Source organism: Arthrobacter sp. B0490 (genome assembly GCF_002929355.1).
Taxonomy (GTDB): domain Bacteria; phylum Actinomycetota; class Actinomycetes; order Actinomycetales; family Micrococcaceae; genus Arthrobacter_D.
Window position 1 is genome coordinate 377,075 of sequence record NZ_PJIR01000001.1, and the last position, 113,137, is coordinate 490,211.

A 113,137-nucleotide genomic window follows, 5' to 3' on the forward strand; every position below is an offset into this window, starting at 1 on the left:
ATGCCGAGGATGTCGCAGGCACGCCAGGCGTCCCGCGAGTCCTCGATGGTGCAGCAACCGCGGCTGCCCGTCCGGAGCGTCCCGGGCATGCGGGAGAGGGCCAGGTGGACGCCGACGACGTCGTGGCCCGCCTCCACGGCGCGTGCCGCCGCCACCGCGGAGTCGACGCCGCCGCTCATTGCTGCCAGTACCCTCATGAAAAACCTGTTCCTGCCGTCTGGATGGTCGATGCGTGCCCGGCCATGCCCGCCTTGCGGGCGCGGGCGTAGGCCTCCCCGATGGCGCCCACCACGGCGTCAACGTCGTCGGGCGTGGAAGTATGCCCCAGGCTGAACCGCTGGGCGCCGCGGGCCTCGTCCTCCGTCAGCCCCATGGCGAGCAGGACGTGCGACGGCCGCGGTACGCCCGCGGTGCATGCGGAGCCGGTCGAGGACTCGATCCCCGCGAGGTCGAGGAGGAACAGCAGGGAATCGCCCTCGCAGCCCGGGAAGGTGAAGTGGGCGTTGCCGGGGAGCCGTGTCCCCTCCGGGGCGGGGTGCGGGACCCCGCGCAGCACCGCGTCCGGCACCTCCCGGAGGATACCCGCGATGAGCCGGTCCCGGAGCCCTGCCAGGCGGGCGGATTCGGCACCGAGGTGCGCGACGGCGTCGTCGGCCGCTGCGGCGAACGCCGCGATGCCCGCGCCGTCGAGCGTGCCCGACCTGATGTCGCGTTCCTGCCCGCCGCCGTGCTGGACGGGGGTGAGGGTGACGGAACGGCCCACGAGGAGGGCGCCGACGCCCACGGGACCGCCGATCTTGTGCGCACTGACGGCCATGGTGGCGAGCCCGGACGCGGCGAACGACACGGGAAGGGCACCGAACGCCTGCACGGCGTCGCTGTGGACGGGGACGCCGTAGCGCGCGGCCTCGTCGACCACGGCACGCACGGGCTGCACGGTCCCCACCTCGTTGTTCGCCCACATGACCGTCACGAGCGCGGTCCGGCCGGGCGCCTCGGCGAGCGCGGCCCGCAGCGCGTCGAGGGACACGACGCCGGCCCCGTCCACGGGCAGCCAGAGGACCTCGGCGCCCTCGTGCCGCTCCAGCCACTCGACGGTGTCCTGCACGGCGTGGTGTTCCACGGAACTGCTGATGATCCGGGTCCGCGCCGGATCCGCGTCACGGCGCGCCCAGTACAGGCCCTTGATGGCGAGGTTGTCCGCCTCGGTGCCGCCCGAGGTGAAGATCACCTCCGAGGCGTGCGCCCCGGCGGCCGCGGCGACCGTCTCCCGGGCCTCCTCGACCGATCGCCGGGCACGGCGACCGGAGCCGTGGAGGGAGGACGGATTCCCGCTCCGGCTGAGTTCGCGGGTGAGCGCGGCGAGCGCAGGCGCCGAGATCGGCGTGGTCGCCGCGTGATCGACGTACACGGGCATGCTCCGATTCTACGGGCGCCACGCCGCCGGGGACGATTCCCGCGGTGCGCCCCCGCACGGCGGCGCCCGGCCCGCAGTGGTACAAAGACAGGGTGGACAGTCATGCAGCGGCTCCTTCCTCTCCCGGCACCTACCTGCCGGGCCTCCGGCACCCGAGGCACACGTTCGGCGCGCGCACCCTCGACTTCGACCGGCAGGTGGCGCTCATGGCGGTCGTCAACCGGACACCGGACTCCTTCTACGACGGCGGCGCGACCTTCGCCCTCCAGTCCGCCGTCGACGCCTCCCTGAAGGCCGTCGCGGACGGCGCCGACTGGGTGGACATCGGCGGCGCACCCTTCTCGCCGGGCGAACCGATCCCCGCGTCGGAGGAGGCGGACCGCATCCTGCCCGTCATCAGCGCGGTACGCGCGGCGTCCGACGTCGTCATCTCCGCCGACACCTTCCGGCCGGAGGTGGCCCAGCAGGCCCTCGCCGCCGGCGCCAACGTGGTCAACGACACCACGGGCCTCCGGGATCCCGACATGGCCGCCGTGGTGGCCGACGCGGGGGCGCACCTCGTCATCACGCACAGCCTCGCCGAGCCCCGCACCGTGTTCCCGAGGCCCACGTACGACGACGTCGTCCGCGAGATCGCGGACTTCCTGCTCCGCAAGGTCGACGATGCCGTCCGCCTCGGCATCCCCGAGAACCGCATCCTCCTGGACCCCGGCCACGACCTCAACAAGAACACGCTGCACTCGCTCGAGATCACGCGGCGGTTCTCCGAGATCGCCGGGCTGGGCTTCCCCACCCTGGCCGCGGTGTCCAACAAGGACTTCATCGGCGAGACCCTCGACCGCCCCAAGCGGGACCGCGTGGAGGGCTCGCTCGCCGCCGCCGTCATCTGCATCCTCGGCGGCGCGCGCGTGGTCCGCATGCACAACGTCGCCGCATCGCGTGCGGCCATCGACCTCACCGAGGCGGTCCTCGGGTGGCGGGAACCCGTCTACCTCCGCCACAACATGGGCGACGTCAACGAGCCGGTGGCGCCGTGATCACCTCACTCGTCCCCGCGTCCCCGGAGGCCATCGATGACGGCGCGCTGCACGGCATCTATGCGTACCCCGTCACGGACCGGCCCTTCGTCCGGTTCAACTTCGTCGCTGCGGCCGACGGCGCCGCGACCAGCGGCGGGTTCTCCGCGGAGCTGGGGAACGACGGCGACAAGCGCATCTTCGCGGTGCTCCGGCGCCTTGCCGACGTGGTGCTGGTGGGGGCGGGGACCGTGCGCGCCGAAGGCTACGCGGGCGCCCTGGTCGACGACGACGACCGGTCCTGGCGCGCGGCGCACGGCCTCGCACCGCACCCGGCGATCGCGGTCATCTCCGGCAGCCTGAACCTCGACCCGTCCGGCGGGTTCTTCCGCAGCGCCCCGGTCCGGCCGCTCGTCCTCACCAGCGCGGCCGCGCCGGCGGACCGGCGCACGGAGCTCGCGGAGGTGGCCGACGTCGTCGAGTGCGGCCGGGACACCGTGGAGGTATCCGCCGTCCTCGGAGAACTGGAGGGGCGCGGGCTGCTGAAGGTCCTGTGCGAGGGTGGCCCGGCGGTGCTGGGCGACTTCATCCGCTCGGACGCCGTCGACGAGCTGTGCCTCTCGATCAGTCCGCTGCTCGCCGGCGGCGACGGCCCCCGCATCGCGGTCGGTGACAGCCCCACGGGCCCCCGGGCCCTGACGCTCGCCTCGCTCCTGACGGAGGACTCGGCCCTCTACACGCGGTACCGGCGCGCGTCCTGAACGGCCCGGAGGTGGACGCCGGACCCGCCTCCCTCACGTCCCGCAACGGGACCGCGGCCCCTGCCGTCCGCGCTGCAGGACCGGACCGGCACCGGGCGACGGCAGGACTCCCCGCCGGCGTCGGCGACCGTGCGGCGCGAACTTCCCGGCTGTGTCCTCCGTTGTACCTGTGCCCGTCGCCGTACCCGGGTGCACCACGGCGGGACCCTTCGGGACTCCTCGCCGGGTCCCGGACCGGCCCGTGCCGCCCGTACCCGGGTGGCCGGCCGCTTTTGTCCGGTACCACCGGTGCCTCTAGTCTCAGGGGTACCCGATGGTCCCCGGCGGCGCGGTCCCGCCCCGTCCGGACGCGGAGAACTCCCACGAAAGGCCCGATCGATGCCCGAGGCACCACGGAAGTCGTACTACGACATCCTCGGCGTGCCCCCGGGAGCCGACACGAAGGACATCAAGGACGCCTACCGTCGGGCGGCCCGCGCGGCGCACCCCGACCTCGGCGGTACGGCTGCCCGGTTCCACGACGTCGCCGTCGCCTACGAGACGCTGAGCGACCCCCGGCGCCGCGAACGGTACGACGCCGACACCGGACGGTCCCGCCCGGCCACCGGTAGTCGCACGGCGGAGGCGCGCCGCAGCGGGAACGCGCCGCCCGCCGCGCCCACGCGGGTCGAGGACGAGGACGCGGCGAAGTCCCCGCCGGAGTACCTCCCCCCATTCTCCCCGTCCTCCCCGCCGGCCGTCCCCCTGATCGACGCAGGCCGGCAGCTGCACGGCACCGCCCGGCAGCCCGGCATGTTCGCGCGGCTGTCCACGGGCGTGCGTGCCCGGATCGACGGCGAACTGCGGACATCGGCACTCCTCGAGCGCGCACTGCTGCCCACCTACCCGGCGGCGCGCCTCGTCAACGGCGTCGAGTTCGCCGATCGGGAGAGGACCGCCGCGGGTTCCGTCCTGGTCGCCGGCTACCGGATGGCCGTTATCGACTCCTTCACGGCCTCCCCGGGCAATTTCTCCTGGGACGGCCGCGCGCTGCGCCACCAGGGCCGGCCCGTCGAGTTCCGGGTGCCCCGCACGGTGCGGGTCGTGCAGGAGCTGTTCCCGGACTGCAACGTGGCCGGGTGGATCGTGGTCCACGGCGCACCCGACAATCCCTTCGCGCCCGTCATCGACGTCCCTCCCGGGTTCGACCGGGCATCGTCGGCCGTCGTGCAGGTCGTGAACGCGGGGACGGCCGTCCGGACCCTCCGGTCGTTCCTCTCCTCGGGGCCCACGCCGAACGTGGTGCAGCTGCCGGTGCTCGCGCGCCTGCTGGCCGCGGCCGGGAGCTAGGATGAACCGGTGTTCCGCATCCTCTTCCACACCCCCGAGATACCGGGCAACACCGGCGCCGCGATCCGCCTCGCCGCCGTGGCCGGCGCCGAGCTCCACCTCGTGGAACCGCTCGGGTTCTCCCTCGAGGATTCGAAGCTGAAGCGGGCCGGACTCGATTACCACGACCTCACGGTGCTCCACGTCCACGCGAGCCTCGAGGACGCGTGGACGGCCCTGCGGCCCCGCCGCGTGTTCGCCTACACCTCCGACGGGGACGTCTCCTACACGGATATCGCCTACGAGGCCTCGGACATCCTCCTGTTCGGCAGGGAGTCGGACGGCCTCCCGCACGAGGTGAAGCACGATTCCCGTGTCACCTCACGCGTCAGGGTCCCCATGCTGCCCTCCCGCCGTTCGCTCAACCTCGCCAACACCGCATCGATCGTCCTCTACGAAGCCTGGCGCCAGCAGGGCTTCGCGGGCGCGCGATGACCACCGCCCAGGAGTCCTGATGCCCGCTCGCCATGCCGCAACCCTGCCCGACGGTGGTGCGGAGGACTACGACCGCCTCGCCCCGGCCGTCTGGAACCCGGTCAGCAACGCCGTCGTCGCCGCGGCCGACGTCCTGGTGGGCGAGCGCGTCCTCGACGTGTTCGCCGGAACCGGCACGGGGACCATCCCCGCGGCGCAGCTCACCGGACCGGACGGGCACGTCGACGCCGTCGACCGCTCCTCGGCCATGCTGGACCTCGCCGAGGCCAAGGCGGAGGCGCTCGGGCTCGGCAACGTGGCCTTCCACCGCGGGGACCCCGAGGCCTGGGTCGCCGAGGTTCCGTACGACGCCGTCGTCAGCTGCTACGGCGTGTTCCTCCTCGACGACATGGATGCGGGTATGGACCGGATCGTCCGCCTGCTGCGACCCGGCGGCCGGATCGCCCTGAGCGCATGGGACGACGGCGCCCTCGAACCGTTCGGCGACCTCCTCCTCGAGACCCTCCGGGCGGCCGGGAGCGCGGGCATCGAGACCGCGGGGCACCCGAGCGCCCCGGTCTTCGTGGAGAACTGCAGGAAGCTCGCCTCCGTCGACCGACTGGCCGACTGGCTGGGCGCACGGGGCCTCACGGAGGTCTCCGTGGAGAGGTTCGGCCTGACCGTCCCGCTCGACGCCGACCACGCCTGGTCACTCGCGCTCGGCAGCGGGTACCGCGGACTGCTGCCGGACGAACCCGTGGCGCTGCAGCGCGTACGGGAGGACTTCGCCGAGCGCCTCGGCGGCTCCCTCGTGCTCAATGCCGACTCGCTCATCGCCGTCGGCTCCCGGCCGCCCGCGGAGTAGACGCCGCGCCGAACCATCCGCCGGCACTGCAGCACCGAATGACAGGTGACAGCGGAAAGCCAGGAGTAGGCGGGGGGGTGGGATGGTGCTGAGCCAGCAGGAACGTGCTCCCCGGCCGCGCCACGGCGACCTCCACGGTGTTCGGCCGGGGCCGAACGGCGCTCTATGCTGGAGCCCTATGGAAACGCCACGAGTAAGCCGGGTACGCCCCGTCGCTCCCGCCGCGGACGAGGCGGCCGGAAGTCCCGGCGGCGGCCCGACCCTGACCGATCTGCTGCTGCGGGTCGCAGGGCAGGACCGCACGGCCTTCGCGCTCTTCTACGAGCAGACGTCGAAGCGCGTCTACGGCCTGGCCCGGCGCGTGCTCATCGACCCGGACCTGAGCGAGGACGCCACCCAGGAGGTCTACCTCCAGGTCTGGAACACCGCTGACCGCTTCGATCCGGCCCTGGGGAGCCCGATGGCCTGGCTCATGACCCTCGCCCATCGCCGCGCGGTGGACAAGGTGCGGTCGGAGCAGAGCGCCACGGACCGGGAGGCCCGGTACGGGGCCGCCACGCAGACCATCGATCACGACGACGTCGTCGACACCGTGACGCAGCGCCTGGAGGCGGAGGGCGTGGTGAGGTGCCTCGACACGCTGACCGAGACCCAGCAGGAATCCGTGAAGCTGGCGTACTACGGCGGCCTCACCTACCGCGAGGTGGCCGAGAAACTCGGCGTCGCGGTACCGACCATCAAGTCGCGGATCCGCGACGGATTGATCCGGCTCAAGACCTGTTTGGAGGTGACCTGAGATGCAGGACAAGGATATGAACAGACGATTCGCGGACGACCTCGAGACGGACCTGTCACGAGGCCACGTCCTCGAATGGGCCGAGCTCTACGCGCTGGACGCCATCAGCGCCGAGGAACGCCGTGTCCTCGACGCGTTCCTGGAGGATGCCGAGCCTTCGGTCCGCTCCTCCTTCTCCGAGCGGGTCCGCACCTGCCGCGAGACCGTAACCACCGCCTACGCGACCGTCGAGGCCGAGCCGCCGGCTGATCTCTTCGAACGCATCGTGCAACGACTGCCGGCCACCGCCGACGGCGGGGGCGACTCGTCCGGCCGTCGATCGACGCTCGTGGCCCCCGGCGGCGGTGCCCCGGCAGCATCGGAGGCACGCCTGGACGAGGGGGCACTTCCGGTCGGGCACGACGAGCTGGCGGAACGGCGCTCGGCGCGGGCGTCCCTGTCCTCGCGGGCCTCCCGCTGGGTGGTCGCTGCCGCAGCCGCGGCAGTCATCGCCGTCGGCGGCGTGACCATCGGCCAGAACCTGCAGCAGACCACCGTCGAGCAGCAGGTGCTCCAGGCGTCGGACGTGCGCACGGAACAGCTCCCCCTCGATGCGGGTGGGACCGCCGTCCTCGCCGTCTCCGGTGAGGAGAACGCAGCCGTCGTGACGCTGAGCGGTGTCCCCGCCCCGGCGCAGGGCTACGTCTACCAGATGTGGCGGATCCCCGCCGACGGGACCGCGCCGGTCTCCGTGGGGACCATGTCCGGCGAGGACGTCGCGGGCACGAAGGTGACCGAGCTTCCGGGGATCGGAGGCTTCACCGCGGTCGCCATCACGGTGGAGCCCGAGGGCGGGTCGGCGACGCCGACCCTGCCGATCGTGGCCCAGATCCCGCTCGGAGCCTGACCCGAAGCACGAAGCAGGTACGGCCCCGTCGAGTCCCGACGGGGCCGTACCTTTCTCGGCGCAGGCCGTCTCCGGCCGCCGTCAGAACCCGGCGATCGTCTCCTCGGTGTTGACCCCGACCGCGTGGAAGGACTCGGCGCTGTGCCCCTCGGGCAGGCCGCCGCGGCGGGCGTTCTCCTGGAGGATGGCGCGTACCCTCGACTGCATCCGCCCGACGTCGGGGTGCTGGCTCCTGTGTGCCGTGATGGCACCGATCTTGATGTCCTCCAGCCCGGTCACGTCCACGAAGCGGTTTTCCAGGTGGGCTGGTCCGCCATAGAACCACAGCCACGGCACGCGGAAGCTCCGGAGCCCTGCCGCTTCGAGTTCGGGATAGGCGAAGGGGTTCTCCACCGCAGGGTACACGGCCCTCGTCACGGCCTCCCCGCAGGCGAGATGGTCGGGGTGGCTCTTCTGCAGGCGGTCCCAGCTGCGCTCGGGGTGCATGGACAGGACGATGTCCGGCCGCACCTCGCGCATCCGCCGGACGATCCCGCGGACGACGGCGTCCGTGGGTGCGAGATACCCGTCCGGCTCGCCGAGGAAGGTGACGTCGGTGACGCCCACCAGGGCGGCGGCGTCGCGCTGCTCCGCGCGACGGAGGTCCGCGATGCCGGGCCGGTCATCGGCCGAGAAGCCGCCTGCGTCACCGTCCGTCAGGATGCAGTAGCTGACGGACACCCCGGCGGCGGTCCATCCTGCGATCGTGGCCGACGCCCCGAAGTCGATGTCGTCGGGATGGGCGGCGAACACCAGCACGCGCTCGGGAGCGGGCTGAGCCTCCTGGGCGGTCATGCCGCCCGCCTACAGGCCACGCTTGCGGATCTCCTCGGTGGCCTGCGGGAGCACCGCGAAGAGATCACCCACGATGCCGAAGTCGGCGATCTCGAAGACGGGCGAATCGGCGTCCTTGTTGATGGCGACGATCACCTTCGAGGTCTGCATGCCGGCCTTCTGCTGGATCGCTCCCGAGATGCCCACGGAGATGTACAGCTGGGGCGACACGGTCTTGCCCGTCTGGCCGATCTGCGCCGAGTGCTCGATCCAGCCGGCGTCCGTCGCCGCGCGCGACGCGCCCACCGCACCGCCCAGGGCATCCGCGAGGTCCTCCAGCGGGCCGAAGTCCCCGTTCACACCGCGGCCGCCGGCGACGATCACCCGGGCCTCGGTGAGCGCGGGCCTGCCGCTGACGGGCTTGTCCACCCGGCCCGTCACACGCGCCACGGTCGCCGGCACGTTCACGGGGACCCGCACCTCACGCGGGGGCGACGGGAGGCCCGCCTCGACGGCCTCGAAGCTGTTCGGCTTGACCGTGAGGATCGCGACGTCGGTCGTGACGCGGCAGTCCACGGTGTACGAGCCCGCGAAATCGGACTTCGTGGCCGTGAGGTCTGCGGCGAGCGCGACGACGTCCGTGATGACGCCCGCCTCGATCCGCACGCCGACCCGCGCGGCGATCTCCTTCGCCTCGTAGGAGTTGCCGAGCAGGACGATGCCCGCACCGGTGCTGCGGGCGGTCGCGTCGAGGAACGCCGCCTTGCCGGCCACCAGCACCTCGGACACGGCGGCCTCGGGCCGGTGGACCTCCTGCACGCCGTACGAGCCGACGCCGTCGAGGTAGGCCTGGTCGGCGTCCCCTGCGAGGGCCACGGTGACCTCGCCGAGGGACGCCCCGAGGGAGAGGAGTTCGCGCTCGCTCTTGGCGAGGCTCGCCCCGGCATGGTCGAGGAAAACGAGGACGGTGGTCATGACGGTGTCTCCTGGGAGTCGGGGAAGGACGGGCTGCAGGCTAGAGGAGTTTCTGTCCCGCGAGGAAGTCGACGAGCCGCACACCGGCGTCGCCCTCGTCCGTGATGACGACTCCCTGGCTGCGGGGCGGCCTCGGCGCCGCCGCCTCCACACGGGTCCAGGAACCCGCGAGCCCCACCTCGTCCTGCTGCAGGCCGATGTCGGCGAGCGACAGGACCTGGATCTGCTTCTTCTTCGCCGCCATGATGCCCTTGAAGTTCGGGTAGCGCGGCTCGTTGATCTGATCGGTCACCGAGACGAGGGCCGGCAGGGTCGCCTCGATGGTCTCGGCGTAGGTGTCGTTGTCACGCCGTGCACCGAGCGTCCAGCCGCTGCCTGCGGCGGTCAGCTCGAGCGACGCCGCGAACGTGACCTGCGGCAGGTCGAGCCGTTCTGCGAGCTGGGCGGGAACGAGCGAGGTCTCCCCGTCGGTGGACGCCATGCCGGTGAGGACGAGGTCGAACGCGCCGAGGTGCCGCAGGAGGGCGGCGAGGGCCTTCGAGGTGGCCGATGCGTCGGATCCGTTCAGCGCCTCGTCGGTGAGGTGGACGCCGTCGTCGGCGCCGATCTGCAGCGACTTCTTCACCGCGGCGACGGCGGCCGCGGGTCCCATGGTGATCGCCGTGACGCGGTGGCCGGCGGCCGGTCCCCCGTGCGCCTCGACGAGCTGCAGGGCGGCTTCGAGGGCGTACTCGTCGAGTTCGGAGAGGATGCTCTCCGCGCGGACGGTCGTGAGGTCGTCGCCGCCGATGTGGCGATCGAACTGAGCGTCCGGAACGTGCTTCACGAGGACTGCGATGCGCAGTCCTCCTGCTGTGGCCTCGTCCATGAATGACCTTCCTCGTCCGGGGATCTTCCCACCGTCTAGCTAACCACAACTGGCGCTCCCCTCCGCCGGCGGTCGACGGAGGCGAACCCTTGCCGTCCCTCGGTCGGCTGCCGCTGGTTCCCTCGACGCCCGACGGTCCCCCGACGCGCGGGAGGCGGTCCCGGATCCGGGACCGCCTCCCGTCCTCGCGCCCGGGGGCGCTGCGGCCTGCTACTGCGTGGGCGCCTGGGCGAGGGTGACCTCGACCGTGCGGGCGTCGCCCCCGCGGAGGATCTCCACGGGGACCTGCTGCCCCACGGTCTGGATGCGTACTGCCGCGGTGAGGGACTGCGGGTCGCTGATGGAGAAGGTGCCCACCTTGGTGATGACGTCGCCCACCTCCAGCGAGGCGCCCTCGGCGGGTGAACCCGGTTCGACCGACTGCACGAGGGCTCCGGACGAGAACGTGGAATCGCCCTCGGTCCCGTCGCTCGCGGCCGACGTGACGCTGACCCCCAGGAACCCGTGCGTGGCCTCGCCGTCGGCGATGATCTCCTCCGCGATGCGCTGGGCGTAGTTGATGGGGATGGAGAAGCCGACACCGATGTTGCCGGTCGATTCACCCGAGCCGGCCGAGGCGATGGCCACGTTGACCCCGATGATCCTGCCGTCGGTGTCGACGAGTGCGCCTCCCGAGTTGCCCTGGTTGATGGCCGCGTCGGTCTGGATGACGTTCAGGTAGATGGAGCCCTGCGCGGCGCTCTGCTGCCCGCTGGAACCGCCCGGGGGCAGGAAGTTGAAGCCCTCGCCGTCCTCGGACTCCGAACTGTCGGGCTGCTCCTCGGGTACGGCGGAGGAGGCGACGCTGATGGTGCGGTTGAGGGTGGAGACGATGCCGTCGGTGACGGTGCCGCTCAGGCCCAGCGGTGCGCCGATGGCGATCGCCGTGTCGCCGACATTGAGTTCGTCCGAGTCGCCGAGGGTGGCCGCCGTCAGGTCGGGCGCGTCGATCTTGATGACGGCCAGGTCGCTGAGCGGGTCGGTGCCGACCACCGTCGCCGCGAACACGCGGCCGTCGTTGAGCTTCACCTCGACGGTCGGCTCCGAGACCTGCCCGCCCAGGGTCACCACGTGGGTGTTCGTGAGGATGTGGCCGTCGGTGTCGAGGATGATGCCCGATCCGGAGCCGCTCGCGGTTCCGCCGCTGACGGCGATCGTCACGACGCTCGGGGACGCCGTCACCGCCGCGCCGGTGATGGTGTTCACGTCCTCGGTGTTGTTCACCACGACGGACTCCGGCGAGGACTGGAACGTGCCGGCGGACGCGTTGCCGTCCAGGGCGTTGTACCCGGCCGTCGCGACCCCGCCGCCGATGAGCCCGGCCACGAGGGCCCCCGCGGCGAAGGTCGCGAGGCCGACGCGCTTGCGGTCCTTCACGATCGTCCCGCCTCCGGACCCGGCTGCCGCGGCGAAGCCGTAACCGTTCTGCTCGCCGTAGAAGGGCTGGTGGCCCGCGTAGGCGGGATGAGCGGCCGGGTCCTGCTGGAACGCGGGCCGCTGTATGTCCTGATCGGGCGCCGCGGCGGAGACCGTCGGCTGCTGGGCCGTGGGCTGTCCGGCGACGGGCTGGACCGTCGTCTCCGCGGCTCCGGCAGGTCGCTCACCGGTCCCTCCGGTGGACGACGGGTCGTTCCGACCGGTGCCCCGGGTCGGCGGGTTCTGCGGCTGGGGAGGGAGGGGTCGGTCCGGGTTGCCCGGCGTGCCTGGCTGCTCGTTCATCGGAGGTCCTTTCGTTGCTGTTGACCACATTCTGGCAACCTTCGCTGAGCCTCAAGCATGCGTTTGCTGTGCGGTTTCTGAGAAGTTGCTGGACCGAGGCGCTGGCACCCGCGTGCCCGCAGGATGAGGCCGGCCCTCCCCCAGTATCGTCCGTCGCAGGGCGTGCCCGATCGGAGGGGCACCGACGGGGCCGGCCCGGACGGTGGAAGGGCTCCGTGGTACACGGTCCGCCCGGCCTGGACCGCAACCTCACGCTTCCGGTCGGTGGACCGGCGTCCAGCGGGAACCCTCCGGTCCACGCGCCTTTCGCTAGCGGCATAGATGCAGTGGTGGACGCTCCCCGACCCCAACCATAGAATCGGAAAGACAGGGAGCCTCCGGCGTCCGCCGGCCCCAGTCCTGGGACCGGTAGGGTCCGGGGGACGTGCCGAAGGGTCGAAAATGCGAATGTTGAGCAGGCGCACCCGCGTCTCTGCTGTCCTGGGCGCCGTCGTGGCGATCCCGTTCCTATCGAGTGCCGCGGCCTTCGCGGACGAACCACTCACCTTCCCGTCGGGTGACTACGTCATCGACAACGCGGACGCGCTCAGCCCCGCCGAGGAGAGCGAGCTCGAGGCCGCGATCGAGGACCTGGTCTCGCAGGAGGGCTTCACGGTCCGCATCGCGTATGTCGATGCGTTCGAGAATCCGACGGACCGGTCCTCGTGGGCCACGGCGTCCGCGCAGCTGAACGACCAGACCTCGAACGAGGGCATGCTGGCGGTCGCGATCGACCAGGGCGCAGCCGCGTACGTCGTCGGCAGCGGGTCGGCCATCGGCGGGCAGGGCCAGACGATCTACGACGAGTTCATCGGCCCGGAACTCCGGGCAGGAGATTTCGCCGCCGCCGGCAGTGCGACCGTCCAGGGGACGGAGCAGGCCCTGGCGGGCAATACGGGCGGTGGCACCGGAAGCGGCACCGGTGGCGGGACGTCGTCCGGGACCGGCAGCTCCACCGGTGGCGGCGGGCTCGGCGGGCTCGTCCTCGTCGGCGGCCTCGTCGCGGTCGCCGGCGCGGGCGGCTATCTGCTGCTCAAGAACCGCGGCACGGGCAGCGCCGAGCGCAAGCGTGAGCAGTACGGCTACGGACCGGTTCCCTCCGCCAGCGGCGAGGTGGTCGATCCGCTCGCCTCCCTCAGCGTCGAGGACCTCCGCAAGCGGGCAGGGAGCCTCCTGGTCGCCGCCGACGACGCCATCAAGTCCAGCGAGCAGGAGCTCGGTTTCGCGGAGGCCCAGTACGGCAGCGAGGCCATCACGACCTTCTCCCAGGACATCGCCGCTGCCCGGCAGCACATGAGCGAATCCTTCAAGCTGCAGCAGCAGCTCGACGACCACATCCCGGACACGGAGCAGCAGCAGCGCCAGTGGCTCGGGGAGATCATCCGACGCTGCGAGGACGTGAACACCTCCCTGCAGGCGAACAAGTCCGACTTCGACGCGCTGCGCGAGCTCGAACGGAACGCCCCGGAGGCCCTGCGTCGGGCCCGGTCCGCCGCCGGGGACGCCCAGCGACGCTTCGCGGCCGCCGAGCAGTCCCTGCGGACGCTCCAGGGACGCTACCTCGAGACGGCGACGTCGCAGGTCGCGGACAACATCGAACAGGCCAGGGAACGCCTTGCCTTCGTCGACAGTGCCGCCACGGAGGCGCAGTCGCGCATGACGGCAGGCGACACCGGCCGGGCCGTCGTCGCCGTCCGGGCGGCCGAGGAGGCGGTCCACCAGAGCACCGTGCTCCTCGACGCGATCGACAAGCGCGCCGACGAGCTCGCGGCGGCCGAGCGCGAGCTCGAACGCGCACTGCCCGAGGCCGAGCAGGACATCGCGCAGGCACAGGCCATGGATCGCGCCGGCCAGTACCGCGACCTCGCCGGCCCCATCGCGGCGGCACAGGCCGCCGCGGCGACGGTGCGGCAGGAGCGTCAGGGCGCACGGAGCAACCCCCTCGCCCTGCTGCAGCGGCTCGAGGCCGCGCATACGCAGCTCGACGCCGCCCTCGGAGGTGTCCGCGACCAGGCGGAGAACACCCGGCGCGCCCAGGACTCCCTCCAGCACGCCATCATCGCGGCGCAGTCGGGGATCTCCGGCACGGCGGACTACATCCGGGCACGCCGCGGCGGGGTGGGCAGCGAGGCGAGGACCCGCCTGGCCGAGGCCGAGCGGAATCTGGACTACGCCGTCGACCTCCAGCGCTCCGACCCGGTGACCGCTCTGTCCCACGCGCAGCAGGCCTCGATGCTCGCCGACCAGGCCGCGCAGCTCGCGGAGCAGGACGTGGACGGCTTCGGTCGTGGCGGCATGGGCGGCGGCATGTACGGCGGCCGCGGCGGTGACGGCATGGGAGGAGCCCTCCTCGGCGGCATCCTCCTCGGCTCCATCCTCAACGGGGGCGGCGGCTTCGGCGGTGGCTTCGGTGGCGGCGGGTACAGCGACGGCGGCGGCGGCTTCGGCGGCGACGGCGGCAGCTTCGGCGGCGGCGGCTTCGGCGGGTTCGACGGCGGCGGAGGCGGCTTCGGGGACTTCGGTGGAGGCGGCGGCGACTTCTAGGCCGCGCCGCTCCCGCCGACAGCAGGACACAGGACTCTCAGGAAGAATCGAAAGGGAAATCAATGGTAAAGCAGTCAATTTTCGGCAGGATCGCCCAGCTCACGCGCGCCAACATCAACTCGCTGCTGGATCAGGCGGAGGACCCGCAGAAGATGCTCGACCAGATGGTCCGCGACTACACGAACAGCATCGCCGAGGCCGAGAGCGCCGTCGCACAGACCATCGGCAACCTCCGCATGATGCAGGACGACTACAACGAGGACATCGAGAACGCACGGAGCTGGGGCAACAAGGCCCTCGCCGCCTCGCGCAAGGCCGACGAGTACCGCGCGTCCGGTGACACGGCGGACGCCCAGAAGTTCGACAACCTCGCCAAGGTGGCCATCCAGCGGCAGATGTCGTCGGAGAACGAGGCGAAGGGCGCCCAGCCGACCATCGCCTCGCAGACCGAGATCGTCGACAAGCTCAAGGACGGCCTCAACCAGATGAAGGGCAAGCTCGGCGAGCTCACGGTCAAGCGCGACCAGCTGATCGCCCGTGCCCGGACCGCGCAGGCGCAGCAGCAGGTGCACGACGCCGTCAAGAGCATCGACTTCATGGACCCCACGAGCGAGGTGGGCCGCTTCGAGGAGAAGATCCGGCGCGAGGAGGCCCGGGTCCGCGGGCAGCAGGAGTTGGCGTCGTCGAGCCTCGACGTCCAGTTCGAGAGCCTCGAGGACCTCGGCGAGCAGACGGAGATCGAAGCGCGCCTCGCGGCCCTGAAGTCCGGGGTCGGCACGCAGTCGGCGATCGGGCAGGGCGCGGACGACGATGCCAAGGCCGGTACGCCGTCCACCACGGGAGAGATCGCCTACTGACACCCGGACCCGCAGCGCACGAGGGGACCCGCGGCCGCCCGGCCGCGGGTCCCCTCGTCTTGGGACCGTCCGTCGTGTCAGAGCCCGCCGGTACATTGAGGACATGGCTCTGACAGTGGTGTGGTTCCGCGACGACCTCCGAATCTCCGACAACCCGGCGCTCGCCGCCGCGGCCGACAGCGGGGACGACGTCGTCGCCTGCTACGTCCTCGACGACGGGACGGCGGGCATCCGGCCCCTGGGCGGTGCGTCCCGGTGGTGGCTGCATCACTCCCTCGCGGCGCTGGCCGCTTCACTCGACGAGCTCGGTATCCCGCTCGTCCTGCGCCGCGGGGCGGCGGAGGAGGTGCTGCCGGCCCTCGTACGGGAGGCCTCGGCCCATGCCGTCGTCTGGAACCGGCGGTACGGTCTCGTCGAGCGGACCACGGATTCCGCACTGAAGGCGTCCTTCGCCGACCAGGGTGTCCAGGCCACGAGCTACCAGGCGAACCTGATGTACGAGCCGTGGGAGGTCACCTCGGGGTCCGGCGAGGCATACAAGGTGTTCACACCGTTCTGGCGGGCATGCCTGACCTTCCGCACGCCGCGCGAGCCGTTGCCGGCGCCGGAGTCCCTCCACGGGCCCGTACTCGGCTCGGACGACCTCGACGCGTGGGGGCTGCTGCCGACTCCGGACTGGGCGCAGGGACTCCGCGAGACGTGGACGCCAGGCGAGGCCGGTGCGCATGCACGCCTCGACGATTTCCTCGAGGATGCCGCGCACGGGTACAAGGACAACCGCGACCGGCCGGCGGTCCAGGGGACGAGCAGGCTCTCGCCGCACCTGCGGTTCGGGGAGATCAGCCCCTTCGAGGTTTGGCATGCGGCACAGGACCGCAAGGACAGCTCGACGGCGGAGGATCTGCGTGTGTTCGGCGCCGAACTGGGCTGGCGCGAGTTCAGCTGGCAGCTGCTGTACTTCAACCCCGAACTGGCCACCGTGAACTACCGCCCCGAATTCAATGCCTTCGCGTGGGAGAGCTCCACGAAGGCCGAGCTGGAGGCCTGGCAGCGGGGCCGCACGGGATACCCGCTCATCGACGCCGGGATGCGCCAGATGTGGGAGATCGGCTGGATGCACAACCGTGTGCGCATGGCCACGGCGTCCTTCCTCATCAAGAACCTCATGATCGACTGGCGGGTCGGCGAGAAGTGGTTCTGGGACTGCCTCGTCGACGCCGATGCCGCGAGCAACGCCGCGAGCTGGCAGTGGGTCGCGGGCTCGGGCGCCGATGCCAGCCCCTATTTCCGGATCTTCAATCCGGTGCTGCAGAGCAAGAAGTTCGATCCCGAGGGGGCCTACCTCGTCCGGTTCGTCCCGGAGCTGGCCGAGGCCCAGAACGTGCATGAGCCATGGAAGGGTACGGCGCCCGGGTACCCGGATCCCGTGGTCGACCTCAAGGAGAGCCGGCAGCGGGCGTTGAGCGCCTACAAGGCCCTGTCCGAGGGCTAGGAGCCACACGCGGGCGGACGAGGCCCTGTCCGGGGCCGGGAGCCGGCTCCGAGCGGGCGGCACGGTGGGTACCGCCCGCTCCCGGCCCGGCACCGACGGGAGGGTTCGGCCCGCCGGCCACCCGACCCGTTCGTCGCGCCCCGCGGGGTGCCCGGCGGCCGGGCCATCGACCCCGAACAGCAGGAAGTCCGGCCCACCTGTGGCGGACCGGACTTCCTCTCGTTGCGGGGACAGGATTTGAACCTGTGACCTCTGGGTTATGAGCCCAGCGAGCTACCGAACTGCTCCACCCCGCGGCGTGTAACCAACGTTACCGGCCGCGGGGCCCGGAGGCAAATCGAGCGGCTGCCCGACTCCCCCCGGCTACTCCCCGGTGGCTCCCGAGACGCGCTCCTCCGCGTCGAGCGCGCGCTGCAGGGCGTCCTGCAGGCGTTCCTGCGCCTCCCCGTACGCCGCGAAGTCACCGGCGGCGAGCGCTGCATTGCCGTCCTGGATGGCCGTGTTCGCATCGTCCAGGGCCGTCCGCAGGTCGGCCGCCGGATCACCGGTGGCACCGCCCGGCGTCCCGCCCTCGGACGGGGTCGGAGTGGGCGACGGCGTGGGCGCCGGGGTCGCTCCGCCCTCGGTGGGCGGCGTCGCCGGATCCTCGGGTGTCTCGCCGACGTTCTCCTGGTCGCCCGTGGTCGCACCGGAGCGCCCCCCGAAGACCTGGTCGAGGGCCTCGGCGAGCGTCGGGGCGAACCCGACGTTCTCGCCGAAGCTCACGAGGACGCGTCGCAGGACCGGGAAGGACGAACTGCCCGAGGACTGCACGTAGACCGGCTGCACGTACGCGATGCCTCCGCCGATCGGCAGGGTCAGCAGGTTGCCGTTGATCACCTCGGACGCGCCCTGGCGCAGGAGGTTCAGCTCCTGGGACACCTCGGTGTCCGAGTTGAAGAGGTTCTGGGCCTGGCCGGGGCCGACCACGGAGTCCTGTCCGGAGCTGTCCAGCAGGGTCAGTCGCCCGTAGTCCTCACTCTTGACGCCGTCCTCCCCCGTTCCGGCGTCGCCGTTGGCCGCGAGGAATCCGTACAGCACGTTCCTCGGGGTCTGGCCGGCGGGCACGAACGGGATGAAGGGCGTGGTCAGGGAGAAGGCGGCGCGCTCCTGGTTGGGCATCTGGAGGGTGAGGTAGAACGGTGGCTGCCGATCGGTCGTCGCCGTCGTCGTCGCTCCCTCCGAGGTCGCTCCCGGGTCCGCCGGCACGTTCCACGCCTCGCTGTTGAAGAAGAAGGCGTCGGTCTCGGTGACGTGGTAGCGCGCCAGCAGTTCCCGCTGGACCTTGAACAGGTCCTCGGGGTACCGGACGTGGGCCATGAGGTCCGCGGACATCTCGCTGAACGGCTGCAGGGAGGACGGGTAGACGTTCTGCCAGGACTTGAGGACCGGGTCCTGGTCGTCCCATGCATAGAGGTCCACCGAGCCGTCATAGGCGTCGACGGTGGCCTTGACGGCGTTCCGGATGTAGTTGACCTGCTCGGCGGGCAGCGCGGTGGCGAGGCCCTCCGCCGTCTGCGAATCCTGCGTGGCCGACTCGAGCTCCTGCTCCGTCGAGTAGGGGAAGTTCGCGCTGGTCGTGTACCCGTCGATGATCCACTTGACGCGGCCGTCGACGATGGCGGGATAGCTGTTGCCGTCGAGCGTGAGGTAGGGGGCGACCTTCCGGACGCGCTCCACGGGGTCGCGGTCGTAGAGGATCTGCGACTCGCTGGTCACCTGGTTGGACAGCAGGAGATCGGTGGACTGGAACTTCAGGGCGTAGACCAGGCGGTTGAAGGGGTTGCCCACCTCGGGGCCGCCGTCACCGTTGAACGTGGTGCGCGAATCCGTGTCCGAGTTCTCGCTCTGCGGCCTGTCGATCTCCGCGGCGGGCCTGCCCTCCGGGGCGCCGACCACCGAGTACTCGGGAGATTCCTCGCCGAAGTAGATGCGGGGCTCGTAGGTCGTGTCGTCCCCGAGGACGCCGGTCGAGGGGATGCCCGACTGGAGGAACGAGGGCCGGCCGTCCGGCTGCACCGTCGAGCCTGCGGCGGCGACCACGCCGTACCCGTGCGTGTAGAAGGCGTGCTCGTTGACCCAGCCGTCCGGGACGCCGTTGGTGTCGAGCTCGCGCACGGCGATGACGGTGTCCTGCACCTCGCCGTCGATCTCGTAGCGGTCGACGTTGAGCGTCTCCGGGAACTGGTAGTACTGCCGGAACTGCTGGAGCTGGCTGAAGGCGTCCGACACGATGTTGGGGTCCAGCAGTCGGATGTTCGCGGTCGTCTGGCCGTCGTCGCCGAGGGCGCCCGCCTCCGGGACGTCCGTGGGCGTGTACGGCTCCACCTCGACCTCGTTGAGCCCGTAGGCCTCCCGCGTCATCTCGATGTTGCGGTCGATGTACTCGCGCTCGGCGTCGAGCTCGGACGGCTGCACCTGGAAGCGCTGGACGATCGAGGGGTAGACGCCACCGGCGAGCAGGGCGGTGATGATGAGCATCGCCGTGCCGATGAGCGGCAGCCGCCAGCGGCCGAGGAAGGCCGAGGCGATGAACAGGGCGGCCACGATGAGCGCCGCGACGGCGAGGATGGCCTTGGTGGGGATCACGGCGTTGACGTCGGTGTACAGCGCGCCGGCCCAGGTGCCCTGGTTCAGCAGGGTGTCGAAGCGGTCCAGCCAGTAGTTGACGCCCTGCAGGACGAGGAAGAGCGCCGCGACCACGGCGATCTGGATCCGGGCCGCCTTCGTCGTGAACAGGCCCTTCTCCTCGAGCCGGATGCCCCCGTACAGGTAGTGCGTGAGGATCGTGGCGATCGCGCTGATGATGACGACGCTGATCAGGAAGCCCGTCACGAAGCTCAGGAACGGCAGCGTGAACATGTAGAACGCGTAGTCCATGCCGAACTCGGGGTCCGGCTTGTTGAACGGCTCCTGGTTCAGGAAGAGGAGCACCTCCTGCCACTGGGAGGAGGCTGCGGTCCCGGCGAAGGCGCCGAGGACGACGGGGATACCGAGCATCAGGAGGCGGCGGATCGGCTCGAGCTGCGCCTGGTAGCGGTTCAGGTTGTCCTGGATGGCGCTGTCGGGCGCGTAGATCGGCCTGCTCCGGAACGCGATCCGGAGGCTCGTGTACACGGCGCCGGCCATGATGAGGAACGCCAGGATGAACAGCACGATCCGCGCCAGGTTCTCGGTGACGAAGACCTCGAGGAAGCCGAGCTGTTGGTACCAGAGGACGTCGGCGTAGACCTGGGACAGGTAGACGAAGGCGATGACGATCACCGCGACGACGATGATGGTCGGGATCAGCGGGTTGCGCCGACGGCTCCTGGCTGCACTTGCGGGGCTCGGCCTACTGCCGAACGGACGATCTGGTCCGGATGTCACATCTACCTCATCGTTAGCTGCTGCGGGTCACGACGACCGGTGTCCCACGCCGCTCCCCCGGCCCGCGGACGGGCGGACGACAGCGCGCGGTTCCGCCCTTCGTGGTCTCATTCTGCCCTGTTCACGTGCGGCCGGACCAATTAGGTTCCCGGACGGGCCTACCGGCTCCGGATCGTCACCCAACCGTGTCGTGCGGCCCCTGCGCCCCGTCCTGCGTCCCGCGGGCGGCGTCCGGTCAGCACGCAGGCAGGCCGGCCGGGCCCTCGCCCGCCCCGAGCGCCTCGACGGCGTCCACGGCCCCGTCGAGTGTCTCCACCTTGACCACGGTCAGGCCGTCCGGGATGTTGCCGACGACCTCCCCGCAGTTCTCGGCGGGGGCCAGGAAGAACTCGGCGCCGTCGGCGCGGGCTCCGACCAGTTTCTGGGCGATGCCCCCGATGGGGCCGACGGCGCCCGCGGAGTCGATGGTCCCCGTCCCTGCGAAATGCCGGCCTCCGGTGAGATCGCCCTCGGTCAGGGTGTCGATGATCCCGAGCGCGAACATCGTCCCCGCCGAAGGACCACCGACGTTGTCCAGCTGGATGGTCACCTCGAACGGGAAATCGAACGTCGAGGCGAGCAGGATACCCAGCTGGTAGTCGCCTTCGTCCGACTTCCTGGGGGTGACGGCGACGTCCATCGGCACTCCGTCGCGGACGATCGAGAGGGCGGCCGGCGCTCCCTGGGCCTCGCTCAGCGCGGAGCGGAGGGTCGTGATGTTCTCGACCTCCTCCCCGTCGACGGTCCGGAGGATGTCCCCCTCCTGCAGGGTCCCCTCGGATGCGGCGCCGGCGGCGAGGCCGGCGACGGACAGCTCCTCGGTGAAGTCGATGTCCTCGTGCGCGAGCGCCGCGGCGATCGCCGACTCCTGCGAGGACGTCATCGCCACCGCGTTCTGCTGCTGCACGTCGGAGGAGGTGGTGCCCTCGGGGTACACCAGCTGCTCGGGCAGGACGTTCGCGCTGGGGTCGGCCCAGGCGCGGAAGGTGTCGAGGATGTTCACCTGCCCGTTCGGCCCGCCGTTCACGAACACCGTCGTGAGGTCGAGCTGGCCGGAGGGCGGGAAACTCTCCCGGCCCTCGATCCGGATCAGCGGCTGCCCGTCCACCTCGCCGATCGTGTTGAAGGTGGGTCCGGGCGATTCGAGGACGTACGGCGCGGGCAGGAGGACCGCCGCGGCGCAGAGGGCGACGGCGAGGCCCCCCGAGACCGCCATCGCGCGGAAGCGCGGGTCCCTCGGTTGCGTGGGCTCCTCGGGGACGTAGGTCTCGACGTGGACAGGCTGCGTCACTGGTCTTCTCTCTGTAGGGCGCATTCGCGCACCGAGCCCGGGGATCAGCACGCGCCCGGCACCCCTAGGGTAGACGCTTTCACCGACAGCGTTCCCGGGAGGGGCTGCCCGTGAGCCCTCCACCGGCAGCTCTTTGCCCTCAGCGAACGGCTTCCGCGGCGAGGGACACCGGGGAGGCCGGGCCGGTAGCGTGGGTCGCACAGCCGGCGGGAGGAGCACAGCCCCTCCTGCCGGACCCCAAGCTACTCCCAGGACCGGTGGTATCAGTGACCAACCCATCCAATCCGTCGAACGGCGACGACGACACGCCCCAGGATCCGCTGTCCGAGATGCTGGCGAAGATGTTCGGTGGAGGGGCCGGCGGTTTCGATCCCCAGGAGATCGCGAAGGCGGCCGGCCTGCCCTCCGACCCCGCGGCCATGGCGATGATCATGCAGCAGGTCCAGGCCATGTTCAGTTCCCAGAGCGAGGGGCCGGTGAACTGGCAGATGGCGCACGAGCAGGCGCGTCGCGTCGCCGCCTCCGACAACGATCCCTCGGTCAGCGCCCTGCAGCGGCGCAGCGTGGACGAGTCGTTGAAGCTCGCGGAGCTGTGGCTCGATCCGGTGACGGACTTCCCGAGCACCGGCCAGCTGGGCCGGGCGTGGTCGCGCGCCGAGTGGGTCGAGGCGACCATGACGACCTGGCGCCGCCTCACCGAGCCCGTCGCGACGAGCATCGCGAAGGCACTGTCCGACGTGATCTCGGAGCAGCTGCCCGAGGAGATGAAATCGATGATGGGCATGATGGGCGGTCCCGCCTCCATGCTCCAGAACGTCGGCGGTGCCATGTTCGGCATGCAGCTGGGCCAGGCCGTGGGCGCCCTCTCGAAGGACGTCGTCGGCTCGACGGACATCGGCGTCCCCCTCGCCGACGGACGGATGGCGCTCCTCCCGGCCAACGTGGCGGCGTTCGGTGCCGGCCTCGACATCCCGGAGCAGGAGGTGCAGCTCTTCCTCGCGGTGCGCGAGGCCGCCCACGTGCGCCTGTTCACGCACATCCCGTGGCTCACCGGCCACCTGCTCGGCAGCATCGAGCGGTACGCGAGGGGTATCCACATCGACATGGGGAAGATCGAGGAGGCCGCCCGGGACATCGACCCGACCAATCCCGAGAGCCTGCAGGGCGCACTCTCCCAGGGCGTGTTCATGCCGGAGCGGACCCCCGAGCAGGACGCAGCGCTCGTGCGGCTCGAGACGACGCTCGCCCTCGTCGAGGGCTGGGTCGACGAGGTGACGGCGGCAGCGGCCGCCAACCTGCCGTCGGCAGGGGCACTGCGCGAGATGGTCCGCCGCCGGCGCGCGACGGGGGGACCCGCGGAGCACGCGTTCGCGGCACTGGTCGGACTGGAGCTGCGGCCGCGCCGTCTGCGCGATGCCGCAGCACTCTGGGCCCTCCTGCTCAAGGACCGCGGCATCGCAGGGCGTGACGCCCTGTGGCAGCACCCCGACCTCCTGCCCACGGCCGAGGACCTCGACGATCCGGCCGGGTTCTCGGAGCGCCGCCGGCTGATCGAGTCGTCCGACGCCGACGTCGATGCTGCCCTCCAGCGCCTCCTGGCCGGGGGCTTCGAGCAGGACGGCGACGCCCCGGCGGATGGCACCCCGGGTGCAGGGGCTGCGGAGGGTGCGGCTCCGACGGACCAGGGCGGGCAGACGCCCGGGGCCGGGGACGACCCGGGCGCCGACACCGATCCGGACACCGACACGGACGGCACCAAGGCCGGCTGAGTGACGGGCGGCACCCGGCCCGCCCCGGGTCCGTCCGGTCCGTCCGGGAGCTCCGGTCCTAGAGTTCCTCCAGGTCGCCCGACAGGTTGCGGTGTGCGGCGAAGGCCGCGCCGTCGAGGAAGGCCTTCGCCGTCTCGGTGCGCGGGTAGGACGTGAGCAGGCTCCAGAAGGCCGCATTGTGGGAGGGCTCGACGAGGTGCGCCATCTCGTGGAGGATCACGTAGTCGACCACCCAGTCGGGCATGCCCTGCAGCCGGTGCGAGAGACGGACGGACCGGCGGGCGGGCGTCGCTGATGCCCATCGTGAGTTCTGGTTGGTCACCCACCCGATCGTCGTGGGTACGCCCCTGCCGGCGAGGTACTGGCCGGCCAGCCGCTCGGCCCGCTGCAGCAGCTCGGGGACGGGCCGGTCGTCGGTGATCGCGGGGGCATCGAGGTACTTGGCGGCCATCCGGGCCGTCATCCGCTCCACCCAGTGACGCTCCTGGCCTGCCGAGAAGTGGCCCGGGATCGAGATGCGGATCACCCCGTCCCGGATGTCGGCGCTGACCGTCCTCTTCCGCCGTGCCGAGCGCCGCACCTCCACCGGCAGCCGCGCGGGGCCCGAAGGGTCGGCGTCAGGCGTCGTCACCGAGGATCCCCAGGACGGCGTCGCCGTACCGCTCGAGCTTCGCGGAGCCGACGCCGGCCAGCTCGCCGAGCTCCTCGAGCGTCTGCGGCCTCGCTTCGGCGATCGCGACGAGCGTGGCGTCCGTGAAGACGACGAACGCCGGTACCTCCTTGTCGCGGGCCTCCGCGAGGCGCCAGGCGCGGAGCGCGTCGAAGGTCTCCTCCTGGTAGGTCGCCGGGCATTCGCTGCAACGACCGATCTTGCGCTCGGAGCCGGTGAGGAGCGGGCGCTTGCACACCCGGCACACGGCGGGAGCGGACGACTTGCGGTTGGCCTTCGCGCGGGGCTGACGGAAGGTCGCCTGCCCCGCGGTCGCCGGACGGAGCGGGTCGAGGAAGCGGGACGGTTTCCTGCTGGCCCGCCCACCCGGGGATCGTGAGGTGGACCAGGACAGCGCCAGGTGGATCCGGGCACGGGTGATCCCGACGTACAGCAGCCGGCGTTCCTCGTCGATGGCTTCCTGCGTGTCGGCGAACGAGATCGGCATGAGGCCCTCGCTCAGGCCGACCAGGAAGACGGCGTCCCACTCGAGCCCCTTCGCGGAGTGGAGCGACGCGAGCGTCACGCCCTGCACCGTCGGCGCGTGCTGGGACGCGGCCCTCTCCTCGAGTTCGGCGACGAACATCTGCAGGGTGAAGGTCTCGGGCCCACGGACCCTGTTGAGCTCGTCCGCGAGGCCGACGAGGGCCGCGAGGGACTCCCATTTCTCGCGGACCGCCCCGGAGTTCGAGGGCGCGACGGACGTGTAGCCGAGGGAGGCGAGGACGTCCCGGACCTGCTGGGGCACGTCCGCGTCGCCCTGCGTGCGTGCGGCGGCCCGGAGCTGCAGCAGGGCGTCGCGGACCTCGCGGCGCTGGAAGAACCTCTCGCCGCCGCGGAGCTGGTACCCGATGCCTGCGCTGGCGAGGGCCTGCTCGTACGCCTCGGACTGCCCGTTCGTGCGGTACAGGATCGCGATCTCGCTCGCCTTGACGCCCTGGTCGAGCAGCACGCCGATGCGCCGCGCGCATTCCGCGGCCTCGGCCTCGTCGTCACTGCACTCGGTGAAGACCGGCTCCGGACCTGCAGGGCGCTGCGCGATCAGTTCCAGCGGCGCGGACCACGTGGTGCCGGCGGCGCGGCGGTCGGCGTCGTCCCCCCGCGCCGCGAGGAGCGTGTTCGCGGCGCGGACGACCTGCGGAGTGGAGCGGTAGTCACGCACGAGCCTGACGACCTGGGCGCCCTCGTAGCGCTTGGTGAAGTCCAGCAGGTGCCGCGACGTCGCGCCGGTGAACGAATAGATGGTCTGGCTGGCATCCCCGACGACGCACAGTTCCCGGCGTTCGCCCAGCCACAGGTCGAGCAGGCGCTGCTGGAGCGGGGACACGTCCTGGTACTCGTCGACGACGAAATGGCGGTACTGTGCCCGCACCGTCGCCGCGACCTTCTCGTCCTCCTCGAGGATGGCGACGGTGGTGAGCAGGACGTCCTCGAAGTCGATGAGGTTGCGGTCGATCTTGAGGTCCTCGTACGCCGAGAAGATCCGCGACACCGAGATGAGGTCCATGCCGGCCGGTTCCGCCCGCCCCGCAGCCGCGGCGGCGTACCCGTCGGGTGTGAGCATCGAGACCTTGGCCCATTCGATCTCCGCCGCGACGTCGCGGATGGCGGCGCGATCCGTCGTGAGGCGCAACCGGCGCGCCGACTCCGCGATGAGCTGGGCCTTGTGGTCCACGAGTGCCGGCAGGGGCCCGCCGACGGCCTGCGGCCAGAAGTACTGCAGCTGCCGGAGGGCGGCGGCATGGAACGTCCGGGCCTGCACCCCGCCTGCCCCGAGGTCGCGGAGCCGCGTGCGCATCTCCGCCGCCGCGCGGGCCGTGAAGGTGACGGCGAGGACCTGCTGCGGCTTGTAGACGCCGGTGTGGACGCCGTAGGCGATGCGGTGGGTGATGGCGCGGGTCTTGCCCGTGCCGGCGCCCGCGAGGACGCAGAGCGGGCCGGAGAGGGTGCTCGCCACGGTCCGCTGTTCGTCGTCGAGCCCCTCGAGGATGCTCTCCTCGAGCAGGATGCCGGACATCAGGGACGCGCCTTCGAGGGCTCCTCGTCCAGCGGCCCGCCGTACCAGCGCTCGATGAGGGCACGGGCGATCGAGACGCCGCCCGCGACCGCGATCTTCCCGTCCCGCACCTCGGTGAAGAGCTGCTCGCGCGTGAACCATCGGACGGACCGCATCTCCTCGCGGTCGGGCACCGCGTCGGTGGTGACCGCGCGCGCCGTGAAGCCGAGCATCAGCGACGCCGGGAACGGCCACGGCTGGGAGCCCAGGTACTCGGGCGACCGGATCTCGATGCCGGACTCCTCGCCCACCTCCCGGATCACGGCGGCCTCCAGGGACTCGCCGGGCTCGACGAAACCTGCGAGCGTCGAGTACCGGTCCTCCGGCCACGCCACGGCGGAGCCCAGGAGCAGGCGGTCGTCCTCGTCGACCACCGAGACGATGATCGCGGCGTCGGTGCGCGGGTAGTGCTGCGAGTCGTCCTTCGGGCACTGGCGCACCCACCCGCCGTCGCGCACCGCGGTGGGGGTGCCGCAGCGTGGACAGTGCGTGTGGGTCGCGTGCCAGTTCGCGACGGCGGCGGCCTCGACGAAGAGCCCGGCGTCGCGTGCATCGAGTGACGCGGCGATCTCGCGCAGCCCCAGCCACTGGTCGAGGGGGGCCAGGAGGGGGTCTTCCGCCTCGAGGACGGCGACGACGACGCGCTTCCCGGCATCGGCGGCTCCCTCGTTGATCCGCCCCAGGTAGACGAGGAGCTCGGGCCGCCGCATCTCGGAGGGCGCGAGGAGCCGGAGCACACTCCCGTCCACCGGGGCCTTCCCGCGGGCCAGGGGCAGGACCCTCGTCTCCTCCGAGGCCCACAGCCCGTCGAGGAGGTCCCCGGTGGTCCTCGCGTCACCGTCGCGGTCGGAATCCGTGCGCGAGAGCGGCAGCGATCCGAGGGGAGGCAGCACGAGGGTCCGGAGGGGATCGGTCATGCTTCTACGGTACGTTCTCGCTCTCCCAAAACACATTTCGACGGGGTCCGGTGGAGGAGGAGTACACGCCCCAAGACGAGTAGTGCATCTGGCGACGCGCCGCATCGGAACTGGTGGGGCGGACCACGGACGCCCTACGGTGGAGCTTGTGAAACGGACACCCATGGAACTTGCTGCCATCGCAAGCGCCGCTGTACCCGGCCTGGCCCCGACGGGCGTCGCCGGTGCCCCCGACGACGCGGCGGACTTCGATTCCGCCCTGCTGGTCGACGACGCGGGGAAACAGTGGAGGGTCCGCTCGCCGAGGCACGCGGAGGCCAGCATGCGTCTGGAGACGGAACTGCAGGCCCTGCGCGCCTTCTCGCCCGCGGTCAAGGCGGAACTGCCGTTCCTCATCCCCCACATGGCGGGCAGCGTCCGGCAGGGCGAGCTCAGCACCTTCGTGTACTCCCACCTCGCCGGGACGACCCGCTCCCTGGCGGCGCTGACCGCCGCGGGCCAGGAGATGGCGCGGGAACTCGGGCGCGTCCTCGCCGCGATCCACGAGCTGCCGAAGGACATGGTCCAGCGCGCCGACCTGCCCGACTACGAAGCGGACGAGTACCGCCACCGGAAGCTGAACGAGCTCGACCAGGCGGCGACGACCGGCAGGATCCCCGCCATCCTGCTGCGCCGCTGGGAGCACGCCCTCGAGGACGTGACGCTGTGGCGCTTCAGCCCCACCGTGGTCCACGGAGACCTGCACGAGGACCACCTGCTGGTCTCCTCCGGCCGGGTGTCCGCCGTGACCGGCTGGACCGACCTGAGCATCAGCGATCCCGCCGAGGACTTCGCCTGGCTCGCCGCGGCGGAGGACACCGGGTTCGTGGACGCCGTCCACGAGGCCTACGTCGAAGCGAGGACGTCCGCCGTCGACCCCCACCTCTCCCGCCGCGCCGCCCTCGCCGCCGAGTTCGCCCTGGCCCAGTGGCTGGTGCGCGGGGTGGCACTCGAGGATGCAGCGATGATCAGCGAGGCCGAGGGCATGCTGGCCACGCTCGAAGCGGACGTGGAGTCCATCGAACGGGAGCAGCACGAGGCCGCCGAGCGCGCGCGGCACGCCCAGGAGGAACGCCTCGCCTGGGGCGACGACCTGGGGACCGACTCCTACGGGCCCCGGCACGACGGCGGCCTGCACGACGGCGGCCTGCGGGTCGACGGGGTGCCGGGTCGTCCCGGTACCGATGCCCGGCCGGCGGCCGGCTCCACCGCGGACGCGTCCACGCACGGGATCTCCGTGCAGAACGGCCACGACGCGGCTCCGAACGGCCGAACGGACGACGACGGTAGGACCGGCAGCCATGCCTACGACCCGGACGGTCCTGCGGCCCCCAGGTTCCACCGGCTCCCCGAGACCACCCCCGCGCAGGCGGCCGGCCACTCAGGAGATCCCTCGGAGCCACGTCACGACGACCACGCAACGGCTTCGGGATCCTCCTTGGCCTACGCACGGCTGACGGCCGGTCGCCAGCGGACCGCCGCCACCTCCTCCAAGGTGACACTGCTCCGGAACACGGAGCAGTCCGCGGGATCGCCGGACGACGTCGCAACCTCCGCCCTGCCCATCGTCTCCTTCGGGAGCTGATGCACGCTGCGGTCCGGGCTGTCAGCCCGCCGCCGTGTCGGCGGCCCGGATGATCTCCTCGAGCTCCGCCGCGTCGGCGAGGTCGTGCGGCCGTACCACGAGGTCGTCCGCCACGTAGAAGAACGCGGCCCTCACCGTCTCGAGCGGCACGTCCTTCAGGCGTGACCAGGCGAGGCGGTAGACCGCCAACTGCACCGCCTTGGCCGCGCGCCGGTCCGGAGCGGGCGGCCGTCCCGTCTTCCAGTCGATGAGGTCCCAGCCGCCGTCGGCGTCGCGGAACACCGCGTCGATGCGCCCGCGCACCACGATGCCGCCGATCCTCGTCTCGATCGGGGCCTCGATGGCAGCCGGCTCGCGCAGCGCCCACTCGGACTGCTCGAAGATCGCCGCCATGTCCTTCAGTCCGAGCGTCTCGTCCACGTAGGCGTCCGCCCCGCCCGGATACTCGCCGAGATCGAGCATGCCGCTGGACCCGTAGAACTCCTCGATCCAGGCGTGGAACGCCGTGCCCTTGCGTGCGGCCGAGCCCGGCCGCCGCGGCAGCGGGCGCCGCAGCTGCTGCATCACGGCACCGGGGTCCTCGCGCAGCTCCACGAGCGTCGAGGCGGAGATGTGCGAGGGGAGTGCGAGCGGCATGCGCTCCCGTTCGCGTGCCTGCCGGGCCAGCGCGAGCCGGACCTCGCGTCCCCAGCGGCCACCGTCCTCGTCCTCGAGGGCCGGCGCCGCAGCCTGCTCGAGGACCGCCTGCGCAGCACGCTCCATCGACGGGCGGCGCGCGCCCAGCGGGTCGAACGGCCACGTGCCGCGGTCGGGACGCGCGTTCGCGGGGTTGGCGTCCCCCTCGTCGTCGTCGGGGAGCCAGTACGGCAGGGTGAACCCCGCGGCCTGCGATTCGGCCAGGTGCACCAGGTCCAGGAGGTAGGACGACGCCCCGGACGGCCGGGACCTCCCCCCGCCCCACGCGGACGACGTGCAGACGAGCGAATGCTTGGCACGGGTGAAGGCGACATAGGCGAGCCGGCGTTCCTCCCGTTCCGCGTGAGCCCTCGCCTCGTCGGTGAACTCCTTCTCGCTCGACAGCCATTCCCTCTGGTCCTGCTGCTCCCAGTCCCACTGGGGGAGCTCGGCGGCGTCGCCGCGCAGGGGCCAGGGGATGGACGCGTCACCGCTGCTCCAGCGGGAGTCCTTGCCGCTGGGGAACGATCCGTCGTTGAGGCCGGGTACGAAGACCACGTCCCACTCCAGCCCCTTCGAGGCATGGACGGTCAGCAGCTGCACCGCGTCCCTGCTCGCTTCGAGCTGCGTCACGGGCAGCCCGTCCTCCTCCTGGTCGGCCGCTTCGAGCCAGGCCAGGAATGCCGGCAGGTCGACCCGCTCGGCGGAGGACACGAACCCCGCGACGGCTTCCGTGAAGGCGTCCAGGTTCCGGCGCGCCTCGTGGATGGTCACCCCCGGCTTCGCCGCCACCTCGATGTCGAGCAGGATGGTGCGCTCGACCTCCCCGATCATGGTGCCGAGGTCGTCGCCGACGAAACTGCGGAGGCCCCGCAGTTCCCTCCGGAGAGTGTCGAGCCGCCGGCGCGCCACGTCGCCGAGCGACCGGCCCGACGACGACACCCAGTCCGCCGGGGGCAGGTAGTCGACGGCTTCCACGAGGCTGCCAGACTCCGCGAGGTCGGGGGCGACGACCGCGGCCTCGGCCTGTTCGTCGTCGAGCTCCTCCCCCGCGTAGGCACCGCGGCGGAACATGGCCTCCCGCGTCCGGGCGAGCTGCCGCGACCAGTCGCCGAGCGCCATGAGATCGGACGGACCGAGACGCCATCGCGCGCCGGAGAGCAGCCGCAGCATCGCGTCCGACCGGTCGGGGTCGCCGAGGACCCTCAGGGTGGCGAGCAGGTCCACGATCTCGGGTGTGCGCAGCAGCCCGCCGAGGCCCACGACCTGCACGGGTACGCCTGCGCGCTCCAGCTCCCGTCGGATCGGGTCGAACTGCTTGCGCCCACGGCACAGCACGGCCATGGTCGGGCGCAGCGGGTCGCCGGCGTCGTCGGTCTCGAAGCTGCGCCGTCGCTGGCGCAGGACCTCCCGGGCGATCGCCTCGGCCTCGCTCAGCGCCGGAGCGGGACCCGTCAGTGGCTTCCCGTCGGACAGCGGCTCGGCGGTGCTGACCGGGGCGTCGGTGAGGAAACGCCCGAGCGTCACCTCTCCGAGCGGCGCCTTCGGACGCGCCACCAGCCCGGGTACCTGCTGGACCGCGGTGTTGCGGAGCCACGGGGCCGGCACGTTCAGGGGCGCGGACACCCTGTTCGCGGCCTCCAGGATCGACGTCGAGTTCCGCCAGGCCACGGACAGGTGGGCGACGTCCGACGGCGCGCGTCCGGCCCCGACCACTCGCGGGAAAGCCGTGCGGAAGGTGGCGAGCTGACCGGCCGAAGCGCCCCTGAAGCCGTAGATGGACTGGTGCGGATCGCCGACCGCCGTGACGGAGCGCCCGTCGGCGAACAGCCGCGAGAACAGCACCATCTGCGCGTGCGAGGTGTCCTGGAACTCGTCGAGCAGCACGACCTTGTACTTCTCGCGTTCCATCAGACCCGCTTCGGGGATGTCCCGGGCGATCCTCGCCGCGAGGGACACGAGGTCCCCGAAATCGAGCTGCCGGCGCGTGAGCTTCGCGGCGGCGTAACGCTCGGCGAGTTCGGTGACCGTGACGCGGGTGCGCAGCTTGTTGAGGAGCCTGGACGCCTCCTGGGTGCCGGCCTTCGCGGAGCCCGCCACGTACGGCCGGGCGGTGACGTACTCGAGGTGGCGGCGCAGCTCGGCGCGGACGGCGGCGGGGCTGACCAGATGCTCCGCGCACTCCCCCGCCATGTCGAGGACGGCCTTCACGAGCGTGCTCTTCGCGGCCCTGAGGTGTTCCCATTCGCCGTCGAACGTCTCGACCACGGTGGAGGCGAGCTGCCAGGCCTGGGCCGTGCCGAGCATCACGGAGTCGCGTTCGACGCCGATGCGCAGCCCGTAGTCCTGCACGATCCCGTTGGCGAACGAGTGGTAGGTGGAGATGGCCGGGTCGAGCCGGTCGAGGGAGTCCCCTCCCGCCGGGGCGGCGTCGTCCCGCTCGAGCGCCGCGTAGAGCTGCGCCAGGCGTTGCCGGACCCGCGAAGCGAGCTCTCCGGCCGCCTTCCGCGTGAAGGTGACGCCGAGGATCTGCTCGGGACGCACGAGGCCGTTCGCGACGAGCCAGACGACCCGGTCCGCCATCGTCCGCGTCTTCCCGGATCCGGCGCCGGCGATGACGAGGAGCGGTTCCAGCGGCGCCTCGATCACCCGCGCCTGGTCCTCGGTGGGATACGGTACGGCGGCATCGGACTCGGTGTGCAGCAGCTCCGCGAGCGCCCGGGCCGAGTATCGTGCGGTCGCTGTCCCGGACGCCACTACTGGGTCACCTGCTTGCCCTCTTCGCACAGCGGGCAGATCTCGGGCAGTCGGCAGCCGCTGCCGCCGAACCCTGAGCGCCGCGGATCGTGGATGGTGTCGAACGTCGCGGCGGCCATGAGCGCCGCGGCGTCCTCGATCATCGTCCTCGCCCAGGTGTCCTCGGGACGCACCGGGGGTTGCTCCTGGATGGACACGGTCTTGGAGTCCTTGCCCAGCTGGACCAGCGACGCACCGCCCGGAGCCCCCGACGCATCCACCAGTGCCGTCCCGTCCGCAGCGACGGCGTCCTGCAGCCCACCCTCGGAGACGGCGGTCTGGTAGGCGGCGAGCTGCGGGTGGCGCGCGATCTCCGCGCCCAGTGGTGCACTCTTGCCGGTCTTCAGGTCGACGACGACGAACCGGCCCTCCGCGTCGAGCTCGAGCCGGTCGATCTGGCCGCGCAGCCGCGCGACCCGTTCCGCCCCGTCGAGCCGCACATCGAGGTCCACCGAGAAGTCGACCTCGGTGGCCGCCAGGGTCCGCCCTGCCTTCCGCATCGACAGCACGTACGCCGCGAGCTTGCGCACCATGCTCTCGGCGCGCCGGAAGTCGGCCCGCCCCTCCCACGTGTCCCTGATGCCCAGTTGCGGCCAGCGCCGTTCCAGTTCGCGGACGTACTCGTTGCCGGTCGCCTCGGGGAGGTCCTGCGCGATCTGGTGCACGAGGGTGCCGAGGGACCGGGCGAAGTCGGTGGTCCGTTCCCCTCCGGCCGCCGAGACGAACCAGCTCAGGGGCGAGGTGAGGACCGACTCCACCTTGGAGGGCGAGACGGGGACCGGCTGGTCCGGTGGCACCACGGGCTCCTCGCTGCTCATCGCGAGCACACCCCACCACTGCGCCGGGTGCGCGCCCGGCACCGGCGGTTCGAGGGCCGCCATGCGCCCGAGGTGCTGGACCGCCTCGCGGGAGAGGGCGGGGCCGGCCTGGGTGTCCTGCGCGAACTTGCGGAGTTCGGCGACCAGAGCGCGGAGGGTGAGGGGCCGCAGCACCTCGGTGCGTGGCCGCTCGGCGACGCCCACCGGCAGGGGGTCGAGCACGTCGAGGAACTGGGAGGCCTGTTCGTCCTGCGAGGAGACGGCGCAGCAGACGAGTTCCTCGGTCGCCCGGGACACCGCGAGGGAGAAGGTCCGCAGCTCGTCGAAGCGGATGTCCTGCAGCAGCGACACCGGGTCCCGCGTGCTGCGGAAGGACTCGCCGTGGTCCAGCAGGGCGCGCAGCTCCCCCGACCCGAGGAGTTCCCCTCGCAGCCGGAGGTTCGGCCAGACGCCGTCCTGCACGCCGGCGACGATCACCAACGGCCAGTGCCGGCCGGCGGCACTCGCGGGGGTGAGGACCGAGACCGAGGCATGGCGCGTGGTGCGCTGCGTCAGCGTGTCCATGGGGATGTCCTGGCTGAGGATGTAGTCGAGGAAGAGTTCCGGGTCGGCGCCGGGCATCTGCTCGACGAAGCGCTCCGCCGTGGTGAACAAGGCCATCATCGCGTCCAGGTCCCGATCCGCGCGTGCCGAGGACGGCCCTTCCGACAATGCCGCGGACGACCACTGCTGGGCGAGCCCGGACGCCGACCACAGCGCCCAGAGAACCGTCTCCGGGTCGCGTCCAGGATCCGCGATCGCGTCGCGCGCCGCCTCGAGCATGCGGTGCAGCCGGCGGACGGGTGCCCCCTCCGTCGGCAGCGCGGCGATCTCCTCGGGCGCGGAGAACAGGGCAGCGAGGAGCTCGTCGCTCGTGCGGCCGCCGCCCTGCTGGAGCTCCGTGCGCCGCAGGACCTGGCGCAGCCGCCGGAGGTCGAGGCTTCCCGCCCCGCCGATCCGCGACGTGAGCAGCGAGATGCACAGCTCCGTGTCCAGCTCCGCCCTTCCCACGACGACGGCGTAGAGGTCGAGCAGGGGCCGGACGGCGGGTTCCTCGCGGATGGCCGTCTCGGCGGCCGGCACATTCACGGCGATGCCCTGCGCTGTCAGGAAGCGCTGCACAGCGCTCACCTGCGCCCCGTTCCGCACGATCACCGCCATGTCGTCGAGGCTCCGACCACCGAACAGGTGGGCCTCCAGCACCCTCTGGGTGAGGAATCTCTGTTCGTGGAACGCGCTGTCGAGCACGTGGGCGGACACGGTCGCCCCGCGCTCCGTGCGGCCGGCCTGCAGGGGGTCCGCCGGGTCGCCCTCCCGGGTTCCCTGCTGCCCGTCCGGTCCTCCGTCCAGCCGTCCGTCCAACCGTCCGCCCGGCCGACGGCCCGGCGCGGCGCCGCCCGGCGTCCTGTACGCGGTGCTGACGCCGGTGGTGGCGATCCGGGCCGCCACGTTGCCCCATGCCTCCGCGAGCCGGTCCCCCATGGTCAGCGATCCCGGCAGGGTCACCGTGGTCAGGCCGTCCCCGCGACGGAACAGGGTGGACAGCCGGCCGGTCAGCTCGGGGCGGGCGCCGCGGAAACCCTGCGCGACGGTATCCGGGCAGGACGTGACCACGACGTCGTTGCCCGCACCGATGAGTCCCAGCAGGGCATGGACGGCGGGGTTCGCCTCCTGGTAGTCGTCGACGAGGACGAGCTGCAGCCGCTCCCGTTCCCGGTCCAGGAAGTCCTGGTCCGTCTCGAGGATCTCCCGGGCGGCCGTGAGGATGCCGGCCGGGTCGAAGGCCTCGGGCATCCGGAGGTCCAGGACATCGCGGTACTCGCGGTACAGTGCTGCCGCCGCGACCCAGTCCGGGCGGTCGAACCGGTGCCCCCAGGCGGCGAGGTCGTCGGCCTGCACCCCGTACTCGCTGACACGGTCGAAGAGGTCCCGCATCTCCTGCCGGAATCCGCGGGTCGGCAGCGCGAGGGCGAGGCCCGACGGCCAGTCGGGGGCGGCGGCGCCGTCGCGGCCGTGTCCGGCGAGGAGTTCCTTGATGATGAGGTCCTGTTCGGCACCGGACAGGAGCCTCGGCGCCCGCGTGAGCAGGGGTGTACGCCCCTCCGCCCTGGCCCGGCGGATGAGGTCGAAGGCGTAGGACGCCCACGTGCGCGCGGGCGCGGTGCTGATGCTGCGGTCGAGCTTCGCGGTCAGCTCGTCCCGGAGGCGGGTGGCGGCGGCGCGCGTGGGTGCGAGGAGGAGGAGCCCCTCGGGGTCCACGGCCCCCGCCTCGATGCGGCGGACGGCGAGATCGGTGAGGAGGGAGGACTTCCCGCTGCCGGGGGCGCCGAGGACGAGGACCTGACCGGGACGCACCTCGAGCGACGCGAGGACGGCATCGTATCCCCGCGTGGACGGCGGCGTGCCTCCCGGGAGGGGGGCGGCCGCCGACGAGGCGTCGGAGAGAGTACTGGTCATGACTCAAGACCATCACATGCCTCGGACAATCAGCGACAGCGCAACGGGTGCCGCTACCGCCCGGGCTGCCGGAGCGACGCGCCGAGCTCCGCCATGCGGGACTGGTCCCCCTCGGAGGGCCACCAGCGTGCCTTCCGGAGGTCCACGCGGTACTGCTCGGCGCCCGCGGATCCCGGCGGCACGGACAGGGCCGTACCCTCGTCCTCGTAGCGGCGCAGCGCATCCTGCGCGAACCCGCGGGGCGGGTGGCCTCCGGCGCGGAGGACCCGCCACCACGGGACGTCCCGCGTACTGCGGGACAGGGCCCTGCCGACCTGGCGGGGACCACCGCAGTCGAGGAGTTCCGCGATGTCCCCGTACGTCAGGACGCGGGCCGCGGGGATCATCTCGGTGACGGCGAGGACGGCGTCCGTGTAGGCATCGGGATCGACCCGGGGCGAAGGCGCGCGTCCCTGCGCGACGGCAGCCTGCCGCAGGGAGTCCCGGACGTCCGCACCTCGAGCCTGCATGGGCCCCACCCTAGCCGGGCCTGCGGTCGAGGAGCCCCAATTGGTCGGAGCCCGCCAGTACGGTGGTCCCATGACCAGCTGGCACGTGGGACCGAGGGCGGCCTTCGACCTCGAGACGACGGGACGTGATCCGTTGTCGGCGCGGATCGTCACCGCGACGATCGTCCTCGTCGACGGCGACGGCGGCGTGCTCGAACATCACGAGTGGCTGGCGGACCCGGGGGTCGGGATCCCGGACGGTGCCGCTGCGATCCACGGCATCTCCACGGCCCACGCACGCGCCCACGGGCTCCCCGCGGCGGACGTGGTGCAGGGTATCGCGGCGGTCCTCGCGCGCCTCTTCGGCGACGGCGTCCCCGTGCTGGCCTACAACGCGCGGTACGACTTCACGGTGCTCGAGCAGGAAGGACGCCGCTACTCGGTGGACGTCCCGCGCCCCTCGCCCGTGATCGACCCGTATGTCATGGACAAGCAGGCGGACCGGTACCGGCGCGGGAAGAGGACGCTGACGGCAGTGTGCGAGCACTACGGCATCCGGTTCGAGCATGCCCACACCTCCGCGGCGGACGTGCTCGCGACGCTGGAGGTGGGGCGGATCCTCGCCGACCGGTACGCGTTCCTCCAGCGCCCGGCGACCGATCTCCATGCGTCCCTGGTGGTGTGGGCCGACCGCCAGGCGGCGAGCTTCGAGGAGTACCTGCGGCGGACGGACCCCGACGCCGTGATCGAACGGGCGTGGCCCGTCATCGGGTCGCCGGAGGATCCCGGTGGTGGCGTGACGGGCCCGGCAGGTCCTGCCGGTCCGCCCGCGTCCGCCGGGCTCCCGGCGCCGTCCCTCGGGACGGCGCCGGTCACCAACCCGGGGTGATCGCGGGGTGGTCGTGCGAGGTGGTCCCGGCGCGACCTTCCCGGCGTCAGTCGACCGGGACGGCCGCCGCAGCCGCCTTCGCCGCGGCGGGAAGGGCTGCGTGCACGCGTTCCATCGCGGCGTCGTCGTGCGCCGCCGAGAGGAACCAGGCCTCGTACACGGACGGCGGCAGGTAGACGCCCGCGTCGAGCATGGCGTGGAAGAACGGCCCGTAACGGAACGCCTCCTGCCCCTGGGCGTCGGCGTAGTTCCGGACCCCGTGCTCCGCGGTGCCGAATGCGACGCTGAAGAGGTTCCCGGCGCGCTGGATGGAGTGGTCGACGCCGGCCTTCGAGAGTTCCGCCGAGAGGGCATCGCCGACCTCGAGCGAGCGGGCGTCGACGTGGCGGTACACGTCGTCGGTCGCCGCCGTCAGGGTGGCCACGCCCGCAGCCATGGCGATCGGATTGCCCGAGAGCGTGCCGGCCTGGTAGACCGGCCCGATCGGCGCCAGGTAGTTCATGACGTCGGCGCGCCCGCCGAGCGCGGCCGCCGGGATACCGCCGCCGATGACCTTCCCGAAGGTCAGGAGGTCCGGTGTCCAGGGGTGCTCGGCGCCGTCGGCCCCGCCCGTGAGCCGCCAGTATCCGCCCGCGTGCGTGCGGAAGCCCGTCATGACCTCGTCGACGATGAACAGCGCACCGTACTCCGTGGTGATGCGGCTCAGGAACGCGTTGAAGCCGGGTGCGGGCGTCACGACGCCCATGTTCGCCGGTGCCGCCTCCGTGATGACCGCGGCGATGTGCTCGCCGTGCGTCCGGAAAGCCGCCTCGACGGCCTCGACGTCGTTGTACGGCAGTACGAGGGTCTCCGCCGTCGTGGCCTCCGTGACCCCTGCCGAGCCGGGCAGCGCGAGCGTCGCGACACCCGAACCCGCCGAGGCGAGGAGGCTGTCGACGTGGCCGTGGTAGCAGCCGGCGAACTTCACGACGAGGTTGCGCGAGGTGAAGCCGCGTGCCAGGCGGACCGCTGTCATGGTGGCCTCGGTGCCGGTGGAGACCATGCGCAGGAGCTCGACGGCGGGGACGCGCTCCTTCACGAGCTGCGCGAGGTCGGCCTCGGCGGGCGTCGAGGCGCCGAAGGTGAGCCCGTGGTCGACGGCGCGGTGGACCGCGGCGATGACGTCGGGGTGCGAGTGTCCGAGCAGCGCCGGGCCCCAGGAGCACACGAGGTCCACGTGCTCCTGCCCGTCGGCGTCGGTGACGTAGGCGCCGTGCGCGTCCACGAGGAAGCGGGGGGTCCCGCCGACCGAGCCGAAGGCCCGCACCGGGGAGTTGACCCCGCCGGGCATGAGCGCTCGGGCGCGCTCGTACAGGGTGTCCGAGATCGTCGGGGATGGTGTCATGGAGGATTCCTCAGTTCTTCTCGTCGAGCCAGAGCGCCAGCTCGGAGGCCCAGTAGGTCAGGATCGTCTGCGCGCCGGCGCGCTTGATGCCGAGGACGGACTCCTCGATGGCGCGACGGCGGTCGATCCAGCCGTTCGCCGCGGCGGCCTCGATCATCGCGTACTCCCCCGAGATCTGGTACGCCGCGACGGGCACGGGGGACATGGCGGCGACGTCGGCGAGGATGTCGAGGTAGCTCATGGCCGGTTTCACCATGACCATGTCGGCGCCCTCCTCGATGTCGAGCTCCACCTCGAGGAGCGCCTCGCGCCGGTTCGCGGCATCCATCTGGTAGGTCCGGCGGTCCCCCTGCAGCTGGGAGTCCACGGCCTCGCGGAACGGACCGTAGAACGCCGAGGCGTATTTCGCGGCGTAGGCGAGCACGACGGTGTCCTGGTGGCCGGCTTCGTCCAGCGCCTGGCGGATGACGGCCACCTGGCCGTCCATCATGCCGGACGGGCCGAGGACGTGGGAGCCCGCGTTCGCCTGCTCGACCGCCATCTGCGCGTAGAGGGTCAGCGTGGCGTCGTTGTCGACCGAGCCGTCCTCGGCGAGCACGCCGCAGTGCCCGTGGTCCGTGAATTCGTCGAGGCAGACGTCGCTCATCACGACGAGCGAGTCGCCGACCTCGGCGCGGACGTCGGCGATGGCCCGGTTGAGGACGCCGTCGGGATCGATACCCGCACTGCCCGTCGCATCCCGGTGTGCGGGGATGCCGAACAGCATCATGCCGCCCACGCCCCGCTCCGCCGCTTCGGCCGCCGCACGCTTCAGGGAGTCCGTGGAGTGCTGCACGACGCCGGGCATGGAGAGGATGGGCGAGGGCTCGGTGAGGCCCTCCCGGATGAAGGCCGGCAGGATCAGCTCCGACGGGTGGACGCGGTACTCGGCCACCATGCGCCGCAGCGCGGGTGTGGAGCGCAGCCTGCGGGGCCGGTGCTGGGGGAAGCTCATGGTCGATCTCCGTTCAGTGGTGCGCGGTGTGTCGCCTCGCCGCGTGAGAAGGCTTCCTCGACGGCCGCCGTGATCCCCTGCGGCGTCGGCTCCGCGGCGGTCGCGGCGGGTGCCCAGCCCTGCGAGCGCAGGGCTGCGGCCGTCGTGCGCCCGATCGCGACGGGGAGGAAGGCGAGCGGCTCGCCACCCAGCCTTTCACGGAACTGCAGCACGGCGCTCGGGGCCGTGAACACGACGGCGGGGTGGACAGCGCCCGCGGCGAGCCCGGCGACGTCGGGGACGGTGAGCAGCGGCGGCGGGCTCCCCTCCTCCTCGACGCCCGGGACCCGCCGGGAGGGGTGGGCCGGATAGGGCACGGTGCGGTAGGCGTCGACGCGGCGCACGGACCAGCCCTTGCCGGCCAGCCCGTCCCGCAGATCGCCGGGGGCGAGGTCCGCCTGGGGCAGGAGCACGGCGCCGTCGCCCACCGGGAAGGCCCGCACGAGCCCGGACGAGGAGGCGTCGGCGGGCACCAGGTCGACGGCGATGCCGGCGTCGGCCAGCAGGCGCGCGGTGGCCGAACCGACCGCGGCAACCTTCACCGCTCCCGCCCGGACGAGGGCGGCGAGCGTCGATCCTCCCGCCCGCGCGAGCAGCTCCAGGGCCTGGACCGTGTTGCCGCTCGTCACCACGAGCCAGTCGTAGCCGCCGAGCGCCGTGAGGGCCGCCGTCACGGCATCGGCGTCGGCGGGTAGTTCCGTGTCGGTGAGCGGCAGGGCGTACGCGGTCAGGCCGGCCAGGCCGAGGGCCTCGGCGATCCGGACCGTCCGGGCCGGATGCCGCAGGACGACCACCGGACGCTCCACCCGCTGCCGCGCCATCCCGGCCTCAGCCCTTCAGCGGCGCGATATCGGCGGCACCGGCCGCGAGCAGGTCCTCGGCGAGCTCGAGCCCGAGCTGCGCCGCACCGACGGCGTCGGTGGCGGGGGCCGAGCGCGTGAGCCGGAGGATCGACCGGCCGTCGAGGCTGCAGACCACGGCCTCGAGGGCCAGCTCGTCGCCCCGCAGGCGTGCGAGCGCTCCGATCGGCGCGGCGCACCCCGCCTCGAGCTGCAGCAGGACGGCCCGCTCCGCCGTCACCGCGAGGCGCGTGGGCAGGTGGTCGTAGGAGGTCAGGGCCTCCCGGACGTGCGGTGTCGCCTCGCTCTCGCGGCACTCCACCGCGAGGGCTCCCTGTCCGGGCGCGGGCAGCATGACGTCGGTGTCGATCAGTTCGGTGACGGCGGCGTCGCGTCCCAGCCGGCGCAGTCCTGCCGCGGCGAGGACGACGGCGTCGAGGTCGCCCGGCGCGCCGGGCACGAGTCCGGCGACGCGGCCGAGCCGCGTGTCGACGTTCCCGCGGATGTCGACGACCTCGAGCCCCGGCCGGGCCGAGCGCAGCTGGGCGGCGCGACGCGGCGACCCCGTGCCCACGCGGGCGCCGTCGGGGAGCGTGGCGAGCGTCAGACCGTCACGGGCGCAGAGGGCGTCGCGGACGTCCTCGCGTTCGGGCACCGAGGCCACCGTGAGCCCGAGCGCGGGCAGCGTGGGGAGGTCCTTGAGCGAATGCACCGCGATGTCGCACCGCTCCTCGAGCAGGGCGTCGCGGAGCGCGGCGACGAAGACGCCGGTCCCGCCGATCTGCGAGAGGGAGCCCTTGAGGACGTCCCCCTCCGTCCGGATCCGCACGAGCTCGTACGGCAGCCCGGCGAGGCCCGCCACGCGCTCCGCGACCGTCGTCGTCTGCGTCATCGCGAGGGCGCTGCCCCGCGTGCCGACCCTGATGCCGGCCGCCATCACATACCGGGGTTGGGCAGCGGCGTCCCCACGGTGGAGTCGGCGGCCGCGACGGTCGGCTTCTCCCCGCGGCGGTTGGCGCAGCAGTTGGGCCTGCAGACGTCGAACCAGGGGCCCAGGGCGGTGGCCGACGGCCGGTCGGCGATGTTGTCGTCGATGGTGCGCTCGAGGATGAGGTCGACGAGGCCCGCGACGAACTTGCCGTGCGTGCCGGGAGTGGGCACCCGATCGGCGACGATGCCCAGCTCGCCGCACGTCTCCATCGCCTCGGTGTCGAGGTCCCAGGCCACCTCCATGTGGTCGGAGACGAAGCCGAGCGGGACGATCACGACGCCGCGTGTCCCGGTCTCGTAGCGGTCGCGGAGGGCGTCGCTGATGTCGGGTTCGAGCCACGGGATGTGCGGGGCCCCGGACCGGGACTGGTAGACCAGCGACCATTCGACGCCTGCGGCGTCGGGGATGCGGTCCAGCACGGCCTGCGCGGTCGCGAGGTGCTGCGCGACGTAGGCGCCCTCCTCGTAGGCCGGGCCCCCCTCGCCGTCGCGCGGGCCAGCCGCCTCGGCGTCACCCATGGGGATGGAGTGGGTGGAGAACATGATGTGGACGGGCGCGTCGGGGGTGCCCTGCTCGGCGAGTCCGGCGCGGACCTTGGCCAGGCCGTCCGTCACGCCCTCGACGAAGGGCTCCACGAAGCCGGGGTGGTCGAAGTACTGCCGCACCTTGTCGACCTCGAGCCGGCCTTCGAGGCCGGTCCTGACGAGGGCCATCCCGAGATCCTCGCGGTACTGCCGGCAGCTCGAGTAGCAGGAGTACGCGCTCGTGGTGACGGCGAGCACACGGCGGTGGCCTGCGTCGTAGGCCTCCTGCAGCGTGTCCGCGATGAACGGCGCCCAGTTGCGGTTGCCCCAGTAGACGGGGAGGTCGATGCCTCGGCGGCGCAGCTCGGCCTCCATCGCCGCGCGCAGGGCGCGGTTCTGGCTGTTGATGGGGCTCACCCCGCCGAAGGCACGGTAGTGGTGCGAGACCTCCTCGAGGCGCTCGTCGGGGATCCCTCGGCCGCGGGTCACGTTCCGCAGGAAGGGGATGACGTCGTCCTGCCCCTCGGGGCCGCCGAAGGAGGCGAGCACGACGGCGTCGTACGCCTTCGGGGCCATGCGGCCGTTCTCGTCGACTCCCTCGAGGGGGTCGAATGCCTGTGTCGTCACTGGAGCACCTCTGCAATCTCGTCGGGGTTGATCCGCCGGCCGGTATAGAACGGCACCTCTTCGCGGACGTGGCGGCGTGCCTCGGTCTCCCGGAGGTACCGCATGAGGTCCACGAGGTCCACGAGTTCGGGAGCCTCGAGTGCCAGGATCCATTCGTAGTCGTTGAGGGCGAAGGATGACACCGTGTTGGAGATGACCTGCGGGTACTTGCGTCCCTTCATGCCGTGGTCCATGAGCATGTCGCGTCGCTCGTCCTGCGGCAGGATGTACCACTCGTAGGAGCGGACGAACGGGTACACGCACACCCACTCGGCGGGGGCCACCCCGCGGGAGAAGGCCGGGCTGTGCGACTTCGAGAACTCCGCGTCGCGGTGGACGCCCATGGCGGACCAGACCACGCGGGTCCCGGCGAACGTCTCGGTGCGGCGCAGGCGGCGGACGGCGGCCTGCAGGGCTTCGGGGCGCGGCCCGTGGACCCAGACCAGGATGTCGGCGTCGGCCCGCATGGCGGAGACGTCGTAGAATCCGCGGAGCACCACGCCGTCCTGCCCGAAGGAGGAGAGGACCTCCCCGAGCTGCCGGGCATCGGAGCCGGTGGTCGCGGCGCCCCGCGAGAAAACGGTCCAGAGGGTGTAGAAGAGCTCACCGGGGGCTTCGGCGCCCCCTCCGTCCAACTGCGGAGCGTGGGCGGGGTTGCTACCTGTCGACTCAGTCATGGGTACTAGTCTGCCCCTCGCCCGGAGACGAACCGAATCCCTTTTCTTCTACAGGGGGTAGAAGAGATGAACGTCACATTCCGGTAGGAGGATCGTCCCCGCCGAGCGCATCGGCGAGCGCAGCGGCGCGTGCCCGGGCGTCGTCGATCACGGCCACCAGTCCGGTCCCGGCGAGCCAGCCGCCCGTCACGGCGAGGGACGCCGACCGGTCGGCGACGTGTCCGCGGATCCTGGCGACCCGCTCCCGGTGCCCCACCGATGCGTGAGGGAGCGCGCCCGCCCAGCGGACCACGTCCCAGTCGAGGACGTCCGCCTCGACGATCGGGACGCCGAGGAGGGTCGACGCGTCGGCCAGCGCGTGCCGGTAGAGGATGTCGTCCGGCGTGGCGAGACCGACGTCGGCCGGGGTGTCCCCGACGCGCCCGAACGAGAGCCGCAGGACGTGCGAGCCGGGTCCGGCCTGGTCCCGCAGCCATGCCCACTTCGCCGTGGAGTGCGTGAGCGCCTTGGCGGCGACACCCTTCACGCCCCGTGCGACGAGCACTCCGGTCCCGCGGGGCCGGGCGTCGAGCTCCGGGACGTCGACGACGAGGGTGACGAGCGCGACGCCGGGTACAGGGTCGGGCCGCTCGGCCGCGAGGGCCGGTATCACCGGCGCCAGGAGGTCGACGGCGGCGCGGCCCTCCGTGGCGACGAGGACGCCGTCGGCCGGTATGCGCCGGGTCAGCATCGAATGCTCGGTCGTCACCGTCCACCCCGCGGCCGAGCGGGCGAGGGCGTTCACCTGCTCCCCCGTCCTGAGGTCGGCGCCGTCGGCCCTGAGTTCCGCGACGAGGGCGTCCCGCAACTGGGCGATACCGCCGACGAGACCACCGACCGCGGCTCCGGCGGGTGCGGCCTTGCGGAGTGCTCCCGCTGCCGCCCCGAGCGACCCGAGGCGGGCCATGGTGGCGCGGAGGCCGGGCGCCACGGAGTCCACGTCCAGGTCGTCCGGATCCGCCGAGAAGACGCCCCCCGCCACGGGGGCCACCAGCCGTCCGAGCACCTCGTCCCCCATCCGGGTACGGACGAGTTCCCCGAGGCTGACCCTGCTGCGGGTCGCGAGGGAACCGACGGGCAGGACCTTGTCCAGGGCTGCCCGGAGGGAGCCGGCCCGCCCGATCACGGCCGTGATCGCCGGATCCGACGGATCCGCGGGGATGCCGAGGACGCCGGAACTCGGCAGGGGCTGGGCCGAGGCGCCGAGGTCCTTGCCCGGAAGCTGCACCCAGGCACCCGTGGCGTCGGGGGTCACGATGCGGTCGGCGAGTCCCAGCTCGGCCGCGAGGGCGGGGACGGTCGCGGAGCGGGTCGAGAAGGACTCCGCGCCGCTGTCCAGCTGGAAGCCTCCGAGGGAGCGCCCGTCGACCGTCCCGCCGAAGCGCCCGGTCCGCTCGAGCAGGGTGACGTGGAGCCCGCGCCGGCGCAGTGTCCGCGCAGCGACGAGACCCGCCATGCCGCCGCCGATCACCACGACGGTGGCGCGCCGCCCATGTTCCTTCGGCGGACCGCCGGGCAGGACCGTCCCGGCGTCGTCGCCTCCCGTGGCGTCGGCGGCGGCTGCGGCGCCCCGGGCCACGGCTACGGCTCCACGGAGTGGATGAGGTCGACGACGCGCGTCAGGACGGCGGGATCGGTGTCCGGCGGGACACCGTGACCGAGGTTGACCACGTGGCCGGGAGCCGATGCCCCGGCGGCGAGCACCTCGCGGACGTGCCGCTCCAGCACCGGCCACGGGGCGGGCAGCAGGGCCGGGTCGATGTTGCCCTGCAGCGGCACGGTCCCGCCGAGGCGCCTGCTGGCCTCGTCGAGGGGCAGCCGGTAATCGACGCCGATGACGTCCACGCCCACCTCGTGCATCGCCACGAGCAGCTCCGAGGTGCCCGTACCGAAGTGGATCAGGGGCGCGCCCAGTCCCCGGACGTGGTCGAGCGCACGACGCGAGGCAGGGGCCACGAGCCGACGGTAGTCGGCGAGGCCGAGGGAACCCGCCCATGAATCGAACAGCTGGGCCGCGCTGGCCCCGGCCTCCAGCTGTGCGCGCAGGAACTTCCCCGACGCGTCCGCGGCCCACTCGGTCAGGGCGCGCCAGGTGTCGGGGTCGGCGTGCATCATGGTGCGCGGACCGAGATGGTCGCGCGACGGGCGCCCCTCCACCATGTACGCGGCGAGCGTGAACGGGGCCCCTGCGAAGCCGATCAGCGGGGTGGAACCGAGCTGGGCCACCGTGAGGGCGACCGCCTGCCGGATGGGTTCGAGCGCCTCGTCGGTCAGGGCGGGCAGGGCGGCGACGTCGGCTGCGGTCCGGACGGGCCTGCCGAGCACCGGCCCCACCCCGGGCACGATGTCCACGTCGACGCCGGCGAGCTTCAGCGGGATCACGATGTCCGAGAAGAAGATGCCGGCGTCGACGTCGTGCCGCCGGACGGGCTGCAGGGTGATCTCGGACGCCATCTCCGGGTCGAGGCAGGAGGCGAGCATGTCGGTGCCCTCGCGCAGCGCCCGGTACTCGGGCAGCGACCGCCCGGCCTGGCGCATGAACCACACGGGTCGCCGATGCGGCGCCTGCCCGCGGTAGGCGGAGATGAGGGGCGAGCCGGACGTGCGTCCGTCGACCAGCGGGTGCGATGCGGCAAGGTCCATACCGCCGATTCTGCCGAAGATCCGGCCGGAACGTTAACCGGGTGCCGCGCGTGCCGCGTGTGCGTGGCCAACATCACCCGCACCCTCCGGGGGCACAGTCCCGCAGGAATCCGCGGGACGCAAGGCGGAGTAAGGATCGCCTATTCAGTGGGGAAGACCCGTTCTCGGTATGATCGGAGGGCTGTGGTACTTCTTTCACTTGTTGCGACACACTCGAACGTGGACCTGGAAACTGTCGCCCGACTCAGCGTCGGGGCACCCCAGGTCCCTGCTTCCGTGCTCGCCGACGACAGGGCCGTCTCCGGGGCCGTCGTCCTGGCCACGTGCAACCGCTTCGAGATCTACGCCGAGGCGCCGTCCGAGGACGACGTCGAGGCAGCACGCTCGGCGATCGTGTCGACGATCAGCGAGTACTCCGGCATCCCCGAGCAGTCCGTGTCCGCGTCGTTCGAGACCCACACCGGGCAGGGCGTCGCCGAGCACCTGTTCGCCGTCGGCGCCGGTCTCGATTCCGCCGTGATCGGCGAACGCGAGATCGCCGGGCAGGTCCGCCGGGCGCTCATCGAGGCGCAGGGTTCAGGAGCCGCCAGCGGCGGTCTCGTGCGCCTGTTCCAGGCTGCATCGAAGACCGCGAAGGACGTCGGCGCCCAGACCGCGCTCGGCAGCCGCGGACGCTCCATCGTCTCCGTGGCCCTCGAACTCGCCGGTGACCTCTCCACCGATGCCGACTGGTCGCGCAAGTCCGTCGTGCTGTTCGGTACCGGGGCCTACGCGGGCGCCACGATGGCAGCCCTGAGGGACCGGGGCTGCACCGACGTCTCCGTCTTCTCCTCCTCCGGTCGCGCCGAGGGCTTCGTCGCCTCGCGCGGCGGTACCGCCGTCCCGGCCGCGGACCTGCCGGGTGCGATGCGCCGGGCCGATGTCGTCATCGGCTGCAGCGGCAGCGATGCACGGATCGACGCGGCCGACATCGAGCGGATCCGTGAAGGCAGCGACCGCCCTCTCGTCGTCATCGACCTCGCCCTGAGCCACGACTTCGACCCCGCGGTCGGGACCCTCGACGACGTCGAGCTGATCACGCTCGAATCCGTCCGTGCCGCTGCCCCCGAGGAGCAGGCCGACGCCCTCGCCCAGGCCGGCGACCTCGTCCGCGACGCTGCACGGTCCTTCGAGGAGCAGCAGACGACCCGCGCCATGAACGCCGCCATCGTGGCGCTCCGCCAGCACACCCAGGCGGTCCTCGACTCCGAGATGGAGCGGGTGCGGGCCCAGCACGGCTGCACGGCCGCTGCCGAGGAGGTCGAGTTCGCCCTGCGGCGCATGGTCCGGCAGCTGCTGCACGTGCCCACCGTCCGCGCCAGGGAACTCGCGGCCGAGGGACGCCAGGACGACTACACCGCCGCCCTCGAGGCCCTCTACGGGATCGACCTCGTTCCCGCGGAGAAGGCTCCCGTGCCGGACCGGACCGCGGCAGCTGCATCGGACGCCGCTGCGGCAGCCCGTCCGCTCCACGTCCACCGCGACGGTGCCGCCTGCCCCGTCGATCACGAGCGGCCCGCGCAGAGCGCCTGATCCCGGCTGCCGGCCCGCCCGGGCCGGGCGCATCAGTAGGTCATCTTCTCCGGTTCGATCCTCCGGACCCACTCGACGATGCCGCCCTCCACCGATGTCGCGTCCCGGTGGCCCCGCTCGCGGAGGAAGCGGACGACGTCGGCGGATCGGACACCGGACTTGCAGTGGACGTAGAGCGTCCTGCTGTCATCGATGACGGCGTCCCCGTCCAGGATCAGGTCCTTGGGCACCAGCACGGCGCCGTCGATGCTGACGATGGCGTGTTCCTCCGGGTTCCTCACGTCCAGCAGGTCGAAGTCCGCGCTGCCGGCGGACCGCGCCTCGAGCAGCGCGGCGAGCTCCTCGACGGTCACCGTCGGAACCGTCGGCGCCGCTTCCGCGGACCCCTCGCGCGCCGGGGCGGAACCCGGGGACGGCAGGCCGCAGAACTGCTCGTAGTCGATGAGCTCCGTGATCGGCGGGGCCGCCGGGTCGGGCCGCACGCGCACTTCGCGCCAGGTCATCTCCAGCGCGTCGAACACGAGTACCCGGCCGAGCAGCGTGGTGCCCACCCCGGTGATGAGCTTGATGGCCTCGTTGACCATCACGGAACCGATCTGCCCGCACAGCACGCCCAGCACGCCCCCCTCGGCGCACGACGGCACGGAGCCGGGCGGCGGCGCCTCCGGATACAGGTCGCGGTAGGTGGGGCCGTGGTCCTGCCAGAAGACGCTGACCTGGCCGTCGAAGCGGAGGATGGAACCCCAGACGTACGGCTTGCCGAGGATCGCCGCCGCGTCGTTGACGAGGTAGCGGGTGGCGAAGTTGTCCGTGCCGTCGACGATCAGGTCGTACCCGGCGAAGAGTTCCAGCGCGTTCCCGCGGTCCAGCCGCTCCTCGTGCAGGACGACGTCGACGAGCGGGTTCAGCGCGAGGATGCTGTCGCGCGCGGACACCGCCTTCGACCGGCCGAGGTCCGGCACGCCGTGGATGACCTGGCGCTGGAGGTTGGAGAGTTCGACGCCGTCGTCGTCCACGATCCCGAGCGTCCCCACGCCCGCCGCCGCGAGGTACAGGAGCGCCGGCGAACCCAGTCCCCCGGCACCGATCACGAGGACGCGTGCGTTCTTCAGGCGCAGCTGCGCCTCGGTGCCGAAGCCGGGGATGATGAGGTGCCGCGAGTACCGCAGCGTCTCCTCCTGCGACAGGCGGCCCGTCGCCTCGACGAGCGGCGGCAGGACCGCGGGCAGGCTGGACGGCGGTGCGGACACCGGGGCGCCGGCGGAAGCCGGCGACGGGGAAGGGCTCATACCCAAGGATATTGCGCGCCGCCCGTGCCGGGCCAGCGAGCGCGGCAGCGCCCGGATCACACGACCCGTCCACGGGGCCGACCGCGCGGCGCGGCCCTCCCTCCCGTGCGGGCCGCCTCCTACCGGTGGGTAAACTGGGCGGACACCCCCGCCCGCAGAGCCCGAGGAACACCTCACGTGAGTGCTGAACCGTCCACCGCAGGAAAAGCCGTCCGGTTGCCGCGGGACGAGCGACGGCGCCAGCTCCTGGCGGCGGCGCAGGAAGTCTTCGTGAGCAACGGCTACCACGGTGCCGCGATGGACGACATCGCCGTGGCGGCGCGCGTCAGCAAGCCCGTGCTGTACCAGCACTTCCCGGGGAAGCGGGACCTCTACCTCGCGCTGCTCGACGGGCACCTCGCCGAGCTGACGCAGCTGCTCGTCGACGCGCTGCGCTCCACCGATGACAACAAGCTGCGCGTGCACGCGACCATGCGGGCCTACTTCCAGTTCATCGCGCAGGACAGCCAGGCGCACAGGCTCGTCTTCGAATCGGACATCGGCAACGAGCCCGACGTCCGGGACCGGCTCGAGGAATTCAATGCCCACTTCGCGAGTGCGATCGCGGGCGTGATCGCGGGTGACACGCAACTGTCCGTGGTGGAGGCCACCCTGCTGGGCCGAGGACTCGCAGGCATGGCGCAGGTGAGCGCCCGCTACTGGCTCGAGACGGAGGGCAGCCTCGACATCGATGCCGCGGCGGAGCTGATCTACCGTTTAGCTTGGCGCGGAATCAGCCGTTTCCCGAAGGAGATCTAGAGTAGCTTTCGAAGCAGTAGCACGCCCACACAACAGGAGGCATACGCCGTGGAAGTCAAGATCGGTATCCAGAACGTCAACCGCGAGATCATCCTCGAATCCTCCGAGAGCGCCGACGCGATCGCCGACCTCGTGGCCCAGGCGATGAGCGGCGGCACGGAGCTGCGTCTCAAGGATGCCAAGGGACGCCAGGTGATCGTCCCGACGTCGGTCCTCGGCTACGTCGAGATCGGCGCCGAGGAGACGCGACGGGTGGGCTTCGGCGCACTGTAGGGCGGGAGGGTCCTCTCCGCCTCGGGACCCGTGGCCGACGGCAGACGCCGTCGGCCACGGGTCTTCCGTTTAATGCTCCTGCTGCGTGACAGGCCCCTGCCGGGGATCCTCCGGCGTGCGGGTGCGGGTATCAGGCGGTGAGCCCCAGGGCGCCCATGCGCCTCGAATGGTTGCGGGTCAGCTGCGCGAAGAGCGCCGTCGTGTGCTGCGTGTGGCTCGGCTCGTTGGCGAAGAGGAGTCCGGCGAGGTACTCGCGCTCGATCCCCACGCGCTGGGCCTGCGTGAGGGCCTCCCCCACGAGCCGACGGCCCCACAGCGCCAGGCGTGAGGCGAGCCGGGGATCGTCGGAGAGAGCCTCCTTCAGGCGCCGCTGCAGGTGGGCCGCCCCGTCCCCCGAATCGATGGCGCTGATGAGGGCGCGGGTGCGCGGGTCGAAGCTGTCGGCCAGCGCCCGGTAGAAGTCGCCGGAGAACGCGTCGAGGACATAGGCCTTCATGAGGGACTCGTACCAGTCCCCGGGGCGGGTCCGCTCGTGGAAGGCGTCGATGGACGCCTGGAACGGTCCCATCGCGTCCTCGATGGTGATGCCGAGGTCTGCGAGGAAGGCGGCCACCATCTCGAAGTGCTCGAACTCCTGCACGGCCAGGCGGCCCAGGCCGGCGCGGTCGGCGAGGCTCGGCGAGAACCGTGCGTCCGAGGACAACCGCTCGAATCCCGACAGTTCCCCGTAGGCGACGATGCCGAGAAGGTCCGTGACGAAACGCGCGTAGAGCGGATTGGCGAACGCGTCCTCCCCGGGACCCGCGTCCACGGCGGCAGCGCCCGATGCGTCCGCAGCGCCGGCCGGGCGGGCCCGGGCCGGCACGGTGTTCGGGCTCACCGGCACGGCCGTCGGGGGCCGGACAGGCCCGGTGCGATCCCGCTCTGCTGCCGAGAGGGCCGTGCTGTCGGAGGAGCCGTTGTTCATTCTGCTAAGAGTACGCACTCAGGGAGGTGCGGCAACCTGCCGGACCACGCCGGGGTCTGTCGCGTACCGCCACCTCGGCCTATGCTCGGTCCCTACGACCGGACGGACCGGCGGGTCCTGCCGGTCGCCGAGGATCAGGGCCGGAGGCCGGAAGGCAGGAACACATGGAGTTCACGGGTGTCCTCGAACCGGCGGGCCGCACGGCCACGGGCATCGAGATCCCGGAGGAGGTGCTGTCGGCACTCGGAGAGGGCCGGCGTCCCGCGGTGACGGTGACACTCGGGACCTATACGTATCGCACCACCGTCGGGTCCATGAACGGTCGCGCCATGATCCCCGTCAGTGCCGAGCATCGGAACGGCGCCGGGCTCGTAGCCGACCAGTCCGTGATGGTGCGGCTGGAACCGGACCGGGAGGAACGCATCGTCGACGTGCCGGAGGACCTGGCCGTGGCCCTCTCCGTGGACCCGGCGCTCGTCGCCGCGTTCGGTGCCCTGTCCGTCAGCCGGCGGAAAGCCCTCGTCCTGCCGATCGAGCAGGCGAAGGGCGCCGACACCCGGCGGCGCCGCGTGCTGAAGGCCGTCGACTCGCTCCGCCCCCGGGAGTCGTAGCAAGCCCCGTCGTCCACCCGCGGCGGAATCCCCGATGTCCGTGACGTGCGTTACCGTATTGCGTGTGCCCGCACAGCATATGGATCTCAGGGACCGGGAGTCCCAGCAGCGCCTCACCGAGTCGCTGCGCGCCCTCCGCGAGGAACTCGAGATCCGCGAGGACTTCCCGGAGGACGTCCTGCGGGAGGCGCAGGACGCAGTAGCGGCCCGCAGGCTTCCCGCGGCCGACCTGCGGGACCTGCGGGAGCTTCCGTTCCTCACCATCGATCCGCCCGGCTCCACCGACCTGGACCAGGCCGTGCACCTGCAGCGGACGGGCGGCACCCACGACGCCACCGCGGGTGCGGGCGGGTTCGAGGTCTGGTACGCCATCGCCGACGTGCCGCTCTTCGTCCGGCCCGGGGGCGCCATCGATGCCGAGGCCCGGCTCCGCGGCCAGACCATGTACGCGCCGGACGGCCGGATCTCGATGCACCCGGAGGTCATCTCCGAGGACGCTGCGAGTCTCCTCCCCGATCGGGACCGGCCCGCCTTCGTCTGGCACTTCCGCCTCGACGCCGCAGCGGTCGTGCAGTCCGCCACCGTCGGCCGAGCCCTCGTCCGGAGCCGCCGGCAGCTCACCTACACGCAGGTCCAGTCCGCCATCGACGCCGGCACCGCCGACGAGCAGCTCACCCTCCTGAAGGAGGTCGGCATGCACCGGATCCAGCAGGAACTCGATCGGGGCGGCGCGAGCCTCAACCTCCCCCGCCAGGAGATCACCCACGACGGCGAGAGCTACGGCATCATCACGGAGCCCGCCCTGCCGTGCGAGGACTGGAACGCCCAGATCTCGCTGATGACCGGCATGGCGGCTGCGCGCATGATGATCGACGGCGGTATCGGCATCCTGCGCACCATGCCCGAACCCGACGACGGCGCGCTCGCGAAGTTCCGGCGCCAGTCCGAGGCGCTCGAGCACCCCTGGCCCGCGGACATGCCCTACGGTGCGTTCCTGCGCACGCTCGACGTCGCCGACCCGCGGCAGCTCGCGCTGATGCACGCCGCCGCCTCGCTCTTCCGGGGTGCGGGCTACACCGCCTTCGACGGGCAGGTACCCGACGCCGTCGTGCAGTCGGCGATCGCCGCACCGTACGCGCACACCACCGCTCCCCTGCGGCGCCTCGTGGATCGCTTCGTGCTCGTGACCTGCGCGTCGCTCTGTGCCGGCGAGGAGGTACCCGCGTGGGTGCGTGCGGCGCTGCCGGACCTCAATGCACTCATGGCGTCCTCCAACCAGACGGCGTCCCGGCTCGACTCGGGCGCCATGGACGCGGTGCAGGCCGCACTGCTGAGCAACCGCATCGGCGAGGCGTTCTCCGCCGTCGTCCTCCAGGGTTCGCCGCCCGCCGTCGAGGACACCCCCGGGAAGCAGGCGCCGCGCCTGTCGGGCACGGTGCAGGTCACCGAACCGCCGCTCGAGGCGAAGTGCTACGGGGAACTCGTCGCCGGCGAGCGGGTCACGGTGGTCCTGCTCGAGGCCGATATCGCGCGTCGCCGCCTGCGCTTCGAGGTCAAACCCCCGGACGCGCCACCGTCGGTCCTGCGATGACACCGGTGAGGGGCGGGCAGGGTAGTCTTGAGCCTGTAGTAATGGATGCCCGGTCGTTATCACTTTCCCGATAACCCGCAGTACCTACTCGATCCCGAGTTCCCGCGGGCGCAGGTCTCCCTCCGCAGCCCGCACGCAGTCGCAAGCCCGCGATCGGCTTCCACTGGACGCCCTGGCGCCCGCCGATACGCTCCGCCCCGGATGGATCAATCCCGGCGTCGAGCCTCAGCGGCCGCGGGGCCTGAATGAACGGTAGAACGTGCACGACATCAACTCAGACAACACTCCGGTGACGGATGCCCACCACCTCGTGGCCGACGACTCGATCGACGCCATCGACGTCGAGGAGACCCTGGTCACCACCGAGGAGCCGCACGCGGTCGTCCCGGAGACCTTCGCGGACTTCAATGTCCGCCCCGACATCGTCGAGTCCCTCGCGGACGCCGGCATCATCCACCCCTTCCCCATCCAGGCGATGACACTCTCGATCGCCCTCGGCGGTCACGACATCATCGGACAGGCGAAGACCGGCACGGGCAAGACGCTCGGTTTCGGCATCCCGGCGATCCAGCGCGTCGTCGGTCCCGACGACGCGGGCTACGAGAAGCTCCCCGTCCCCGGCGCACCGCAGGCCCTCGTCGTCGTCCCGACGCGCGAGCTCGCGGTACAGGTGGCGAGCGACCTGACGACGGCGGCGAAGAAGCGCAATGCGCGCATCGTCACCATCTACGGCGGCCGTGCCTACGAGCCCCAGATCGAGGCCATCAAGAAGGGCGTCGAGATCGTGGTCGGCACGCCCGGGCGCCTGATCGACCTGTACCGGCAGAAGCTGCTGGTGCTGAAGAACGTGAAGATCGTGGTCCTCGACGAGGCCGACGAGATGCTGGACCTCGGCTTCCTGCCCGACGTCGAGACGCTCATCGCCGCGACGCCGCCCGTGCGCCAGACGCTCCTGTTCTCCGCGACCATGCCCGGTCCCGTCATCGCGATGGCCCGGCGCTACATGACGCAGCCCACGCACATCCGTGCCGCGGATCCCGAGGACGAGGGCATCACCAAGAAGGACATCCGCCAGGTCATCTACCGGGCGCACAACCTGGACAAGGCCGAGGTGGTGGCCCGGATCCTGCAGGCCCGCAACCGCGGCCGGGCCATCATCTTCTGCAAGACGAAGCGCACCGCCGCGAAGCTCTCCGAGGAACTCATCGACCGCGGCTTCGCGGCGGGTGCCATCCACGGCGACCTGGGGCAGGGCGCCCGCGAGCAGGCGCTGCGTGCCTTCCGCGGCGACAAGATCGACGTCCTCGTCGCCACCGAGGTGGCCGCGCGCGGCATCGACGTGGAGGACATCACGCACGTCATCAACTACCAGTGCCCCGAGGACGAGAAGGCCTACCTGCACCGCGTGGGCCGCACGGGCCGCGCCGGCAAGAAGGGCACCGCCGTCACCTTCGTGGACTGGGACGACGTCCCCCGCTGGGGCCTGATCAACAAGGCACTCGGTCTCGACACGCCCGAACCGGTCGAGACCTATTCGTCGTCCCCGCACCTCTACACCGACCTCGACATCCCCGAGGGCACCAAGGGCCGGCTGCCCCGCAAGGATCGCAAGCTCGCCGGTATCCATGCCGAGGTCCTCGAGGACCTCGGCGAGACCGGCAAGCGCGGCGGTGGCGCCGGTGAGACCGGCGGGCGCGGCGGCAGCGGAGGCGGTGCCGGGAACGACGGCGGACGTGGCCGTTCGGGCGGCCGCGGCGGCCCCCGCCGCGACTCCTCCTCCGGCGAGCAGTCGCGGGGTTCCCGCGGCCGTGGCCGGGGCAACGGCTCCGATACGACCGACGCTCCTGCCGCATCGACCGTCCCGGCCGACGCTGTCGAGGGTGGCACCCGCCGCCACCGCTCAGGTGGCGAGGGCGAGGCGCCCGCGGGTGACCGCCCACGCCGCAGCCGTACCCGCCGCCGCAACGGCGAGGTCGTCGCGAAGCCCGCCGGCGGCTCGGAGGACTGACACCCGGTGTCGGAGCTCCCTGTGCCGTCCGCGCCTCCTTCGTGGAGCGCGGACGGCGCCAACCTCATCGTGCACGCCGACAATGCGGAGTACCTCGCCACGTTGCCGGACGCGGCTTTCGCGATGATCTACGTGGACCCGCCCTTCAACACGGGCCGCGTGCAGCGCCGCCAGCAGACCTCGATGGTGCGGGCGGTGGACGGCGAAGGGGACCGCGTGGGTTTCAAGGGGCTCTCCTACTCGACCGTCAAGGGCATGCTCGCGAGCTACGACGACGCGTTCGAGGACTACTGGGACTTCCTCTGGCCCAGGCTCGCCGAGGCATGGCGACTCCTGGCCGCCGACGGCACCCTCTACCTGCACCTGGACTACCGCGAGGTGCATTACGCCAAGGTCATGCTGGACGCCCTCTTCGGGCGTGAGTGCTTCCTGAACGAGATCATCTGGGCCTACGACTACGGAGCGCGCACCAAGCGCAAGTGGCCCGCCAAGCACGACAACATCCTCGTGTACGTCAAGAATCCTTCCGGGTACTACTTCAACAGTGACGAGGTGGACCGGGAACCCTATATGGCGCCCGGTCTCGTGACCGCCGAGAAGGCAGCCCTCGGCAAGCTCCCGACGGACGTCTGGTGGCACACCATCGTGTCCCCGACCGGTCGGGAGAAGACCGGCTACCCCACCCAGAAGCCCGAGGGACTGCTCCGGCGCGCCGTCGCGGCGAGCAGCCGTGAGGGTGACTGGGTTCTCGATTTCTTCGCCGGCTCGGGGACGCTCGGGGCCGTGGCGGGGAAACTCGGCCGCCGATTCGTCTGCGTGGACAGCAACCCGCAGGCCGTCCAGGTCATGCAGGCGCGCCTGGCCCCCTGGACCTGACACGTTCCGGCGACGGCTCCGAGTACGCGGCACCCCGGGGGGCCTGACGCTGCACGATATGCCGGAAGGGCCCCCGTCCGGCGAGCGCTCTCGTATGGCCCGTGGGCCCACGCCTCGCGGCGCCAGGGGCCGGGCTCGTGGGCCCGTCGGTGTACCCGGACACGATGTGGAAGTCGCTGCGGATGTGGGGCTGGGAGGACCCGCCCGCGCGTCCGGGCTCAGCCCGGCGTGCCCGATGCGAGCGCCGTGATGGCCTCGAGGGTTTCCCGCGGGGTGACGTTCTCCCCGAGCAGGTTCGGCTTTCCACTGCCGTGGTAGTCGCTCGAGCCCGTGATGAGCAGCCCGTGGTCCCGAGCGATCCTCCGCAGCTCCACGCGCGCCTCCTCGGGGTTGTCCCGGTGCTCCACCTCAAGTCCCAGCAGCCCGGCGTCGATCATCTCGTCGATCACGGCACCGCCCACCACGGCTCCGCGGTTGAACGCGGAGGGATGGGCGAAGACGGGCACGCCTCCCGCGGCCCGGATGAGCTCGACGGCGTAGGCCGGGTGCGGGGCGTAGTGGCTGACCCAGTACGGCGAGCGCGCCGTCAGGATGCGCTCGAAGGCCTCCGAACGGGTCTCGACCACGCCGAGCGCGATCAGGGCGTCGGCGATGTGCGGGCGGCCCACCGTCGCACCCTCCGTCACGTGCTGCTGCACCAGGTCCCACGTGATCGGGAAGTCCTCGGACATCAGTTCGACCATGCGCCGTGCCCGCGTCAGCCGTGCCGACCTCGACTTCCCGATCTCCTCGCGCAGGCCGGCGTGGAGCGGATCGTGCAGGTAGGACAGCACATGCACACTGATGCCGGTGTCGGTGCGGCAGGAGACCTCCATGCCCGGCACGAACCCGATGCCGAAGCCTTCCGCCGCGGTCCGCGCCCTGTCCCAGCCCGCCGTCGAGTCGTGGTCGGTGAGCGCGACGGCGTCGAGCCCTGCGGCGGCCGCGGAGGCGATCAGGACGTCGGGGTCCTCGGTGCCGTCCGAGACGTTGGAGTGGGTGTGCAGATCGATTCTCACCGGATCCAATCTACGCGCCACGGGCGTCGGACCCGGCCAGGGGCGCTGCGGGAGGCTCCGCCCCGGGACCGTCGTGCCCGCGGGGACCGTGCGACGGCGGCCACCGGGTCTGGACGACGGCGGCCGCCGGGGCGCCGTCCGGAGCGGGCCATCCTGTGTCCGGGAAGGGTCTCACGCACCCCTCGCCCCGCTCCTGCTCCTGCCGGCCGGACTTTCCCGACCCCCGGCGATGATGGGACGATGGCGGGGTGAGCACCGACGACACCGCACCCGCATCCGACATCCCCACCGACGCACCGGAGGGCCAGCCGCTGTCCGACCGGAACGAGAACCGCTCCCAGCGGCCGGATTCCGACGCCTTCAAGGCGTTCATGGCCGGCAGCTGGGCACCGGCATCGGACGACCTGCCGCCGGCGTCGCCCGTCGCCGAGCACGCGGCCCGCCGCCGGCGCGCCATCTCCGACCGCTTCCCGGGCGAGCGCATCGTCATCCCCGCCGGCCCCTTCAAGGTCCGCTCCAACGACACCGACTACCGCTACCGCCCGCACTCCGGCTTCGCCCACCTGACCGGACTCGGTCTGGACCACGAGCCCGACGCCGTGCTCGTCCTGGAACCGGTGGACCCGGGCACGGGCGACGACGACGGGAACCACACCGCCACCCTGTACTTCCGCGAACTCGCCGGACGCGACAGCGCGGAGTTCTACGCCAACGCCCGCTACGGCGAGTTCTGGATCGGGCAGCGCCTGTCCATGGCGCAGATCAGGGCCCAGCTCGATCTGGAGACCGCCGACCTCGCCGAACTCGAGGTGGCCATCACGAAGGACGCCGGAGTCGCGTCGATCGGCGGTGTCAGCATCCGCCTGCTCCGCGAGGTGGATATGAACGCAGACGCGCTCGTCGACACGTCGCGCATCAACACCGGGGTGGACCTCGAGCGGGCCGACGCCCTCGACGCCGTCCTCGCCGAGGCGCTCTCCGAGCTGAGGCTGCTCAAGGACGCCTGGGAGATCGAGCAGATGGAGGCCGCGGTCGCCGCCACCGTCGACGGGTTCCACGAAGTGGTCCGGTCCCTCCCCCGCGCGCTCACGCATCCGCGCGGCGAGCGGGTCGTGGAAGGCGCGTTCTTCACCCGGGCACGCGAGGAGGGCAACGACCTCGGCTACGACACCATTGCCGCCTCGGGGAACAACGCCACCACGCTGCACTGGATCCGCAACACCGGCCAGGTCTCCGCCGGGGACCTGCTCCTCCTCGACGCCGGCGTCGAGGCCGAGAGCCTCTACACCGCCGACATCACCAGGACCCTTCCCGTCACGGGGCGCTACACGGAGATCCAGCGCAGGATCTACCAGGCGGTGCTCGACGCCGCCGACGCAGGCTTCGCCGCGGCGCAGCCCGGCCGGAGGTTCCGTGACGTGCATACGGCCGCGATCGCCGTCCTCGCCGAGAACCTCGACAGCTGGGGTCTCCTGCCCGTCCCCCTCGAGGAAGCCCTGGCACCCGAGGGCCAGCACCACCGGCGCTGGATGCCACACGGCACGAGCCACCACCTCGGTATGGACGTGCACGACTGCGCGCAGGCCAAGCGGGAGCTGTACCTGGACGGGATCCTCACCGAGGGCATGGTGTTCACCATCGAGCCGGGCCTCTACTTCAAGGCCGAGGACCTGGCGGTTCCCGAGGAGTACCGGGGCATCGGCGTGCGGATCGAGGACGACATCCTCATGACCGCCGACGGTCCCGTGAACCTCAGCTCGGCCCTGCCCCGCAGTCCCGACGACGTCGAGAACTGGATGGCGGGCATCTGGGGCAGCACCGGCGAGTAGCACCACCGGGGCGGCGGCTCCCGCGGCGACGGCCTCCAGGGCGACTCGCCCCGGCCGTTCGCAGGAGCAGCCCGTCGACGGCGAAGGCCGGGACCCAGGGGGTCCCGGCCTTCGGTATCGGGCGGGCCGGCGCCTTCACGGTGTGTCCGGCGTGGTCCTGCCTCCCGCCGGCGCCGACCAGGGCCGGCCGCCCGGGCGGACGTCGAGCGCTAGCGCGTCCCGCCCGCAGCGGAGGAACCGTGGTTCCCCTGCTGCTGGTCGTCGTCCCCGGAGCGGCCGGCACCCGGTGCCGCTCCCTGCCCGGTCCCGGCGGGTGTCCCGGCCGGGTCCGCCGGCGCAGCTGCCTCGGGCGACGTGTCTTCCGGTGTCTGCTCCTCGACGCGTACGCCGTACTGGGGCCGGCCGTCCGGCAGGTCGGGGAACTGCCCGCGCCGCGGCCCGGTGGTACCGGGGCCGGCGGTCTGGTCCTCGGTCGTGACAGGCTGCTGCGGCTGGCCCGACGGGGCCGCATAGGGGTCGTTCCACGCCGCGGGGCGCTCGGGAGCCGGCTGCTGCGGCGCCTGACCGGGCGCCTGACCGGGCGCCCGATCAGGAGCCTGACCGGGACCCTGCGCCCACGCGGAGGGTGCGCCCGCCGGGTGCTGGGCCTGTCCTTTCATGGGCAGCTGCTGCAGCAGGCGGCGGGCATCCGCGGCGAGGCCCGGCTCCACGATCACGTCGTAGCTGGTCGCGATGACCTGGTTCGTCGAGGTGAAGTCGCGCCGGCCACGCTGGAACGTGTAGGTCAGGACGCCGAAGAGCAGCCAGAAGATGGCACCCAGGGCGATCGAGGACGTGATGGTGATCCCGGACTCGCTGCCGGCGAACAGGCTCAGGATCAATCCGACGAAGAGGCCGAACCAGGCTCCCGTGGCGGCACTGGCGAGAGCCACCCGCGGGTAGCTCAGGCGCCCCGTGACCCGCTCCACGGTCTTGAGATCGTTGCCGATGATCGCCACCCGCTGGACGGCGAACTTGTTGTCCGCGAGGTAGTCCACGGCTTTCTGGGCATCCAGGTAGCTGGTGTAGCGGCCGATGGTCTCGCCCGTGGGCAGCACCCGGCCCAGATCGCGGGATGCAGTGGTTCCTAGTGGTGGTGTCGACATGGTGTCCATTCTTGCCTAACGCCTGCGACCGCGGGAGGGTTCGCGTGGAGAGCACCCCGCAGCCGGCTCGACAGGCGATGCCACCCGAGCCCCCCGCGCCCGATAACCTAGAGCTGTGACTACCAACCCCACCCGCGTCTTCGTCGCCCGGCTGCTGGGCCTCGACGTCTTCGACCCGCTCGGCGACCGCCTGGGCCGCCTGCGGGACGCCGTCGTGCTCGACCGTGGCCCCGCCAAGGCTCCGCTCGTCGTGGGCCTGGTGGTCGAGGTGCCCGGCAAGAAGCGCGTCTTCGTCCCCATGACGCGCATCACCTCGATGGACCCGTCGCAGATCATCTGCACCGGACTGGTGAACCTCCGCCGCTTCGAGCAGCGTGGCGCCGAGATGCTCGTGGTCGCCGAACTCTTCGACCGGCGGCTCACGCTGCGGGACGGCAGCGGCAGCGCCGTCGTCGAGGACATCGCGATGGAACGCAACCGCGCCGGTGACTGGCACGTCTCCCAGCTGTTCGTGCGGCGCGGCGGTGCGGTGTCGCCCCTGCGCGGGCTGCGTCGCGGCGGCGAGCGCATCATCATCGACTGGCTCGACGCCTTCCACGGCACCACGGACGAGCCGCAGGGCGCCACGCAGTTCGTCGCGCAGCATGACGACCTCAAGCCCGCGGACTTCGCCGAGGCGATGCACGAGATGAACGACAAGCGGCGCCTCGAGGTGGCGAGCGAGCTGCAGGACGACCGCCTCGCCGACATCCTCCAGGAACTGCCGGACGACGACCAGGTCCAGATCCTCACGTCCCTCACGCGGGAACGCGCCGCCGACGTGCTCGAGGAGATGGACCCCGACGACGCGGCGGACCTCCTCAACGAACTGACCGAGGCGCAGAAGGAGGAACTGCTCCAGCTCATGGAGCCCGACGACGCCGAGGACGTGCGGCGCCTCCTCGAGTACGAGGAGGGCACGGCGGGTTCCCTCATGACGACGGTGCCGGTCATCCTCCCCCCGGAGGCCACCGTCGCCGAAGCCCTCGCCCATGTGCGGCGGGAAGAGCTGACCCCCGCACTCGCCTCCTCGATCTTCGTGTGCCGGCCGCCCCTCGAGACGCCCACCGGACGCTACCTCGGCGTCGTGCACATCCAGCAGCTCCTGCGCTATCCGCCCCCGGAACCGCTCGGCAACATCCTCGACACCGACCTCGAGGCCGTCGGCGACCAGGCGGCCGTGAGCGAGGTGTCGAGGATCCTCGCGACCTACAACCTGAACTCGTTGCCCGTCGTGAACACCGAGGGGCGCCTCGTGGGCGCCGTGACGGTCGACGACGTGCTGGACCATCTGCTGCCCGACGACTGGCGGGCACAGGACGACACACCGGGACTGAGAAGAGGTGACCGCCGTGGCTGAGAAGACGAGGTCGACGTCGAGTGGGCTGGACACCCCCCGGGAGGCCCGGAAGCGATTCCTGCTGAGGCCGCGGCCCAACCCGGACCGCTTCGGGAGTGCGACGGAGAATTTCGCGCGGTTCATGGGCACGCCGCAGTTCCTGCTGTACATGACGATCTTCTGCATCCTCTGGCTGGTCTGGAACACATTCGCGCCGGAGAACGCCCGCTTCGACAGCGCGGCGCTGGGCTTCACGGCCCTGACACTGATGCTGTCCCTGCAGGCCTCCTATGCCGCGCCCCTGCTGCTGCTCGCCCAGAACCGCCAGGACGACCGCGACCGCGTGTCCCTGCGGCAGGATCGCCAGCGCGCCGAACGCAACCTCTCGGACACCGAGTACCTGACGCGGGAGATCGCCGAGCTGAGGATCGCCCTGCGCGAGGTCGCCACGCGGGACTACGTGCGCTCGGAGCTCCGCTCGGTCCTCGAGGAGCTGCTCGAGGCGACCGACGGGCAGGAGCTGGTCCTGCAGAAACGGAAGCCCCGCAAGCCGTCGGACAACACCGTGACGCTGCCGAAGGTGCAGGCCACCGGGAGGAAGCCTTCCCGGTGAACCGCGACCTCCCCGCCGAGGCGGCCGTCCGCGCGGCCCTCGGCACGGTGATCGACCCGGAGCTGCGCCGTCCCCTCGACGAGCTCGGGATGCTCGACGCCGTGACGATCGACGGCGGCACCGTCCGCGTGAAGGTGCTGCTGACCATCGCCGGCTGCCCGCTCCGCGACTCGATCACGGCCGACACCGAGGCCGCGCTGTCGCGCGTGGACGGCGTGGAGCGCGTGGAGGTGGAGCTCGGCGTCATGGACCAGGCGCAGCGCGACGCGCTGAAGGCGCAGCTGAAGGGCGCCGGCGGCCGGCGGGGCATCCCGTTCAACGAGCCGTCGTCCCTCACACGTGTGTATGCGGTCGCGAGCGGCAAGGGCGGTGTCGGGAAGTCAAGCGTGACGGTGAACCTGGCGGCCGCCATGGCCGCACAGGGGCTCAGGGTGGGCATCGTGGACGCCGACGTCTACGGGTTCTCGGTCCCGGCCCTCATGGGCATCACGCAGCAGCCGACACGCGTGGACGAACTCATCCTCCCGCCCGTGGCGCACGGTGTGAAGGTGATCTCCATCGGCATGTTCGTCGAGGGCAACCAGCCCATCTCCTGGCGCGGGCCCATGCTGCACCGGGCCCTCGAGCAGTTCCTCACCGACGTGTACTTCGGCGACCTCGACGTGCTGTTCCTCGACCTCCCGCCGGGCACCGGTGACATCGCCATCTCCGTGGCCCAGTTGCTGCCCTCGTCCGAACTCCTAGTCGTGACGACACCGCAGAGCGCCGCCGCGGATGTCGCCGAGCGGGCCGGCGCCATGGCCGCGCAGACCGGGCAGCGCGTCGCGGGGGTGATCGAGAACATGTCCTGGCTCGAACTGCCCGACGGCGGGAAGCTCGAGCTCTTCGGTGCAGGTGGAGGCAGTACGGTCGCGGCACGCCTGTCCGCGACCCTCGACGCCGCGATCCCCCTGCTCGGCAGCATCCCCCTGGACGTGTCGCTCCGCGAGGGCGGCGACGCCGGCACGCCCCTGGTGCTCGGTCGGGGGGATTCGAGGGCGCGGGACGAGCTCCTGGGGATCGCCGCCGCACTCGCGCGCCGCCCCCGCGGCCTGGAGGGCCTGAAGCTCCCCGTGAGCATCCGCTGAGCCCGGCAGGGACCCGGAGCGGGGTCGGATGGGCCGTGGGCCCGGCAGAGGCCGGATCGATCCGCGCCTAGGTCGCCTCGAGGTCGTAGGGCGCGGACTGGCCGGCTTCGAGACGGGGCCCGATCGGCACGGTGGCCGACGCACGGGTGGCGACCGCGGCCGCGGCAGGAGCGGCGGCGACGGGCTTCGGGGCACCCGGACTGACGGGCTTGAAGACGTCCTCGATGTCGTCGAGGAGCGCCTCCTTGATGATGCGGCGCGGGTCGTACTGGCGTGGATCGAGCTTGCGCCAGTCCACCTCGTCCAGCTCCGGGCCGACCTCCTCACGCAGCTGCTCGCGCGCTCCGGTGGCCATGCGCCGCAGTCCCTTGACCAGCCGCGCGAGCTGGGCGGCGTACTCCGGAAGGCGCTCCGGGCCGAGCACCACGACGGCGATGATCGCCAGGACCACGAGTTCGAGGCCGTTGATTCCCAACACGTGAAAAGACTACCTTCCCGGCCTGCACCGAACACATTCACCGGCGCCGCCCGGAGGCCCACCGGACAGGTACCCGCGAAGGTTCATGTCCGCGTTCCTCCGCGGCTACCTAGCGGCCATCCCCCTCGGGGTGCGTGATCCTGGCGAGGCCGCGGATGATGCGCTCCATCATCGAATCGTCCTGTCCCTCCGGTGACAGCGACAACTGGGCGTGCTCCGTCGCGACGAGCTGGTTGAGGGTCTGCGGCATCGCGGCCGCCGGCAGGTCCGAGACGACGGTGTAGGTGACCGTCGGGCTGTCGAGGACGACCTGCCAGGGCTCGCCCGAGCGCACCCAGATGTCCCGGTCGGCGCCGCCGACGTGCTCGAAGCCGTCGGAGGTCACGGGGCTGCCGGTCACGGCGTTCAGGGGCGGCTCGCCCGCGCCTCCGGCGTCGCCGACCTTCCGCTGCTCGTAAACGGTGACCGTGTCGCCGTCGTTCTCGAGGACCAGTTCGAGGGTGGGCCTGCCCGCGACCGTGATGCCCTCGGCACCCTGCAGCGTGAAGCCGAGCGACTCGAGTTCGGGGCAGTACCACCCGCCTGCCCGGAGCGTCTCGAGCTGGCCGGTGTCCAGGTAGGTGGGTGTCTGCGGCGCCACCGAATCCCACCCGGCACGGAGCGCCGTGGATCCCCTGGCGCCCTCGGCCGTCACGGGCCCGGTCTCCGATCCGACCACGTAGGCGCTGGCGAGGACGGTGGTGGCAACGACGGCGGAGCCGCCCGCGAGCAGGAGCGTGCGCTGGCGTCGTCGGGGCGCCGTGCTCTCGTGGTGAGCGCGGATGAAGGCCGCGCTGGAGCCCGTGCGGATCTCGTGCGCTTCCGAGGAGGCGGAGGTGAGCGCCGGGGAGAGGAGCCGCTGCTGGAAGTCCGGGTCCGGCGAGGGATTCCGGAGGCCCAGCAGAGCACTCTTGAGCCCCCTCAGGTGTGCGACCGACGCCGCGCACGAAGCGCAGCGGGAGACGTGCCGTTCGACGGCGATCCGGCGCCGGTCGGTCAACTCGCCGTCCACGAGGTCCTGGAGCGAACGATGGGGGTGAAGCATCGGTCCTAGCCCAGGCCGGCGATCCGTGGGACACCGAGGGCGGCGCCGTTCCCGCCGGACGTGCGCGGATCACGGTGGGCGAGCTTCGCCCGGAGCATCGTGCGTCCGCGGTGGATCCGGGACCGCACGGTGCCGAGCTTGACGCCGAGCACCTGTGCCACCTCGTCGTAGGCGAGGCCTTCGAGGTCGCACAGCACGACGGCGGCGCGGAAGTCCGGCGGCAGTTCCTCGAGGGCGGCCTGCACGTCGATATCGAGGTTGTTGAACTCGAAGCTGCGTTCGGGACCGGGGTGCTTGCTCGGGAGGCGGCTCTCGGCCTCCTCCGTCAGACCGTCGAACCGGATGCGTGTCCTGCGTCGCGCCTGGTCGAGGAAGAGGTTGGTGGTGATGCGGTGCAGCCAGCCGTCGAGCGTGCCGGGCTTGAAGTTGGCGAGGGACCGGAAGACCCTGACGAAGACCTCCTGCGTGAGGTCCTCGGCATCGAACCGGTTGCCCGTGAGCCGGTAGGCCAGACGGTAGACCTTCGGTGAGTACGTGGTGACGACTTCCTCCCACGACGGCGCGACCCACGGGTTGCCGTGCTCATCCAGGATGGGCGCCTCCGCTTCGGAGGCGGCCTCCACGGCGGCCGGTGCCGCCTTGACGCTAGACATCATGTTCCCCTTCTCGCCGCGAATCCCCGACCGGTCCTGCTCCGGCTGGCCGCGAGCAGTGGTACCGGGGATTCGGGACTGCCTTCATCACGGATGTCCCGAAAGGAAAGTCTTTCCCACCAAGCTGGGAACTAGCTGGCAGCACCGCGCGTGTTGTGCCGCGCGTCGGCGACCCCGTGGGCTACCCTCGGGCGGCCGTGCGGAGCAACCCGCATGGAAGGAGTGGCATGCCGCACAGTAGTGTTGACGCGGGGCTCCTGCCCCGACACCTTGCACCATCTCCCGCGAACCACAGAACGGACGTCCATGGCCGCCGACAAACACAGCAGCTGGTCCTACACGGAAGGACTCCCCGACGAGGACGACGTCCTGCTTCGGGCCCGCGACAGGTCCCACGAACTGGGCGTCGCCCCGGTCACCCCCGCGGTCGGCGCGGCCCTCACCGTGCTCGCGGCGGCGTCGAAGGCGACCACCGCCGTCGAGGTGGGCGCCGGAGCAGGGGTCTCGGGTGTGTGCCTGCTCAGGGGGCTCGGCCGGAACGCCGTCCTGACGACCATCGACTCCGACGTCGACCACCTGCGCGCGGCCCGGGAGGCGTATGCGGAAGCGGGGATACCGTCGAACCGCACACGGACCATCTCGGGACGCGCGGCGGACGTGCTCCCGCGGCTCACCGACCGGGCGTACGACCTGGTGTTCATCGACGCCGACAAGCAGGGACTCCCCGCCTACGTCGAACAGGCCACGCGCCTGCTCAAGGAGGGCGGCATCCTGATCGTCAACGACGCGCTGGACCAGGACCGCGTGGCCGAACCGGCCGTCCGCGAGCAGTCCACCAACACGCTGCGGCAGGTCGGGAAGATGATCCGGGAGGACGAGGCGCTCGTGTCGGCACTCCTGCCGACCGGCACCGGTCTCCTCCTGGCGGTCAAGCAGCGCGCCTGAGCGCCCTGCCGGCCTAGGTCGTGACGGTGAGCAGGCAGTCCTTGAGCTTGCCCGCCTCCTCGGCGTTGAGTTCGACGACGAGGCGGCCACCGCCGTCGATCGGCACCCGCATGATGAGGCTGCGCCCCTCCTTGGTGACTTCCATCGGTCCATCGCCGGTACGCGGTTTCATGGCAGCCATGGGGGTGTCCCTTTCAACAGGGCGCGACCGCGATCAGCGGTAGCGCGACAGTAAACAGTGCCCGCTCAGGCGCCCGGCGAAGGGTCCGGCGGTGCACGTCATCACCTTCATTATTCAGCACAAGGCCTGCTCCTGCTAATTCGGGTGCGGCGTGGATCACACTCAGGGTGGATAATCCCCGTCCGGCCCCGTCGGGGTCCAGCCCCACAGCCAGTCCACCCAGAGGAACTGGAGCAGCACCGAGACCGGCAGGAGCACCCACAGGAGGCGCCCCCTGCGGACGGTCGCGACGGCGAGGGCGAGCGGGAACAGCGGCAGCAGGATGCGCCACGTGCTCGACTGCGGGTCCCAGAAGGCCGCGAGGTACAGCAGGTAGCCGGCGCACCAGGCGCCGAGGACCAGCCCGGTCGACCGCATCGCAGGCGTGAGGAACAGGGCCGTGGCGCCGACCAGCAGGGCCACCACCACGAGCGCGGCCGCAGCCGGCCCCAGCACGGCGGCGGGCGCCTCGAACCACGGGGCGAACGGCGCCAGTGGCTCTCCCCGCCAGGCGGTCTCGGTCGCCACGTAGGCGTCCTGGCGGCCGGTGACCGCCCAGGCGATACCCGGCCAGGCGATGGCGGCGAGGGACGAGACGACGCCCAGCAGGAACAGGGGAAGCACCTGTCGCCTGCGGGTCGGGTCCGCGCCCGCGCTGCGAGCCGTCCACAGGGCCGCGAGGAAGAGGATGCCCACCGCGATCGCGAACGGCACCCCCGCCGGGCGCGCCATGCACATGAGCACGACGACGGGCATGGCCGCGTAATAGCGCTGCGTCGCGACGAGGTGGAGCGAGGAGGCGAGGAGCAGCAGATGCAATGACTCCGCGTACGGCACCTGCAGGATGGCGGCGACGGGAGCGAAGGACACGACGGCGACACCGGCCAGGGCCGTCCGGTGGTCGGCCCGAAGACGGAAGAGGCGGTAGACGACAAGTGAGGCACCCGCGGCGGCCGCGACCGCGACCACGGGCGCGAGGATCCCCCACCCGAGGCCGGTGCCTGCATCGAGGAGCCGGACCAGCCCCGGGAAGAGGGGGTGGAACGCCCACTGGTTGTGGCTCACGACGCCACGGGCGTCCCGGGGCAGCTCGGACGGGTAGCCCTCCGTGAAGATCCTCTCGTACCAGCCGCTGTCCCAGTAGTTGATGAAGGTCCCGTAGCCGGGAGCCGCACCCGACCACGGGCTCGGACCCTGGCGTGCTGCGGCGAGCAGGAGGATGGCGGTGGAGACGAGGCGGCCCGCGACGAAGACCGCGAGCACCTGCAGGGACCAGTGCGCGGAGGAGGTGAAGGACAGCGGGGACAGGCCGGCCGGCGGGGACGGCCGGGTGGAGCGGCGGACCCTGGCCGCACCCGTGCGGCTCATCGGCGCCCTCCGTCGGAGTCCGCCGACACCTCCCCGCCGTCCCCGGACCGGACCCAGCAATCCAGGAGGTGGTCGTCGACGTAACCCGTGGCCTGCAGCATGGCGTAGGCCGTCGTCGGGCCCACGAAACGGAACCCGAGGCTCTTCAGTTCCCGGGCCAGCGCCGTGCTCTCGGGCGTGATGGCCGGGACCTCCGCGAGGTCCGCGGGCGCGGGGCGCGGCGGCGGGCGGTGCCCCTCGAGGACCGACCCCAGGGTGGTTCCTCCGGGGAGCGCGAGCAGGGCCCGGGCGTTGGCGATCGTGGCGTCGATCTTCTGCCGGTTCCGCACGATGCCCGTATCCGCCAGGAGGCGCTCGACGTCGGAGGCTCCGAAGTCCGCGACGGTCACCGGGTCGAAGCCGGCGAAGGCACGGCGGAAGGCGTCGCGCTTCCGCAGGATCGTGATCCAGCTCAACCCGGACTGGAAGGCCTCGAGGCTGAGTCGCTCGAAGAGTGCCGTCTCCCCCGCGACGGGCCTGCCCCACTCCTCGTCGTGGTAGCGCTCGTAGTCCGCGCTCGAGACGGCCCAGCCGCACCGCCGGCGGCCGTCGGACCCGGGAACGGCCCCGCTCACCGTCCGGCGTCCCGTCCGGCGACCCGACCGGCGTCAGGTCCGGCGTCCTGTCCGGCGACCCGACCGGCGTCAGGTCCGGCGTCCCGTCCGGCGACCCGACCGGCGTCAGGTCCGGCGTCCCGCCCGGCAGCCCGTCCGGCGAGCTGCGAGCGCAGCCCGGCGATGACGGCGTCACGGTCCTCGAGCGCGGCAGCCAGCCGGTCGAGGACCTCGTCCACCTGGTCCATCCGGTAGCCGCGGAGTCCGAGGCCGAAGCGGATCGCGTCGACGTCCTGCGCCGAGGGCGCCGCCGGCAGCAGGACGGGTGGCAGGGATGCGACGGGCTCCACGAGGCCCCGGGGCATCCGCGCCCCGGCATCCTTCGCGTCGGCGGACGGACCGGCGGACGGGCCGACGCCTCCCGGGGCACCCGGGCCGGATCCCGCGCGCGTGCCCACGGCGAGTCGCTGGAGCGGGCTGGGCAGCGGTCGGCCCGAGGCGAGGACGGCGGTTCCTCCCACCAGCAGGACGGCGAGGATCACCAGGAAGATAGTCACACGGCAATGGTGCCAGAGTCCCCGGGCCCGCCGGGGCCCGCCGGGTCCGTCAGGGCGCGGGAATCCCGGCACCGGGCAGCCGCGGCGGTTCAGGCCGGATGCGCGTGACCCGCCGACGCCGCGACGATCCGCACCGCCTCCTCGGCCGTCTCGACGAGCTGCAGCAGCGAGAGATCCTTCTGCGAGACGGTGCCCTCGGCGAGCAGTGTGCCCTCGATCCAGTCGAGCAGCGGCCTCCAGTAGGCGAGGCCGATGAGGACGATCGGGAAGGACGTGACCTTGCCCGTCTGCACGAGGGTCATCGCCTCGAACAACTCGTCCAGAGTGCCGAATCCGCCCGGCAGCACCACGAAGCCGCTCGCGTACTTCACGAACATCGTCTTGCGGGCGAAGAAGTAGCGGAAGTTGATCCCGAGGTCGACCCACTCGTTCATGCCCTGCTCGAAGGGCAGCTCGATGCCCAGTCCCACGGACGTCCCGCCCGCCTCGCAGGCCCCCTTGTTGGCCGCCTCCATGGCGCCCGGCCCTCCGCCGGTGATGACGGCGAACCCGGATTCGACGAGCCGGCGGCCGACCTCCTCGCCGATGGCGTAGAACGACGAGTCCCGTGCCGTCCGGGCCGAGCCGAAGACGCTGATGGCGGGCCCGAGATCCGCCAGGGTGCCGAACCCCTCCACGAACTCGCTCTGGATCCGGAGGACGCGCCACGGATCGGTGCGGGTGAAGTTCCCGTTGTCGTCGGCGTCCAGGAGCATCTTGTCCGCCTGCGGCACCGTCGCCTGACCCCGCCGCAGTTCGACCGAGCCCTTCCGCCGGGTGGCGGGCCCGGCAGCCGCCGGCTCCCTCCGCGGTCGGGACGAGCCGTTCGATCCGCCTGCCGCGGACTCGCCGGAGGCGGCCTGTGCGCCGTCGTCGTCCAGGGGAGGGAGCCTGGCGTCGTCGCCGGCGGAGGGGTGCTGGGAAGGAGACATTTTCCTAGGCTAACCAACGCAGCGGGCGGCACGCGCTTTGATTGCTCTTGAATCACGATCGCCACCTTTCCCGCGCTGTGTATTGCCGCAGGGGAATAGTTCGCTAGATTTCTCCCATGACAAGTGAACCGCGCCCGGCCACGCCCGCGTCCACGGGAAGCCCTCTCGTCTCCCTCAAGCACGTCAACAAGCACTTCGGGGAACTGCACGTCCTCCGCGACATCAACCTCGAGGTGGCCCGTGGTGAGGTCGTCGTCGTGATCGGACCGTCGGGGTCCGGCAAATCGACCCTCTGCCGTGCGATCAACCGCCTCGAGACCATCGACGACGGCGAGATCACCATCGACGGCAAGGTGCTGCCGGCCGAGGGCAAGGCCCTCGCGAAGCTCCGCGCCGACGTCGGCATGGTGTTCCAGTCCTTCAACCTCTTCGCGCACAAATCCATCCTGGAGAACGTGACCCTCGGCCCCGTCAAGGTCAAGGGCATGAAGAGCGGCGAGGCGAAGGACCTCGCGATGTCCCTGCTCAAGCGCGTCGGCGTCGACAACCAGGCGCAGAAGCTCCCGGCCCAGCTGTCCGGCGGCCAGCAGCAGCGGGTGGCGATCGCGCGCGCCCTCGCCATGCAGCCGAAGGTCATGCTGTTCGACGAGCCGACCTCCGCGCTCGACCCGGAGATGATCAACGAGGTCCTCGACGCGATGGTGTCCCTCGCGAAGGAGGGCATGACCATGATCGTGGTGACCCACGAGATGGGCTTCGCCCGCAGGGCCGCCGACCGCGTGATCTTCATGGCGGACGGCCAGATCGTGGAGCAGGCCACGCCCGAGGAGTTCTTCACCAATCCGCAGAGCGAGCGCGCCCGGGACTTCCTCGGCAAGATCCTCTCGCACTGACCGGCTCGTCCCGCCCACTCAGCAATCCACGAGGGCCTCGCGAGGCCCCAACACAAGGAGAACCCATGCAGAAGACCCGATACGCAGCAGCCGCGGTGGCCGCGGTGGCCGCGGTGGCCGCACTGACCCTGTCCGCCTGCGGCGGCGGCGAGACCCCCGAGAGCGGCAGCGGCGGCGAGGGCGGCGGCGAGAGCCTCCGCATCGGCATCAAGTTCGACCAGCCCGGCCTCGGCTACGACGAGGGCGGCTCCTACTCGGGCTTCGACGTCGACGTCGCGAAGTACGTGGCGGGCGAGCTCGGGGTGACCGAGGAGAACATCGAGTTCGTGGAGGCGCCCTCCGCGAACCGCGAGAACCTGCTGTCCAACAACCAGGTGGACATGATCTTCGCGACCTACTCCATCACCGATACGCGCAAGGAGACTGTCGACTTCGCCGGACCGTACTTCGTGGCCGGCCAGGACCTCCTCGTCCCCACGGACAGCGACATCGCGGGCCCGGAGGACCTCGAGGGCAAGAACCTCTGCTCGGTCACCGGCTCCACGTCCGCGCAGAAGATCAAGGACCAGTACCCCGGCGTGCAGCTCGTCGAGCAGCCGGGCTACGCCGAGTGTGTCACGGCGATGGGCGGCGGCCAGATCGATGCCGTCACCACCGACGACATCATCCTCGCCGGGCTGGCCGCGCAGGAGGCCAACGCGGGCAAGTTCAAGGTCGTCGGCAACACGTTCTCCGAGGAGAACTACGGCGTCGGCCTGCCCAAGGGCAGCGACCGCTGCGAGGACATCAACGCCGCCATCACCAAGATGATCGACGACGGTGCCTGGGAGGAAGCGATCACCCGCAACACCGAAGGTGCCGACTACACCTTCAACGCGGAGCTGAACCCGCCCACCCCCGCGCCCTGCGCCTAGCACCCCTCCCGTCGGTGGGGTGGTCCGTGCGGACCACCCCACCGATGCCATGTTCCCCACCAGGAAAGAGGTGAACCGTGGAGAACTATCTGTCGCTGTTCGAGACCTACAACGTGCCCGAAGCGTTCTGGGTGAACATCCAGCTGTCCTTCTGGGCCGCCATCTGGGCCCTGATCATCGGCACGGTGCTGGCCCTGTTCCGGATCTCCCCCATCCCGAGCCTGCAGTGGTTCGGTGCGGCCTACGTCAACATCTTCCGGAACACGCCGCTGACGATCATCCTCGCCTTCGGGTTCCTCGGTCTGTTCTCCGTCATGCAGATCAACCTCGCGGGTGAGCTGGACGTCAGCCTGTTCAGGATCGCGATCGTCGGTCTCTCGCTGTACCACGCGGCCTTCGTGTGCGAGGCGATCCGCAGCGGCGTCAACACGGTCCCGATCGGGCAGGCGGAGGCGGCGCGCGCGATCGGCCTGAGCTTCCTTCCCGCAGCACGGCTCATCATCCTGCCGCAGGCCTTCCGGGGAGCGATCGCGCCGCTCGGCAACGTGCTGATCGCCCTCATCAAGAACTCCACCGTCGCCGCGGCGGGCTCCGTCGCCACCGAGGCCTCGGGCCTCATGAAGACGATGATCGAGTTCCGCTCGGACCTCGTGATCCCGATCTTCCTCACCTTCGCCCTGGGCTTCGTGATCCTCGTGATCCCGATCGGACTGCTGACCACCTGGGCCTCACGGAAACTGGCGGTGGCACGATGAGCGCGCAGCAGGTCCTGTTCGACGCGCCGGGCCCCCGCGCGCGGAGGAACATCCTCATCGGCAACATCGTGGGCGTCCTGGTCGTCCTCGGCATCCTCGCGTGGGTCGTCTCGGCGCTGGCCGGCAAGGGACAGCTCGCGGCGAGCATGTGGACTCCCTTCCTCGAGTCGCGGACGTGGGAGTTCTTCATCCTGCCCGGCCTCGGCAACACCCTGAAGGCCGCCGGCATCGCGATCGTCACCTCGGTGGCCTTCGGCCTGATCTTCGGGATCGGCAGGCTCTCGCACGTCGCGCCGATCCGCTGGGTCGCCGGCGTCGTCGTCGAGTTCCTGCGTGCGGTGCCCGTGCTGCTGATGATGATCTTCTTCTGGCTGGCCCTCGGCAGCTCCGGTGCCGTGAAGCCGCAGGACGCGCCGCTCATCGCCGTGGTCCTCGCCCTCACGCTCTACAACGGCTCGGTCATCGCGGAGCTCGTGCGTTCCGGTGTGTACGGCCTGCCGAAGGGGCAGCGTGAGGCGGGCATGGCGATCGGCCTGACGAGGAACCAGTCGCTCCGCTCCATCGAGGTCCCGCAGGCGCTCATCGCGATGCTGCCGGCCCTGATCAGCCAGTTCGTGGTGATCCTCAAGGACTCCGCGCTGGGCTTCATCATCACGTACCCCGAACTGCTGCAGTACACGCGACGGCTGGGCGTCGGCGAGGGCAACGTGATCCCGTCGCTGTTCGTGGCCGCGGCGATCTTCATCGCCATCAACTTCGCGCTCTCGACGCTGGCGACGCGGCTGTCCGTGCTCCTGAGCTTCAGGACGAAGGGACGCAGGCCCGCGGCGAAGGAAGCCATCGCCATGGACGCGGCCTCCACCTGATCGCCCCCGGACGACAGCACGACGCAGGGCCCGGCAGCTGCCGGGCCCTGCGTCGTCGGGAGCCCGGACGGCCGGTCAGGACAGCCAGGCCACCAGGGACCGCAGGCAGGCGCGCACCGCGTCGGCATGCACGTGCTCGTCGTCGGTGTGCGCGAGGAGCGCGTCGCCGGGCCCGAAGTTGACCGCGGGGACGCCCAGGGCGCTGAAGCGCGCCACGTCCGTCCAGCCGTACTTGGGCTTCGGGTCGGCACCCACCGCCGCGACGAACGCGGCGGCCGCGAGGTGCTGCAGCCCTGGACGGGCGCCGGCGGCGGCGTCCGTCCGCTCCACCGTGAAGCCCTCGAGCAGCGCCCGCACGTATTCCTCCGCCTGCTCCGGGCTCTTGTCGGGCGCGAACCGGTAGTTCACCTCGATGACGGTGCCGTCCGGGATGACGTTGCCCGCCGTGCCGCCGGAGATCTTCACCGCGTTGAGGCTCTCCCGGTAGTCCAGCCCGTCCACGTGGACGGTCGCCGGCTCGTGGTCCCGCAGGCGGACGAGGATCTCCGCCGCACCGTGGATCGCGTTGACGCCCATCCACGCCCGCGCGGAATGGGACGCCCGGCCGGCCACGCTCACCTCGAAGCGGGCAGTGCCGTTGCACCCGCCCTCCACGGTGCCGTCCGTGGGTTCCAGCAGGACGGCGAAGTCCGCGGCGAGCCACTCGGGGTACGACGCGGCGACCCGCCCGAGGCCGCTGAGCGAGGCTTCGACCTCCTCGTGGTCGTAGAAGATGAACGTGATGTCCCGCGAGGGCTCGGGAAGTGCCGCCGCAAGGGCCAGCTGCACGGCCACGCCGCCCTTCATGTCCGTGGCTCCCCGGCCGTACAGGACCTCCCCCTCCCACGAGGACGGCACCGTGCCCCGCGATCCGGGAGCGGTCGGCAGCGGCACGGTGTCGAGATGACCGGCGAGGATGACGCGCTCCGCCCGCCCGAGCCGGGTCCGCGCCATCACGCAGTCACCGTCGCGTACCACCTCGAGATGGCCCAGGCGGCGCAGCGCCTCCTCGACGGCGTCGGCGATACCCGCCTCGCCGCCCGAGACGCTCTCGAGATCGATGAGTCGGGCCGTCAGGAGGGCCACGTCCGTGCTGAGGTCGAGCTCCGTGGCGGGTGTCTGGATCATGCTGCAACACTATCCCTCGGTAGACTGGGGCCCATGACTCCTCCCCTGCCCAGCCCGTCCCTGCCCTCCACCCCGCAGCGGTCGGCCGGTGGCACCGGTCTCGCCACGGTGGCTTCGGACGGAACGGTCCTGGACACCTGGTTCCCCGCACCCTGGCTCGGCGAGGGTGGCACCACCGCACGCCTGCGCGACGAGCTGGAAGCCCTCGCGGCGGCCGGCGTGGACAATGCGCGCAGGGTGACCCAGCGCGTCGTCGACCTGACGATCGACCCCGACGCCGCCCCGGCGGGCACCGAGGACGCGTACCTGAGACTCCACCTCCTCTCGCACCGCCTGGTGCAGCCCAACACGATCAACCTCGACGGCATCTTCGGGCTCCTCCCCAACGTCGTGTGGACGAATCACGGCCCCGCCTCCGTGCAGGACTTCGAGATGGTCCGCGCCGCCCTCCGCGCCCACGGCCCCGTCCTGGTGCACGGGGTGGACAAGTTCCCGCGCATGGTGGACTACGTGGTGCCCGCGGGCGTCCGTATCGCCGACGCGGACCGCGTGCGCCTGGGCGCGCACCTCGCCGACGGGACCACGGTGATGCACGAGGGCTTCGTGAACTTCAACGCCGGCACCCTCGGGCACTCCATGGTGGAGGGCAGGATCTCCGCGGGGGTCGTCGTCGGGGACGGCTCGGACATCGGCGGCGGCGCCTCGATCATGGGGACCCTCTCGGGAGGCGGGAAGGAGCGCATCACCATCGGCGAGCGGTGCCTGCTCGGCGCGGAGTCCGGCGTGGGCATCTCCCTCGGGGACGACTGCGTGGTCGAGGCCGGGCTCTATCTGACGGCGGGCACGAAGGTGACCCTGCAGGACGGGACGCTGGTGAAGGCGAAGGATCTGTCGGGCGAATCCGGCATCCTGTTCCTGCGCAACTCCGCCACCGGTGCCGTCGAGGCACGCCCTCGCAGCGGGGAGGGCATCGCCCTCAACCCCGCCCTGCACGCCAACTAGCGCGTGGCTCCGCGGGGTCCGTCCGCCGCCGTCCGCCGCCGCAGGCGACGGCTCCGGACCGGTGCGATGCTCACCGCGCTGACGGCCGTCGTCGTCGGCGGGACCGTCCTCGCCGTCCACCAGCTGGACGGCAGCGAGGTGCTGGTCCGGGAACGCTGCAGTGCCACGGTCGGCGCCGACACGTTCGAGCTCACCCCTCCGCAGGCCGCGAACGCAGCACTGATCGCGGGTGTCGCCGTGGGGCGGGGGCTGCCGGCGCGCGCGGCGACGATCGCGATCGCGACGGCGCTCCAGGAGTCCCGGCTCGAGAACATCGACTACGGGGACGACGCCGGGCCGGACTCGAGGGGCCTGTTCCAGCAGCGCCCCTCGCAGGGCTGGGGCTCCGAGGAGCAGATCATGATGCCCGTCTACGCCGCGGGCGCGTTCTACGACGCCCTCGTCAGGGTTCCGGCGTACGAGGCACTGCCCATCACCGAGGCGGCGCAGACGGTGCAGCGGTCGGCGTACCCGGACGCGTACGCCGACCACGAGCCCGAGAGCCGCGCCTTCGCCTCGGCGCTGACCGGCAACTCCCCCGCCGCGCTCGAGTGCACCCTGCGGGAACCGACGGCCGCGGGCGAGGCCCTGGCCGTCTCGACGGCCGCGGAGGAGGTCTTCGGGCCGCTCGGCGGGGTGGTCGAGGGGAACCGGCTCACGCTCGAGCTGGAGGGCACCGCCGGCTGGGCAGCCGCGCAGTGGGCCGTGGCGCACGCCTCCGCCCTCTCCATCACTTCGGTGGCCTATTCCGGTCTCGAATGGGTGAGGGCCGACGGCGGGTGGACGGCGACGACGACGGCTCCGGGGGCGCTCACCGTCACCGTCGCGGGTGCGGCGCCCTGACCCGGCGCCCCGCCGACCGGCGCCGCTTCACCGGAGGAGGCCCGGCGTCAGGCCGACGAACGACCGGCGTCAGGCCAGCATGCGGATGACCGGCTCCACGTAGCTGCGGAACGCGCGCTCGTCGTCGAACAGGTCCTGGCACATGAGGAGCTTGTCCGGCTCCACCCACCAGGCGCGCCGGACGCCGAGGGGCAGTTCCACGACCTCGAGCGTGAAACGGCGGGCGGCGCGGCCCAGTTCGAGCTCGCGTTCCTGCACGAGGCGCGCCAGCAGACCCTCCATGCTGCCGGCTCCCCGGGCGCCGGCGTGCAGGGCGTACTCGGCGCAGCGTTCCTCGGCCCAGTCGATCGCGGAGCCGACGCGGGCGCGCAGCAGCGCCTTGAGGGCCTCCAATCCGTCGAGGGCCTCGAAGAGCGGAGGGACGGGCAGTACGGCGGCGCTGATCGGATGTCCGACGAGGCTGTGCCACCAGGCCTCCCACTCGACCCTCAGCACGGCGGCCCCGCCGGGCCGGGTGAGCCGGTGCGTGTCGACGCCACGGACGGAGGGGATCACGGGCGGCAGGGACGGCAGGCCCACGCCCTGCAGCCCGGCGCTGTCCCGGAGGTAGAGCGCCACGAGGAGCACCTCCGAGGTGTCCACGGTGAAATATGCGCTGTAGCCGTGTTCGGGGTACGACATGGGCCTCCTTCAGGACCAGTTCGCCTGGCTCCTACAGTAGACCCGGCGTGAAGCGCGCTTCAAAGGCGGACCAGCGCTCGACGCGGCCCTCGGCACGGGGTCGCCGTTCGACGCCGGCCGGCATCCCCGGGGTACTACTGGGAAAACCCTCGAGATGCCCGTATCGAAGCCGAGTGTTGCCCCCGAAGATATGGGTAGCGACCTCGCGTGGCTTCGCCGCGACGGTGTCGTAGGTTGGTCGGTGCCCCGGTACGGCGCGCGTCCGGGAATTCCCAGTTCGGAAACGAGTGCGATGCCATGAGCTACTCAGGAAACGTGACGGCAGCCCGACGGGCGCCCGGTGCCCCGACTGCGGCCCGGTGGTCGGTCTGGGTGGTGACGGCACTCCTGGCCCTCGCCGTGGGGATCGTCAGCCCCGGCTTCGCTCCCCCGGCGGCCTCCGCCGCCGAACCGACCGTCGTGTCCCTGACGTTCGACGACGGGAACGCCGATCAGCTGATCGCGGTCCAGACCCTGAACAAGTACGCGCTCAAGGGGACCTTCTACGTCAATTCCGGAACCACCGACACGGCGGGCTATCTGTCGCTGGCCGATCTCCGTTCGATGAGCGCCGCCGGCCACGAGATCGGTGGCCACACCGTGACCCACCCCGATCTGGTCACGCTGCCGTCCGACGAGGCGACCCGGCAGATCTGCAACGACCGGGTCAACCTCACCACCTGGGGCTTCCGCGTCACGAGCTTCGCCTACCCGTTCGCCTCCAGCAACCCGGGGATGGAGACGATCGCGAGGAACTGCGGATACAACAGTGCCCGCGGACTGGGGGACATCAAGACGCGCTTCAGCTGCGCCACCTGCCCCCTGGCCGAGAGGATCCCCTCGGCGAACCCGTGGAACACCGCCGCCCCCGACCAGGTCGAGAACACCTGGACGCTGGCGGACCTGCAGAACAGCGTCACGCAGGCCGAGTCCGTGGGCGGATGGATCCAGCTCACCTTCCACCGGTTCGGCGGGACCGACCCGCTGGCCGTCACACCGGCCCTGTTCGACCAGTTCGCCGCGTGGCTGAAGACCCGGCCCGCGACCACGACCGTCAAGACCGTCGACCAGGTGGTGGGCGGCACCGTCAAGCCCGCCGTCTCCGGCCCCGCCGTCCCTCCTCCGCCCGTCGGCGGGAACCTGGTGAAGAACCCGAGTCTCGAGACCCTCACCAACGGCGTCCCGCAGTGCTGGAACGCCGGGGGCTACGGCACCAACACCCCCGCCTTCTCCGTGGTGAGCCCGGGCCGCACCGGTCAGCGCGCCGAGCGACTCGTGGTCAGCGGCTATGTGGACGGTGACGCGAAGCTCCTGCCCGCGCTCGACCTGGGCGGCTGCTCACCCCCGGCCAGCGCGGGCCGCACCTACAACCTGGGTGCCTGGTACAAGTCCACGGCGCCGACGCAGTTCGCGCTGTACTACCGCACGGGCGTCGGCTCCTGGAAGTACTGGACCTCCAGCCCCTGGTTCGCCGCCTCCGCCACCTACCAGAAGGCGAGCTGGACCACGCCTCCGCTGCCCGCGGGAGCGAACGGCCTGAGCTTCGGTCTGAACCTCTTCAGCAACGGCACCCTCACCACCGACGACTACGAGATGTTCGACACCGCCAATGTGGCCCCGCCGCCGCCGCCGCCCGCCGGGACCAACCTCGTGAAGAACCCGAGCCTCGAGACGGCCGGGACGGGCGCGTTCCCGCAGTGCTGGCAGTCGGCAGGCTTCGGCGTCAACACACCCGCGTACAGCACCGTGGCCGCGGCCCGGACCGGCACGAAGGCCGAGCGGCTCACCATCACCGGGTACTCCAGCGGCGACGCGAAGCTGACGACGTCGATGGACTCCGGCGCCTGCGCGCCGGCGGCCACCGCGGGGAAGACCTACTCGGTACGCGCCTGGTACACCTCCACGGCGGTCACCCAGTTCGCCCTCTACTACCGGAACGCCTCCGGCAACTGGGTGTACTGGACCTCGGGGCCGTGGCTGGCCGCGGCGGGCACCTACACGCAGGCGAGCTTCACCACCCCGGCACTGCCCGCCGGGGCCACCGCCATCAGCTTCGGGCTGAGCCTGTTCGGCAACGGCACCGTCACCACCGACGACTACGCCATGTACGACACCGTCGGGGCGCCACCGCTCTGACGCACAGCGGATCGGCGACGATGGCCCGGGCTCCTGCCCGGGCCATCGTCGTGCGGAGGCCGGTCCCCCGCGCCGACCGGTGTCCCCGTGGGGCGTGGGCCGGGCCGGGGCGGCACCGACCTAGGATGGGAGCATGAAGATCCTCGTTACCGGTGGCAGCGGCTACATCGGCTCGCACACCGTCCTGACCCTGCTCGAACACGGCCATGACGTCGTCGTCGTCGACAACCTGGCCAACTCCACGGAGACGTCGCTCGAGCGCGTCGCCACCCTCGCGGGCCGCACGCCGACCTTCCACCGGGCGGACCTGCTCGACGAGCCCCGGCTGCGCGCCGTCTTCGCGGCGGAGCAGGTCGACGCCGTGATCCACTTCGCGGGCCTGAAGGCCGTCGGGGAGTCGGTCGAGAAGCCGCTGTACTACTACTCCAACAACGTCGGCGGCACCCTGAACCTGCTCCGCGTGATGGACGACGCCGGCGTCCGCACGCTCGTCTTCAGCTCCTCGGCGACCGTCTACGGCGCCTCGGAGGAGGTGCCCCTGACCGAGAAGCTGCCACTGGACGCCGTCAACCCGTACGGCCGCACCAAGGAGCAGATCGAGGACATCCTGACCGACCTCGGCGCTTCCGACGCGCGCTGGAACATCGCCCTGCTGCGCTACTTCAACCCCGTGGGCGCCCACGCCTCGGGGACCATCGGCGAGGACCCCACGGGCGTCCCGAACAACCTCCTGCCCTTCGTGGCGCAGGTCGCGGTGGGCCGGCGCGAGAAGGTCCTGGTGTTCGGCAACGACTACCCGACGCCGGACGGCACCGGGGTGCGCGACTACATCCACGTCGTCGACCTCGCGGCGGGACACCTGGCCGCCCTCGACTACCTCGTGGCCCACGGCGGGGTGCACACCTGGAACCTCGGCACGGGCCACGGTTCCTCCGTCCTCGAGGTCCTCGCCGCGTTCTCCGCCGCCGTCGGGACGGACGTCCCCTACGAGTTCGCGCCGCGACGGCCCGGCGACGCCGCCGTCAGCTATGCCGACCCGTCCTCGGCGCTCGCCGACCTCGGCTGGTCCGCGAGCCGGACCCTCACCGAGATGTGCGAGGACCACTGGCGCTGGCAGAGGAACAACCCGCAGGGCTACGCCCGGGGCTGACGGCCCCGGCCCGCGAACGACGGCGGCCGCCCACCTGAGGTGGGCGGCCGCTGTCGTGCTGCGGGTCAGTTCGCGGGGTAGTGGCGCTCCGCCTCGCCCGTGTACAGCTGGCGGGGCCGGCCGATCTTCGTCTGCGGATCCTGCATCATCTCGCGCCACTGGGCGATCCAGCCCGGGAGCCGGCCGATCGCGAAGAGCACGGTGAACATCTTCTCCGGGAACCCCATCGCCTTGTAGATCAGGCCCGTGTAGAAGTCCACGTTCGGGTACAGCTTCCGCTCGATGAAGTAGTCGTCGGCGAGGGCCTTCTCCTCGAGCCGCATCGCGATGTCGAGGAGCTCGTCGTTGCCGCCGAGCTTGCTGAGGATGTCGTGGGCCGTGGCCTTGACGATCTTCGCGCGCGGGTCGTAGTTCTTGTAGACGCGGTGCCCGAAGCCCATGAGCTTCACGCCGTCTTCCTTCTTCTTGACCTTCTCCATGAAGTCCTCGGGCTGCATGCCCTTGGCCTGGATGTCGCGCAGCATGTTGAGCACGGCTTCGTTGGCGCCGCCGTGCAGCGGGCCGAACAGCGCATTGATGCCGGCGGAGACGGAGGCGAACATGTTGGCGTTCGAGCTGCCCACGAGGCGCACCGTGGAGGTGGAGCAGTTCTGCTCGTGGTCCGCGTGCAGGATGAGCAGCAGGTCCAGGGCCTTGACCATCATCGGGTCGAGGTCGTAGGGCTCGGCGGGCAGGCCGAAGGAGAGCCGCAGGAAGTTCTCCACCAGGTTCATGGAGTTGTCCGGGTACAGCATCGGCTGGCCGATGGACTTCTTGTGCGCGTAGGCCGCGATGACGGGCAGCTTCGCCATGAGGCGGAAGGTCGAGAGTTCCACCTGCTCGTCGTCGAACGGGTCCAGCGAGTCCTGGTAGAACGTGGACAGCGCCGAGACGGCCGAGGACAGCACCGGCATGGGGTGCGCGTCCCGGGGGAAACCGCCGAAGAAGCCCTTGAGCTCCTCGTGCAGCAGGGTGTGGCGGCGGATGCGCCCGTCGAACCCGCTCAGCTCCTCGGGGGTCGGCAGGTTGCCGTAGATGAGGAGGTAGGAGACCTCGAGGAAGCTGGAACTCTTCGCGAGTTCCTCGATGGGGTAGCCGCGGTAGCGCAGGATCCCTGCGTCCCCGTCGATGTAGGTGATGGCCGACGCGGTGGCCGCGGTGTTCATGAAGCCGGGGTCGAAGGTGACCTGACCCGTCTGCTTCAGCAGTTTCGACACGTCGTAGCCGTTGTTGCCCTCGACGGCAGGCACCAGCGGCAGGCTGAGCTTCCCGCCGTCGTAGTGCAGGGAAGCAGCATTGTGCTCGGTCATTGGTTCTCCTTCAGGAGCTGGAGCGAGGTCGTCGCCACAAATCATCACTACGCAGGAGGACGTACGTCGCTCCAGGAACAGCACATTCAGCGACAAACGCTACCGTCAGCGGGCCCCTGATCACTAATCCTGCTGCCCTTCCCCATCGGGAGGCAAGAGGGCGGCCCGGCGGGGTCCCGCCTCGGCGAGACGCGCCGCGGCCGCCGCGATCCGTTCGTCGCTCCCCGTGAGCGCCACGCGGACGAAGCCGTGCCCCGCGTCGCCGTAGAACGTCCCGGGACCGGCGAGGATCCCGAGACCGGCGAGCCACCCGATGGTGTCCAAGGTGGGCCCGCCGTCGGACGCCCACAGGTACAGGCCGGCGGCCGATCCGGAGATGGTGAATCCGGCCGCCTCCAGGGCGGGGACGAGCAGGGCCCGACGGCGGCGGTAGCGGTCCTTCTGCTCCGCCACGTGCGCGTCGTCCCCGAGGGCGACACGCATGGCCTCCTGCACGGGGTAGGGCACGATCATGCCCGCATGCTTCCGGGAGTTCACGAGGTTGGCGATGATCGTGGGGTCGCCCGCGGTGAACGCGGCGCGGTAACCGGCGAGGTTGGACTGCTTGCTCAGCGAGTAGACGGCCAGGAGGAGTTCGTGCGAACCGCCGCACACCCGGGGGTCGAGGACGCTCGGTACCGGTTCGCCGCCCTCCGCGGGATCCCACCGCCCCCAGCCGAGCTCTCCGTAGCACTCGTCGGAGGCGACGACGGCTCCGAGGGACCGCGCGTCGTCGACGAGGGCCCGCAGGCCGTCGACGCCGAGCACGTCGCCCGTGGGGTTGCCCGGCGAGTTGATCCAGACGAGGCGCACGCGGGCGCGCACGTCGTCGGGGAGGTCGGTGAGGGAATCGGCGGCCACCGGGGTGGCACCGGCGAGGTGCGCGCCGACGTCGTACGTGGGATAGGCGACGGCGGGACGCACGACGACGTCACCCTCGCCCAGCCCGAGCAGCAGCGGCAGCCACGCGACCAGTTCCTTGGAGCCCACGGTCGGCAGGACGTCCTGCGGGTCGAGCCCCGGCACGCCGCGCCGCCGCGCGAACCAGTCGCCGATCGCCGCGCGCAGGGCGGCCGTGCCGTGCGTGGTCGGGTAGCCGTGCGCGTCGGACGCCGCGGCCAGGGCCGAGCGGACGAGGGAGGGCGTCGGGTCGACCGGGGTGCCGATGGAGAGGTCGACGATGCCGTCCGGGTGCAGCATGGCGATCTCCCGGTAGGGCGCCATGGCGTCCCACGGGTAGTCCGGCAGGTGCAGGCCGAAAGGCTTCGGCTCCCCGGCCGTCACCTAGGCGGGCTGGTTCTGGGGCGGCAGGACCGCGATGATCGGGTGGTCGAAGCCCGTGTTGCCGACCTTCGCCGCACCGCCGGGCGAACCGAGGTCGTCGAAGAACTCGACGTTGGCCTTGTAGTACTCGGCCCACTGCTCGGGCGTGTCGTCCTCGTAGTAGATCGCCTCGACGGGACACACGGGTTCACATGCACCGCAGTCGACGCACTCGTCGGGGTGGATGTAGAGCGACCGCTCGCCCTCGTAGATGCAGTCGACAGGGCACTCCTCGATACAGGCCTTGTCCTTGACATCCACGCAGGGCTGCGCGATTACGTAGGTCACGTCCCACGCCTTTCCTTGAAACTGGGGTCGGCTGCCGCACCCGCGGTGCGGTTCCCAGCTTAACGCACCCCTCCCTACGGCCTGACCACCGCACGGAGGGGTGGGAACCGCCCCGCGGGCATCCCCGGGGGCCTACCCTTGACGGGTGCAGACTCCCGCCGATCTCCTCGCGTCCCTCCCCCTGGGGACGAGGGTCGTGGTCCGGCGCCGCGTGGAGGGCGGGTTCACGGACTCACTCGGCGACCTCGTCTCGGTGGACGCGGCAACCTGCACCGTGCGGACGCGCAGGGGTGACGACGTCGTCCGACTGGCCGAGGTCACGGCGGCGAAGCCGGTGCCGCCCGCTCCCCCGCGCCGCGCGCCGCGACGCCCGGCGACCGGGGTGGAGTGCCCGCCCGCAGCCCCGCATCAGTGATTGGGAGCCGCCAATCGATCGACGGATGTCCCGTATGATCGGCGGATGGATTCGAACGAGGACCTCCAGGCCCGCGGCCGGGCACTCAGCTCACCGGTCCGGCTCCGCATCCTGCGCCTGTGCCTGCACAAGCCGAGGACCAACAAGGAGATCGCGGAGACGCTGGAGCTCAACCCGGCGACGTCCCTGCACCACGTGCGCACCCTGCTCTCCACCGGCTTCCTCGCCGCCGACGACGCCCGGACCGGGAACCGCGGCGCGAAGGAGATCCCCTACCGTGCCACCGGGCTGTCCTGGCACACCCGCATGCCCCAGTCCGCACCGGTCCTCGTCGAGACGTTCCTCCAGGAGATTGAAGGCCTGCAACCGTCGGAGATCGACGTGTGGCGGCTCGGCGTCCGGCTCAACGACGAGCACCGCGCCGAGATGATGGGGCGCATCCGCGAGGTCTTCGAGGACTATGCGCAGCGCGGGCCGGACCCGGACGGCACTGCGACGTCGATCCTGCTCGCCCACCACCTGGACCGCACCGCCGACTGACCGTCACGGCGGGAGCCCGCGGCGCCTAGTGGCGGGCCGGACGCAGCAGGACGCTGCCGAGGACGACGGCGGCGAGCGTCACCACGAGCACCCCGAAGAGCCAGAGGTTCCCCGCCAGGGCCGTGCCCGGAGCGGCATCGGACGCTCCCGTGAGGATCAGTGTCTTCGAGGACGTCGAGAGCAGCGCCACGACGCCGTAGGCGACGGCGCCGGCCACGGCCGTCAGGATGATGCTGCGGGCCCAGAGCCCGGAGAGCAGGAACAGGCTGCCGGCGAGGACGAGGGCCGCGAGCGCCCCTACCGGAAGCGCCGTCCCGCCGAGGTAGACGAGCTGCGCGTGCAGCAGGGTACCGAACACCGCCGCGGCGACGCCGGCTGCCGTCGCGCCGAGGACGGCGGGCACGCGGCCGGGCGGCCGGGGACCCGCGGACGGGATCCGGGATCCGTCGGGCACCGGGGCCGGGGCGCCGGGTGCCCGAGCGGACAGGACCGGGAACGCCGAACGCCGGCCCTCCCCTGCTGGGGAGGAGCCGGCGTCGTCGTGTGCCATGGGGCTGGTCAGGCCCGGGCGCGCGAGCGCGATGCACGCATGCGCTCGTTGGCGTCGAGGATGACCTTGCGGATGCGGATGGTCTCCGGGGTGACCTCGACGCACTCGTCCTCGCGGGCGAACTCGAGGGACTCCTCGAGGGTGAGGTTGCGCGGCGGGGTCAGGTTCTCGAAGGTGTCCGAGGAAGCGGCACGCATGTTGGTGAGCTTCTTCTCCTTCGTGATGTTGACGTCCATGTCGTCCGCGCGGGAGTTCTCGCCGACGATCATGCCCTCGTACACCTCTGAGGTGGGCTGCACGAAGAACGAGCCGCGCTCCTGCAGGTTGATCATCGCGAACGGCGTCACGACGCCGGAGCGGTCGGCGATCATCGAACCGTTGGTGCGGTACTCGATGTCCCCGGCCCACGGCTCGTAGCCCTCGGAGATCGACGCGGCGATGCCGGCGCCGCGCGTGTCCGTGAGGAAGCGCGTGCGGAAGCCGATGAGGCCTCGCGCGGGCACGATGAACTCCATGCGGACCCAGCCGGTGCCGTGGTTCGCCATGTTGGTCATGCGTCCCTTGCGGGCGGCCATGAGCTGGGTGACGCCGCCGAGGTATTCCTCGGGGACGTCGATGGTCATGTGCTCCATCGGCTCGTGGATCTTGCCGTCGACGGTCCTGGTGACCACCTGGGGCTTGCCGACCGTGAGCTCGAACCCTTCGCGGCGCATCTGCTCGACGAGGATGGCCAGCGCGAGCTCGCCACGGCCCTGGACCTCCCAGGCGTCGGGGCGTGCCGTGGGCAGGACGCGGAGCGAGACGTTGCCGATGAGCTCCTTGTCGAGGCGGTCCTTGACCTGGCGAGCGGTGACCTTGGCGCCCTTGACCTTGCCGGCGAGCGGCGAGGTGTTGATACCGATGGTCACGGAGATCGCGGGGTCGTCGACCGTGATGAGCGGCAGCGGCTGCGGGTTGTCGACGTCGGTCAGGGTCTCACCGATGGTGATGCCCTCGATGCCGGCGACGGCGACGATCTCGCCGGGGCCGGCGGAATCGGTGGGGACGCGGTCGAGCGCCTTGGTGGCGAGGAGCTCGGTGATCTTGACGCTCTTGAGCTCACCGTTCTGGCGGGCCCAGGCGACGGTCTGACCCTTGCGCAGGGTGCCGTTGAAGATGCGCAGCAGCGCGAGGCGGCCGAGGAAGGGCGAGGCGTCGAGGTTGGTGACGTGCGCCTGGAGGACGCCGTCGGGGTTGTAGCGGGGTGCCGGGATGTGGTCGATGATCGTCTGGAACAGGGGCTCCAGGTTGTCGTTGGCCGGCGCGGAGCCGTTGGCGGGCTGCTCGATCGACGCCGCACCGACGCGGGCCGCGGCGTACACGACGGGCACGTTGAGGATCAGGTCGAGGTCGAGGTCGGGGACCTCGTCGGCGAGGTCGGACGCGAGGCCGAGGAGGAGGTCCATCGACTCGCTGACGACCTCCTCGATGCGGGAGTCGGGGCGGTCCGTCTTGTTGACCAGCAGGATGACGGGCAGCTTGGCCGCGAGGGCCTTGCGGAGCACGAAGCGGGTCTGGGGCAGGGGGCCCTCGGACGCGTCGACGAGCAGCACGACGCCGTCGACCATGGACAGGCCGCGCTCCACCTCGCCGCCGAAGTCGGCGTGGCCCGGGGTGTCGATGACGTTGATGGTGATGGTCTCGCCCTTGGCGGCCGGACCGTCGTAGAACACCGTGGTGTTCTTCGCGAGGATGGTGATGCCCTTCTCGCGCTCGAGGTCGCCGGAGTCCATGACGCGGTCGGCCACGTCGCCGTGCGCAGCGAACGAATTGGTCTGCTTCAGCATGGCGTCGACCAGGGTGGTTTTTCCGTGGTCAACGTGAGCCACGATGGCTACGTTGCGGAGATCGCTGCGGACAGCGGTGTTGCCTGTGGTTTCAGACATGCGTGATTACTCAATTCGGTATCTACTGCGGGGAAAATGACGGCGGCTGCACTGCTCGCCCTCTTACCAGTCTAGGCGCTGGGTAAAAACAGACCTAATGCGCCCTGTCAATGGGCGTCCGAATCAGCTGTGGGCGCACAAACAGCGACGACGGCGGCCCTCCGGGTGGAGGGCCGCCGTCGTCGCTGCCGCGGGTGTCCGCTGCTGTCGTGCTGCCTTGCTGCTTCCCCTGCTACGCGACCTCGGGGGGCAGGACGAGCCCTGCGCCCGGGATGGCCGCGAGGAGCGCCTGCGTGTAGGCGGTCCTCGGGTTGTCGAACACCTCGTCGGTGGTGCCCTGCTCCACGAGCCTGCCCTTCTCCATGACGGCCACGTGGTCGGCGATCTGGCGGACCACCGCGAGGTCGTGCGTGATGAACAGGTAGCTCAGGCCGAGGTCCGCCTGCAGGTCGGCGAGCAGGTTCAGGATCTGCGCCTGCACCAGCACGTCGAGCGCCGAGACGGCCTCGTCGCAGATGACCACCTCGGGGTCCAGGGCGAGCGCCCGGGCGATGGCCACGCGCTGCCGCTGGCCTCCGGAGAGCTCGTTCGGGAAGCGCTGCATCATCGACGACGGCAGGGCCACCTGGTCGAGCAGCTCGCGGACCTTCTTCTCCCGGCTCTTCGCGTCGCCGATGCCGTGGACGCGGAGCGGCTCCTCGATGGTGCGGTAGATGTTGTACATCGGGTCGAGCGAACCGTACGGGTCCTGGAAGATCGGCTGGACGCGGCGGCGGAAGTCGAACATCTCCTTCCGGCCGAGGGTCGTGATGTCCACGCCGTCGAACTTGATGCTGCCCGACGTCGCCCCTTCGAGTCCGAGCACCATCTTCGCCACGGTGGACTTGCCCGAACCGGACTCGCCCACGACGGCGGTGGTGGTGCCGCGGGCGATGGAGAAGGAGACCTTGTCCACGGCCGTGAAGTCGGTGGACCTGCCCCAGTTGCCCCGGATCTTGAAGACCTTCGTCAGGTCCTCGACCTCGATCACCTTGTCCAGCGACGGGCCCCTCGCCGCAGCGGGCGCGAGGAGGTCGTCGGTCGCGACGCCGGCCTTCTTCGCCGACTCGATACGCCGCGACGCGATGGACGGCGCCGACGCCACGAGCTTCTGCGTGTAGGGGTGGCGCGGGTTGGTCAGCAGTTCGAGGGCGGGACCGGCCTCGACGACCTGCCCCTTGTACATGACGATCACCTTGTGCGCGCGCTCGGCCGCGAGGCCGAGATCGTGCGTGATGAGCAGCACGGCGGTGCCGAGCTCCTCGGTCATGGTGTCCAGGTGGTCCAGGATCTGCCGCTGCACCGTCACGTCCAGGGCCGACGTCGGCTCGTCGGCGATGAGCAGCCGCGGCCTGCAGGACAGGCCGATGGCGATCAGGGCGCGCTGGCGCATCCCGCCGGAGAACTCGTGCGGGTACTGGTTGGCGCGCGATGCGGCGTCGGGCAGTCCCGCTTCCGAGAGGACCTTGGCGACGTCCTGCGGACCGCTCGGCAGGCCGTTGGCCCGCAGGGTCTCCTTCACCTGGAACCCGATCTTCCAGACCGGGTTGAGGTTGGACATCGGGTCCTGCGGCACCATGCCGATCGAGGAGCCGCGGAGCTCGATGATGCGCTTCTCCGAGGCGGAGGTGATGTCCTCGCCGTCGAAGATGATGCTGCCGTTCGAGACGCGCCCGTTCGCGGGCAGGAGGCCGATGGCGGCCAGAGCCGTCGTCGACTTGCCCGAGCCGGACTCCCCCACGATCGCGACGGTCTCGCCGGGCATCACGGTGAGGTGTGCGTTGCGCACCGCCGGCACGTCCCCGTTCGCCGTCGAGAAGGTGATGGCGAGGTCGCGGAGCTCGAGCAGCGGCTGGACGCCACCCGACGCCGCGCGGGCCGGCGTGTCGTTGCGGGCGGCGCGGCGGCCGCCCCCGGAGCTGATGCTGGAGCTCATCGTTTGCGTGCCTTCGGATCGAGAGCGTCACGCAGGGCGTCGCCCAGCATGATGAAGCTCAGAACGGTGATCGACAGGGCGAGGCCCGGCCAGAAGATGGCCATCGGGTTGCTGCGCAGCGACGGCTTGGCCGAGAAGATGTCGTTGCCCCACGACATGACGTCCGGGGGCAGGCCGATGCCGAGGAAGGACAGCGTCGATTCCGCGACGATGAACGTGCCGAGGGAGATCGTCGCGATGACGATGACCGGGGCGAGCGCGTTCGGGATGACGTGCTTGACGAGGGCACCCAGCGGGGACACCCCGAGCGAGCGGGCTGCCGTCACGAAGTCCGCGTTGCGGACCTCGATCACCGCGGCGCGCGTGATGCGGGCGATCTGCGGCCAGCCGAAGGTCACCAGGATCACGACGAGCGTCCACACGTTCCGGTTCTGCTGGAACACGGGCAGCTGCACGACCACGATGGCGCCGAGGATGAGCGGGAGCGCGAAGAAGATGTCACCGATGCGTGCGAGCACCGCGTCGACCCAGCCGCCGAAGAACCCGGCCAGCGCGCCGATGAGGCCGCCGATCAGGACCACGCCGAGGGTCGCGAACAGGCCGACGGTCAGGGAGGACTGCGTGCCGTGCACCACGCGGGAGAGGATGTCGCAGCCCTGGACGGTGAAGCCCAGCGGGTGACCGGGGGCGGGGCCGCCGTCCGAGTTCTCCAGCAGGCAGTTCTCGTTCGGCGGCTCGTTCGTGAACAGTCCGGGGAACAGCGCCACGAAGATGACCGCGAGGATGAGGATGGCACTGATGATGAACAGTGGCTGTTTCCGCAGGCTGCGCCAGGCCTCGCCCCACAGGCTGCGGGGTGCGGCGTCGGACACGGTGCTGTCCGTGGCGCGGACCGGCGTCTCGTCGACGTCGGCGACGAAGTGTTCGATCGGGTAGGAGGACCGCTTGGTGCGGCCAACAGGGGTCGCCGCGGTCGGCGCGGCCGTCCCGAGGGGTGAGGGTGTCGGTTCAGGCATATCGAATCCTTGGGTCCAGCCACGCGTACAGGAGATCCACCAGCAGGTTCGCCAGGCAGAAGATGAGGATCAGGAACGTGACGATCGAGACGACCATCGGTCCGTCACCGTTCAGGACGGCGCGGTAGAGGGTGTTGCCGACCCCGTTGACGTTGAAGATGCCTTCGGTGACGATCGCGCCGCCCATGAGGGCGCCGAGGTCGGCGCCGAGGAACGTCACGACGGGGATCAGCGAGTTGCGGAGGACGTGCACGACGACGACGCGCCTGTGGCTGAGGCCCTTGGCCGTCGCCGTGCGGACGTAGTCGGCGTTCACGTTCTCGATGATGCTCGTGCGGGTCAGGCGCAGCACGTAGGCGAAGGACACCAGCCCGAGGACGACGGCCGGGAGCAGGAGCTCCGTGAAGGTCGCGTCGCCGCTGACGGTCGGGTTCGTCCACTGCAGCTTGACGCCGATGAGGAACTGCATCAGGAAGCCGAGCACGAAGATGGGCACGGCGATGACGATGAGGGACAGCACCAGGACGGAGGAGTCGAAGATCCTGCCCTTGCGCAGGCCCGCGATGAGGCCGAACACGATGCCGAAGACGGCTTCGATGACCAGGGCCATGATCGCGAGCTTCGCCGTGGTCGGGAAGACCTCGGCGATGATGGTGGCGATCGGCCGGCCCGAGAAGTTGGTGCCGAGGTCGAACGTGAGGACGCCCTTGAGGTACAGGAGGTACTGGATCCAGAAGGGCTGGTCGAGGTTGTACTGCTCGCGGAGGCCCGCGACGACAGCAGGGGTGCAGCCGCGCTCGCCGCAGATGGCGGCGGTGGCGTCGCCCGGGAGGCTGAAGACGAGGAAGTACACCAGCAGCGTCGCACCGAGGAAGACGGGGATCAGCTGCAGGAAGCGTCGGACGATGTACCAGACCATCAGTGCGCACCTCCCGGTGCGGCGTGCGTCCGGACGGGACGCATGGAGGGGTTGCTCATGAGGTGGGGAACCTTTTCGTTGGAGCACGGAAAAGGGGCCCGCCCTGTGCCGGGCGGGCCCCGAGACCGCTAGGGGTTACTTGCCGGTGATGGCGTAGTAGAGCGGAACACCGTTCCAGCCGAATTCGACGTTGTCGACGTTGTTGCTCCAGCCGCCCTGGGCGACCTGGTACCACAGCGGGATCGCCGGGAGGTCCTCCAGGAGCTGCTCCTGGGCCTTGTTCATGGCCTCGTTGCCCTCCTCGACCGAGCTGGCGGCGAGTCCGTCGGTCAGCTGCTGGTCGAACTCGGGGTTGCTGTACCGCGCGTCGTTGGAGCCGGCGCCCGTGGCGTAGATGGGCCCGAGGAAGTTGTACAGCGACGGGTAGTCGGCCTGCCAGCCGGCACGCAGGGCACCCGTGAGGGTCTCCTCCGTGGCTTCGGTGCGGGCTTCCTTGAAGGTCGCGTACGGCTTGCCCGAGATCTCGATGCCGAGGTTGTTCTTGATGTTGTTCACCACGGCCTCGACCCACGTCTTGTGGTCGCCCTTGTCGGCGTTGTAGCCGATGGTCAGGGGCTCGGACTCGTCGTAGGGCTCGATCTTCTCGGCGTCGGCCCAGAGCTTCTTGGCCTCGTCCGGGTTGTACTCGAGGTTCTCACTGCCCGGCAGGTCCTCGCTGTAGCCGTCGAGGACGGGTGCGGTGAAGTCCTTGGCGGGCGTGCGCCCGTTGTTGAAGATGACCTCGGTGATCTCGTCACGGTTGATCGCCATCGAGAGCGCCTGGCGGCGGAGCTTCCCGGCCTCGCCCTCCCAGTTCGGGAGGTAGTACGGGATGGCGATGGTCTGGTTGCCCGCGTACGGCGATTCGATGGAGCGCTCACCGAGGTCGTTCTTGAAGTTCTTGATGTCGCTCGTCGGGATCGTCTTCAGGACGTCCAGGTTGTCCGAGATCAGGTCCTGGTAGGCCGTGGTGTCGTTCTGGTAGATCTTGAACGTCACGCCTGCGTTCTGCGCGGCCTGGGGACCCTCGTACTCCTCGTTGGGCACGAGTTCGATCTGCTGGTTGTGCTGCCAGGCACCCTCGGAGGCGAACTTGTAGGGGCCGTTGCCGATCGGGTTCTCGCCGAATGCGGCGGGATCCTCGAGGGCCGAGGCTGGCAGCGGGAAGAACGCGCTGTAGCCGAGGCGCAGCGGCCAGTCGGACTCCGGCTGCGACAGCTTGACGGTGAACGTCTGGTCGTCGACGACGGTGAGGCCGCTGAGGGTCTCCACGGTGGAGCCCTCGGCACTGGCTTCGTCGTAGCCTTCGATGCTCTCGAAGAAGTAGCTCGAGAGCTGGGCGTTCTTCGCGGCGGCACCGTAGTTCCAGGCGTCCACGAAGGAGCTCGCGGTGACGGGGTCACCGTTGGTGAAGGTCTTGCCTTCCTTGAGCGTGATCGTGTAGGTCTGGGCGTCCTCGGTCTCGATGGACTCGGCCATCTCGTTCTGGGGCTTGCCCTCGGCGTCGTAGCTGACCAGGCCCGCGAAGATGAGGTCGAGGATCGCTCCGCCGCCCACCTCGTTGGTGCTGGTGGGGATCAGCGGGTTCTGGGGCTCGGAGCCATCGACGACGATGACCGCGTCCGTGGTGCCGGTGTCCGTGTCGGTGCTGGACTCAGGGCTTCCGCCACCGCATGCGCTCAGCGACAGTGCAGCGATCGCCGCGACGCTGAGCATTTTGGAAGTACGCGTGTAACGCATTCCGCCTCCTAGTTATTTGGGTCTTTCCGGCGCTGATGATGCCGGATTCGTGGCCCTGCAGACAGCGAGAGCCAACTCACACCGGAAGATCATATGCCCGTTCCGTTGCTTCCCAGAACATCCTGTATACAAGCGCTCCCAGCGGACACTCAGGCGCCGGAGGTCGTCCCCCTGTTTCCGCAGGTGAGCGCACTCTGCATGCTCAGATCACGCTTTGATAACGAAGGCGGAGGGAGACACCCGAGCACTGTACAGGCGCACCGGCCGGGCCGGAGCGCGGCCGGTCCGACGGCGGCAGGGCGCGGTGCCCCGGGCCCGGGGTGCCCTCAGTCGGTGGAGGCGAGCAGCTTGGCCCGCAGCTCGCGGCGCTCCCGCTGCAGCGCCGGGTCCGGCAGCGGCACCGCCGCGAGCAGGCGCTGCGTGTACGGATCCCGTGGGCTGCGCAGGATCTGGTCGCGCGGTCCCTGCTCGACGATCCGCCCGCGCTTCATCACGCAGATGTAGTCCGCCAGCACGTCCACCACGGCGAGGTCGTGCGTGACGAACAGGCAGGCGAAGCCGAGATCGCGCTGCAGGTTCTGGAAGAGGTCCAGGACCTTCGCCTGCACCGACACGTCCAGCGCCGACGTCGGCTCGTCCGCCACCAGGAGCTTCGGCTTGAGGGACAGGGCGCGCGCGATGCCGACCCGCTGCTTCTGCCCGCCCGAGAGCTCGTGCGGGTACCGGTTGCGGTAGGAACGCGGGAGCTCGACCTGGTCGAGGAGCGTCTCGATGCGCCTCTGCAAACCGTTCCCCCTGGCCTCTCCCGCGAGGAACATCGGCTCGCCGATGCTCTCACCGATCGGGAGGCGGGGGTTGAGCGAGGAGGACGGGTCCTGGAACACCATGCCGACGTGGCGGCGCACCTCCACGAGTTCCCGCGAGCTGGGCCGCAATCCCGAGATGTCGGTGCCGACGACGCGGAGCGAGCCCTGCGCCACCGGCAGCAGCCCGACGGCGGCCCGCCCGATCGTGGTCTTCCCCGATCCCGACTCCCCCACGAGCCCGATGACCTGGCCCGGGTAGACGGTCAGGTCTGCTCCCTCGACGGCCCGGAACGCCGGGACGCGCCCCTGCCGGGGATACTCGATCGCCACGTCGATGAGCTCGAGGACGGGATCGTCCGCCCTGGCCGTCGCCCCCGTGTCGCCCTGGAGCTGCGCGAGGACGTCGCGTTCACGGCGCTCCAGGTCGTCGCGGTCCACGGTCTGCAGCTCGGTGTGGGTCGCAGCGGCGAGCGCCGCCGTGATGTCGACGTCGTCGTGCCCGTCCCCCTGCCCGAGGTGCGGCACGGCCGCCAGGAGCGCCCTGGTGTACTCGTGCTGCGGGTGGTTGAAGATCTGGTCCGCGGTGCCTGTCTCGACGATCCGGCCCTTCCGCATGACGGCGATGCGGTCCGCCAGGTCGGCCACCACGCCCATGTCGTGGGTGATCAGGACGATCGCGCTGTTCAGCTGGTTCCGCAGGTTCCGCATCAGGTCGAGGATCTCGGCCTGCACGGTGACGTCGAGCGCCGTCGTCGGCTCATCGGCGATCAGGAGCTTCGGATCACAGGACAGCGACTGCGCGATCATGGCGCGCTGCCGCTGGCCACCCGACAACTGGTGCGGGTAGGACCGGAAGGCCTTGTCCGGATCCGGCAGTTCGACCATCCGGAGCAGGTGCAGGGCGCGCTGCCGGGCCTCGTCCGGGGAGATCTCGTTGTGCAGGCGCAGCGTCTCGACGATCTGGAACCCCACGGTGTAGACGGGGTTGAGCGCGGTCATGGGCTCCTGGAAGATGACCGCGACGTCGTTGCCGCGGACCTCCCGCAGCCTCGCCGGGGACATCGACAGGACGGACTGCCCGTTGAGCAGCACCTCGCCCGTCACCCGACTGTTCGAGGGCAGCAGCCCCAGCAGCGCCATGGAGCTCGCACTCTTGCCCGAGCCGGATTCGCCGACGATCGCCAGCACCTCGCCGGCACGGACCTCGTAGCTCAGGTCGATGGCCGCCGGGACCCACCGCTTGTCCACCCCGAAGTCCACGCACAGATCCCGGACCTCCAGCACGGGCCCCCGGTGCCCGGCATCCTGCGGGTCCCCGTCGCCATGATCGCCGTGATCGCTGCCTCCCGTGCCGCCGATGACCTGGGTACTCATGAGGGGTCCTCCTTCGTGGCCGACGCGGCGCGGCTGCGCCGGCGCTCCTGTCGGGATGCGGGCGGGTGCGGTGCTGGGATCATGGACGCATGGAGAGTTCGAAGGTGGCCGGCGTCAGCGTCTTCAGGCCGCGTACCGGCGGCTGGTTCACGGGAGCCGCGGCCCTCGTCGCCGCCGGCGGACTGGTGTCCGTCGTCGCGACCGACGGCGTCGCCGGGCTGCTGCGGGCCTGGCCCCTCGTCGGCGTCGCCTACGGGGGCTGGTGGCTGTTCTGGTACCCGGCCGTCGTGGTCGCCGAGGACGCCGTCACCGTGCGCAACCCGCTGGCGACCATCAGCGTGCCCTGGTCCGCCCTGATCGACGTCGACACGAAATACGCCCTGAAGCTCGTCACGCCGTCCGGGGCCTTCACGGCCTGGGCCGCCCCCGCTCCCGGCGTGTGGGGGACGCATGCGGGGAAACCCGAGCACGTGACGAACCTGCCCTCCACGAGCTACGGCCCCGGCGGATCCATCCGTCCGGGAGACCTGAAGAACACCGACTCGGGGTACGCCGCCTACCTCGTGAGGTCGCGTTGGCAGGATCTCGTCGAGTCCGGCGCGGTGGACGTCGACTCCCCTGCCCGCGCCCATCGGTCCTGGAACGTGGCGTCGATCGCGGGCGCCGTCGTCCTGGTCGCGGGTGCCGTCGCCGCGGGGGCCGGCTCCTAGGTCCGGCCTCACGCTGCCGCGGGCTTCTCTGCGTCCTTCGCCCGGCCGGCGTTGAACTTCTTCTGCCGCGGGTCGAAGGCGTCGCGCAGGCCGTCGCCGATGAAGTTGATGCACAGGCAGATGAGGACGATGAACAGTCCGGGGAACCAGAACAGCCACGGGCGCGTCTGGAAGGCCTCCTGGTTCTGGCTGATGATCAGGCCCAGGGACACGTCGGGGGCCTTCACGCCGAAGCCGATGTAGCTCAGCGCGGTCTCGAGCAGGATGCCGGCGGACATCAGCAGCGTGGTGTTGACGATGATCACGCCCACGGCGTTGGGGAGGATGTGCTTGAAGATGATGCGGGCGTTGGAGGCGCCGGCGATCTTCGCCGCGTCCACGAACTCGCGCTCGCGCAGCGTGAGGAACTCACCCCGCACCAGCCGTGCGAGCCCGGTCCACGCGATCAGGCCCAGGAAGATGCCGAGCAGCCACACCTGCGCCCCGCTGCCCACGAGACGGTTGACGGACTCCCCCAGGGTCGCCGCGATGAGGACGAGCGGGATGATGATGATGATGTCCGTGAAGCGCATCAGCACGGCCTCGGTCCAGCCGCGGAAGTATCCGGCGCTCGCTCCGACCATGACGCCCACGACACAGGCGAGGGCCCCGATCAGGAACATGATGATGATCGAGTTCTGCGCCCCGCGCATCGTCATGGCGAAGTAGTCGCGGCCGATGGAGTCCTGGCCGAACGGGTGCTCGCCCCAGCTGGACGGGCCGGTGACCGTCGGGGCGCCGCCGTCCAGGAGCGGCACGAACTCGGTGTGGTTGTACTTCCACCAGCCGGGGATGCCCGCGAAACCCACGGAGGTGAACGCCAGGACGAAGATGACGGCGAAGACGATCAGGCTGATGATGGCCGCGGTGTTGTCGAAGAACTTCCTGCGGACGATCTGGCCCTGGGACATCCCCTGGGCCTCCGGCGGGGGCGGCACGGGTCCGGGAACGGTTCCCGCGCCGGGCAGGTCGGCGGGGGTCCGAGTGCTCATGCTTTCACCCTTACGCGAGGATCGAGGAACGAGTACGCGATGTCGGCCACCAGGTTGAAGACCAGCGCGAGGATGCCGGCCACCAGGAAGAAGCCCATGATCGGGTCGGGGTCGGTGCGTTGCAGTGCCTGGACGAACAGCTGTCCCATCCCGGAGAAGGCGAAGACCTGCTCCGTGATGATGGCCCCGCCGATGAGCGCGCCGATGTCGAAGGCCACGAGGGTGGCGAGCGGGATCAGGGCGTTGCGGAAGGCGTGCCGCATGACCACGGTGCGCTCGCTGAGCCCCTTCGCGCGGGCCGTCCGGATGAAGTCCATGTTCATGATCTCCAGCATCGACGCGCGGGAATAGCGGCTGTAGCTGGCGAGCGAGGCGAGCAGCAGGGCGATCGTCGGCAGCAGCAGGTGCGTGAACGTGTCGAGGCCGGTGATCCAGAAGGTCCCCTCGAGCCCCGGCGTCTCCGCGCCCACCGTGGCGATCGGACGGCCGCGGACCCGCGGATTGCCGACGTAGGCGGGCCAGGTGACCATGAAGCGGTCCACCACGATGAGGAGGCCCATGAGCAGGCCGGTCAGCGCGGCGGCCCGCATGCTCTGGCCGCGGTCGTAGCCGCCGAGCGCGTAGCCGACGCCGATGCCCACGAGGACGGTGAGGACCGCGAACGCGAGGATCATCCAGACGGTCGCAGCGTTCAGGATCGGGTTCACGACGTAGTAGGCGACGAGGCCGAGGGCGACCATGACGAGCGACGCGTAGAGGGCCCTGCGGTTCCGGAGGCCCGCCGTGAGGAGGACGATGCCGAACGCGATGCCCACCCCCGTGACGAGGATGACGATCGGTCCGAGCCCGGGATCGGAGAACCAGTCGGCGAGCTCGAGGACGGTGAGGAGTACCGCGGCGGCGGCTGCCCCGAGGACGAAGGCGACGGCCTTCCGTTTCCAGGAGGCGCCGGCGAACAGTGCCCAGATGAGTCCGCTCGCGATGGCGACGACGACGATGGTCGACCCCGGGATCTGTGGGTCGGCGAGGAAGTTGTTGAAGCCGATGGCACCGAATTCCTTGAGCAGGACGGCGAGCCAGAAGATCGGGAGCGAGAAGAACAGGAACGACATGAAGGTCACGCCGTAGTCCAGGCCGCTGTACTGGCGGAGGGCGGTGATGATGCCGAGCGAGATGCCGATGATGATGGCGAGCACGGTGGCGGTGGTGACGAGCGTGATCGTGTTGCCCATGGCGCGGAGGAGGGAGGTCGTGACCGCCTCACCCTGGATGCTCGAGCCGAGGTCGCAGGTCGCGGCGAACGGTACGAGGCACTTGGCCGCCCCCGCGAGCCAGCCGAAGTAGCGCAGCGGCGCGGGCGTGTTGAGGTCGAGCAGCTCGGTGCGGGCCTGGATCAGCTGCTCCCGGTTCGGCGCGTTGCTGGCCCTGAGGTCCTCGAGCGGATCGCCCGAGAGGGCGGTGAGCTGGTACACCACGAAGGACGCGCCGAACAGGATGAGCACGGCCGTCACCAGACGGCGGACGATGTAGGTCACCATGGGTCTTCCAGCCTCGAGGTCGGGTCCGCGCGGGGGAAGGCGCCGGGACTCGTCCCCGACGCCTTCCCCTCAGGGGCATGCTTGATCCGGTGCGGTATGCGGCGGGACCTACTGCGCGATCTGCCAGTCCCAGAAGTTCCACCAGACACCGGTCAGGTTCGGCATGTACTCGACGCCGCTGACGTTGTCGCTGTGCGCGTTCATGCCCGGCACCTGGTACAGGGGCAGTCCGTACTTGGAGTCCCAGATCAGCTTGTCGATCTGGACCTGCAGATCGTTCTGTGCGTCCGGGTCGGTCTCGACGACGAGCTCCTCCATGAGCTCGTCGGCCTCTGAGCTCGAGAACCCGTTGAAGTTGGACCCGTTGCCGCTCTTGAAGATCTGCGGCACGTTGGACACGCCGACACCCGAACTGATCCAGCCGAAGACGGCTGCATCATAGGTTCCGTTGCCGAGGGCCGCACTCCAGTCGGAGGCGCCGAGGCCGCCGTCGACGACCTTGAACCCGGCCTGCGAGGCGGACTCGGCGATCAGGGTGTAGGAGTTGAGGCGGTTCGGGTTGTCCCGGTTGTACATGATCCGGACCTCGGGGGTCGCTCCGTCGAGCAGCTCCTTGGCGCCTTCGATGTCGACCTCGGCGTAGGCCTCAGAGCCGTTGTTGGCGGCGGACTCCTCGTAGGGCTCCTGGTCCTGCAGGAAGAGCTGCGAGTCGACCGGCTCGGCGTCCGGATTGAGTTTCTTGATGATGGAGTCCACCAGCTGCTGGCGCGGCACCGTCTTCATGAAGGCCTCGCGGACGCTCTCCTCGGCGAACACGCCACTGAAGTTGAGGTCGAGGTGGTCGTAGGACAACTCGTTCCCGCGCACGACGGTAACGCCCTCGAGTGCTTCGAGCTGCTCGGCCGTGTCCGCCGAGGCCTGTGGCGCGATGATGTCGACTTCGCCGTTCTGCAGGGCCTGCACCTGGGCGGGAGCCTCGCCGATGTAGCGGACGGTGATCTCGTCCACCTTGGGCATCGGACCCCAGTCGTAGTCCGGGTTGCGCGTCAGCGTCATGGACTGGTCCGGGGTGACGGCCGAGGCGATGAACGGACCGTTGGACAGGAAGAGCGTGGGATCGTCCGGGAGGGACTTGGTGTCGAAGCCGGTGTTCCAGAAGTCCGCGACCGCTTTCAGCTCGGGACGCTCGACGGGATTCTCGGGGTCGCCCGCCGGTTCGGTCCGGATAAGCTCGATGAGCGCGTCCTCGTCCGTGAGGCCGCCCTTATCGGCGAGGACGTGGGCCGGCGTGTCGAGCCCTCCTTCGTTCATGAGGCCGAACGCGACCTGGTAATCGGCGAAGGGCACCGAGTAGTTCAGGGTGATCGAGCGCCCGTCGTCGCCGATCTCCGGGAGTTCGGTCAGCGCGAGGCCGGTGGTGTCACCCGCGTAGTCGAAGTAGGTGGTGCCGGAGGTGACCTCGCCGGCGTCGTCGGTCACGGCGTCGTTGAAGTAGCCGGACTCGATCGCCCACTGCAGCAGCAGGTCGCCACCGTCCACCGGTTCGCCGTCGGACCAGTTGACGCCCTCGTTGACCGTGTACCTGACGCTCAGCGGGTCCTCGGAGAGGACCTCCATCGAGCCGAAGTCCTCGTTCTCGACGACCTCGAGGTCGTTGTCGATGTAGTTGAAGCCGGAGTGGGTCGAGTACGCGATCACGCCGTTGATGTCCACGTTGCCCTCGGAGCTGCTCGCATTGAACGAGCTGAAGGCATTCACCTCGGCGATACGGATGTTCCCGCCCGTCCCCTCGCCCTCGGCCGTCTCCTCGGGCGTCTCGGTTCCCGTGTTCGCAGCGCAGGCGCTCAGCGCGAGCAGTGCCACTGCAGCCACCCCCATGGCCCTGGAAGTACGTCTCGAACGCATACCGCCTCCTGTTTCATAGTGTGGTCACGGCTCGACGCAGGGTTGCGGATCAGCCGACACGCGCCCCCAGGAGGTGACGCGACTCACGTGACCAGAAGCCTAGGGGCACTTGCTCACCGGCAGGTATCGGCCGGAGGAGCCATGGGCGGGTTGTTATCGAGCTGCAACCGAAGCGCAGGCGGCGGCGTCGGGCCATGCCGGTCGGGTCACCACAGGCGCGCATCCCCCTCACCGGGTGGGCCCCCGCGCCGGGTGGCCGGACCCGCGGCGGCGTTCCCCCGCACCTGCACCGATGCCACGGCTACGCACGCGACGCCGCCCGGCACGGGTCGCTTGATCGTTCGCTCGGCCCGATGATTTGCTTGGACGACCCGGAGCGGCAGCAGGACGGCCTCCCGGGTGGCGCGCCGGACGGGCGCGCGGGGTCCGAGGCGGACGGAGGTGGGCATGGCCTGGCTGTTCGTCGACAAGCATGCGGCGGTCTGGGACGACGACGCCAACGTCCAGGCCGCGATCGGCGCCCTGAAGGCGCGCCTCGACCAGCACCCCGAGGTCCACCTGTCGATCCAGAGCAAGGGGCTCAAGGGGCCGGTCTTCGTCATCACCAGGGACACCGTGCTCAGCTCCCCCGAGCTGAGCAACCGCTTCAACGCGGACCTGTTCGCGGAGCTCACGACGCCGACGGCCCGGAACAGCCCGACCGTCCACTGGTTCTCCGACGGACGGGGCTTCGTGTCGGAGACGAACAGCCGCATGTGGTGAGCGACCCTCCGCAGGATCAGACGTTGAAGCGGAACTCCACCACGTCGCCGTCGGTCATGACGTATTCCTTGCCCTCGATGCGGACCTTGCCGCGGGACTTGGCCTCGCTCATCGAGCCGGCGTCGATGAGGTCCCCGAAGTGGACCACCTCAGCCTTGATGAAGCCGCGCTGGAAGTCGGAGTGGATGACGCCGGCGGCCTCGGGCGCTGTCGCGCCCTTCCTGATGGTCCAGGCCCGGCTCTCCTTCGGACCCGCCGTGAGGTAGGTCTGCAGGCCGAGCGTGTGGAAGCCGACGCGCGCGAGCTGGTCGAGGCCCGACTCGTCCTGGCCGTTCATCTCGAGCATCTCGCGGGCCTCGGCCTCGTCGAGTTCCACGAGGTCCGCCTCGAGCTTGGCGTCGAGGAAGATGGCGTCGGCGGGGGCCACGAGCTGCCGCAGTTCCTCCTGCCGCTCGGGGCTCCCGAGGACGGCGTCGTCGACGTTGAAGACGTAGATGAACGGCTTCGCCGTCAGCAGGCTGAGCTCGCGGAGGTGCTCCATCTCGAGCTTGTCGCTCGTGACGGACGAGAAGATGGTGTCGCCGCGTTCGAGGACGGACTGCGCCGCCTGCATGGCGGTGAGCTGCGCGGCCTCGCGCTTCTTGATCTTCACTTCCTTCTCGACGCGCGGGATGGCCTTCTCGAGCGTCTGGAGGTCGGCGAGGATCAGCTCCGTGTTGATGGTCTCCATGTCGGAGCGCGGGTCGACCTTGCCGTCGACGTGGATGACGTCGGGGTCGTCGAACACACGGATGACCTGGGCGATCGCCTCCGCCTCCCGGATGTTGGCGAGGAACTGGTTGCCGAGCCCCTCACCCTCCGAGGCGCCCTTCACGATCCCCGCGATGTCCACGAAGGAGACGGTCGCCGGCAGGATCTGCTTCGACCCGAAGACCTCGGCGAGCTGCGCCAGGCGCGGGTCGGGCAGGCTGACGACGCCGACATTCGGCTCGATGGTCGCGAACGGGTAGTTCGCCGCCAGGACGTTGTTGCGCGTCAGCGCGTTGAAGAGTGTTGATTTGCCGACGTTGGGCAGTCCGACGATGCCGATAGTAAGAGCCACGGGAGACGAGTCTACCGGGCGTCGGCACGCCGTCCGGCGGCGTCGTGCCTGATTGTCGGAGGTTCCTGCGACAGTGTGGGCATGAGTACAACCGCCGTCCTCCTCGTCCTCCTCGCCTTCCTCCTCGGCTGCGCCGTCGGCGCCTTCCTCGTGTACCGCGCGCTGCGGCCGCGTGCCGACGGGCTGCGCAGCGAGCTCGACGACGCCACGGCGCGCCTCGGCAGCACGACGACGGAGCTCGCCGCGGCCGCCGCCCAGCGCGATCTCCTGCAGCAGCACAACCGCGAGCTGACCGGGAAGACCTCCACCGACAACGACGTCCTGCGCGCCCTCGCTCCCGTCGCGGAGAAGCTGACGCAGGTCCAGCGCCAGGTGGGCCTGCTCGAGCGGGACCGCGTGGAGCAGTACGGGCAGCTCGCGCGGCAGCTCGAGGAGTCACGCGAGGCGGACGCACTGCTGCTGGCGACCACCTCCTCCCTGGCGGGCGCCCTGCGCAGCAACAGCGCGCGCGGCCAGTGGGGCGAGGTGCAGCTGAGGCGTGTCGTGGAGGCCGCGGGCATGCTGTCGCGCGTCGACTTCCTCGAGCAGGTCTCCTTCGCGGGCGTGGAGGACGGCGAGCGGGCGCGGCCCGACATGGTGGTGCAGCTCCCGGGCGACAAGCAGCTCGTCATCGACGCCAAGGTGCCGCTGAGTGCCTTCCTCGCGGCGCAGGAGCTGGCGGGTGCCTCGGACGAACGCGGTGACGCCGATGCAGGTGTGCGTCGCAGCGAGCTGCTGAGGCAGCACTCGAAGGCGCTGCGGGCGCACGTGGACGCCCTCGCGCGGAAGAAGTACTGGGAGGGCGCCAGCAACTCACCGGAACTCGTCATCTGTTTCATCCCGGTCGAGTCCGTGCTCTCGGAGGCACTGCGTGCCGATCCCGAACTGCTCGACTACGCCTTCTCGCGCAATGTCGCCCTCGCCTCCCCCGTGTCGCTGCTCGGGATCCTCAAGGGTGCGGCGTTCAGCTGGCGGCAGGCCGTGCTCACCGACAACGCCCGGGAGCTGTTCGACCTGTCCAAGCAGCTGTACGAGCGCCTCGGCACCATGGGGGGCCACGTGACACGCCTCGGGGCGTCCCTCAAGACGTCGGTGGAACGCTACAACTCCTTCGTCGGGGCGCTCGAGTCGAGGGTGCTCCCGACGGCCCGGCGCATCGGCGCGTTCGACTCGGCCTCCCTCGACGCCGTCGAGGCGGCGGTGGAGGGCACGGGCGATGCTCCGGAGGGTGCGCGGGGCGCGGACGTCAGCCTCCTCGGCACGGCACGCGCGCAGCGCGCGGGCAGCGCCGGAGCGTCCGACCGGGCAGCAGCGACGATCGACGCGACACCCCGCTCCCTGACCGCCCACGAACTCCTGGAGGAGTCGGCCGGCTGACGGCCCCCATCGCCTCGCCGGCGCGTTCCCTCTGACAGGAATCCGGTCCGGCGCGACGACGGCGGCCCTTCCGGAGGAGGGCCGCCGTCGTATCGCGGCGCGCGGTACGCTGCCGGGTCAGTTGAGGGAGGAGCGGTCCTGCCGCTGACCCCGACCGCCGATCGCCGGGGTGGAATCGCCCATCGCCTTCAGCGCGGCGCGGATCTCCTTGGGCAGGGAGAAGATGATGTCCTCCTGCGCCGTCACGACCTCCTCGACCTCGCCGTACCCGTACTCGGCGAGGAGCCGCAGCACGTCCTGCACGAGGTTCTCCGGCACCGAGGCACCCGAGGAGATACCGACGGTCGTCACGCCCTCGAACCAGGACTCGTCCACCTCGTTGGCGAAGTCCACGCGGTACGCCGCCTTCGCGCCGTACTCGAGCGCGACCTCGACCAGGCGCACCGAGTTCGAGGAGTTCGCGGAGCCGACCACGACGACGAGGTCGGTCCGGGGCGCGATCTTCTTGATCGCGGCCTGGCGGTTTGACGTGGCATAGCAGATGTCGTCGCTGGGCGGGTCCTGCAGCGTGGGGAAGCGTTCCTTGAGCAGGTTGACGGTCAGCATGGTCTCGTCGACGCTCAGGGTGGTCTGGGAGAGCCAGATGAGCCGCTCGGGGTCCCGCACCTGCACCTTGTCGACGTCTTCCGGTCCATTGACGATCTGGATGTGGTCGGGGGCCTCTCCGGCGGTGCCCTCCACCTCCTCGTGGCCCTCGTGGCCGATCAGGAGGATGTCGAAGTCGTCCCGGGCGAAACGCTGGGCCTCGCGGTGCACCTTGGTGACGAGCGGGCACGTGGCGTCGATGGTGCGCAGGCCGCGGTCCTCGGCGGACTGCACGACGGCGGGTGAGACACCATGGGCGGAGAAGACGACGAGGGCGCCTTCGGGGACCTCGTCGGTCTCGTCGACGAAGATGGCACCCTTGGCCTCGAGCGTGGACACGACGTGCAGGTTGTGCACGATCTGCTTGCGGACGTACACGGGCGGACCGTAGTGCTCGAGTGCCTTCTCGACGGCGATGACGGCGCGGTCCACGCCGGCGCAGTAACCGCGCGGTGCGGCGAGCAGCACCTTCTTCTCCCCCGCCACCGGCGCGGCGGCGAGCACGTCCTCGGGAGAGCGACGCCTGCGCGGGATGGTGGGCATGGGGACCTGAACGGTGGTACTGGTCATGATCCGATTCTAGCGGCTCGGTCCTCCCCCGCCGGCGGATCGCGCGCCGCTCCGCTGTGAGCTAGGCCCTACGTCGCCGCCTCGGGGCGAGCCGCCAGACGACGCCGAGAACGAGCGCGATGACCCCTCCGACGATCACCGGCATGCTGGATCCCGCGATGTCCGCCCCGGCCCGCCCGGCGAGACCCCCGAGGAAGACGTCGGCGATCGCGGTCGTCCCGGGAGCACCGGCGACGGCTGCCGGCACCCACTCCCCCGCCAGCAGCCCGAGCACGCCGATCCCGACCACGCCGATCCCCAGGAGTGCGAGGGTGGTGCCGCGGCGTCGTGCGACGACGATCGCCAGCAGGCCCAGCACCAGCGCACCCGCGAGATACAGCCGCCACCCCTGGACGGCATCGGCGACACCACTGAGCATCCCGCCTCGTTCGAGGACCCCGACGTCGATCGTCGTGTCGTCGGGCACGGGCACGTCGACGCCCAGCCGTCCTCCGACGTCGTCCGCGAGAAGCCGAGCGACCGGCCCGAGGTCGAGGGTCAGGACGGCCGGTGCCTCCTCCCCGGGACCCGGCGCCTGGGCGAAGGTGAAGGCATGGGACAGGCGCAGCGTCTCCGTCCAGGCGGCCGGGTAGCCGGACGACCCGGTCACGGCCCCCGCAGCATCCTCGATCACCGGTCCGATGAAGGACTGGAGCTGCTCGGGCAGCCCGCTGGTCGCCGTGACCTCCTGCGCCAGCGACTCCGTGAGCGTCGCCTGGAAGTCGGGGTCGTCCCCGAGGGGAGCGGCGAGCGCGATGAACCCGGTCTCCTCGACGAGGTTCTCGTCGAGCCAGGCGGACAGCAGCCCTCCGGCCGTGACGACGAGCGCGAGGAGGGCCAGGAGGGCAGAGACGAGGGTCCGCATGGAATCCTTAGGGAGAGGTCTAGTGCTCGATTATGCCCGTCCGCGTCGTGCCCGGGCGCAGCGGCCCGTCGGCCGGACCCCGCCCAGCATGCACATGGCGGGGCGATGGGACCCGCTGTGGGTCGGGGGTGGTAGAGATGGACAGTGTATTTTCGCGGAGCAGGACCGGGAGCACCGAGCTCCCCGAGGACAGGACAGCCATGACGAGCGAGGAACTGCGTGCGCCGACGGCGGGTGCCCCCGCTCCGGCCCGGCGGACGTCGACCGTCCCGACGACGGCGGCCGAGACCTCGCCGGATGCGCCGTGGCCCCTGCACCTGCTGTCCGAGAAACTCAAGGCGCACATCGAGCGCGCCCCTGCCGCGTGGGTCGAGGGACAGGTCATCGAGCTGAACCGCCGTGCGAGCATGTGCTACATCACCCTGCGCGACGTCGACACGGAGGTGTCGCTGTCCCTCTCGGTCTACGGCTCGGTGATGGACCGGTTGTCCTCTCCCCTGGACCGGGGTTCACGCGTGGTCGCGCGGCTCAGACCGGACTTTTGGGTCAAGACCGGGCGGCTGTCGATGCAGACCATCGACATCCGGCCCGTGGGTATCGGCGATCTCCTCGCCCGCATCGAACGCCTGCGGCAGGCGCTGGCCGCGGAGGGACTGTTCGCGGCGGCCCGCAAGAAGCCGCTGCCGCTGCTCCCCCACCGGATCGGGCTCATCACAGGGCGGAACTCGGACGCCATGAAGGACGTCATGCGCAACGCGGCGCTGCGGTGGCCCGCCGTGGAGTTCGAGGTGCGCGAGGTGGCCGTGCAGGGGGTGAGCAGCGTCGCCCAGGTCTCCGCGGCGCTGGCCGAGCTGGACGCCCATCCGCAGGTCGACGTCATCATCATCGCGCGCGGCGGCGGCGCGCTCGAGGACCTCCTGCCGTTCAGCGACGAATCGCTGGTCAGGGCCGTCGCGATGGCCACGACCCCCGTCGTCAGCGCCATCGGACACGAGGCCGACCGCCCGCTGCTCGACGAGGTGGCCGATCTCCGAGCCTCGACGCCCACCGACGCGGCGAAACGCGTGGTCCCGGACGTGTCGGAGGAGCTCGGGCGCATCCGGCAGGCGCGGGCCGCGCTCGAACGGTCCATCCGGGTCCTCGTCCACCGCGAGAGCGAGGGCCTCGCGAACCTGCGCTCCCGGCCTTCCCTCGCCAAGCCCGAGGGCATGATCGACGTCCGCGAGGCCGACCTCGAGCGGCTCCGTTCGCGTGCGCTGCGATCCGTCTCCGCCTCGGTGGAGCGCGACGCCGACGCGATCCACCATCTGCGGGAACGGGTGCGCTCCCTGTCGCCGCAGAAGACGCTCGACCGCGGCTACGCGGTCGTGCAGCGGTCCGACGGGCAGGTCGTCCGGCACCCGGACGACGTCGGGACCGGGGACGCCCTGAGGATCCGGGTCGCCGGAGGGCAGATCGCGGCGGTGGCCCAGGCGCCGTCGGGCGGACCGTCGTGAGCGGCGACGCCGCCGGGCCGTCCGGCTCGGACACCTCGCCGCCCACCGCCGGCGTGCCCCCTTCGACCAGCCGAACGACGATCCGGGTACCGGGTACCCGCCAGACGAGGAAGACACCATGACGGAGAACAGCAGCCAGGAACCGCAGCGGGCAGACATCGATGCGCTGTCCTACGAGCAGGCGCGGGAGGAGCTCGTCGCCGTCGTGTCGCGCCTCGAGGCCGGAGGGGTGAGCCTCGAGGAGTCCCTGGCCCTGTGGGAGCGTGGCGAAGCCCTGGCGGACCGCTGCGAGGCATGGCTCGAGGGCGCGAAGGTGCGGCTGGCCGCGGCGCGGGACAAGGCCGAGGGCCAGTAGCCCCCGGCACGCGCTCGCCGCCCGGCCGAGCGGAGGCACCCGCAGCCCGTTACCTCCGGGCGGGGAGCTCCTGCAGGGCCCACGCGTTGCCGTCGGGGTCCGCGAAGTACACGAACCTGCCCCATGGCTGCTCGTCGACCTCCGTCGCCTCCACGCCGCGCCCGACCAGCTCGGACCGGGCCTGCGCGGCATCCGCCACGACCACCTGGATGCCGTGCAGCGAGCCGGGCACCATGTCGCTGATGCCCTGGCCGAACGCGATCGAGCAGGCGGATCCGGGTGGGGTGAGCTGGACGAACCGGATGTCCTCGCTCACCCGCGTGTCGTGGTCGAGCGCGAAGCCCGCCTGGTCGCGGTAGAACGCGATGGAGCGGTCCACGTCGCTGACGGGCACGCCGATGAGTTCGATCTTCCAGTCCATGATGGCCTCCGTGGGAGTGGTGGAGCCTCAAGACTAGGAGGAGATGCGGTCAGGAACCGTCCGCGGGGGCCGGCCGGTTCAGGTGGCGGCGAGGCGCCGCTTCTCGGCCTCGACGTCGAACGTGGCCCGCGGCCAGCTCAGCTGCATGTCCTCGAGGGTGGAGGTGAGCAGGTGCTGGACGGCGAGCCGCGCGTACCACTTGCGGTCGGCGGGCACCACGTACCAGGGGGCGTCCGGCGTGCTCGTCCGTTCGATGGCCACCTGGTAGGCCTGCTGGTACTGGTCCCAGTAGGCGCGCTCGTCGACGTCGCCCGGGTTGTACTTCCAGTGCTTGTCCTTGCGCTCGAGGCGCTCGGTCAGCCGCACCTTCTGCTCGTCCTTGCCGATGTGGAGCATCACCTTGAGCACGCGGGTCCCGGCGGCGACGATGCCGGCCTCGAACTCCTGGATCGCCGCGTACCGCTGCTCGACCCGGGCCGCCGGTGACAGTCCGCGCACCCGGTGGACGAGGACGTCCTCGTAATGGGAACGGTCGAACACCCCGATCAGGCCGGCCCCCGGCAGCTGCGGTCGGATGCGCCAGAGGAAGTCGTGCTGCTGCTCCTCGTCGGTGGGCGCCTTGAACGCATGGTGCTGCACTCCCTGCGGGTCCACCAGCCCCATGACGTGACGGACGATCCCGCCCTTGCCCGAGGTGTCCATCCCCTGCAGGACGAGCAGCACGGCGATCTCGCTCCCGGCCCGGCTCTCGGCGAACAGCTTCTCCTGCAGGGACGACAGCGCGTCGGCACCCTCGGCGAGGGCCACCTTGCCCTCCTCCTTCCCGCCGGTGAATCCCGGGGTGGAATGCGGATCCACCGATGCGAGCGAGAAGTCGGGCCCCGCCAGGAGGAGGCGACGCATCTCGGGCGTGCTGTCGGTGGTCGCTGCCATGGGTCCTCCTGCTGGTCGGGGCGTGGCGGGCTGCTCAGGGCTTGTAGGTGGAGAGGAAGTCGGCGAGCCGTCCGATGGCGTCCTCGATGACCTCGACGCTCGGCAGGGTGACCATCCGGAAGTGGTCGGTATGGACCCAGTTGAAGGCGCTGCCGTGCGAGATGAGGATCTTCTGCTGCTTGAGGAGGTCCAGGGCGAACTTCTCGTCGTCCTTGATGGGGTAGACCTCGGGGTCGAGCTTCGGGAAGAGGTACAGGGCGCCCTGCGCCACCTCGCAGCTCACGCCGTCGATGGCGTTCAGCATCGAGGCGGCCTTGTCGCGCTGCTGCCGCAGGCGCCCGCCGGGCAGGATGAGGTCGTTGATGCTCTGGTGCCCGCCGAGGGCCGTCTGGATGGCGTGCTGGGCGGGGACGTTGGCGCACAGGCGCATGTTGGCGAGGAGGTTGATGCCCTCGATGTAGTTCGCGGCATCGCGCTTCGGGCCGGAGATGGCCATCCAGCCGCTGCGGAACCCCGCGATCCGGTACGCCTTCGACAGCCCGCTGAAGGTCAGGCAGAGGACGTCGTCGCCCGTGACGGAGGCCGCGTTGATGTGCACGGCGTCGTCGTAGAGGATCTTCTCGTAGATCTCGTCGGCGAAGATGATCAGCCCGTGCTCGCGGGCCATCCGCACGATGGCCTCGAGGACCGGGCGCGGGTACACCGACCCCGTGGGGTTGTTCGGGTTGATGAGGACGATGCCCTTGGTGTTCGGGGTGATCTTCGAGGCCATGTCCTCGAGGTCGGGCCACCAGTGGTTCTCCTCGTCGCACAGGTAGTGCACCGGGGTGCCGCCGGCGAGGGCCACGGAGGCCGTCCACAGCGGGTAGTCGGGCGTGGGGATGAGGATCTCGTCGCCGGTGTTGAGCAGGGCCTGCATGGAGAGGGTGATGAGCTCGCTCACACCGTTGCCGAGGTAGACGTCGTCGACGTCGATCGAGGTGATGCCGCGGCTCTGGTAGTACTGCACGACGGCGGTGCGCGCCGAGAAGATACCGCGGGAGTCGCTGTAGCCCTGCGACTTGGGCAGGTTGCGGATCATGTCCACGAGGATCGCGTCGGGCGCCTCGAAGCCGAAGGGCGCCGGGTTGCCGATGTTGAGCTTGAGGATCCGGTGGCCCTGGGCCTCCATGGTCATGGCGTGTTCGAGCAGCGGCCCCCTGATGTCGTAGAGGACGTTCCGAAGCTTTTCCGACTGCGCGTAGGTGGCCATTGGATCAGAATGCCACAGCAGGGGCCCGGGACGCGGCAGCATGACGCCGCGCCCCGGACCCCTGCAGGAAGCGGCCGGGAAGCGAGGTGTCAGCCCGCGAGACCCTTGTCCGCCAGCCAGTCGGCCGCCGCGTCCGCCGGGTTCCGCTTCTCGGAGCCGCTGACCTCGCGGTTCAGCGAGAGGAGGTCCTCGGTGGTCAGCTGGGCCGACACCTCGTTGAGGGCCTCCTGCGCCTGCGAGCCGACGGTGTCCGTGTTGACGAGCGGGAGCACCTGCTGCGCGATGAAGTTGTTCTCGGGGTCCTCGAGGACCACGAGGTCGTTGTCCTCGATGGACGGCGTCGTCGTGTAGATGTCCGCCGCCTGCACGTCGTCGTTCAGCAGCGCCTGCAGGGTGATGTCCCCGCCGCCGTCGTTGATCGCCTCGAAGCCGCCGGGCTCGCAGCCGTACTTGTCCTTGAGGCCGGGCAGTCCGTACGCGCGCTCCTGGAAGGTGCTCGGGGCGCCGATGGTGATCTCCCCGCAGACCTCCGCCAGATCGGCGATGGACTCGAGGCTGTACTTCTCGGCGGTCGCCGCGGTGACGACGAGCGCGTCCTTGTCCTCGGCCTTGGAGGGCTCGAGCACGCCGAGCTCCACGTCGGGCGACTTGGCGGCGAGCGCGTCGGGCAGGGCCTTCAGGATCTCATCGGCGGACGCGGCGGTCGCGGCGGGATCCGCGAACAGCAGGAGGTTGCCGCCGTATTCGGGCAGGATGTCGATCGACCCGTCCTCGAGGGCCGAGTAGTAGATCTCGCGTGACCCGATGTTGGGCTTGGTCGTCGCCTCGACGCCGGCGGCGTTGAGCGCCCCGGCGTAGATCTCGGCGATGATCTGGCTCTCGGGGAAGTCCGCCGAACCGACGACGACGGAGCCGCCCTCGGAGCCGCCGGTGCTCTCGGCTTCCTGCGGGTCGCTGGTGGCACCGCAGGCGGTCAGCGCCAGCGCGGCCGTCAGGCCGCCGGCCAGTCCTCTCAAAGCGCGCCGGGTGGCGCGTTGCGCTGACAGGTTCTTCATGGTGTTCCTCCTTGTGCTCCGGCGACGGCCTTCTGCCGGCCGGAATCTCTGGTTTTCACTGTGCCGGAGACCCGTAGGCCCGGGGGAATGGCGAGTCTCTGCAGGAGACCCAGCAGCAGATCGACGGCGATCGCGAGGACTGTGATGACGACGGCGCCGCCGAAGAGGCGGCCGTAGTCGGCGAGCTGCGTCCCCTCGACGAGGAACACCCCGAGCCCGCCCAGGTTGATGAAGGCGACGACGGCCGCGGTGGCGATGACCTGCAGGACCGCGGCCCGTACTCCGCCGAGGACGACCTGCAGCCCGTTGGGCACCTCGACGCGGAAGAGGATCTGCAGCTCGCTCATGCCCATGCTGCGCGCGGCGTCCACCACGGCACGGTCCACCGATGCGAGACCGGCGTAGATGCCGCTCAGCAGCGGGGGGACGGCGAGGAGGACGAGCGCCCAGATGGGCGGCATCAGCCCGAGCCCGGCGAGCAGCGTGAACAGGAACACCATGCCGAGCGTGGGGAGCGCCCGGAGGATCCCGATACCGGAGACGATGACGACGCGGCCCCGCCCGGTGTGACCGACGTAGAGGCCGATCGGCACGGCGATCGCGAGGGCGATCACCATGGTCAGCCCCGTGAACCCGAGGTGCTCGACGACGCGCGTGGGGATGCCGCGCTCACCCTCCCAGTTGGCGGGCGCGGTCAGCCACTCCCACATCTGCACGAAGAGGTTGTTGCTCGTGTAGTCCATCAGGCGCCCGCCACCTTCGCCTCGAGGGCGACGGCCTCGTCGGCCGGCCCGCCGCCGGCTCCCCGGTGTCCGCCGGACCGGCCGCGGGCGCTCCGCGCCCAGGGGGTGAGCAGCCGCTCGAGGAGCACGAGGGCGAGGTCCAGCACGAGGGCCAGCAGGAGGATGATGACGATGCCCACGGCGATCTCGGTCGGGAACGACCGGAACAGTCCGTCCGTGAACAGCGTCCCGAGGCTCGGCACCCCGATGAGCGCGCCGACGCTGACGAGCGAGATGTTGGTGACCGACACGACGCGCAGGCCTGCGAACAGCACCGGCAGGGACAGCGGGAGGTCCACCGTGAGGAACCGGCGCAGGGGCGTGTACCCCATGGCGACCGCGGCCTGGCGTACGCCGTCGTCGATCGAGTCCAGGGCGTCGAGCGTGGACCGGACGAGGAGGGAGAAGGCGTAGACGGACAGCGCCACGATCACGTTGACGGGGTCGATCACCCTGGTCCCGAGGATCACCGGGAGGAAGACGAACATGGCCAGCGACGGGATGGTGTAGAGGATCGAGGAACCGGTCAGCAGCACCGACCCGAGAACCGGGTTGAGCCGGGCGAGCTGGGCCATCGGCACGGCCGCGAGCACGCCGAGGAGCAGCGGGACGATCGCCTGGAACAGGTGGAGCCGCGTGTGCAGCCAGATGAAGTCGAGATTGGAGAGGAACCAGTCCACGGTCAGACCGCCGTGTCGTGCTGGGCGCGGCCCCGGTCGAGCCGGGCGGCCTCGATGAGTTCGAAGACCTCGGCGGCCCGCACCACGCCGACGGCACGTCCGTCGTCGTCGACCGTCACGCCGAGGCCCGAGGGCGAGGACAGGGCGGCGTCGAGCGCGCGGCGCAGCGAGTCGCCCCGCGTGTAGAGGGACCCGCCGGGCACGGCGTCCGCCTGCCGCGTGATGCCTGCACGCGTGGCCTGCGGGATCCAGCCGTGCGGGCGACCCTCCTCGTCGACGAGGAGGGTCCACGGGGAGCGCACCGGGACGGTCGGGTCCGCGAGGCGCTCCGGGTCGATGGTCTCGACGGGATGGATGGCGACGCCGTCGCCCTCCTGGAAGGAGAGGTGCCGGAAGCCGCGGTCGCGTCCCACGAAACCGGCGACGAAGTCGTCCACGGGAGCGCGCAGGATCTCCTCGGGGGCGGCGAACTGCGCGAGGCGCCCGCCGACGGCGAACACCGCCACCTTGTCCCCGAGGATGGTGGCCTCGTCGATGTCGTGCGTGACGAAGACGATGGTCTTCGCGAGATCACGCTGCAGGCGCAGCAGCTCCTCCTGCAGTTCGGCGCGGACCACCGGGTCCACCGCGCTGAACGGCTCGTCCATCAGGAGCACGGGCGGGTCCGCCGCGAGGGCCCGGGCCACGCCGACGCGCTGCTGCTGTCCGCCCGAGAGCTGCACGGGGTACCGGCGGCCGAGGTCGGGGGCGAGCCCGACGACGTCGAGCAGTTCCCGCGCACGCCGGCGGGCCTCGGCCTTCCCGACCCCGTTGAGGCGGGGGACGGTCGCGATGTTGTCGAGGACGGTCCGGTGCGGGAGGAGCCCGGAGGACTGCATGACGTAGCCCATGGAGCGACGCAGCTCCGCCGCCTTCTGCCGGCCGATGTCCTGTCCGTCGAGGAGGATCTGCCCGGAGGTGGGTTCCACCATGCGGTTGATCATGCGCAGGGAGGTGGTCTTGCCGCAGCCGGAGGGGCCCACGAAGACGGTGATCCTCCCGCGGTCGATCTCCATCGAGAGGTCGTCGACGGCGGGGCGTCCGCCGTCGTAGGTCTTGGTGACGTTGCGGAACTCGATCATGGGGCGGCTGGAGGCCTGCTCGGCGGGTGTCA

The 113,137-nt window shown here is 71.0% G+C and carries 100 protein-coding genes and 1 tRNA gene (1 of these 101 only partly in view); 40 read left to right on the forward strand and 61 right to left on the reverse strand.

Features of this window, described 5'->3' with window-relative positions:
• Together mnmA and CXQ97_RS01715 are read right to left on the reverse strand one after the other, a co-directional pair.
• Window positions 1–197 carry the beginning of a tRNA 2-thiouridine(34) synthase MnmA gene (gene mnmA, locus CXQ97_RS01710; protein WP_104179106.1) on the reverse strand. It extends 940 nt beyond the left edge of the window, so 197 of the gene's 1,137 nt are visible here — the first part of the coding sequence; it begins with the start codon at window positions 195–197; its stop codon lies beyond the left edge, outside the window.
• Window positions 194–1,417 (reverse strand): cysteine desulfurase family protein, encoded by a 1,224-nt coding sequence (locus tag CXQ97_RS01715; RefSeq protein WP_104179107.1) that lies wholly within the window; start codon window positions 1,415–1,417, stop codon window positions 194–196. Before CXQ97_RS01715 ends, mnmA begins: the two co-directional genes overlap by 4 nt.
• Window positions 1,418–1,509: 92 nt before the next feature.
• Here CXQ97_RS01715 and folP point away from each other — a divergent pair, with 92 nt between their 5' ends.
• The 7 genes from folP (at window position 1,510) to CXQ97_RS01750 (ending at window position 7,523) form a co-directional block, all read left to right on the forward strand.
• Complete coding sequence (folP, locus tag CXQ97_RS01720; protein WP_258062125.1) at window positions 1,510–2,454, forward strand: dihydropteroate synthase; 945 nt, start codon at window positions 1,510–1,512, stop codon at window positions 2,452–2,454.
• Window positions 2,451–3,194, forward strand: a complete 744-nt coding sequence (locus tag CXQ97_RS01725) for a pyrimidine reductase family protein (protein WP_181034941.1) — start codon at window positions 2,451–2,453, stop codon at window positions 3,192–3,194. The genes folP and CXQ97_RS01725 overlap by 4 nt, the downstream gene beginning before the upstream one ends.
• A gap of 378 nt (window positions 3,195–3,572) precedes the next feature.
• The gene (locus tag CXQ97_RS01730; RefSeq protein ID WP_104179108.1) at window positions 3,573–4,523 is read left to right on the forward strand and encodes a J domain-containing protein; all 951 of its coding nucleotides are present in this window, start codon (window positions 3,573–3,575) and stop codon (window positions 4,521–4,523) included.
• A gap of 9 nt (window positions 4,524–4,532) precedes the next feature.
• Complete coding sequence (locus CXQ97_RS01735; RefSeq protein ID WP_104179109.1) at window positions 4,533–4,997, forward strand: tRNA (cytidine(34)-2'-O)-methyltransferase; 465 nt, start codon at window positions 4,533–4,535, stop codon at window positions 4,995–4,997.
• 19 nt (window positions 4,998–5,016) lie between these two features.
• Window positions 5,017–5,841 carry a class I SAM-dependent methyltransferase gene (locus CXQ97_RS01740; protein WP_104179110.1) on the forward strand — a complete coding sequence of 275 codons (825 nt, stop codon included), beginning with the start codon at window positions 5,017–5,019 and terminating at the stop codon, window positions 5,839–5,841.
• Window positions 5,842–6,019: 178 nt separating this feature from the next.
• Window positions 6,020–6,637, forward strand: coding sequence for an ECF RNA polymerase sigma factor SigK (gene sigK, locus CXQ97_RS01745; protein ID WP_104179111.1), 618 nt, complete (start codon window positions 6,020–6,022; stop codon window positions 6,635–6,637).
• Between the two features lie 16 nt (window positions 6,638–6,653).
• Entirely contained in the window at window positions 6,654–7,523 is an 870-nt protein-coding gene (locus CXQ97_RS01750; protein ID WP_258062126.1) for an anti-sigma factor, read from the forward strand.
• An 81-nt stretch (window positions 7,524–7,604) separates the two neighbouring features.
• Here the strand turns inward: CXQ97_RS01750 and CXQ97_RS01755 are convergent, their stop codons facing one another.
• The 4 genes from CXQ97_RS01755 to CXQ97_RS01770 form a co-directional block, all read right to left on the reverse strand.
• Complete coding sequence (locus CXQ97_RS01755; RefSeq protein WP_104179113.1) at window positions 7,605–8,357, reverse strand: PIG-L deacetylase family protein; 753 nt, start codon at window positions 8,355–8,357, stop codon at window positions 7,605–7,607.
• 9 nt (window positions 8,358–8,366) lie between these two features.
• Window positions 8,367–9,311, reverse strand: a complete 945-nt coding sequence (locus CXQ97_RS01760) for an electron transfer flavoprotein subunit alpha/FixB family protein (protein WP_104179114.1) — start codon at window positions 9,309–9,311, stop codon at window positions 8,367–8,369.
• Window positions 9,312–9,351: 40 nt separating this feature from the next.
• Window positions 9,352–10,179 (reverse strand): electron transfer flavoprotein subunit beta/FixA family protein, encoded by an 828-nt coding sequence (locus CXQ97_RS01765; protein WP_181034942.1) that lies wholly within the window; start codon window positions 10,177–10,179, stop codon window positions 9,352–9,354.
• A gap of 210 nt (window positions 10,180–10,389) precedes the next feature.
• On the reverse strand, window positions 10,390–11,937 hold the full coding sequence (locus tag CXQ97_RS01770) for a S1C family serine protease (RefSeq protein WP_104179115.1): 1,548 nt from the start codon (window positions 11,935–11,937) through the stop codon (window positions 10,390–10,392).
• Between the two features lie 447 nt (window positions 11,938–12,384).
• Between CXQ97_RS01770 and CXQ97_RS01775 the strand changes: the two genes are divergently transcribed.
• From CXQ97_RS01775 to CXQ97_RS01785, 3 genes are all read left to right on the forward strand, one after another.
• A complete protein-coding gene (locus CXQ97_RS01775; protein ID WP_104179116.1) occupies window positions 12,385–14,520 on the forward strand; it encodes a TPM domain-containing protein in 2,136 nt (711 codons plus the stop codon).
• Window positions 14,521–14,582: 62 nt separating this feature from the next.
• Complete coding sequence (locus CXQ97_RS01780) at window positions 14,583–15,377, forward strand: PspA/IM30 family protein (protein WP_104179117.1); 795 nt, start codon at window positions 14,583–14,585, stop codon at window positions 15,375–15,377.
• A gap of 103 nt (window positions 15,378–15,480) precedes the next feature.
• Window positions 15,481–16,869, forward strand: a complete 1,389-nt coding sequence (locus CXQ97_RS01785; RefSeq protein WP_104179118.1) for a deoxyribodipyrimidine photo-lyase — start codon at window positions 15,481–15,483, stop codon at window positions 16,867–16,869.
• A 222-nt stretch (window positions 16,870–17,091) separates the two neighbouring features.
• On the opposite strand, the gene CXQ97_RS01790 is transcribed toward CXQ97_RS01785, so the two are convergent.
• From CXQ97_RS01790 to CXQ97_RS01800, 3 genes are all read right to left on the reverse strand, one after another.
• Window positions 17,092–17,165: transfer RNA gene (locus CXQ97_RS01790), tRNA-Met, on the reverse strand.
• Between the two features lie 67 nt (window positions 17,166–17,232).
• Window positions 17,233–20,184 (reverse strand): UPF0182 family protein, encoded by a 2,952-nt coding sequence (locus CXQ97_RS01795; RefSeq protein WP_104179359.1) that lies wholly within the window; start codon window positions 20,182–20,184, stop codon window positions 17,233–17,235.
• 328 nt (window positions 20,185–20,512) lie between these two features.
• The gene (locus CXQ97_RS01800) at window positions 20,513–21,607 is read right to left on the reverse strand and encodes a S16 family serine protease (protein ID WP_258062127.1); all 1,095 of its coding nucleotides are present in this window, start codon (window positions 21,605–21,607) and stop codon (window positions 20,513–20,515) included.
• 329 nt (window positions 21,608–21,936) lie between these two features.
• Between CXQ97_RS01800 and CXQ97_RS01805 the strand changes: the two genes are divergently transcribed.
• A complete protein-coding gene (locus CXQ97_RS01805) occupies window positions 21,937–23,376 on the forward strand; it encodes a zinc-dependent metalloprotease (RefSeq protein WP_104179361.1) in 1,440 nt (479 codons plus the stop codon).
• Window positions 23,377–23,434: 58 nt separating this feature from the next.
• On the opposite strand, the gene CXQ97_RS01810 is transcribed toward CXQ97_RS01805, so the two are convergent.
• From CXQ97_RS01810 to nudC, 3 genes are read right to left on the reverse strand one after another with little or no spacing between them, the layout of a single operon-like run.
• Complete coding sequence (locus tag CXQ97_RS01810) at window positions 23,435–24,007, reverse strand: M48 family metallopeptidase (protein WP_104179119.1); 573 nt, start codon at window positions 24,005–24,007, stop codon at window positions 23,435–23,437.
• A complete protein-coding gene (locus CXQ97_RS01815; protein ID WP_104179120.1) occupies window positions 23,994–26,102 on the reverse strand; it encodes an ATP-dependent DNA helicase UvrD2 in 2,109 nt (702 codons plus the stop codon). The genes CXQ97_RS01810 and CXQ97_RS01815 overlap by 14 nt, the downstream gene beginning before the upstream one ends.
• On the reverse strand, window positions 26,102–27,058 hold the full coding sequence (gene nudC / locus CXQ97_RS01820; protein ID WP_104179121.1) for an NAD(+) diphosphatase: 957 nt from the start codon (window positions 27,056–27,058) through the stop codon (window positions 26,102–26,104). Before nudC ends, CXQ97_RS01815 begins: the two co-directional genes overlap by 1 nt.
• 163 nt (window positions 27,059–27,221) lie before the next feature.
• On the opposite strand from nudC, the gene CXQ97_RS20515 reads away from it, so the two are divergent.
• Window positions 27,222–28,682 carry a phosphotransferase gene (locus tag CXQ97_RS20515; RefSeq protein WP_306739471.1) on the forward strand — a complete coding sequence of 487 codons (1,461 nt, stop codon included), beginning with the start codon at window positions 27,222–27,224 and terminating at the stop codon, window positions 28,680–28,682.
• 21 nt (window positions 28,683–28,703) lie between these two features.
• Here CXQ97_RS20515 and CXQ97_RS01830 read toward each other — a convergent pair whose 3' ends face one another.
• Genes CXQ97_RS01830 through CXQ97_RS01840 form a run of 3 tightly spaced genes read right to left on the reverse strand, consistent with a single transcriptional unit; the run spans window position 28,704 to window position 35,976 of the window.
• Window positions 28,704–32,114, reverse strand: coding sequence for an ATP-dependent DNA helicase (locus CXQ97_RS01830; protein WP_181034943.1), 3,411 nt, complete (start codon window positions 32,112–32,114; stop codon window positions 28,704–28,706).
• The gene (locus tag CXQ97_RS01835; RefSeq protein WP_104179124.1) at window positions 32,114–35,467 is read right to left on the reverse strand and encodes an ATP-dependent DNA helicase; all 3,354 of its coding nucleotides are present in this window, start codon (window positions 35,465–35,467) and stop codon (window positions 32,114–32,116) included. Before CXQ97_RS01835 ends, CXQ97_RS01830 begins: the two co-directional genes overlap by 1 nt.
• Before the next feature lie 53 nt (window positions 35,468–35,520).
• The gene (locus tag CXQ97_RS01840) at window positions 35,521–35,976 is read right to left on the reverse strand and encodes an MGMT family protein (RefSeq protein ID WP_104179125.1); all 456 of its coding nucleotides are present in this window, start codon (window positions 35,974–35,976) and stop codon (window positions 35,521–35,523) included.
• Between the two features lie 70 nt (window positions 35,977–36,046).
• Between CXQ97_RS01840 and CXQ97_RS01845 the strand changes: the two genes are divergently transcribed.
• Window positions 36,047–36,844: a 3'-5' exonuclease gene (locus CXQ97_RS01845; protein WP_104179362.1), complete on the forward strand. Its 798-nt coding sequence runs from the start codon at window positions 36,047–36,049 to the stop codon at window positions 36,842–36,844.
• Between the two features lie 46 nt (window positions 36,845–36,890).
• Here CXQ97_RS01845 and hemL read toward each other — a convergent pair whose 3' ends face one another.
• The 8 genes from hemL to hemE form a co-directional block, all read right to left on the reverse strand.
• On the reverse strand, window positions 36,891–38,228 hold the full coding sequence (hemL, locus tag CXQ97_RS01850) for a glutamate-1-semialdehyde 2,1-aminomutase (RefSeq protein ID WP_104179126.1): 1,338 nt from the start codon (window positions 38,226–38,228) through the stop codon (window positions 36,891–36,893).
• Window positions 38,229–38,238: 10 nt separating this feature from the next.
• Entirely contained in the window at window positions 38,239–39,222 is a 984-nt protein-coding gene (hemB, locus tag CXQ97_RS01855) for a porphobilinogen synthase (protein WP_104179127.1), read from the reverse strand.
• Entirely contained in the window at window positions 39,219–40,082 is an 864-nt protein-coding gene (locus CXQ97_RS01860) for a uroporphyrinogen-III synthase (protein ID WP_104179128.1), read from the reverse strand. Before CXQ97_RS01860 ends, hemB begins: the two co-directional genes overlap by 4 nt.
• 7 nt (window positions 40,083–40,089) lie before the next feature.
• A complete protein-coding gene (gene hemC, locus CXQ97_RS01865; protein WP_104179129.1) occupies window positions 40,090–41,037 on the reverse strand; it encodes a hydroxymethylbilane synthase in 948 nt (315 codons plus the stop codon).
• Window positions 41,037–42,191: a ferrochelatase gene (locus CXQ97_RS01870; RefSeq protein ID WP_104179363.1), complete on the reverse strand. Its 1,155-nt coding sequence runs from the start codon at window positions 42,189–42,191 to the stop codon at window positions 41,037–41,039. The genes hemC and CXQ97_RS01870 overlap by 1 nt, the downstream gene beginning before the upstream one ends.
• 47 nt (window positions 42,192–42,238) lie before the next feature.
• A complete protein-coding gene (hemQ, locus tag CXQ97_RS01875) occupies window positions 42,239–42,958 on the reverse strand; it encodes a hydrogen peroxide-dependent heme synthase (protein WP_104179130.1) in 720 nt (239 codons plus the stop codon).
• A gap of 73 nt (window positions 42,959–43,031) precedes the next feature.
• Complete coding sequence (gene hemG / locus CXQ97_RS01880) at window positions 43,032–44,576, reverse strand: protoporphyrinogen oxidase (protein WP_306739474.1); 1,545 nt, start codon at window positions 44,574–44,576, stop codon at window positions 43,032–43,034.
• A 2-nt stretch (window positions 44,577–44,578) separates the two neighbouring features.
• Complete coding sequence (hemE, locus tag CXQ97_RS01885) at window positions 44,579–45,640, reverse strand: uroporphyrinogen decarboxylase (protein WP_104179131.1); 1,062 nt, start codon at window positions 45,638–45,640, stop codon at window positions 44,579–44,581.
• A gap of 183 nt (window positions 45,641–45,823) precedes the next feature.
• Here hemE and CXQ97_RS01890 point away from each other — a divergent pair, with 183 nt between their 5' ends.
• Window positions 45,824–47,212: a glutamyl-tRNA reductase gene (locus CXQ97_RS01890; RefSeq protein ID WP_104179132.1), complete on the forward strand. Its 1,389-nt coding sequence runs from the start codon at window positions 45,824–45,826 to the stop codon at window positions 47,210–47,212.
• Between the two features lie 32 nt (window positions 47,213–47,244).
• Here CXQ97_RS01890 and moeB read toward each other — a convergent pair whose 3' ends face one another.
• A complete protein-coding gene (moeB, locus tag CXQ97_RS01895) occupies window positions 47,245–48,501 on the reverse strand; it encodes a molybdopterin-synthase adenylyltransferase MoeB (RefSeq protein ID WP_104179133.1) in 1,257 nt (418 codons plus the stop codon).
• 177 nt (window positions 48,502–48,678) lie between these two features.
• Here moeB and CXQ97_RS01900 point away from each other — a divergent pair, with 177 nt between their 5' ends.
• The gene (locus CXQ97_RS01900) at window positions 48,679–49,299 is read left to right on the forward strand and encodes a TetR/AcrR family transcriptional regulator (RefSeq protein WP_104179134.1); all 621 of its coding nucleotides are present in this window, start codon (window positions 48,679–48,681) and stop codon (window positions 49,297–49,299) included.
• Between the two features lie 48 nt (window positions 49,300–49,347).
• Window positions 49,348–49,572: a DUF3107 domain-containing protein gene (locus CXQ97_RS01905; RefSeq protein ID WP_104049548.1), complete on the forward strand. Its 225-nt coding sequence runs from the start codon at window positions 49,348–49,350 to the stop codon at window positions 49,570–49,572.
• 130 nt (window positions 49,573–49,702) lie between these two features.
• Here CXQ97_RS01905 and CXQ97_RS01910 read toward each other — a convergent pair whose 3' ends face one another.
• A complete protein-coding gene (locus CXQ97_RS01910) occupies window positions 49,703–50,539 on the reverse strand; it encodes a ferritin-like fold-containing protein (protein ID WP_104179135.1) in 837 nt (278 codons plus the stop codon).
• 164 nt (window positions 50,540–50,703) lie between these two features.
• Between CXQ97_RS01910 and CXQ97_RS01915 the strand changes: the two genes are divergently transcribed.
• The 4 genes from CXQ97_RS01915 (at window position 50,704) to CXQ97_RS01930 (ending at window position 55,625) form a co-directional block, all read left to right on the forward strand.
• Entirely contained in the window at window positions 50,704–51,150 is a 447-nt protein-coding gene (locus tag CXQ97_RS01915) for a YdeI/OmpD-associated family protein (protein WP_104179136.1), read from the forward strand.
• A 64-nt stretch (window positions 51,151–51,214) separates the two neighbouring features.
• Window positions 51,215–52,741, forward strand: coding sequence for an RNB domain-containing ribonuclease (locus CXQ97_RS01920; protein WP_306739478.1), 1,527 nt, complete (start codon window positions 51,215–51,217; stop codon window positions 52,739–52,741).
• A 289-nt stretch (window positions 52,742–53,030) separates the two neighbouring features.
• On the forward strand, window positions 53,031–54,749 hold the full coding sequence (locus CXQ97_RS01925; RefSeq protein WP_104179365.1) for a DEAD/DEAH box helicase: 1,719 nt from the start codon (window positions 53,031–53,033) through the stop codon (window positions 54,747–54,749).
• A gap of 6 nt (window positions 54,750–54,755) precedes the next feature.
• Window positions 54,756–55,625: a site-specific DNA-methyltransferase gene (locus CXQ97_RS01930; protein WP_258062128.1), complete on the forward strand. Its 870-nt coding sequence runs from the start codon at window positions 54,756–54,758 to the stop codon at window positions 55,623–55,625.
• Window positions 55,626–55,843: 218 nt separating this feature from the next.
• Here the strand turns inward: CXQ97_RS01930 and CXQ97_RS01935 are convergent, their stop codons facing one another.
• Window positions 55,844–56,683: a PHP domain-containing protein gene (locus CXQ97_RS01935; protein ID WP_104179138.1), complete on the reverse strand. Its 840-nt coding sequence runs from the start codon at window positions 56,681–56,683 to the stop codon at window positions 55,844–55,846.
• Between the two features lie 371 nt (window positions 56,684–57,054).
• Here CXQ97_RS01935 and CXQ97_RS01940 point away from each other — a divergent pair, with 371 nt between their 5' ends.
• The gene (locus CXQ97_RS01940; protein ID WP_258062181.1) at window positions 57,055–58,512 is read left to right on the forward strand and encodes an aminopeptidase P family protein; all 1,458 of its coding nucleotides are present in this window, start codon (window positions 57,055–57,057) and stop codon (window positions 58,510–58,512) included.
• Between the two features lie 209 nt (window positions 58,513–58,721).
• Here CXQ97_RS01940 and CXQ97_RS01945 read toward each other — a convergent pair whose 3' ends face one another.
• A complete protein-coding gene (locus tag CXQ97_RS01945; protein ID WP_181034944.1) occupies window positions 58,722–59,657 on the reverse strand; it encodes a general stress protein in 936 nt (311 codons plus the stop codon).
• A 115-nt stretch (window positions 59,658–59,772) separates the two neighbouring features.
• Here CXQ97_RS01945 and CXQ97_RS01950 point away from each other — a divergent pair, with 115 nt between their 5' ends.
• From CXQ97_RS01950 to CXQ97_RS01960, 3 genes are read left to right on the forward strand one after another with little or no spacing between them, the layout of a single operon-like run.
• Entirely contained in the window at window positions 59,773–61,056 is a 1,284-nt protein-coding gene (locus CXQ97_RS01950; protein ID WP_104179139.1) for a CBS domain-containing protein, read from the forward strand.
• Window positions 61,049–61,648: a DUF1003 domain-containing protein gene (locus CXQ97_RS01955; protein WP_104179368.1), complete on the forward strand. Its 600-nt coding sequence runs from the start codon at window positions 61,049–61,051 to the stop codon at window positions 61,646–61,648. Before CXQ97_RS01950 ends, CXQ97_RS01955 begins: the two co-directional genes overlap by 8 nt.
• The gene (locus CXQ97_RS01960) at window positions 61,645–62,775 is read left to right on the forward strand and encodes an Mrp/NBP35 family ATP-binding protein (protein ID WP_258062129.1); all 1,131 of its coding nucleotides are present in this window, start codon (window positions 61,645–61,647) and stop codon (window positions 62,773–62,775) included. Before CXQ97_RS01955 ends, CXQ97_RS01960 begins: the two co-directional genes overlap by 4 nt.
• Before the next feature lie 67 nt (window positions 62,776–62,842).
• Here the strand turns inward: CXQ97_RS01960 and CXQ97_RS01965 are convergent, their stop codons facing one another.
• The 3 genes from CXQ97_RS01965 to sigE form a co-directional block, all read right to left on the reverse strand.
• Window positions 62,843–63,253, reverse strand: a complete 411-nt coding sequence (locus tag CXQ97_RS01965; RefSeq protein WP_104179140.1) for a Sec-independent protein translocase TatB — start codon at window positions 63,251–63,253, stop codon at window positions 62,843–62,845.
• 109 nt (window positions 63,254–63,362) lie between these two features.
• Window positions 63,363–64,337 (reverse strand): zf-HC2 domain-containing protein, encoded by a 975-nt coding sequence (locus CXQ97_RS01970; RefSeq protein WP_104179141.1) that lies wholly within the window; start codon window positions 64,335–64,337, stop codon window positions 63,363–63,365.
• A 5-nt stretch (window positions 64,338–64,342) separates the two neighbouring features.
• On the reverse strand, window positions 64,343–64,993 hold the full coding sequence (gene sigE, locus CXQ97_RS01975; protein ID WP_104179142.1) for an RNA polymerase sigma factor SigE: 651 nt from the start codon (window positions 64,991–64,993) through the stop codon (window positions 64,343–64,345).
• A gap of 303 nt (window positions 64,994–65,296) precedes the next feature.
• Between sigE and CXQ97_RS01980 the strand changes: the two genes are divergently transcribed.
• Window positions 65,297–65,935 carry an O-methyltransferase gene (locus CXQ97_RS01980; RefSeq protein ID WP_104179143.1) on the forward strand — a complete coding sequence of 213 codons (639 nt, stop codon included), beginning with the start codon at window positions 65,297–65,299 and terminating at the stop codon, window positions 65,933–65,935.
• 13 nt (window positions 65,936–65,948) lie between these two features.
• Here CXQ97_RS01980 and CXQ97_RS01985 read toward each other — a convergent pair whose 3' ends face one another.
• The 5 genes from CXQ97_RS01985 to CXQ97_RS02005 form a co-directional block, all read right to left on the reverse strand.
• Window positions 65,949–66,116 carry a DUF3117 domain-containing protein gene (locus CXQ97_RS01985; RefSeq protein WP_087076540.1) on the reverse strand — a complete coding sequence of 56 codons (168 nt, stop codon included), beginning with the start codon at window positions 66,114–66,116 and terminating at the stop codon, window positions 65,949–65,951.
• A 162-nt stretch (window positions 66,117–66,278) separates the two neighbouring features.
• Window positions 66,279–67,523, reverse strand: a complete 1,245-nt coding sequence (locus CXQ97_RS01990; protein ID WP_104179144.1) for a hypothetical protein — start codon at window positions 67,521–67,523, stop codon at window positions 66,279–66,281.
• A complete protein-coding gene (locus CXQ97_RS01995; RefSeq protein ID WP_104179145.1) occupies window positions 67,520–68,137 on the reverse strand; it encodes a DNA-3-methyladenine glycosylase I in 618 nt (205 codons plus the stop codon). Before CXQ97_RS01995 ends, CXQ97_RS01990 begins: the two co-directional genes overlap by 4 nt.
• Window positions 68,134–68,673: a DivIVA domain-containing protein gene (locus CXQ97_RS20240; protein WP_258062131.1), complete on the reverse strand. Its 540-nt coding sequence runs from the start codon at window positions 68,671–68,673 to the stop codon at window positions 68,134–68,136. The genes CXQ97_RS01995 and CXQ97_RS20240 overlap by 4 nt, the downstream gene beginning before the upstream one ends.
• Window positions 68,674–68,762: 89 nt before the next feature.
• Window positions 68,763–69,644 (reverse strand): TIGR00730 family Rossman fold protein, encoded by an 882-nt coding sequence (locus tag CXQ97_RS02005; RefSeq protein ID WP_104179146.1) that lies wholly within the window; start codon window positions 69,642–69,644, stop codon window positions 68,763–68,765.
• Between the two features lie 116 nt (window positions 69,645–69,760).
• Here CXQ97_RS02005 and CXQ97_RS02010 point away from each other — a divergent pair, with 116 nt between their 5' ends.
• The 4 genes from CXQ97_RS02010 to CXQ97_RS02025 all read left to right on the forward strand — a co-directional run bounded on the left by CXQ97_RS02010 (window position 69,761) and on the right by CXQ97_RS02025 (window position 73,072).
• Window positions 69,761–70,537, forward strand: a complete 777-nt coding sequence (locus tag CXQ97_RS02010; RefSeq protein WP_104179147.1) for an amino acid ABC transporter ATP-binding protein — start codon at window positions 69,761–69,763, stop codon at window positions 70,535–70,537.
• Between the two features lie 65 nt (window positions 70,538–70,602).
• Window positions 70,603–71,451 (forward strand): glutamate ABC transporter substrate-binding protein, encoded by an 849-nt coding sequence (locus CXQ97_RS02015; RefSeq protein ID WP_104179148.1) that lies wholly within the window; start codon window positions 70,603–70,605, stop codon window positions 71,449–71,451.
• A 77-nt stretch (window positions 71,452–71,528) separates the two neighbouring features.
• The gene (locus CXQ97_RS02020) at window positions 71,529–72,206 is read left to right on the forward strand and encodes an amino acid ABC transporter permease (protein ID WP_104179149.1); all 678 of its coding nucleotides are present in this window, start codon (window positions 71,529–71,531) and stop codon (window positions 72,204–72,206) included.
• Entirely contained in the window at window positions 72,203–73,072 is an 870-nt protein-coding gene (locus CXQ97_RS02025) for an amino acid ABC transporter permease (RefSeq protein WP_104179150.1), read from the forward strand. The genes CXQ97_RS02020 and CXQ97_RS02025 overlap by 4 nt, the downstream gene beginning before the upstream one ends.
• A 75-nt stretch (window positions 73,073–73,147) precedes the next feature.
• Here the strand turns inward: CXQ97_RS02025 and dapE are convergent, their stop codons facing one another.
• Complete coding sequence (gene dapE / locus CXQ97_RS02030) at window positions 73,148–74,239, reverse strand: succinyl-diaminopimelate desuccinylase (RefSeq protein ID WP_104179151.1); 1,092 nt, start codon at window positions 74,237–74,239, stop codon at window positions 73,148–73,150.
• A gap of 33 nt (window positions 74,240–74,272) precedes the next feature.
• On the opposite strand from dapE, the gene dapD reads away from it, so the two are divergent.
• Both dapD and CXQ97_RS02040 read left to right on the forward strand, forming a co-directional pair.
• Window positions 74,273–75,241, forward strand: a complete 969-nt coding sequence (gene dapD / locus CXQ97_RS02035; RefSeq protein ID WP_104179152.1) for a 2,3,4,5-tetrahydropyridine-2,6-dicarboxylate N-succinyltransferase — start codon at window positions 74,273–74,275, stop codon at window positions 75,239–75,241.
• A 3-nt stretch (window positions 75,242–75,244) separates the two neighbouring features.
• The gene (locus tag CXQ97_RS02040) at window positions 75,245–76,123 is read left to right on the forward strand and encodes a hypothetical protein (protein WP_258062135.1); all 879 of its coding nucleotides are present in this window, start codon (window positions 75,245–75,247) and stop codon (window positions 76,121–76,123) included.
• Between the two features lie 69 nt (window positions 76,124–76,192).
• Here CXQ97_RS02040 and CXQ97_RS02045 read toward each other — a convergent pair whose 3' ends face one another.
• Complete coding sequence (locus tag CXQ97_RS02045) at window positions 76,193–76,804, reverse strand: hypothetical protein (RefSeq protein ID WP_104179154.1); 612 nt, start codon at window positions 76,802–76,804, stop codon at window positions 76,193–76,195.
• A 297-nt stretch (window positions 76,805–77,101) separates the two neighbouring features.
• Between CXQ97_RS02045 and CXQ97_RS02050 the strand changes: the two genes are divergently transcribed.
• Both CXQ97_RS02050 and galE read left to right on the forward strand, forming a co-directional pair.
• Window positions 77,102–78,979, forward strand: a complete 1,878-nt coding sequence (locus CXQ97_RS02050; RefSeq protein WP_104179155.1) for a polysaccharide deacetylase family protein — start codon at window positions 77,102–77,104, stop codon at window positions 78,977–78,979.
• A 133-nt stretch (window positions 78,980–79,112) separates the two neighbouring features.
• Window positions 79,113–80,129 carry a UDP-glucose 4-epimerase GalE gene (galE, locus tag CXQ97_RS02055; protein ID WP_104179156.1) on the forward strand — a complete coding sequence of 339 codons (1,017 nt, stop codon included), beginning with the start codon at window positions 79,113–79,115 and terminating at the stop codon, window positions 80,127–80,129.
• Between the two features lie 65 nt (window positions 80,130–80,194).
• On the opposite strand, the gene CXQ97_RS02060 is transcribed toward galE, so the two are convergent.
• From CXQ97_RS02060 to fdxA, 3 genes are all read right to left on the reverse strand, one after another.
• A complete protein-coding gene (locus CXQ97_RS02060; RefSeq protein WP_104179157.1) occupies window positions 80,195–81,478 on the reverse strand; it encodes a citrate synthase in 1,284 nt (427 codons plus the stop codon).
• Window positions 81,479–81,601: 123 nt separating this feature from the next.
• The gene (gene dapC / locus CXQ97_RS02065; RefSeq protein WP_104179158.1) at window positions 81,602–82,801 is read right to left on the reverse strand and encodes a succinyldiaminopimelate transaminase; all 1,200 of its coding nucleotides are present in this window, start codon (window positions 82,799–82,801) and stop codon (window positions 81,602–81,604) included.
• Window positions 82,802–83,128 carry a ferredoxin gene (fdxA, locus tag CXQ97_RS02070; protein WP_043440973.1) on the reverse strand — a complete coding sequence of 109 codons (327 nt, stop codon included), beginning with the start codon at window positions 83,126–83,128 and terminating at the stop codon, window positions 82,802–82,804.
• A gap of 145 nt (window positions 83,129–83,273) precedes the next feature.
• Here fdxA and CXQ97_RS02075 point away from each other — a divergent pair, with 145 nt between their 5' ends.
• Both CXQ97_RS02075 and CXQ97_RS02080 read left to right on the forward strand, forming a co-directional pair.
• The gene (locus CXQ97_RS02075; protein WP_104179159.1) at window positions 83,274–83,543 is read left to right on the forward strand and encodes a ferrous iron transport protein A; all 270 of its coding nucleotides are present in this window, start codon (window positions 83,274–83,276) and stop codon (window positions 83,541–83,543) included.
• 45 nt (window positions 83,544–83,588) lie between these two features.
• Complete coding sequence (locus tag CXQ97_RS02080) at window positions 83,589–84,083, forward strand: transcriptional regulator (RefSeq protein ID WP_104179160.1); 495 nt, start codon at window positions 83,589–83,591, stop codon at window positions 84,081–84,083.
• Window positions 84,084–84,108: 25 nt separating this feature from the next.
• Here CXQ97_RS02080 and CXQ97_RS02085 read toward each other — a convergent pair whose 3' ends face one another.
• The 7 genes from CXQ97_RS02085 to CXQ97_RS02115 all read right to left on the reverse strand — a co-directional run bounded on the left by CXQ97_RS02085 (window position 84,109) and on the right by CXQ97_RS02115 (window position 94,427).
• Window positions 84,109–84,633, reverse strand: coding sequence for a hypothetical protein (locus tag CXQ97_RS02085; protein WP_104179161.1), 525 nt, complete (start codon window positions 84,631–84,633; stop codon window positions 84,109–84,111).
• 8 nt (window positions 84,634–84,641) lie between these two features.
• Window positions 84,642–86,558, reverse strand: a complete 1,917-nt coding sequence (typA, locus tag CXQ97_RS02090) for a translational GTPase TypA (RefSeq protein WP_104179162.1) — start codon at window positions 86,556–86,558, stop codon at window positions 84,642–84,644.
• 232 nt (window positions 86,559–86,790) lie between these two features.
• Window positions 86,791–88,533 carry an ABC transporter ATP-binding protein gene (locus CXQ97_RS02095; RefSeq protein WP_104179163.1) on the reverse strand — a complete coding sequence of 581 codons (1,743 nt, stop codon included), beginning with the start codon at window positions 88,531–88,533 and terminating at the stop codon, window positions 86,791–86,793.
• Complete coding sequence (locus tag CXQ97_RS02100; protein ID WP_104179164.1) at window positions 88,530–89,549, reverse strand: ABC transporter permease; 1,020 nt, start codon at window positions 89,547–89,549, stop codon at window positions 88,530–88,532. The genes CXQ97_RS02095 and CXQ97_RS02100 overlap by 4 nt, the downstream gene beginning before the upstream one ends.
• On the reverse strand, window positions 89,542–90,468 hold the full coding sequence (locus tag CXQ97_RS02105; RefSeq protein WP_104179165.1) for an ABC transporter permease: 927 nt from the start codon (window positions 90,466–90,468) through the stop codon (window positions 89,542–89,544). The genes CXQ97_RS02100 and CXQ97_RS02105 overlap by 8 nt, the downstream gene beginning before the upstream one ends.
• 135 nt (window positions 90,469–90,603) lie before the next feature.
• Window positions 90,604–92,247 carry an ABC transporter substrate-binding protein gene (locus CXQ97_RS02110; protein WP_104179166.1) on the reverse strand — a complete coding sequence of 548 codons (1,644 nt, stop codon included), beginning with the start codon at window positions 92,245–92,247 and terminating at the stop codon, window positions 90,604–90,606.
• Window positions 92,248–92,573: 326 nt separating this feature from the next.
• Entirely contained in the window at window positions 92,574–94,427 is a 1,854-nt protein-coding gene (locus tag CXQ97_RS02115; protein ID WP_104179167.1) for an ABC transporter ATP-binding protein, read from the reverse strand.
• An 89-nt stretch (window positions 94,428–94,516) separates the two neighbouring features.
• Between CXQ97_RS02115 and CXQ97_RS02120 the strand changes: the two genes are divergently transcribed.
• Window positions 94,517–95,137 (forward strand): PH domain-containing protein, encoded by a 621-nt coding sequence (locus CXQ97_RS02120; RefSeq protein WP_104179168.1) that lies wholly within the window; start codon window positions 94,517–94,519, stop codon window positions 95,135–95,137.
• Window positions 95,138–95,145: 8 nt separating this feature from the next.
• Here CXQ97_RS02120 and CXQ97_RS02125 read toward each other — a convergent pair whose 3' ends face one another.
• The 4 genes from CXQ97_RS02125 to CXQ97_RS19340 all read right to left on the reverse strand — a co-directional run bounded on the left by CXQ97_RS02125 (window position 95,146) and on the right by CXQ97_RS19340 (window position 100,060).
• Window positions 95,146–96,087: an ABC transporter permease gene (locus tag CXQ97_RS02125; RefSeq protein ID WP_258062184.1), complete on the reverse strand. Its 942-nt coding sequence runs from the start codon at window positions 96,085–96,087 to the stop codon at window positions 95,146–95,148.
• 77 nt (window positions 96,088–96,164) lie between these two features.
• Complete coding sequence (locus CXQ97_RS02130; RefSeq protein ID WP_104179170.1) at window positions 96,165–97,706, reverse strand: ABC transporter permease; 1,542 nt, start codon at window positions 97,704–97,706, stop codon at window positions 96,165–96,167.
• A 108-nt stretch (window positions 97,707–97,814) separates the two neighbouring features.
• Window positions 97,815–99,584 (reverse strand): ABC transporter family substrate-binding protein, encoded by a 1,770-nt coding sequence (locus CXQ97_RS02135; protein ID WP_306739484.1) that lies wholly within the window; start codon window positions 99,582–99,584, stop codon window positions 97,815–97,817.
• A 233-nt stretch (window positions 99,585–99,817) separates the two neighbouring features.
• Complete coding sequence (locus CXQ97_RS19340) at window positions 99,818–100,060, reverse strand: hypothetical protein (RefSeq protein WP_146069555.1); 243 nt, start codon at window positions 100,058–100,060, stop codon at window positions 99,818–99,820.
• Between CXQ97_RS19340 and CXQ97_RS02140 the strand changes: the two genes are divergently transcribed.
• Window positions 100,059–100,373: a hypothetical protein gene (locus CXQ97_RS02140; RefSeq protein WP_104179172.1), complete on the forward strand. Its 315-nt coding sequence runs from the start codon at window positions 100,059–100,061 to the stop codon at window positions 100,371–100,373. The genes CXQ97_RS19340 and CXQ97_RS02140 overlap by 2 nt on opposite strands.
• A gap of 16 nt (window positions 100,374–100,389) precedes the next feature.
• Here CXQ97_RS02140 and ychF read toward each other — a convergent pair whose 3' ends face one another.
• Window positions 100,390–101,475 carry a redox-regulated ATPase YchF gene (gene ychF / locus CXQ97_RS02145; RefSeq protein ID WP_104179173.1) on the reverse strand — a complete coding sequence of 362 codons (1,086 nt, stop codon included), beginning with the start codon at window positions 101,473–101,475 and terminating at the stop codon, window positions 100,390–100,392.
• Window positions 101,476–101,556: 81 nt separating this feature from the next.
• Here ychF and CXQ97_RS02150 point away from each other — a divergent pair, with 81 nt between their 5' ends.
• On the forward strand, window positions 101,557–102,891 hold the full coding sequence (locus CXQ97_RS02150) for a DNA recombination protein RmuC (RefSeq protein ID WP_104179174.1): 1,335 nt from the start codon (window positions 101,557–101,559) through the stop codon (window positions 102,889–102,891).
• A gap of 117 nt (window positions 102,892–103,008) precedes the next feature.
• Here the strand turns inward: CXQ97_RS02150 and CXQ97_RS02155 are convergent, their stop codons facing one another.
• A complete protein-coding gene (locus tag CXQ97_RS02155) occupies window positions 103,009–104,106 on the reverse strand; it encodes a 4-hydroxy-3-methylbut-2-enyl diphosphate reductase (protein WP_104179175.1) in 1,098 nt (365 codons plus the stop codon).
• 61 nt (window positions 104,107–104,167) lie between these two features.
• Window positions 104,168–105,010 (reverse strand): hypothetical protein, encoded by an 843-nt coding sequence (locus CXQ97_RS02160; RefSeq protein WP_104179176.1) that lies wholly within the window; start codon window positions 105,008–105,010, stop codon window positions 104,168–104,170.
• A gap of 200 nt (window positions 105,011–105,210) precedes the next feature.
• On the opposite strand from CXQ97_RS02160, the gene xseA reads away from it, so the two are divergent.
• Together xseA and CXQ97_RS02170 are read left to right on the forward strand one after the other, a co-directional pair.
• The gene (gene xseA / locus CXQ97_RS02165; RefSeq protein ID WP_104179177.1) at window positions 105,211–106,506 is read left to right on the forward strand and encodes an exodeoxyribonuclease VII large subunit; all 1,296 of its coding nucleotides are present in this window, start codon (window positions 105,211–105,213) and stop codon (window positions 106,504–106,506) included.
• Window positions 106,507–106,624: 118 nt separating this feature from the next.
• Window positions 106,625–106,861 carry an exodeoxyribonuclease VII small subunit gene (locus CXQ97_RS02170; RefSeq protein ID WP_104179178.1) on the forward strand — a complete coding sequence of 79 codons (237 nt, stop codon included), beginning with the start codon at window positions 106,625–106,627 and terminating at the stop codon, window positions 106,859–106,861.
• A 49-nt stretch (window positions 106,862–106,910) separates the two neighbouring features.
• On the opposite strand, the gene CXQ97_RS02175 is transcribed toward CXQ97_RS02170, so the two are convergent.
• The 7 genes from CXQ97_RS02175 to CXQ97_RS02205 all read right to left on the reverse strand — a co-directional run bounded on the left by CXQ97_RS02175 (window position 106,911) and on the right by CXQ97_RS02205 (window position 113,105).
• Entirely contained in the window at window positions 106,911–107,282 is a 372-nt protein-coding gene (locus CXQ97_RS02175) for a VOC family protein (RefSeq protein ID WP_104179179.1), read from the reverse strand.
• Window positions 107,283–107,360: 78 nt separating this feature from the next.
• Complete coding sequence (locus CXQ97_RS02180) at window positions 107,361–108,215, reverse strand: PPK2 family polyphosphate kinase (protein WP_258062139.1); 855 nt, start codon at window positions 108,213–108,215, stop codon at window positions 107,361–107,363.
• Window positions 108,216–108,249: 34 nt separating this feature from the next.
• Window positions 108,250–109,467, reverse strand: coding sequence for a pyridoxal phosphate-dependent aminotransferase (locus CXQ97_RS02185; RefSeq protein ID WP_104179180.1), 1,218 nt, complete (start codon window positions 109,465–109,467; stop codon window positions 108,250–108,252).
• Window positions 109,468–109,556: 89 nt separating this feature from the next.
• Complete coding sequence (locus tag CXQ97_RS02190; protein ID WP_104179181.1) at window positions 109,557–110,522, reverse strand: ABC transporter substrate-binding protein; 966 nt, start codon at window positions 110,520–110,522, stop codon at window positions 109,557–109,559.
• Window positions 110,519–111,265 carry an ABC transporter permease gene (locus tag CXQ97_RS02195; protein ID WP_104179182.1) on the reverse strand — a complete coding sequence of 249 codons (747 nt, stop codon included), beginning with the start codon at window positions 111,263–111,265 and terminating at the stop codon, window positions 110,519–110,521. The genes CXQ97_RS02190 and CXQ97_RS02195 overlap by 4 nt, the downstream gene beginning before the upstream one ends.
• Window positions 111,265–111,984 (reverse strand): ABC transporter permease, encoded by a 720-nt coding sequence (locus tag CXQ97_RS02200; protein ID WP_104179183.1) that lies wholly within the window; start codon window positions 111,982–111,984, stop codon window positions 111,265–111,267. The genes CXQ97_RS02195 and CXQ97_RS02200 overlap by 1 nt, the downstream gene beginning before the upstream one ends.
• 2 nt (window positions 111,985–111,986) lie before the next feature.
• Entirely contained in the window at window positions 111,987–113,105 is a 1,119-nt protein-coding gene (locus CXQ97_RS02205; protein ID WP_104179371.1) for an ABC transporter ATP-binding protein, read from the reverse strand.
• Between the last annotated feature and the right edge of the window lie 32 nt (window positions 113,106–113,137).

Excerpts from the sequence above, each read along its gene's own strand:
- CXQ97_RS01715 (WP_104179107.1), bottom strand. The coding sequence starts at position 1,417 with ATGCCCGTGTACGTCGATCACGCGGCGACCACGCCGATCTCGGCGCCT.
- CXQ97_RS01730 (WP_104179108.1), top strand. The coding sequence starts at position 3,573 with ATGCCCGAGGCACCACGGAAGTCGTACTACGACATCCTCGGCGTGCCC.
- CXQ97_RS01740 (WP_104179110.1), top strand. The coding sequence starts at position 5,017 with ATGCCCGCTCGCCATGCCGCAACCCTGCCCGACGGTGGTGCGGAGGAC.
- sigK (WP_104179111.1), top strand. The coding sequence starts at position 6,020 with ATGGAAACGCCACGAGTAAGCCGGGTACGCCCCGTCGCTCCCGCCGCG.
- CXQ97_RS01750 (WP_258062126.1), top strand. The coding sequence starts at position 6,654 with ATGAACAGACGATTCGCGGACGACCTCGAGACGGACCTGTCACGAGGC.
- CXQ97_RS01755 (WP_104179113.1), bottom strand. The coding sequence starts at position 8,357 with ATGACCGCCCAGGAGGCTCAGCCCGCTCCCGAGCGCGTGCTGGTGTTC.
- CXQ97_RS01760 (WP_104179114.1), bottom strand. The coding sequence starts at position 9,311 with ATGACCACCGTCCTCGTTTTCCTCGACCATGCCGGGGCGAGCCTCGCC.
- CXQ97_RS01765 (WP_181034942.1), bottom strand. The coding sequence starts at position 10,179 with ATGGACGAGGCCACAGCAGGAGGACTGCGCATCGCAGTCCTCGTGAAG.
- CXQ97_RS01770 (WP_104179115.1), bottom strand. The coding sequence starts at position 11,937 with ATGAACGAGCAGCCAGGCACGCCGGGCAACCCGGACCGACCCCTCCCT.
- CXQ97_RS01775 (WP_104179116.1), top strand. The coding sequence starts at position 12,385 with ATGTTGAGCAGGCGCACCCGCGTCTCTGCTGTCCTGGGCGCCGTCGTG.
- CXQ97_RS01780 (WP_104179117.1), top strand. The coding sequence starts at position 14,583 with ATGGTAAAGCAGTCAATTTTCGGCAGGATCGCCCAGCTCACGCGCGCC.
- CXQ97_RS01785 (WP_104179118.1), top strand. The coding sequence starts at position 15,481 with ATGGCTCTGACAGTGGTGTGGTTCCGCGACGACCTCCGAATCTCCGAC.
- CXQ97_RS01805 (WP_104179361.1), top strand. The coding sequence starts at position 21,937 with ATGCTGGCGAAGATGTTCGGTGGAGGGGCCGGCGGTTTCGATCCCCAG.
- CXQ97_RS01815 (WP_104179120.1), bottom strand. The coding sequence starts at position 26,102 with ATGTCCGGCATCCTGCTCGAGGAGAGCATCCTCGAGGGGCTCGACGAC.
- nudC (WP_104179121.1), bottom strand. The coding sequence starts at position 27,058 with ATGACCGATCCCCTCCGGACCCTCGTGCTGCCTCCCCTCGGATCGCTG.
- CXQ97_RS20515 (WP_306739471.1), top strand. The coding sequence starts at position 27,222 with ATGGAACTTGCTGCCATCGCAAGCGCCGCTGTACCCGGCCTGGCCCCG.
- CXQ97_RS01835 (WP_104179124.1), bottom strand. The coding sequence starts at position 35,467 with ATGACCAGTACTCTCTCCGACGCCTCGTCGGCGGCCGCCCCCCTCCCG.
- CXQ97_RS01840 (WP_104179125.1), bottom strand. The coding sequence starts at position 35,976 with ATGCAGGCTCGAGGTGCGGACGTCCGGGACTCCCTGCGGCAGGCTGCC.
- CXQ97_RS01845 (WP_104179362.1), top strand. The coding sequence starts at position 36,047 with ATGACCAGCTGGCACGTGGGACCGAGGGCGGCCTTCGACCTCGAGACG.
- hemL (WP_104179126.1), bottom strand. The coding sequence starts at position 38,228 with ATGACACCATCCCCGACGATCTCGGACACCCTGTACGAGCGCGCCCGA.
- hemB (WP_104179127.1), bottom strand. The coding sequence starts at position 39,222 with ATGAGCTTCCCCCAGCACCGGCCCCGCAGGCTGCGCTCCACACCCGCG.
- CXQ97_RS01860 (WP_104179128.1), bottom strand. The coding sequence starts at position 40,082 with ATGGCGCGGCAGCGGGTGGAGCGTCCGGTGGTCGTCCTGCGGCATCCG.
- hemC (WP_104179129.1), bottom strand. The coding sequence starts at position 41,037 with ATGGCGGCCGGCATCAGGGTCGGCACGCGGGGCAGCGCCCTCGCGATG.
- CXQ97_RS01870 (WP_104179363.1), bottom strand. The coding sequence starts at position 42,191 with ATGGCCCCGAAGGCGTACGACGCCGTCGTGCTCGCCTCCTTCGGCGGC.
- hemQ (WP_104179130.1), bottom strand. The coding sequence starts at position 42,958 with ATGACTGAGTCGACAGGTAGCAACCCCGCCCACGCTCCGCAGTTGGAC.
- hemE (WP_104179131.1), bottom strand. The coding sequence starts at position 45,640 with ATGGACCTTGCCGCATCGCACCCGCTGGTCGACGGACGCACGTCCGGC.
- moeB (WP_104179133.1), bottom strand. The coding sequence starts at position 48,501 with ATGAGCCCTTCCCCGTCGCCGGCTTCCGCCGGCGCCCCGGTGTCCGCA.
- CXQ97_RS01910 (WP_104179135.1), bottom strand. The coding sequence starts at position 50,539 with ATGAACAACGGCTCCTCCGACAGCACGGCCCTCTCGGCAGCAGAGCGG.
- CXQ97_RS01915 (WP_104179136.1), top strand. The coding sequence starts at position 50,704 with ATGGAGTTCACGGGTGTCCTCGAACCGGCGGGCCGCACGGCCACGGGC.
- CXQ97_RS01940 (WP_258062181.1), top strand. The coding sequence starts at position 57,055 with ATGGCCGGCAGCTGGGCACCGGCATCGGACGACCTGCCGCCGGCGTCG.
- CXQ97_RS01945 (WP_181034944.1), bottom strand. The coding sequence starts at position 59,657 with ATGTCGACACCACCACTAGGAACCACTGCATCCCGCGATCTGGGCCGG.
- CXQ97_RS01970 (WP_104179141.1), bottom strand. The coding sequence starts at position 64,337 with ATGCTTCACCCCCATCGTTCGCTCCAGGACCTCGTGGACGGCGAGTTG.
- sigE (WP_104179142.1), bottom strand. The coding sequence starts at position 64,993 with ATGATGTCTAGCGTCAAGGCGGCACCGGCCGCCGTGGAGGCCGCCTCC.
- CXQ97_RS01980 (WP_104179143.1), top strand. The coding sequence starts at position 65,297 with ATGGCCGCCGACAAACACAGCAGCTGGTCCTACACGGAAGGACTCCCC.
- CXQ97_RS01985 (WP_087076540.1), bottom strand. The coding sequence starts at position 66,116 with ATGGCTGCCATGAAACCGCGTACCGGCGATGGACCGATGGAAGTCACC.
- CXQ97_RS01990 (WP_104179144.1), bottom strand. The coding sequence starts at position 67,523 with ATGAGCCGCACGGGTGCGGCCAGGGTCCGCCGCTCCACCCGGCCGTCC.
- CXQ97_RS02005 (WP_104179146.1), bottom strand. The coding sequence starts at position 69,644 with ATGTCTCCTTCCCAGCACCCCTCCGCCGGCGACGACGCCAGGCTCCCT.
- CXQ97_RS02010 (WP_104179147.1), top strand. The coding sequence starts at position 69,761 with ATGACAAGTGAACCGCGCCCGGCCACGCCCGCGTCCACGGGAAGCCCT.
- CXQ97_RS02015 (WP_104179148.1), top strand. The coding sequence starts at position 70,603 with ATGCAGAAGACCCGATACGCAGCAGCCGCGGTGGCCGCGGTGGCCGCG.
- CXQ97_RS02025 (WP_104179150.1), top strand. The coding sequence starts at position 72,203 with ATGAGCGCGCAGCAGGTCCTGTTCGACGCGCCGGGCCCCCGCGCGCGG.
- dapE (WP_104179151.1), bottom strand. The coding sequence starts at position 74,239 with ATGATCCAGACACCCGCCACGGAGCTCGACCTCAGCACGGACGTGGCC.
- dapD (WP_104179152.1), top strand. The coding sequence starts at position 74,273 with ATGACTCCTCCCCTGCCCAGCCCGTCCCTGCCCTCCACCCCGCAGCGG.
- CXQ97_RS02045 (WP_104179154.1), bottom strand. The coding sequence starts at position 76,804 with ATGTCGTACCCCGAACACGGCTACAGCGCATATTTCACCGTGGACACC.
- CXQ97_RS02050 (WP_104179155.1), top strand. The coding sequence starts at position 77,102 with ATGAGCTACTCAGGAAACGTGACGGCAGCCCGACGGGCGCCCGGTGCC.
- galE (WP_104179156.1), top strand. The coding sequence starts at position 79,113 with ATGAAGATCCTCGTTACCGGTGGCAGCGGCTACATCGGCTCGCACACC.
- CXQ97_RS02060 (WP_104179157.1), bottom strand. The coding sequence starts at position 81,478 with ATGACCGAGCACAATGCTGCTTCCCTGCACTACGACGGCGGGAAGCTC.
- CXQ97_RS02080 (WP_104179160.1), top strand. The coding sequence starts at position 83,589 with ATGGATTCGAACGAGGACCTCCAGGCCCGCGGCCGGGCACTCAGCTCA.
- CXQ97_RS02085 (WP_104179161.1), bottom strand. The coding sequence starts at position 84,633 with ATGGCACACGACGACGCCGGCTCCTCCCCAGCAGGGGAGGGCCGGCGT.
- typA (WP_104179162.1), bottom strand. The coding sequence starts at position 86,558 with ATGTCTGAAACCACAGGCAACACCGCTGTCCGCAGCGATCTCCGCAAC.
- CXQ97_RS02095 (WP_104179163.1), bottom strand. The coding sequence starts at position 88,533 with ATGAGCTCCAGCATCAGCTCCGGGGGCGGCCGCCGCGCCGCCCGCAAC.
- CXQ97_RS02100 (WP_104179164.1), bottom strand. The coding sequence starts at position 89,549 with ATGCCTGAACCGACACCCTCACCCCTCGGGACGGCCGCGCCGACCGCG.
- CXQ97_RS02105 (WP_104179165.1), bottom strand. The coding sequence starts at position 90,468 with ATGGTCTGGTACATCGTCCGACGCTTCCTGCAGCTGATCCCCGTCTTC.
- CXQ97_RS02110 (WP_104179166.1), bottom strand. The coding sequence starts at position 92,247 with ATGCGTTACACGCGTACTTCCAAAATGCTCAGCGTCGCGGCGATCGCT.
- CXQ97_RS02115 (WP_104179167.1), bottom strand. The coding sequence starts at position 94,427 with ATGAGTACCCAGGTCATCGGCGGCACGGGAGGCAGCGATCACGGCGAT.
- CXQ97_RS02120 (WP_104179168.1), top strand. The coding sequence starts at position 94,517 with ATGGAGAGTTCGAAGGTGGCCGGCGTCAGCGTCTTCAGGCCGCGTACC.
- CXQ97_RS02125 (WP_258062184.1), bottom strand. The coding sequence starts at position 96,087 with ATGTCCCAGGGCCAGATCGTCCGCAGGAAGTTCTTCGACAACACCGCG.
- CXQ97_RS02130 (WP_104179170.1), bottom strand. The coding sequence starts at position 97,706 with ATGGTGACCTACATCGTCCGCCGTCTGGTGACGGCCGTGCTCATCCTG.
- CXQ97_RS02135 (WP_306739484.1), bottom strand. The coding sequence starts at position 99,584 with ATGGGGGTGGCTGCAGTGGCACTGCTCGCGCTGAGCGCCTGCGCTGCG.
- CXQ97_RS02140 (WP_104179172.1), top strand. The coding sequence starts at position 100,059 with ATGGCCTGGCTGTTCGTCGACAAGCATGCGGCGGTCTGGGACGACGAC.
- CXQ97_RS19340 (WP_146069555.1), bottom strand. The coding sequence starts at position 100,060 with ATGCCCACCTCCGTCCGCCTCGGACCCCGCGCGCCCGTCCGGCGCGCC.
- CXQ97_RS02150 (WP_104179174.1), top strand. The coding sequence starts at position 101,557 with ATGAGTACAACCGCCGTCCTCCTCGTCCTCCTCGCCTTCCTCCTCGGC.
- CXQ97_RS02155 (WP_104179175.1), bottom strand. The coding sequence starts at position 104,106 with ATGACCAGTACCACCGTTCAGGTCCCCATGCCCACCATCCCGCGCAGG.
- CXQ97_RS02160 (WP_104179176.1), bottom strand. The coding sequence starts at position 105,010 with ATGCGGACCCTCGTCTCTGCCCTCCTGGCCCTCCTCGCGCTCGTCGTC.
- xseA (WP_104179177.1), top strand. The coding sequence starts at position 105,211 with ATGACGAGCGAGGAACTGCGTGCGCCGACGGCGGGTGCCCCCGCTCCG.
- CXQ97_RS02170 (WP_104179178.1), top strand. The coding sequence starts at position 106,625 with ATGACGGAGAACAGCAGCCAGGAACCGCAGCGGGCAGACATCGATGCG.
- CXQ97_RS02175 (WP_104179179.1), bottom strand. The coding sequence starts at position 107,282 with ATGGACTGGAAGATCGAACTCATCGGCGTGCCCGTCAGCGACGTGGAC.
- CXQ97_RS02180 (WP_258062139.1), bottom strand. The coding sequence starts at position 108,215 with ATGGCAGCGACCACCGACAGCACGCCCGAGATGCGTCGCCTCCTCCTG.
- CXQ97_RS02185 (WP_104179180.1), bottom strand. The coding sequence starts at position 109,467 with ATGGCCACCTACGCGCAGTCGGAAAAGCTTCGGAACGTCCTCTACGAC.
- CXQ97_RS02190 (WP_104179181.1), bottom strand. The coding sequence starts at position 110,522 with ATGAAGAACCTGTCAGCGCAACGCGCCACCCGGCGCGCTTTGAGAGGA.
- CXQ97_RS02195 (WP_104179182.1), bottom strand. The coding sequence starts at position 111,265 with ATGGACTACACGAGCAACAACCTCTTCGTGCAGATGTGGGAGTGGCTG.
- CXQ97_RS02205 (WP_104179371.1), bottom strand. The coding sequence starts at position 113,105 with ATGATCGAGTTCCGCAACGTCACCAAGACCTACGACGGCGGACGCCCC.